We start from the raw sequence: 108,808 nt of genomic DNA, 5'->3' as shown, positions 1-108,808 counted from the left end.
CCCTCCCTCCACGTGCTCTTGCGCGTGGCGGGGAGAAGAAAAGCGCCGGCTCAGGGGAGCTGGAAAGCGTTCTAATACCCCCGCGCGGGATCGACGACGTTGTCGAGCGCGGCGCCGGCCTCGAAACGTTCGATCTGGCGCGCGACATATTTCGAGATTTCGTCGGGATCGGTATCGGCGGCGTTGTGCGGCGTCAGCACCACCTTCGGATGGGTCCAGAACGGGCTGTCCGCCGGCAGCGGCTCATGGGCGAAGACATCCAGCGACGCGGCGCCGAGCGTGCCGTCGTCGAGACATGAAAGGATGTCGGCCTCGTTCTGCAATCCGCCGCGGCCGGCGTTGATCAGGACCGGTGCGCCGATCGGGCCGTTGCGGTTGAGCTTTCCGAACAATCCGCGATTCAGGATGTGCCGGGTATCCGGCGTCAGCGGCAGCAGGCAGACCAGAATATCGGTTCGTGCGAGAAACGGCGCGAGCTGCGCTTGCCCGTGGAAGCATTCGATGCCCTCGATTCGCCGGGCGCTCCGGCTCCAGCCCGCCACGCGGAAGCCGATCCGCTTCAACACTTCGGCGGCGTCGGCTCCGAGCGTGCCGAGGCCCATGACTCCGACCGAAACCGCGCTCGCCGGCCATTGCGACTTCGGTTCCCAGCGCTTCTCGCGCTGGCAGGCACGCAGGTAAAGCTCCTGCCGGTGATGCATCAGCACGTGAAGGGTGACATATTCGGTCATGCGCTGGGTGAGGTCGCCGACCGCGACCCGAACCAGCGGCACTTGCGGCAGGCTCGAATCGGCCATCAGCGCATCGACGCCCGCGCCCAGGTTGAAAATGACGCGCAGGTTCTGAAATGCCGCGAGTTCGCCCGGAGCCGGCTTCCAGACCGCGGCATATTGAATATCGGCCGGATCGAACCCCGCATCGGGCAGCAGCAACACCCGCCGGTCGCCGCAGACATCGTCGAAGCGGCCCTTCCATCGTTGCGGCGACCAGTTTTCGGTGCCGCCGTTGATCAGCAGGGCGAGCGCGCCTTTGTTCATCGGATTTTTTTGTCCCAGGCTGGCGGAATCTGCGGCGACCTTACCGGCTCGTGGTGGCTCTGCAAAATAAATCCGCTATCCTGTCGGAAGCCTCTGCACTCACTCGTCTTCCAACCGAACCGGAACCTCTCGCATGCTCTACGCCATCCTCTGCTATCACGACGAAGACACCGTCGGATCCTGGACCAAGGAACAGGACGCCGCCGTCATGAACAAACTTGCCGTCGTGCAGGACAAACTGAAAAAACAGGGGCGGCTCGGGCCGGTGGCGCGGCTGCTGCCGACGACCTCGGCGACCACGTTGCGCAAGGACGATCCGCCTCTCGTGCTCGACGGCCCCTATGCCGAAACCAAGGAACAGCTGCTCGGCTTCTATATCGTCGACTGCAACAATCTCGATGAGGCGCTCGACGTCGCGCGCGATCTCGGTGCCGCCAATCCCGGCGGCGCCTACGAAATCCGCCCGGTTGGGCTGTTGAACCCGGGGAGCATCAAGCCGTGACCGACGCCGCCTGGATCGATGCCGCGCTGACCTCGGCGCGCCCCCAGGCGGTCGGTGCGCTCTTGCGCTATTTCCGCGATCTCGACATCGCCGAGGAGGCCTTCCAGAACGCGTCCTTGCGCGCGCTGAAGAGCTGGCCGCAGAACGGTCCGCCGCGCGATCCCGCGGCATGGCTGATCATGGTCGGCCGCAATGTCGCGATCGACGACATCAGGCGCAACCGCAGGCAGCAGCCGCTGCCCGAGGACGAGGCGATCTCCGACCTCGACGACGCCGAGGATGCGCTGGCCGAGCGGCTCGACGGCTCGCATTACCGCGACGACATCCTGCGGCTGCTGTTCATCTGCTGCCATCCCGACCTGCCGGCGACGCAGCAGATCGCGCTCGCCTTGCGCATCGTCTCGGGGTTGACCGTCAAGCAGATCGCGCGCGCCTTTCTGGTTTCCGAGGCGGCGATGGAGCAGCGCATCACCCGGGCAAAGGCGCGCGTTGCCGACGCCGACGTGCCGTTCGAGACCCCGGGCGCCGTGGAGCGCTCGGAGCGGCTCGCCGCGGTGGCGGCGATGATCTATCTGGTCTTCAACGAGGGCTATTCGGCCAGCGGCGACACCGCCGAGATCCGCTCCACCCTGTGCGAGGAGGCGATCCGGCTGGCGCGGCTGTTGTTGCGGCTGTTCCAGGGCGAACCCGAGATCATGGGGCTGACGGCGCTGCTGTTGCTGCAGCACGCCCGCGCGGCGGCGCGCTTCGACGCCGAGGGGGCTGTGATCCTGCTTGACGATCAGGACCGCAGCCTGTGGAACCAGAAGATGATCGCGGAGGGGCTGGCGCTGATCGACAAGGCGATGCGCCACCGCCGCAGCGGACCCTATCAGATCCAGGCGGCGGTCGCAGCGCTGCATGCCCGTGCCGCCAGGCCCGAAGACACCGACTGGACCCAGATCGATCTGCTCTATGGCGCGCTGGAGGTGATGCAGCCGTCGCCGGTGGTGACGCTCAACCGCGCGGTCGCGGTGTCCAAGGTGCGCGGGGCCGAGGCCGCGCTCGAAATGATCGAGCCGCTGTCGTCGCGGCTGTCGAATTACTTCCATTTCTTCGGGGTGCGCGGCGCGTTCCTGATGCAGCTCGGCCGCAACGAAGAAGCCCGAATCGCCTTCGACCGCGCCATCGCGCTCGCCAACACCTCGGCGGAGGCCGCCCACATCCGGATGCATCTCGACCGCCTGATGCGCGACAGCGCGCCCCGCGGCGCCAAGGCGGGGAAGTAGGGGACCTCTTCCCTTCTCCCACAAGGGGAGAGGGGAAAAGGGAGCCGGTCGCAATAATTTCGCTCGTCCCCCTGTCGATTTCCGCCGCTCCCGTTCGTCCTTGGAGTGTGCATCAGCAATCCCTGACGGAGCCGACCATGACGACGATCGCCGAGACCGCGGCAAGCCCGGAAATTTCAAAGCCCGCACAGTGGACCGGCCGTGTCCTCAGCGGCCTCGTCATTGTGTTCCTGCTGTTCGACGGCGCCATCAAGCTGGTGCCATGGCCGGTGGTCACGGAAACCATGGACAGGATGGGCTACGGGTCGAGCGAAAGCCTGGCGCGGACACTCGGTGTCATCACCATCGCCTGCACCGTGCTCTATACGATTCCGCCGACCTCGATTCTCGGGGCCATCCTGTTGACCGGCTATCTCGGCGGCGCGATGGCATCGCATGTCAGGATCGGCAGTCCGCTGTTCAGCCATACGCTGTTCGGATTCTATCTGGGCCTGATGGTGTGGGGCGGGCTGTGGCTCCGCGACAGGAACTTGCGCGGCTTGATGCCCTGGCAACGTTGATTTACCCCGCCGACGATCCACCGATACGGAGTTTGCCATGTTCGAAGTCATTGCCATCATCGCCGTCGTGCCTGCGATTGCGATTGCGATCGTGCTGATCCTCGCTGCGACCAAGCCGGATACGTTCGCCGTGAGGCGCGCCATCACGGTCAAGGCGCCACCGGAAAAGATCTTTCCGCTGATCAACGATTTTCACCAGTGGGGATCGTGGTCGCCTTACGAACACAAGGATCCCGCGATGAAGCGCACTTTCAGCGACGTGGGGAGCGGCAAGGGCGCGGTCTATGCGTGGGAGGGCAACAAGAACGTCGGTTCCGGCCGCATGGAAATCCTGGACGCGCCGGCGCCGTCGAAGATCGCCATCAAACTCGATTTTTTCACGCCGTTCGAGGGCCACAACACCGCCGAATTCACAATGCTGCCGCAGGGCGACGCCACCCTTCTGACATGGCTGATGCATGGTCCCGCGCCGCTGATGTCGAAGGTGATGCAGGTCTTCATCAACATGGACAACATGGTCGGCAAGGATTTTGAAATCGGTCTCGCCAACCTGAAACGGCTCGCCGAAAAATAAGCCCCGGTGCGGCGTCGAATCACCCAAGGAGCAAGCGATGCAGATCAATCCCTACCTGTTCTATGACGGCAATTGCGAAGCGGCGTTGAAATTCTATGCCAAGGCGCTCGGCGCCACGATCGATGCAATGCTGACCTATGAGAGCGGGCCCGCGGAGATGCCGATCCCTCAGGAATGGAAGAAGAAGGTCATGCACGCCAGGATATCGATCGACGGCGAAGTGCTGATGGCCTCCGACGCGCCTCCGGGCAATTTCCACCAGCCGCAGGGATTCGCGGTCTCCCTGCAGGTCGAGGATCCCGCCGATGCGGAGCGCAGGTTCAAGGCGCTGGCCGAGGGCGGCACCATCAACATGGCGTTCGGCAAGACTTTCTTCTCCAGGGGCTTCGGCATGTGCGTCGATCGGTTCGGCATGCCCTGGATGGTTAACTGCCCGATGGAGGAATAGGTTTTCCCCACTCAGCGCTTCGTCCGCGTCCAGTTCTCCCCGCCGCACAGCGGGCCGACGCAGCCTTCGACTTTCAGGGTTTCCGGACCGGTCGCCGAGATGTGGCTCGCATAATGGCTGCCGTCGTCGGCGTTGTAGATCTGGCCGGACCATTGGCCCGGACCGCTCGGCTGCAAGCCGCTGAACAGCGGCAGCCCGATCATCGGCCGCTTCCTCAGGGCCGGATTGGGATTCTTGTCGTCGACCTGCGGCTTGCCGGTGGCGGGATCGATCGGCTCTCTCAGCCAGACGATCACCCCGCAGATTCCGCCGCCGCATTTGCTGACGCGCACCTTGGCGTCGCCGGCCTGGGTCAGCCAGATGCCGGTCGCTTCGGCGCCGGTCTGCGCCCGCGCTGCCGGCGCGCCCAGCAGCGCCGCCAAGACCGCAACGATGAAGCCGAATCTGCAAGCCATGAGCCACCCCCGAAAAGCAGGCCTGCATAGCAACAAATCGAATTTGTGCAATGCCGTATCGGCCGGCTCGCGGATCATTTACCCCAGCGCGTCAGCCGGACCGAAGCGGCCACGCCGAGGCCGAACAGCACCATGGCGGCGCCGGCCAGCGCGAACAGTGTCCAGGCCGGAGCGTCGATCGACACCAGCCACCAGCCGCCGAGCCCGACCAGCAGCAAGCGGCCGGTCCCCGCCAGCACAGGGCCGCCGACCTTCGCCGCGCCCTGCGAGGCGAAATAGAGACAGGTGCCGAGCCCGAAGAACCCGAACGCCGGGCCGGCCCAGGCGAAATAGGAATAGGCGGCGGCGGTGACGCCGGGATCGCCGGTGAACAGCGACACCCAGAGCACCGGCTGCGCCGCCACGATCAGGCCGATCAGCCCGATGGTGAGGGCCGACGCTGCGCCCGCGGTCCACGCCACCTTGCGGGCGCGCGCCACGAGGCCGGCGCCGATCGCCATGCCGACCATCGGCACCGAGGCGACGCCGAAGGCGAACGAAATCGGGGTCAGCAGGAATTCGAGCCGCGAGCCCATGCCGTAGCCGGCCAGCGTCGCGGTGCCGAAGCCGGCGAGGATTTTGGTGAAGATCAGGATGGTCAGCACGCTCTGCAGCGGCGCCACGCAGGAGATCGCGCCGACCTTCAGGATGTCGAGGAACATGGCGCGCTGAAATCTGAAGGCGCGGAAATCCAGCGTCAGCCGGCTGCGGCCGCTGACGAGGATCCAGGCTAGAAATATCGCGCCGAGCGAGAATGCGATCAGTTGCCCGGCGGCGACGCCGCGCATGCCGAGTTGCGGCATCCCGGCGAGACCGAGACCCAAGGTGCCGCCGGCCACGACCTGAACGAGGGCGGTGCCGATCAATGTTGCCGACGGCAGCCGCATGTCGCCGGTGCCGCGCAGCACCGAGGACAGTGTATTGACCAGCCAGATCGAAACCGCGCCGGAAAACAGCACCTGCGAATATTGCAGGGCCTGTTCGAGGACACCGGCCCGCCCGCCCAGCAGCATGAAGAACCAGCGGCCGAACAGCAGCATGACAGCGGTGAAGAACAGTCCGCCGAGCAGGCCGATCATGGCCGCGTGCAGCGCCAGCGTCGCCGCGCGCTCACGGTCGCCGGCGCCGAGCGCGCGGCTGATCGCCGACGAAACGCCGCCGCCCATGGCGCCCGCCGACATCATCTGCGTCAGCATCACGAAGGGGAAGACCAGCGCGATGGCGGCCAGGGGTTCGATGCCGAGACGGCCGATATAGGAGGTTTCGGCGACCGCCACCAAGGTGGTGCCGAACATCGCGACGATATTCGGAAATGCCAGCTTGAGCAGGGTCGGCAGGATCGGCGACGTCAGCAGGCCGTTGGCGGCGATGCCGGCCGGGGGCGCCTCGGGCGAGGCCTTGATGGTCATGCAGCACCGGCCATTCAGGCGTGAGCGGACAAAATGATGATCGACATATTATGGGCCGTCGGCTGCGGCCGCCACCCCGCGGCGCGCATGGTCACCAAGGCAGGCCGCATAGGTCGATGACGCCTTGGCGCGGCGCGCGGGTGAAGTCGAGCACGAAGGGCGCCATCGCCTCGAAGCGAATGCGTCCCCCGGGCTGCTCGGCGTAGACCTCACCGGTGAAGCGGTGCCAGCCGCGCGCCTGGTAGAACGCGAAATTGTGCGATTCGCAGAACAACAGCGCAAACTGCACCGCTTCGCGGTCGCGCATGGTCCGTACCGCGGCGTTCAGCGCGAGGCTGGCATAGCCCTGGCCGCGGCAGTCCTCGCGGGTCATGACCCCGCCGATGCCGCCGGCCTGCATCTTGCGGCCGTCCAGGGTAACATCGCGGAAATAAATTCCGACATGGCAGGCCAGCCCGCCCTCGGGCCGTTCGATCAGCACGCGGAGGTCGGCATGGGCCCACTGGACTTGGCCCCATGACAGCTTTTCCATGACATCGGGCGGCCAGACCGCATCGAACAGCGGCTTCGCCACGGGCCACGATGCGTCTCCGTTCAATACGTCGATCTCGATGCTCATTTTGCTCAATCCCTGCGCAGCCCGAACCCAAATTGCTGTGTTTAAGATCGACGGAACCTTCTATAAGGGGGCCCGTTAAGTCACGTCTCCCATCATTGCGGACATCATCCCATGACCTTCACGCTTCCCAACCTTCCTTATGCCTATGACGCGCTTGCTCCTCATATGTCGAAGGAAACGCTGGAATACCATCACGACAAGCATCATCAGGCCTATGTGACCAACGGCAACAATCTGCTGAAGGGCACCGAATTCGAGGGCAAGTCTCTCGAGGAGATCGTCAAGGGCTCGTTCGGCAAAAATGCGCCGCTGTTCAACAATGCCGGCCAGCACTACAACCATCTTCATTTCTGGAACTGGATGAAGCCCAATGGCGGCGGCAGCAAACTGCCGGGCCGTCTGGAAAAGAAGATCAACGAGGACCTCGGCGGCCTGGAGAAGTTCAAGACCGATTTCGCCGCTGCCGGCGTCGGCCAGTTCGGCTCGGGCTGGGCATGGCTGTCGGTCAAGAACGGCAAGCTCGAAATCTCCAAGACCCCGAACGGCGAAAACCCGCTGGTGCATGGCGCCACCCCGATCCTCGGCGTCGACGTCTGGGAGCACTCCTACTACATCGATTATCGCAACCGTCGCCCGGATTATCTCAAGGCGTTCGTCGATCATCTGGTGAACTGGGAGTATGTCGACCAGCTGTTCTCGAAGGCCTGAGGCTTTCGGCGGTTCATCGGCCAACGATCCGGGGGCGGCAGCATCGCGCTGCCGCCCTTTCGTTTGCGCCGGCATCCCGTGATCCTTGCGGGAAACGCAGCCTTGCGGCAAAACCTGTGATGCCGGTGCTCCGATCCCTGGAAAGCTTGAGATGAACTATGTTCTGGTCTTTGTCGGCGGCGGGCTTGGCGCGTCGCTGCGCCATTTCGTCAATGTGGTCTGCGCGCGCGGGCTCGGCACCGCGTTTCCCTGGGGCACCTTCATCATCAATATCTCGGGCTCGCTCGTGATGGGCCTGATCGCCGGCTACCTGGCCTTCAAGGGCGAAGCCTCGCAGCCGTGGCGGCTGTTCCTGATGACCGGCATTCTCGGCGGCTACACCACCTTCTCGGCGTTCTCGCTCGATACCGCGCTGCTCTACGAGCGCGGCGAGATCGGATCGGCGCTGTTCTACGTGCTGGGCTCGGTGCTGCTGTCGATCGCCGGCCTGTTCGCCGGCCTCGCGCTGGTCCGCCATCTGGCGTGAACAATCCCGCATGGGCCTTCCTCAGGCGCGCATGGGTTTCGTCACTGTTCCGTTTGCTTCACTGTGCCGGCGCGACTAAGCAGGATCAGCCGTTTCACCTCCCAGACCGATTGCCTTGTCAGAATCACCCCTGAAAGACCCGGCGCCCGCCGATGACGCCGCGGACTTGGAGCCGCGCCCTGGACGCGTCCGCAAGCCGATCGGCTGGTCGATGATCGTGATCGCGGTCTTGGTCGCGGTCAGCGTGGTCTTGGTGTGGCGCCGCGACGGCGTCGACGGCGTTCTGGAAATCCTGACCAGCGATCTCGAACTGTTCGGCGGCATCCTGCCGCGCGTGCTGGCGGGCTGCCTGCTCGGCGCGCTCCTCGCCGAGATCCTGCCGCACGAAAAAGTGTCGCGATCGCTCGGGCCCAACTCCGGCCTGAAGGGATTGCTGATCGGGACGGCGTTCGGCGCGATCCTGCCGGGCGGACCGTTCACCGCCTATCCGGTGGCGGCGGCGCTGCTCACCGTCGGCGCCGATTTCGGCGCCACCATCGCGATGGTGGTGAGTTGGACGCTGCTCGGCTATGGCCGGGCGATTTCCTGGGAATTGCCGATTCTGGGCACCGACTTCACGCTGTGGCGGATCGCGATCTCGCTGCCGATCCCGGTGCTCGCCGGCGCGCTCGGCCGCTTCGTCTATATCAGGATGTATCCGAAGGGCGCCCCGCCGTCATGATCGCCGCCCTGATCATCGACATCACTTTGTGGGGCTCGGTTGCGGTGCTCGGCTTCATGGTCTGGCAGCGCGGCCGCACGGTGCTGACGGCGGCAGCGCGTGAAGGCGCCATGGATTTCATCAACATCGTGCCGCGCATCGCGCTCGGCGTGATCGGCTCCGGCTATATCGCGGCGGTGCTGCCCCAGGAGGTCATCACCGGCTGGTTCGGGCCCGACTCGGGCTGGCTCGGCGTGCTCGCCGCGACTGTTGCGGGCGCCGCGACGCCGGGCGGACCGGTGATCGGCTTCTCGCTCGGCGCGGTGGCCCTGAAAGCCGGCGGCGGCGCGCCGCAGGTCATCGCCTACGTCGTCGCCTGGGCGCTGTTCGCCTTCCAGCGGCTGATTCTCTGGGAAATCCCGTTCATGCCGGCCCGCTTCGTCTGGTTCCGTGCCGCGGTGTCGCTGCCGTTCCCGTTCCTGGCAGCCGCGATCGCGATGGCGATCGGCAAGCCTTGATGGACCGAGACGGCCTCATGGACACCAGTTATGTTATAATATAACATTTCCTCATGGTTCCTTCCCATTCCCACAGCCACGATCATGGCCATCACCACACCCACAGCCATGGGCCGTCATCCCCGCATCCGGCGCAGGCCGCGCCGTGGTCGATCCTGCGCATGACCGTGATGGCGCGGCTTGGTGCTGCGCTCGCGGTCAGCGCCGTCCTGTGGGCCGTGGTGCTGCTGGCGATGAGGTGAGCATGGCCGCGCAGCTCAAATTCCGCGACGTCACCTTGGGCTACGACCGGCACCCGGCTGTGCACCACCTCGACGGCGAGGTCGCCTCCGGCGCGCTGCTCGCGGTCATCGGTCCCAACGGCGCCGGAAAATCGACGCTGTTTCGAGGGCTGGTCGGCATCCTCAAGCCGCTGGCGGGTTCGATCTCGCTTGGCGACCTCAACGTCCGCGATATCGCCTATCTGCCGCAGACCGCCGATATCGACCGCAGCTTTCCGATCTCGGTGTACGATTTCGTCGGCACCGGGCTGTGGCGCAGCACCGGGTTCTTCGGCGGCATGGGCAAATCGGCGCGCGACAAGATTGCGCAAGCGCTCGCCGCCGTCGGCCTCAACGGTTTCGAGAACCGCCCGATCGGCACGCTGTCGGGCGGGCAGATGCAGCGCATGCTGTTCGCGCGGGTGCTGCTGCAGGATGCCCGCCTGATCGTGCTCGACGAGCCCTTCAACGCCATCGACGCCAAGACCTCGGCCGACCTGCTCGATCTGGTGCGGCGCTGGCACGCCGAAGGGCGTACCGTGCTGGCGGCGCTGCACGACATGGATCTGGTGCGCGCCCATTTTCCGGAAACCCTGCTGCTGGCGCGCGGCCCGGTGGCGTGGGGCCCGACCGCCGAGGTGCTGACCGCGGCGAATCTCGGCGAGGCCCGCCGGATGTGCGAAGCGTTCGACGACAGCGCGCCGGCTTGCGCCGTCGACGACATGCCGTCGCGGGCGGCCTGACCGTGGCGATTTATGACGCGCTGATCGCGCCTTTCACCGAATTCGAATTCATGCGCCGGGCGCTGGCGGCCGTGATCGCGCTTGCGCTGGGCGCCGCGCCGATCGGCGTGTTCCTGATGCTGCGGCGGATGAGCCTGGTCGGCGACGCCATGGCGCACGCCATCCTGCCCGGCGCGGCGATCGGCTTTTTGCTGTCGGGCCTCAATCTGTTTGCGATGACGTTCGGCGGCATGATCGCGGGCTTCACCGTGGCGATCCTGGCAGGCCTGGTCGCGCGCACCACCGAATTGAAGGAAGATGCCTCGCTCGCCACCTTCTACCTGGTGTCGCTGGCTACAGGCGTGACTATTGTCTCGATCAAGGGCACCAATATCGACCTGCTGCACGTGCTGTTCGGCAATATCCTGGCCATGGACGACCAGACTTTGCTGGTGATCGCCTTCAACGCCACCATCACGCTCGTGGTGCTGGCGGTGATCTATCGGCCGCTGGTGATCGAGTGCGTCGATCCGGTGTTCCTGCGCACCGTCAGCCGCGCCGGCGCGCCGGCGCATCTGGCGTTTCTCGCGCTGGTCGTGGTCAATCTGGTCAACGGCTTTCACGCGCTCGGCACCCTGCTCGCGGTCGGGCTGATGATCCTGCCTGCCGGCATCGCGCGGTTCTGGTCGCGCGACATCACCGGCATGATCTGCATCGCGGTCGCGAGCGCCATCGTCTCCGGCTATGCGGGGCTGGTGCTGTCGTTCCAGACCCGCATTCCCTCAGGTCCCGCGATCATTCTGGTGGCCGCGGGGCTCTACGTCGTCTCGGTGCTGTTCGGCAGCGTCAGCGGCATGGTGCGGCAGTTGTTTCCCGGCCGGCATCTCGAAGCGTAGCGGCGAACCGATGCGACGTTTTCAATTCTTGTTCGCCTGTTTGATGCTGATAGCGGCGGTCGTCGCCGCGCGCGCGCAGGAGCGCCTCAACGTCGTCGCCTCCTTCTCGATCCTCGGCGATTTCGTGCGCAATGTCGGGGGCGATCGCGTCAATGTCACGACGCTGGTCGGCCCCAACAGCGATGTCCATGTCTATTCTCCGGCGCCGGCGGATGCGAAGAAGATCGCCGACGCCAGGCTCGTCATCGTCAACGGCCTCGGGCTGGAGGGTTGGCTGCCGCGGCTGGTGCAATCCGCGGGCGGCAAGGCAAGGATCGTCGCCGCGACCGACGGCATCGCGCCGCGCAAGCTCGGCTCCGATGCCGATCCGCACGCCTGGCAATCGGTCGCCAACGCGAAAACCTATGTCGCCAATATCAGCGCCGCGCTTGCCGCCGCCGACCCCGCGGGCGCCGAGGCCTATCGCGCCAACGCGACCGTCTATCTGGCGAAACTCGATGCGCTCGACCGCGAGGTGCGGGAAGCGGTGGCGCAGATCCCGGCGGCGCGCCGCAAGGTGATCTCGACCCACGATGCCTTCGGCTATCTGGCCTCGAGCTATGGCATCGCCTTCATCGCGCCGCTCGGCGTTTCCACCGAATCCGAGGCCAGCGCCCGCGATATCGCCCGCATCATCACCCAGATCAGGACCCAGAAAATCCCGGCGGTGTTTCTGGAAAATATCAGCGATGCCAGGCTGATCGGACGGATATCGGCCGAGACCGGCGCCAAAGTCGGTGGAACGCTCTATTCCGACAGTTTGACGGGCGAAAAGGGCGATGCCCCCACTTACATTGAGATGGTCAGGCACAATATAAAGGCCCTGACCAGCGCGCTCGCCAATTAGGGCAGGGGCCTCCCTGCTGCCGGCGCAGCCAGCGCGAAAATACCGCCTTTCCGGAGTGACTATGGCTGAACCTTCTTCCTCAAAAATTCCCGTGACCGTGCTGACCGGCTATCTCGGCGCCGGCAAGACCACCCTTCTCAACCGCATTCTGTCGGAAAACCACGGCAAGAAATACGCCGTCATCGTCAACGAATTCGGCGAGATCGGCATCGACAACGACCTGATCATCGGCGCCGACGAAGAAGTGTTCGAGATGAACAACGGCTGCGTCTGCTGCACCGTGCGCGGCGACCTCGTGCGCATCCTCGACGGGCTGATGAAGCGCAAGGGCAAGTTCGACGCCATCATCGTCGAGACCACCGGCCTCGCCGATCCGGCGCCGGTGGCGCAGACCTTCTTCGTCGACGAGGACGTGCAGAACAACGCCCGGCTCGACGCGGTGGTGACGGTCGCCGACGCCAAATGGCTGGCCGAGCGGCTCAAGGACGCGCCGGAAGCCAAGAACCAGATCGCGTTCGCCGACGTCATCGTGCTCAACAAGACCGACCTTGTCAGCAAGGCAGAGCTTGCCGAGGTCGAGGCCCGGATCCGTGCCATCAACCCCTACGCCAAGCTGCACCGCACCGAGCGCTGCCAGGTCGCGCTGTCGGACGTGCTGGAGCGCGGCGCGTTCGATCTCGACCGTATCCTCGAGCTGGAGCCGGAATTCCTGGCGGCCGGCGACGATCACGACCATGATCACGATCATCACCACGGCCACGACCATCACCACGATCACGGCCATGGCGGCATCAAGCATTATCACGACGAGGACATGCAATCGCTGTCGCTGCGCTCGGACAAGCCGCTCGACGCCACCAAATTCATGCCGTGGCTGCAGAACCTGGTCGCCAGCGAGGGTCAGAAGATCTTGCGCTCCAAGGGCATCCTCGCCTTCAGCGACGACGACGACCGTTACGTGTTCCAGGGCGTGCACATGATGCTGGAGGGCGACCACCAGCGCGCCTGGAAGGAGGGCGAGCCGCGCGAGAGCCGCCTCGTCTTCATCGGACGCGAATTGCCCGAGCAGAGCATCCGTGACGGCTTCGAGCGTTGTATCACCACGTGATGAAAGAGTTCGATCCCGGCAGCAATGCCGCTTCCATCGTGTCGGTCACCGACCGGGTGCGCCCGGTCAGGATCGGCGCGCCCGTCACCTCGGTGCATTTCCTCGGCGAGCGCGCCACCTTTGTCGGCGCCGAGGAAAACGTTTTCCTGGCGAACAGCGACGGCGAAGTTTCGCCGGTCGCGGTCCATGGTGGCGGCATCCTGTGCGCGGCGTCTGACGGCGCGCGCATCGTGATGGGCGGCGATGACGGCAAGCTCGTCGCGCTCGACGGCAAGGGCGAGGTGACGCTGCTTGCGACCGACGCCAGGCGGCGCTGGATCGACAATGTCGCGGTTCATCCCGACGGCGCGTTCGCATGGTCGGCCGGCAAGACCGCCTTCGTCCGCAGCGGCAGAGGCGAAGACAAGTCGCTCGACGCGCCCTCCACCGTCGGCGGACTGGCGTTCGCGCCGAAGGGATTGCGGCTCGCGGTCGCGCATTACAACGGCGTGACCCTGTGGTTTCCCAACATGGCGGCGAAACCGGATGTGCTGGAATGGGCGGGCTCGCATCTCGGCGTGGTGTTCAGCCCCGACAACAAGTTCCTGGTCACGGCGATGCACGAGCCGGCGCTGCATGGCTGGCGGCTGGCGGACGTCAGGCATATGCGCATGACCGGCTATCCCGGCCGCGTGCGGTCGATGTCGTGGAGCGCCGGCGGCAAGGCGCTGGCGACCTCGGGCGCCGATACCGTGATCCTGTGGCCGTTCGGCAGCAAGGACGGTCCGATGGGCAAGGAGCCGGCGATGCTGGCGCCGCTCAAGGCGCGGGTTTCCATGGTCGCCTGCCATCCGAAGCAGGACATCCTCGCCGCCGGCTACAGCGACGGCACCATCCTGATGGTGCGGCTGGAAGACGGCGCGGAAATCCTGGTGCGCAAGAACGGCGGCGCGCAGGTCGCAGCATTGGCCTGGAACGCCAAGGGCACCCAGCTTGCATTCGCCGCGGAAGACGGCGAGGCGGGGTTGCTGGCGCTGTAGCCGCCGGATCGGGCCACCGCGGCTGATCCGAGACGCCAACCATTGCCTGGCGTTTAGCGCGCGCCCTTGAGCATGCAGGAGGTCGAGCAGGTGCTGGTCACGCCGTGGTCGCAGGCGATGCAGGCGCCGACGCACTGCTTCATGTCCTTGGGATTGTACGGGCTGTAGAGCTTGCTGGCACAGCCGACCGAGCCGGTCACGTCATTCTCGGGCTTGCAGGCAGCCAGTGCCGCAGCCGACAGCATGATGACGATGATGGCGCGCATGGTCGGCGCTCCCCTGCAGGAGCCCTTGCTCTAAAAAGAGCTGCGGCGACGGCTCCAGGCCCTCGCAAAATGAAGGTCGCCTTCAGAATGACGCAAGATGGTTAATGCGCGGTTATCGCACCAGCACGTTCCTGAACTGCCAGGGATCGCTGGTGTCGATGTCTTCCGGGAACAGGCCGGGCCGGTCCGAGAGCGGGGTCCAGTCGGTGTAGAAACCCTTGACCGGTCCGAGATAGGGCCGCTGGATTTCGAGGCAGCGGTGGAAATCCATCTCGTCGGCCTCGACGATCCCGGCGCCGGGATTTTCCAGCGCCCACACCATGCCGGCCAAGACTGCCGAGGACACCTGCAATCCGGTAGCGTTCTGGTACGGCGCGATCTTCCGGGTCTCCTCGATCGAGAGCTGCGAGCCGTACCAATAGGCGTTCTTGGCGTGGCCGTAGAGCAGCACGCCGAGTTCGTCGATGCCGTCCTCGATCTCGTTCTCGTCGAGGATGTGCCATTTTTCCTGCATCTTGCCGGTGGCGCCGAAGATCTCGTGCAGCGACAGCACCGCGTCGTTGGCGGGGTGATAGGCGTAATGGCAGGTCGGGCGGTAGATCACGGTGCTGCCCTCGCGAACGGTGAAGTAATCCGCGATCGAGATCGATTCGTTATGGGTGACGAGAAAGCCGTATTGCGCGCCCGGCGTCGGGCACCAGGAGCGCACGCGGGTGTTGGCGCCGGGCTGCAGCAGATAGATCGCCGCACCGCAGCCGTAATTGTGGATGCCGGCATTGTGCGGCATCCACGCTTCGTGGGTGCCCCAGCCGAGTTCGGCCGGCTGCATGCCCTCGGACACGAAGCCCTCCACCGACCAGGTGTTGACGAACACGTCCATCGGCTTCGGTTTCTTGGAGCGCTGGGTGTCGCGCTCGGCGATATGGATGCCCTTGACGCCGAGCTTGTGGGCGAGCTGGGCCCAGCCCTCCCGGCTCTTCGGCTCGTTGTGGGGCGTATTGGTGTCGCGCGCGATGTCGAGCAGCGCCTGCTTGACGAACCATGACACCATGCCGGGATTGGCGCCGCAGGTGGACACCGCGGTCGGCCCGCCCGGGCTCTTGTGCTTGGCCGCCAGCAGGGTCTCGCGCAGCGCGTAGTTCGAGCGCTTTTCCGGGCCGATATTCTTGTCGAAGTAGAAGCCGAGCCACGGCTCCACCACGGTGTCGATGTAGAGCGCGCCGATCTCGCGGCACATGGTCATGATGTCGACCGACGAGGTGTCCACCGACAGGTTGACGCAAAAGCCCTGGCCGCCGCCGGCGGTCAAGAGCGGCACCAGCACCTCGCGGTAGTTGTCGCGGGTGACGGCCTGCTTGATGAAGCGCACGCCGTGCTGTTTCGCGAGCTCGCCGTCCTCATGCGGGTCGATGATGACGAAGCGCGAGTTGTCATAGTCGAAATGCCGTTCGATCAGCGGCAGCGTGCCTTTGCCGATCGAGCCGAAGCCGATCATGACGATGGGGCCGGAAATTTTCGCGTGGATTGGCGCGGACGGGCTCATGGGTTGGTCTCCGGGGATGGGATGCGCAGAAAGCGCGAAGGAGGGGTCAGGTGCGCCGCTTGGCGGTGACTTCGATCTCGACCTTCATCTCGGGCTTGTAGAGCCCGACGACCACCAGAAGCGTCGCGGCCGGGCGGATGTCGCCGAGAACTTCGCCGCAGACCGCGAAATGGGCGTCCGCGTCCTTGAGGTCGGTGATGTAGTAGGTCGCCCGCACGATGTCGGCCATCGCGAACCCGCCCTCTTTCAAGGCGGCTTCGATGGTCCTGAAGCAGTTGCGTGACTGGCTCGTGACATCCGGCGGCATCGTCATGGTGGCGTAGTCGTAGCCGGTAGTGCCGGCGACGAAGGCGAAATCGCCGTCGATCACGGCGCGGCTGTAGCCGGCGGTCTTCTCGAACGGCGAGCCGGTGGAAATCAGGCGGCGGGGCATCGTATCGACCTCGGGGCGGACCATGGGGGGCTGGAATTGAAGCCACGCAATGCCGCGTCTTGACCCTCAAATCAAGCGGCGTGAGAGGCCAATTTACGGGCTCTTCCCGCCACCTTGCCTTTCGGCGCCGCCGGGCCTGACGGCACGATCATGCCGCAGGCGCCGTCGAGCGCGCCGTCGCGCAGTTCGAGGCCGAGCAGCCGGTCGCGCTCGAACGGGCCGGGCAGCGCCAGCTCGCCGGTCTTGATGGCCGAGAAGCCGAAGCGGGCATAATAGGGCGCGTCGCCGAGCAGGATCACCGCGCCATGGCCGCGCGCTTTCGCCGCCGCCAGCGCGTGGTTCATTAATGCCGCGCCGATGCCGAGTTCGCGGCACGCGTTATCGACCGCCAGCGGGCCGAGCACCAGCGCTGGCTTGCCTCCGGCGGTGACGTGCCACAACCGCACGGTTCCGACCAGTTGGCCGTTCGCCACGGCCGAGAAGGCAAGGCCTTCGGCGGGCGCGTGGCCGTCACGCAGGCGCTGGCAGGTGCGGGCATGGCGGTTGGCGCCAAAGCAGGCATCGAGCAGCGCTTCGCGCGCAGCGACGTCCGGGGCGCGCTCGCCGCGGATCGCGAACGGCGCGGCGTCGGAGATCAGGGCAACGGGGGTCTTCCGCAAAGCAGTCATGGCGCGTCAGTCCTCGCATCCGGCGGCAGCAAGCCGCGGGAGGCGTTGTCGGCAAATCGGCAGGGGACGGGGAGGGAGCCGGCGCACCGGCTCCCAGTTCTCTTGCTCCCTCTCCCGCTTGCGGGGGAGGGCCGGGGTGGGAGTGTCTCCGCGAGCACCGAAGCCAGCGGAGAGAGTTCCCCCACCCGGCGCTACAGCCTCAGATGTGGTAGGTCCGCAGCGGCGGGAAGCCGTTGAACGCCACCGACGAGTAGGTCGACGTATAGGCGCCGGTGCCTTCGATCAAAAGCTTGTCGCCGATCTCGAGCGTCACCGGGAGCGGGTACGGCATCTTCTCGTACAGCACGTCGGCGCTGTCGCAGGTGGGCCCAGCGAGCACGCACGGCGTCATCTCCGCGCCGTCATGCGGCGTGCGGATGGCGTAGCGGATCGACTCGTCCATCGTCTCGGCGAGACCGCCGAACTTGCCGATGTCGAGATACACCCAGCGCACCTCGTCCTCGTCGCTCTTCTTGGAGATCAGAACGACTTCGGTCTCGATGATGCCGGCGTTGCCGACCATACCGCGGCCCGGCTCGATGATGGTCTCCGGGATCTGGTTGCCGAAGTGCTTGCGCAGCGCGCGGAAGATCGACCGGCCGTACTGCACCACCGGCGGCACGTCCTTGAGGTACTTGGTCGGAAATCCGCCGCCCATGTTGACCATGGACAGGTTGATGCCGCGCTCCGCGCAGTCGCGGAACACCGTCGAGGCCATCGCCAGCGCGCGGTCCCACGCCTTCACCTTGCGCTGCTGCGAACCGACATGGAACGAGATGCCGTAAGCTTCCAGGCCAAGGCGCTTGGCGAGGTCGAGCACGTCGACCGCCATTTCCGGATCGCAGCCGAACTTGCGCGACAGCGGCCACTCGGCGCCGGCGCAGTCATAGAGAATGCGGCAGAACACCTTGGAGCCGGGGGCGGCGCGGGCGATCTTCTCGACTTCCGCGGAGCAGTCGACCGAGAACAGGCGAATGCCGAGCGCGAAGGCGCGGGCGATGTCGCGTTCCTTCTTGATCGTGTTGCCATAGGAGACGCGCTCCGGGCTCGCGCCGGCGGCGAGCGCCATCTGGATCTCGGCGACCGACGCGCAGTCGAAGCACGAGCCCATCGAGGCCAAGAGCGACAGCACTTCCGGCGCCGGGTTGGCCTTGACCGCATAGAACACGCGGCTGTCCGGCAGCGCCCTGGCGAAGCTCTGGTAGTTGTCGCGCACCACTTCGAGGTCGACGACGAGGCACGGCTCGACGTCCTGGCCCTCGTTGCGGCGGTTGCGCAGGAATTCCTGAATACGTTCGGTCATAGCACCCTCCCAAACGGCCCAGCGACGGGACACGTTCAAAAATGATCTCGGATAAGAGCGCTCCGGCCACATCGCGCGATGGAGGCGCAACGAAGCCAAAAGACTCAAACCGAACTGTGCTGCCGTGGATTGGTTGGGAAGGATCCCGCCCGCACACCTGGCAATGAAGGACAAGCCTCTTCGGTATTCGCGCCGGCTGGTGGAAAGCCGGCAGAGACCAAAAAAGCCCGATCCGTCGTTGCTTTAAGTCGCGTCCCCCGTTGAGAACGAGGTGCGCCGGTTCGCCTCCGGCTGCCAGTCACGGTTGCAAGGAGCGAAGAGACCTTCAACGGCATCTCTTGAGAGAGATGCTGGCCGCTCGAACAAGAGCGACCCTCGGTTCTTCATCCCCTTGGCGGCTGTCCGGCCTCTTGTCCGGATACCTACCGACTGACACACGACCACAGGCACGTGCGAAATTGGGCAACACGGGAAATAGGGGTTTTGAGTCTGCTTCGCAACATTTTTTTTAGGCTGGGGACAAATTTGCCTAACATGTGCTTGCAGCGCCGCTGCTTGCCGCGCGCGCGGCGTCGAACATGAACAGACGTTAAGTTACTTTAAGGAAGCGTAAGCGTTTTGAGGCATGCGCCACGCGGCTTTCTTGCTTCACGCGACTCAGGCGCGGCGCGTGAACGGCTCGACGCGCTGCGCGGCGCGGATGAACGCCACCATGATGAAGACGCCGAGCGCGAACAGCACCGCCTGCAGGATGTGGGCGCCGGTGTCGTCGAGCCCGAACAGGATCGCGAGCGCCCAGCCGCCGGCGAACGCCGCGCCGAACACCTCGGCGCCGATCAGGATCGCCGCTGAGATGACGGTGATGACGCTGGGCCAGACGATCCGGCGGGAAGCGGTCGGGGAGGGCTGCGAGCTCATGGTCCAAAGGTCCTGTTGCGGGCGCAATCTCTATGAAAAGGCCGTCGCTATCAAGCGCAAAAGGCCCAAAAAAGCCCCATCAGGTGCTATAGGTTCCTGCAACTATTCGGGACCAGAAACGGGAAATCTTGATGTCGGAAACCACGGAAATGGCGGCCAGCTCGCAGCCCCAGGCAAACCCGCTTTTGCAGGCGTGGCGGACCCCGTTCGAGACCCCGCCGTTCGCGGAGATCGTGCCGGAGCACTTCCTTCCCGCCTTCGAGCGGGCCTTCGCCGACCACGCCGCCGAGATAGCCGCGATCGAGCACGATCCCTCCACGCCCGATTTCGCCAACACCATCACCGCGCTGGAGCGCTCGGGAAAACTGCTCTCCAGGGTGTCGGCGGTGTTCTACGACCTGGTCTCGGCGCATTCCAGCCCGGCGCTGCTCGAGATCGACACCGAAGTGTCGCAGCGGATGGCGCGGCACTGGAATCCGATCATGATGAACGCGGTGCTGTTCGGCCGCATCGCCATGCTGCACGAAAACCGCGCCACGCTCGGGCTCACCGGCGAGCAGATGCGGCTTTTGGAGCGCACCTATACCCGCTTCCGCCGCGCCGGCGCCGGGCTCGACGAGGCAGCCAAGAACCGGATGGCCGAGATCAACGAGCGGCTGGCGCATCTCGGCACCTCGTTCAGTCACCATTTGCTCGGCGACGAGCAGGACTGGTTCATGGAGCTCGGCGAGGCCGACCGCGACGGCCTGCCGGACAGCTTCATCGCGGCGGCCAAGGCCGCCGCCGGCGAGCGCGGGATGGAAGGCAAGGCGATCGTGACGCTGTCGCGCTCCTCGGTGGAGCCGTTCCTGAAGAGCTCCACCCGGCGCGACCTGCGCGAGAAGGTGTTCAAGGCCTTCACCGCGCGCGGCGACAACAACAACGCCAACGACAACAACGCCATCATCGTCGAGATCCTGAAGCTGCGCGAGGAAAGCGCTGGGCTCCTGGGCTTCCCGACCTTCGCCGCCTATCGGCTGGAGGATTCCATGGCCAAGACGCCGGAAGCGGTGCGCGGCCTGCTGGAGCGGGTCTGGAAGCCGGCCCGCGCCCGGGCGCTGGCCGATCGCGACGCCCTGCAGGCGCTGGTCGCCGGGGAGGGCGGCAATTTCGCGCTGGCGCCGTGGGACTGGCGCTACTATGCGGAGAAGCTGCGGCAGATCAGGGCCAATTTCGAAGACGCCGCGATCAAGCCCTATCTCTCGCTTGACCAGATGATCGCCGCCGCCTTCGACTGCGCCACCCGCCTGTTCGGCGTCAGCTTCACCGAGCGCAAGGACATTCCAGTCTGGCACCCCGACGTGCGTGTCTGGGAGGTGAGGGACGCCGAGGGCAAGCACAAGGCGCTGTTCTATGGCGACTACTTCGCCCGCTCCTCGAAGCGTTCCGGGGCCTGGATGACCTCGCTGCGCGACCAGCAGAAGCTCGACGGCGAGGTGGCGCCGCTGGTCATCAACGTCTGCAACTTTTCCAAGGGCGCCGACGGGGAGCCGTCGCTGCTGTCGCCGGACGACGCCCGCACTTTGTTCCATGAGTTCGGCCACGGCCTGCACGGCATGCTGTCGGACGTGACCTATCCGTCGCTGTCGGGCACCAGCGTGTTCACCGATTTCGTCGAGCTGCCGTCGCAGCTTTACGAGCACTGGCAGGAGCAGCCGCAGGTGCTGCGGCAGTTCGCCCGCCATTACCAGACCGGCGAGCCGCTGCCGGACGATCTGCTCGAGCGCTTCATCGCCGCGCGCAAGTTCAACCAGGGCTTCGCCACGGTCGAATTCGTCTCCTCGGCGCTGATCGACCTCCAATTCCATACCCAGCCGGCCGAGGCCAGCCGCGACGTGCGGGCATTCGAACGCGCCGAACTGGACAAGATCGGGATGCCCGCGGAAATCGTGCTGCGTCACCGGCCGACCCAGTTCGGCCACATCTTCTCCGGCGATCACTATGCGTCCGGCTATTACAGCTACATGTGGTCCGAGGTGATGGACGCCGACGCGTTCGGCGCCTTCGAGGAAACAGGCGATATTTTCGACCCCGCGGTTGCCAAACGGCTGCACGACGACATCTATTCGTCGGGCGGCTCGCGCGACCCGGAGGATGCCTATGTCGCGTTCCGCGGCCGTGAGCCGGAGCCCGACGCGCTGCTGCGCCGGCGCGGCCTGTTGGAAACCCCTGAGGCGGCCTGAGGTGAAGACGATGAAACAGGGATGGCTGGGCCTGCTGCTGCTGGCCGGAATTCTCGGCTTCGGTGCGAAACAGGCACAGGCCCATCCGCATGTCTGGATCACCGCCTCCAGCGAGCTGATCTATGCCCCCGACGGCACGGTCACCGGGGTGCGCCATGCCTGGACCTTCGACGACATGTTCTCGACCTACGCGCTGCAGGGCCTCGAGACCAAGACCAAGGGCGTCTACAGCCGCGAGGACCTGGCGCCGCTGGCGCAGACCAATGTCGAATCGCTGAAGGAATTCGACTATTTCACCTTCGCCAGGGCCGAGGGCAAGAAGCAGAAATTCCTCGAGCCGGTCGACTACTTCCTCGACTACAAGGAAGGCGCGCTGACGTTGCATCTCACGCTGCCGCTGAAGACGCCGCTGAAAGCCAGGCAGCTTGCGTTGGAAGTATTCGATCCGGCCTACTTCATCGACTTCAAATTCGCCGACAAGGACCCGATCAAGCTGGTCGGGGCGCCGGCCGCCTGTCAGTTGAAACTGCAGCGGCCGAGCGACGGCACCGCCGAGGCGCAAAAGCTCAATGAGCAGAATTTCATGAGCGGCGACAATTCGAACTACGGCGCGATGTTCGCCAACAAGATCTCGGTGGAGTGTCCGTGACGCCGCCATCCCGCTCTGGAGCGTTTTCAAGCGAAGTGGAGGCCGGTTCGCGTCAAGAAAACGCGTCAAATCGAGAATCCGGAGCCCCGTTTCGATTCTTTCGAAACGGAAAAGGCTCGCGTTTTGCACGCGGCGTCATGGTCTGCGTCGCGGCGGCGGCCGCCATCCTGGCGCTCGACGGCCTCATCCATGTCCTGATGGCGCAGACGCCGTTCGGCGCGCCGCGGCGAGCCCCTGCCGAGCCGCAGGTCGGCGGCATCGTCGGCTGGCTGCTGGCCAGGCAATCGGAATTCTACCGCGAGATGTCCGCGACGATCCGCGCCGCCAAGTCCGACGGCTCGGCGGTCTGGACCCTGCTCGCGATTTCCTTCGCCTACGGCATCTTCCACGCCGCCGGCCCCGGCCACGGCAAGGCGGTGATCTCGTCCTACCTGGTCGCCAACCAGGAGACCGCGCGGCGCGGCATCGCGCTGTCGTTCGCCTCGGCGCTGATGCAGGCGCTGGTGGCGGTCCTGATCGTCGGGATCTGCGCCTGGCTGCTCAACGCCACCGCGAAAACCATGTGCGGGGCCGAAAAGGCGATCGAGATCGCGAGCTACGCGCTGATCGCGGCCTTCGGCGCCCGGCTGGTCTGGACCAAGGGCGGCGGATTCATCCGCGCGCTGCAGGCGCGCGAGCCGGCGCCTGCGCTGGTCGCCGCCGCGCATCATCACGGCCATGATCACGACCACGGCCATGGTCACCATCATCACGACCACGGCCATCATCACCACGATCACGACCCCGGCCACGTCCATGACGAGCATTGCGGCCACTCCCACGGTCCCGACCCCAGCGAACTCGCCGGTCCCGGCGGCTGGAAGCGCGGGCTGGGGGCGATTTTGGCGGTCGGCGTCCGGCCGTGTTCGGGCGCGATCCTGGTGCTGGTGTTTGCGCTGGCGCAGGGCCTGTTCTGGGCCGGCATCGCCGCGACCTTCGTGATGGGGCTCGGCACCGCGATCACGGTCGCGACCATCGCCGTCATCGCGGTGTCCGCCAAGGATTTGGCGCGGCGCCTCAGCGCCGGACGCGAAGGCGGCGGCGCACTGGTGATGCGCGGCATCGAATTCGGCGCGGCGGGGCTGGTGCTGCTGTTCGGGGTCGGTTTGCTGTTCGGCTATCTCGCGGCCGAACGGGTGACGTGTTTGTAACCCCATCCTGAGGAGCTGCGAAGCGGCGTCTCGAAGGATGGGCCGCGGGTTTCATGGTTCGCCCGGCGATGCGAAGCATCGTCCGGAGACGCGCGAAGACGCGCTCCTCACCATGAGGGATTCACCCCGGCAGCCAGCCTCGGATCGCTGGCATAAAGAAGATCGCGCAATTGAGCGCGAAGCCGATGCTCCACAGGATCGAGCGCAGGGTCGGGCGGTTGCCGAGATAGGTGAAGACATAGGCGATCCGCACGATCAGGAACAGGATCGCCAGTTCGTCGATCAGGCGCTGCGGCCCGGCCCGGAATTCCGCCAGCAGCACGGCGATGGCGAAGAACGGAAACGCCTCGATGCCGTTCTGATGCGCGCCCAGCGCGCGCGCCGCGATCGGATCGTTGTAGAAGGCGGGATCGCGCGGCCTGGCATTGTCGAAGCGCCGGAACCCGATCCATTTGATCGGCGCGATCGTCAGCAGATACAGCATCAGCGTTGCGAAAACGCACCATTCGGCGACCGTCATGGTTCCCCCCGACGCGGCAATAAGCGACAGTATCGAAACCGCCATTATCTTGACAAGGATGACCCGACGCGCGAAGCCACAAGCATTATGACAGCGGTTGCATCAATCGAGAGCGCCAGGGCTGCCGCCGGGACCGTGCCGGAACGCGTCGGCGTGCTCTTGGTCAATCTCGGCACCCCCGACACCGCGGATGCGCGGGGCGTGCGGGTCTATCTCAAGGAGTTTCTGTCCGATCCCCGGGTGATCGAGGACCAGGGGCTGCTCTGGAAACTGATCCTGAACGGCATCATCCTGCGCGTGCGCCCGGCGCGCAAGGCGCGCGACTACCTGAAGATCTGGAACACCGAGAACAACGAATCCCCGCTCAAGACCATCACCCGCGCCCAGTCCGACAAGCTGGCCGCGGCGATCGCGGACCACGACCACGTCGTGGTCGACTGGGCGATGCGCTACGGCAACCCGTCGATTGCATCGCGGATCGAGGCGCTGACGGCGCAGGGCTGCGACCGGCTCCTGGTGGTGCCGCTCTATCCGCAATACTCGGCCGCGACGACGGCCACCGTATGCGACGAGGTGTTTCGCGTGCTCGCCTCGATGCGCGCGCAGCCGACCTTGCGGATCACGCCGCCCTATTACGACGATCCCGATTATATCGAGGCGCTGGCGGTCTCGATATCGGCGCATCTGGCGGGCTTGCCGTTCCAGCCCGAACGGATCGTGGCCTCGTTCCACGGCATGCCGCAGCAATACGTCGACAAGGGCGATCCCTATCAGGTCCAATGCATCGCAACGACCGATGCGCTGCGCAAGCGCATGGGCCTCGACGCCGGAAAGCTGCTGCTGACCTTCCAGTCGCGCTTCGGCACCGATGAATGGCTGCAGCCCTACACTGACAAGACCATGGAGAAGCTGGCGAAGGAGGGCGTGCGCCGGATTGCCGTGGTGACCCCCGGCTTCTCCGCCGACTGCCTGGAGACGCTGGAGGAAATCGCCCAGGAAAACGCCGAGATCTTCAAGCACAATGGCGGCGAGCAGTTCACCTTCATCCCCTGCCTGAACGACAGCGATCCCGGCATGGACGTGATCCGCCAGCTGGTGCTGCGGGAGCTGCAAGGCTGGATCTAGATAGGCTGAATTTGGCAGCTGGATTTGACGGTTAAGTGATTTTGACCGCTTCGTTAACAAAACGAAGCACTTTAAGGAAACGAAGCGCACTTGGCCGGCGTTCGGGCCGGGACCATCTGGCGGCTGCCGAAACTCGCCCTTAGCTATATTTGATAAGGCTATACTGAACCGGCGCGGCCGGCATTCAGACCAACAAGAATACGTCCGCGGACGTTGGTTTTTGCGGCTTTGGAGGATTTATGACCGGCTTCGACATTTTTGCCATTGCGTTCGTGCTGCTCGTCATCGTCACACTGTTTGCCGGCGTCAAGACCGTGCCGCAGGGCTTCGACTGGACCATCGAGCGGTTCGGCAAATTCACCCGCACGCTGTCGCCCGGCTTGAACATCATCGTTCCCTATTTCGACCGCGTCGGCCGCAAGATGAACATGATGGAGCAGGTGATCAGCATTCCCGAGCAGGAGGTGATCACCAAGGACAACGCCACCGTGACGGTGGACGGTGTCGCCTTCTTCCAGGTGTTCGACGCCGCCAAGGCGAGCTACGAGGTGTCCAATCTCGAGCAGGCCATCATCGTGCTGACCATGACCAATATCCGCTCGGTGATGGGCGCGATGGATCTCGACCAGGTGCTGTCGCACCGCGACGAGATCAACGAGCGCCTGCTGCGGGTGGTCGACGCTGCGGTGTCGCCGTGGGGCCTCAAGGTCAACCGCATCGAGATCAAGGACATTGTGCCGCCGGCCGACCTGGTCGAGGCGATGGGACGCCAGATGAAGGCCGAGCGCGTCAAGCGCGCCGACATTCTGCAGGCGGAAGGCCAGCGCCAGTCGGAAATCCTGCGCGCGGAAGGCGCCAAGCAAGGCCAGATCCTGCAGGCCGAAGGCCGCAAGGAGGCCGCGTTCCGCGACGCCGAGGCGCGCGAGCGCTCCGCCGAAGCCGAGGCCAAGGCGACGCAGATGGTCTCCGAAGCCATTGCCAAAGGCGACGTCGCCGCACTGAACTACTTCATCGCCGACAAATACATCAAGGCGTTCGGACAGCTCGCGGATTCGCCGAACCAGAAGATCGTCATGCTGCCGATCGAGGCGATGAGCATTCTGGGCTCGCTCGCCGGCATCGGCGAGATCGCGAAGGCGACCTTTGGCGAAAGCTCGGCTTCCGCACAGGCCGCCGCGCGTCGCGGATCGGTGCCGACCACCGGGCCGACCCCGCCGCCCTTCACGCCGCGGCCCTAGAGGTTTCGTGGCGCGCGCGGTGACGCGAGCGAATTCCCTCTCCCGCTTGCGGGGGAGGGTGCCGGGCAAAGCGGGGCGGGTGGGGACTCGCTGCCGTCGTGTCGTATGGATCGCTTAAGCAGATAATTGAGAGGGTCGGATGATGACCGAGATGTTTACCTCCCTAGGCACCTGGAACTGGCTGATCTTCGGCTTCGTGCTGATGGCGCTGGAATTGCTCGCGCCCGGTGTCTTCATGTTCTGGCTCGGGCTGGCGGCGCTGCTGGTCGGCCTGTTGTCGTTCGCGATCAACCCGTCCTGGCAGACGCAGCTCCTGATGTTCGCGGTGTTCGCGGTGGCGGCGGTGCCGCTGTGGCGTCGGGTGGCGTTGAGCCACAAATCGGCGAGCCAGAGCAACCCGTTTCTCAACAAGCGCACCGATGCGCTGGTCGGCCGGGTGTTCACGCTGGAAAAGCCGATCATCGACGGCGCCGGCACGGTGAGGATCGACGACACCATCTGGCGCGTCGCCGGTCCCGACGCGCCCGCCGGCAGCCGGGTCAGGGTCGTGCAGGCCGACGGCGCCAGCCTGACGGTGGCGGCGGCGTGAAATCAGCCAGCCGCGCGCTTGCTCCATCGTTCGGCGAAGCGGTACAGCGGCAGGAAATTCCCCGCCAGATCCTTGCCCAGGGCGGTGAGGCGGTAGCCGTCGCCGGCGATCAGCTCGACCAGGCCCGCCTCGCGCAGTTCGGACAGCCGGGTCTGCAGGATGGTCGGCGAGGCGTCGTCGCAGGCCGTGCGCAGCGCGCGCGAGGTCAGCGCACGGTCGTCGCGAAGCTCCCAGATGATCCGCAAGGCCCAGCGTCGGCCCAACAGGTCGAGCAGGGCCATGATCGGGCGGCCGGACGCCGAGCCCCGGGCGGCGCGTTTCTTCATGGCTGAACCCAGTTTCGGCATCGCAGGCTCCTCTTGCGGATCGCTACAAATAATGTAGCGTATCGCTACGTTTATTGTAGCACAGGAGTTGCCGATGTCACGCATAGCGCCGCTGCAGCCGCCTTACCCGCCCGAGATCCAGGGCCATTTCGACCGCGTCATGCGCGGCGCGCCGCCGCTGCTGCTGTTCCGCACCATCGCCACCAGCGCGCGCGCCTGGGAGAAATTCCGCGCCGGCAGCCTGCTCGACCGCGGCCCGCTCACCTTGAGGGAGCGCGAAATCGCGATCATGCGGACCTGCGCCCGCACGGCCTGCGAATACGAATGGGGCGTGCATGTCGCGGCCTTCGCTGCCGCCGCCCATCTGACCGACGAGCAGGTCCGTGCCACCGTGCTGGAGCAGGCCGGTGCGCCGTGCTGGTCGGCCGCCGAGCAGGCGCTGATCGCAGCCGTCGACGCGCTGCATGACCGCGTCACGCTCGGCGACGCCGAATTTGCGGCGTTATCGGCGCATTACGACGACGCGAAGATTCTGGAAGTGCTGCTGCTGTGCGGCTTCTATCGCACCGTGTCGTACCTGGCGAACGGGCTGGCCTTGCCGCTCGAGCAAACGGCGGCGCGGTTTCCGAATGCTTGATCGTCATTCCGGGGCGATGCGAAGCGTCGAACCCGGAATATCGAGATTCCCCGATGTGCAATTGCACATCTGAGGTCTGGTCCTTCGGACCATCCCGGAATGACAGCGTTCCCTACGCCACGCCAGCGCGCAGCACGTCGTGGACGTGGACGATGCCGACCGGCTTTTTGCCCTCGGCGACGATCAGGACGGTCACCGCCGGCTTCGACGAATTGATCGTCTCCAGCATTTCGGTGGCGAGCATGCCGGGCGGAATGGTGCGCGGATTCCTTGTCATCACCTCGTCGACCGATGCGGTCATCAGATCGGGCCGCATGTGACGGCGCAGATCGCCGTCGGTGATGATGCCGGCGATCTCGCCGCCGGAGTCCACGATGCAGACGCAGCCAAAACCCTTGGTCGACATCTCCACCAGCGCATCGGACATTTTGGCGCCGAGCGGTTTGACGGGGATCGCGTCGCCGGTATGCATGATGTCGCGGACGAATTTCAGCATCGCGCCCAATTTGCCGCCGGGATGGAAATTGGCGAATTCGAGCGCCGTGAAGCCGCGGCCTTCGAGCAGCGCGATGGCGAGCGCATCGCCGATCGCGGCCTGCATCAGCGACGAGGTGGTCGGCGCCAGGTTGTGCGGACAGGCTTCGCGCGCCTTCGGCAGTTCCAGCACGATGCGCGCCGCCTCGCCGAGCGAGGAGGTGGCATTCGAGGTCACCGCGATCATCGGAATCGCAAAGCGGCTGGAATAATTGACGAGATTCTTCATTTCCGGCTGCTCGCCGGACCACGACAGCGCGATGATGACGTCGTCCGGCGTGATCATGCCGAGATCGCCATGGCTCGCTTCCGCGGCATGGACGAAGAAGGCGGGGGTGCCGGTGGAGGCCAGCGTCGCCGCGATCTTGCGCGCCACGTGGCCCGACTTGCCGAGGCCGGTGACGATGACGCGGCCCTTGGCCTGCCGGATCAGCTCGACAGTGGCGGCGAAGGCCGGCCCGAGCGGGCCCTGCAACGCGGCCGACATCGCGGCGATGCCACTGGCCTCGGTCTCGAGCGTGCGCAGGCCCGAGGCAACGGCGGCGCTCGCCTGGTCGGTCCCGGATGATTTTGCCATCAGCGGTTTCGAATTGGCCATGCGTGGTTCCGAAGGAGGCGGGTCTGGGCCGCGGGCCCCTCCTTAGCACGGCCGATTTCGCGATGCGACGCGCCGGGCGGTTCTCAACGGCTCATTAACCATAATTGTTTTAACTCCATTAACGACGTTTTCCGCCTGCGTGCTCGCGCATCTGGAACCCGGTCGGCAAGTAGATGATTTTGTTGGGGTATTTTCATCGTGATGTCGGGTCCAGCAAGGGGCCGCCGCAGGCGCGTTTTGATTTGGCGCGCGTTGTTGCCATGCCTTGCGCTGATCGCGTTCAGTGAGACCTCGAGCCGCGCCCAGACGCTCACGCCGGACCTGTTCCGCGCCACCCGCGACGGCTTCGTGTCGCCGCAGGATTCGCCGCTGCGCCGGACCGCCGAGTCCGGCGACCGCACCGGCGATGCGGCCAACGACGCGCGGCTGCGCGACAAGGACCGGCCGGCGCCGTCGCGGATCGGCGCGATCCCCACTTACGGCCTTCCCGCCGCCAGCGGCGCGTCCTCATCCGGCTACGACTCGCTCAACCGCACCCGCAAGAAGGCGAAATTCTATCCGGGCCAGGCCAAACCAAAGCCGCCGCCGGGTCCCGGCAGCAAGCCGCCGGGGATGCGGGATCCGAATGCACGGGTGCGGCTGTCGGTCCCGCCGTCGGAAACCGCCAACAAGACGCCGATCCCGCCGGCGATGGCCGGCACCGTGCCGGGGCAGCCGCCGCGCAAGCGGCTCAAGATCGACGACGATCCGTTCGGCGCGGTCGGCGATTACGCCGGCAGCTTCCTGATCAAGTCCGCGCTCGAGCTGCGCGGCGGCTACGACACCAATCCGCGCCGCACCGTCGTGCCAGCCGGCTCGCCGTTTTATGTGATTGCGCCGGAACTGGTCGTGTTCTCCGACTGGGAGCGCCATGCGCTGGTCGCCGACCTGCGCGGCTCGTTCACCGGCTACGGCAACACCTTTCCGCCGCCGACCGACGGCACCATCTCGTCGGCGCCAGTCATCATCGACCGGCCGGACTTCACCGGCCACATCGACGGCCGTCTCGACGTCAGCCGCGACACCCGCCTCACCGCGCAGACGCGGCTGCGCGTCGCCACCGACAATCCCGGCAGCCCGAACATCCAGGCCGGCCTCGAGCGATACCCGGTCTACTCGACGCTCGGCGGCACCCTCGGCGTCGACCAGAATTTCAACCGCCTGCAGCTTTCCGCCGGCGCAACGGTCGACCGCACCGTCTATCAGAACTCTGAATTGACCGACGGCACCTCGACCAGCAACGCCGACCGCAACTACAATCAGTTCGGCGGTCTCGGGCGGGTCAGCTACGATCTGATACCGGGCCTGAAACCGTTCGGCGAGATCGACGGCAACGTCCGCTCGCATGACCTTTTGTTCGATCGCAACGGCTATCAGCGCAATTCCAGCGGCGGCTCCGTGCGCGCCGGTACCACTTTCGAATTCTCGCGGATCCTGACCGGCGAACTCGCGATCGGCTGGGCGGCGCGCTCCTATGAGGACCCGCGGCTGCTGCCGCTGCAGGGGCTGCTGACATCGGCCTCGCTGGTGTGGGTAGCGACGCCGCTGACATCGGCGAAATTCTTCGCCACCACGTCGATCGACGAGACCACGGTGCCCGGCGTTTCCGGCGTGCTGACCAACACCTACACCGTGGAAGTCGATCACGATTTCCGCCGCTGGCTGCAGGGAATCGGGAAATTCACCTGGGGCACGCAGGACTACCAGGGCGATGGTCGCTTCGACCGCTTCTACTCCATCTCCGGCGATCTGATCTACAAGCTGAACCGCAACATCTGGCTCAAGGGTACCCTGCGCCGCGACTGGCTCGACTCCAACATCCCCGGCAACAGCACCAATTCGACCGTGGTGATGCTGGGGGTGCGGCTGCAGCATTAGGGCTCCGATCTTATCCCTCTCCCTTGTGGCCCCCTCGTGGGAGAGAGCGAACGAGCACCGGCGTCCCCCAATCCGCGACGCGGCGACGCACCGGGTGGTCTTGAACCGGCCCGGGCGCAATCCCTACCTGATCGGTATGTGCCGCGGCGCTGCCGGCGGCATCAGGGAGACAACGATGAACTACCTCAAAACGGCGATCCTGCTGGCCGGGCTCACGGCCCTGTTCATGGGCGTCGGCTATCTGATCGGCGGTGGCAGCGGCGCGATCGTCGCGCTTCTGATCGCGGCCGCGACCAACCTGTTCGCCTACTGGAACTCGGACCGCATGGTGCTGTCGATGTACGGCGCCCATGAGGTCGATGCGCGCAGCGCGCCCGACCTCGTCGGCCTGGTGGCCACGCTCGCTGCCCGGGCCGGGCTGCCGATGCCGCGCGTGTTCCTGATGGACAATCCGCAGCCCAATGCGTTCGCCACCGGCCGCAACCCGGAGAACGCCGCGGTGGCGGTGACCACCGGACTGGTGCAGTCGCTCAGCCGCGAGGAGCTTTCGGGCGTGATCGCCCATGAGCTCGCGCATGTGAAGAACCACGACACGCTGCTGATGACCATCACCGCCACCATTGCCGGCGCGATCTCGATGCTGGCGCAGTTCGGGATGTTCTTCGGCGGCCACCGCGACAACAACAACGGCCCCGGCGTCATCGGTTCGATCGCGATGATGATCCTGGCGCCGCTCGGCGCCATGCTGGTGCAGATGGCGATCAGCCGCACCCGCGAATACGCCGCCGACGATCTCGGCGGGCGCATCGCCGGCCAGCCGTTGTGGCTGGCGTCCGCGCTGGTCAAGATCGCCGGCGCCGCGCACGAGATCCCGAACGAGGACGCCGAGCGCAATCCGGCGACGGCGCATCTGTTCATCATCAACCCGCTGTCGGGGCGCGGCATGGACAGCCTGTTCTCGACTCATCCCTCGACCGAAAACCGGATCGCCGAGCTGCAGCGGCTCGCCGCCGAAATGGGTGCAGGGACGGCGCCGCCGCTGCGTCCGGGACAGCCTCCGCGCCGCGGTCCCTGGAGCGTCCCGCGCGGTAGTGGCGCTGCCCCGCGCAGGCCGTGGGGGTGAAAATTCACCGCCGTCAAAGAACAAAAACCCCGGCGCAAGGCCGGGGTTCTGAAATCGCGAGCAGGCAATCTTCCGTTACGGACACGGATGGCGGAAGCCATCGCGCCCGACATAGGTCATGCTCTCGGGATCATACGACCGGAAGCGCTGCATGCAGTAGCTGATCGCATCTCGCCGCTGGGCTTCGCCCGCTATGATCGCCCCGCCGATGACGGCAGCGCCGATCCCGAGGGCAACTCCGGCGCCGACATCGCCACCACCCCAGCCGCGTCCACGGCCGCGGCCGCGTTGCGCGAAGGCCGAGGAAACGCCCATGGCGCCGGTGGTGGCAACCACGCCGACCGCGTACAATGACAATAGGACTCCTGTCGCCAGCACGCGGGTGACAAGCTTGCGCGCGCCCGATTTCTGAATTCTCATGTCGTCCGCCTTTCCCATTGAGCGCTGCATGATGATCGCGGGGGAAATAGCGGCGTTGATTTGGATCAAGCGCGCGGGCGGCTCCGGGGTACTTCGTCGCCGCTGCAGCCTGTCATCGGGCGGCGCGAAGCGCCGATCCGGTGGCGGGCGGTGACGGCCGAAAGAGGGGCGCGAAGCCTGCCGAAGCAATCACCTCGGCAGGTTCGTCGTCCCCATCAGGAACTGGTCGATCGCCCGGGCGCAGAGCCGGCCCTCGCGGATCGCCCACACCACCAGCGATTGGCCGCGGCGCATGTCGCCGGCGGAGAACACCTTCGGCAGCGAGGTCTGGTAGTCGGCGGTGTTGGCGCGGACATTGCCGCGCGGGTCGAGGTCGACGCCGAGCGTCTTGAGCAGGCCCTCATGCACCGGATGCACGAAGCCCATCGCCAGCAGCACCAGCTGGGCGTTGAGTTCGAACTCGGTTCCGGCGATCGGCTTGAACTTGTCGTCGACATGCACGCAATGCAGCCTTGTCACCTTGCCGTCTTCGCCGGAGAACTTCTGCGTCAGCACGGCGAAGTCGCGCTTGGCGCCTTCGGCCTGGCTCGACGAGGTCCGCATCTTCATCGGCCAGTTCGGCCAAGTCAGGCCCTTGTTCTCGTGCGCGGGCGGCGCCGGCATGATCTCGATCTGGGTCACCGACTTCGCGCCTTGCCGGAACGAGGTGCCGATGCAGTCGGAGCCGGTGTCGCCGCCGCCGATCACGACGACGTCCTTGCCGCCGGCAAGGATATCGGCGGCGTTGCCGAGCGGCTCCGAGGAGACGCGGCGGTTCTGCTGCGGCAGGAAATCCATCGCGTAGTGGATGCCGGCGAGATCGCGGCCGGGGATCGGCAGATCGCGCGCGGCTTCGGCGCCGCCGGTCAGCGCCATCGCGTCATATTGCGCGAGCAATTCCTGCGGATCGATCGCGGCGTTTCCGGTTCCCTGGGCGCTGCCGCCGACCGGCGAGTTGTAGTGGAAGGTGACGCCCTCGGCCTCCATCTGCGCCACGCGGCGGTCGATGACGTGCTTCTCCATCTTGAAGTCGGGAATGCCGTAGCGCAGAAGGCCACCGGCCTTGGCGAACTTCTCGTAGACATGCACGTCGTGGCCGGCGCGCGCGAGTTGCTGCGCGCAGGCGAGTCCGGCCGGGCCGGAGCCGATGATGGCGATCTTCTTGCCGGTCTTGTTCGCGGCGATTTCAGGCGGCAGCCAGCCATTTTCCCAAGCGCGGTCGACGATCGCGCATTCGATGGTCTTGATGGTGACCGGGTTGTCGTCGATGTTGAGCGTGCAGGAGGCCTCGCAGGGCGCCGGGCAGATGCGGCCGGTGAACTCCGGAAAATTATTGGTCGAGTGCAGGTTGCGCGAGGCCTCTTCCCAGTTGCCCTGATAGACCAGATCGTTGAAGTCGGGGATCTGGTTGTTGACCGGGCAACCGGGCGTGCCCGGCGCCACCGAGCCGGTGCCGTGGCAATAGGGAATGCCGCAATTCATGCAGCGCGCGGCCTGGTCGCGGGTTTCCTTCTCGCTCAGGGGAATGACGAATTCGTTATAATGCTTCACGCGCTCGGCGACCGGCGTGTACTTGCGGTCGTGCCGGTCGATCTCGAGAAAACCTGTGATCTTGCCCATTAACGTCCCTGAACTTCGCTTCGTCATTTTCCGTCGTCATCCTTCGAGGCTCGCCTTCGGCTCGCGCCTCCAGCGATAACGGCGAAGCCGATACGCAGGGATGACGTCCTCTTTTCCTGTCGTCGTCCCGCCGTCTTTCGAGGCCCTCGCTGCGCGCGAGCGCCTCAGGACGACGGCATCTTTGTCTTACGCCCCGATCGCTATCTTCGGCTCGGCGTCGGCGTCGGCCTTCAATTCCCTGAGCGCGCGGCGGTATTCCACCGGCATCACCTTGCGGAACTTCGGCAGCCACGTCTTCCAGTCGGCGAGAATGTCGGCGGCGCGCTTCGAGCCGGTCAGCTTGGCGTGGCGGGTGATCAGGACGTGCAGCCGCTCGACGTCGGATTCCAGCAGGTTCTGGAACACGTCGACGCGGCCATGCGCCTCGAGGTCGCCGGACTGGTGATAGGCGTTCTCGTTGACCATCTCTTCCGACAGCACCGGTTCGAGCTCGACCATCGCCATGTTGCAGAGTTTGGCGAAGTCGCCGGCCTCGTCCAGCACGTAGGCGACGCCGCCCGACATGCCGGCCGCGAAGTTGCGGCCGGTCTTGCCGAGCACCACGACGATGCCGCCGGTCATGTATTCGCAGCAATGATCGCCGGCGCCTTCCACCACCGCGACCGCGCCGGAGTTGCGCACCGCGAAGCGTTCGCCGGCGATGCCGCGGAAATAGCATTCGCCCTCGATCGCGCCGTACAACACGGTGTTGCCGACGATGATGGACTCTTCCGGCACGATGCCGGAATTGCGCGGCGGCTTGACGATGATGCGGCCGCCGGACAGGCCCTTGCCGACATAGTCGTTGCCTTCGCCTTCGAGTTCGAAGGTGACGCCGCGCGTCAGCCAGGCGCCGAACGCCTGGCCCGCGGTGCCCTTGAAGTTCACTTGAATCGTGTCGTGCGGCAGGCCGGCATGGCCGTAGATCCTGGCCACCGCGCCGGACAGCATCGCGCCGGCGCTGCGGTCGGTGTTGTTGATCTCAGTCTCGAACTTGACCGGCGCGCCGCGGTCGAGCGCGGGTCTCGCCTTCTCGATCAGGGTGCGATCGAGCACGGCTTCCAGGTGATGGTTCTGCGCCTGGGCGTGATAGATCTTCTGGCCCTTTTCTTCCTTCTGCCGCACGAACAGCTTCGAGAAGTCGAGCCCCTTGGCCTTCCAGTGCGCCACCAGGGTGGACTGGTCGAGCATCTGGGTCTGGCCCACCATCTCGTTGAAGGTGCGGTAGCCGAGCTGCGCCATGATCTCGCGGACTTCCTCGGCGACGAAGAAGAAGTAGTTGATGACGTGCTCGGGCTGGCCGGTGAAGCGCTTGCGCAGCACCGGATCCTGGGTGGCGACGCCGACCGGGCAGGTGTTGAGATGGCATTTGCGCATCATGATGCAGCCGGCCGCGATCAGCGGCGCGGTGGCGAAGCCGAATTCGTCGGCCCCGAGCAGTGCGCCGATCACGACGTCACGCCCGGTGCGGAAGCCGCCGTCGACCTGCACCACGATGCGGCTGCGCAGCCGCTCGCGCACCAGCGTCTGGTGGGTTTCGGCCAACCCGATTTCCCAGGGGCTGCCGGCATGCTTGATCGAGGTCAGGGGGGAGGCGCCGGTGCCGCCCTCGAAGCCCGCGATGGTGACATGGTCGGCGCGCGCCTTGGCAACGCCGGCCGCGACCGTGCCGACGCCGATTTCGGAGACCAGCTTGACCGACACCTGGCCGTCCGGATTGACGTTCTTCAGGTCGTAGATCAGCTGCGCCAGATCCTCGATCGAATAGATGTCGTGATGCGGCGGCGGCGAAATCAGGCCGACGCCGGGGGTCGAATGCCGCACCTTGGCGATGGTGGCGTCGACCTTGTGGCCGGGCAACTGTCCGCCTTCGCCGGGCTTGGCGCCCTGCGCCATCTTGATCTGCATCATGTCGGAATTGACGAGATATTCCGTGGTGACGCCGAAGCGGCCCGAGGCGACCTGCTTGATCGCCGAGCGCATGGAATCGCCGTTCGGCAGCGGCTTGAAGCGGTCGCTCTCCTCGCCGCCTTCGCCGGTGTTGGACTTGCCGCCGATCCGGTTCATCGCGATCGCCAGCGTGGTGTGCGCCTCGCGCGAGATCGAGCCGAAGCTCATCGCGCCGGTGGCAAAGCGCTTGACGATGTCCTTGGCCGGCTCGACCTGGTCGAGAGCGACAGGCTTGCGCTTCTCGTCCTCGGCGGTCTTGATCTTGAACAGGCCGCGCAAGGTCAGCAGCCGCTCGGACTGCTCGTTGAGGATTTTTGCGAACGCCCGGTAGCGCTCCAGCGAATTGCCGCGCACGGCGTGCTGCAGCGTGGAGACGGATTCCGCGGTCCAGGCGTGATCCTCGCCGCGGGTGCGGTAGGCATATTCGCCGCCGACGTCGAGCGCAGTCTTGTATTGCAGCGCGTCGCCGAACGCGTCCTGATGGCGGCGCGCGGTTTCCTCGGCGATTTCAGCCAGCCCCACGCCTTCGATGCGGGTATGGGTGCCGACGAAATACTTCGCGACGAAATCCGCCTTCAGTCCGACCGCGTCGAAGATCTGCGCGCCGCAATAGGACTGGTAGGTCGAGATGCCCATCTTCGACATCACCTTGAGCAGGCCCTTGCCGATCGACTTGATGTAGCGCTTGACGATCTCGTAGTCGTCGAGCGACCCCGGCAGCCGGTCCTTCATCGCGATGATGGTCTCGAAGGCGAGATAGGGGTTGATTGCTTCGGCGCCGTAGCCGGCGAGGCAGGCGAAGTGATGCACCTCGCGCGGCTCGCCGGATTCGACCACGATGCCGACCGAGGTGCGCAATCCGGTGCGGATCAGGTGATGATGCACGGCGGCGCAGGCGAGCAGCGACGGGATCGGAATCCGGTCGGTGCCGGCCATGCGGTCGGACAGGATGATGATGTTGACGCCCTCGCGGACGGCGGCCTCCGCGCGCGCGCAGAGTTCGTCGAGCACCTGCTCGAGGCCGGCGGCGCCGAACCCGGCGTGGAAGGTGGTGTCGAGCGTGCGCGACACGAAATGGGTGTCGGCGACCTCGGAGATCGAACGGATCTTTTCCAGATCCGCGTCGGTCAGGATCGGCTGGCGCACTTCGAGCCGCTTGGTGCCGGCCATGCCCTGCAGGTCGAACAGGTTCGGCCGCGGCCCGATAATCGAGACCAGGCTCATCACCAGCTCCTCGCGGATCGGATCGATCGGCGGGTTGGTGACCTGCGCGAAGTTCTGCTTGAAGTAGGTGAAGAGCTGCTTCGGCTTGTCCGACAGCGCCGAGATCGGCGTGTCGTTGCCCATCGAGCCGTTGGCTTCCTCGCCGGTCGAGGCCATCGGCGTCATCAGGATGGCGATGTCTTCCTGCGAATAGCCGAACGCCTGCTGCCGGTCCAGCAGCGGCAGGTTCGAACGCATGCCCTTGGTCGGGGCGTCCGGCAGTTCCTCGAGCACGATCTGGGTGCGGTCGAGCCACGCGCGGTAGGGATGGCTCTTGGCCAGTTGCGCCTTGATCTCGTCGTCGGGAATCAGGCGGCCCTGTTCGAGGTCGACCAGCAGCATCTTGCCGGGCTGCAGCCGCCACTTGGTGATGATGTGCTCTTCCGGAATCTTCAGCACGCCCATTTCGGACGCCATGATGATACGGTCGTCGCTGGTGACGAGATAGCGCGCGGGACGAAGCCCGTTGCGGTCCAGCGTGGCGCCGATCTGGCGGCCGTCGGTGAACGCGATCGCGGCGGGACCGTCCCACGGCTCCATCAGGGCGGCGTGATATTCGTAGAACGCGCGGCGCTCCTCATCCATCAGGGGATTGCCGGCCCAGGCTTCCGGAATCATCATCATCACGGCGTGCGGCAGCGAGTAGCCGCCCTGCACCAGGAATTCGAGGCCGTTGTCGAAGCAGGCGGTGTCGCTCTGTCCTTCGTAGGAGATCGGCCACAGCCGGCTGATGTCCTTGCCGAACAGCTCCGAATGCACCGAGGCCTGGCGGGCCGCCATCCAGTTGACGTTGCCGCGCAGCGTGTTGATCTCGCCGTTATGGGCGATCATGCGGTAGGGATGCGCCAGCGACCAGGTCGGGAAGGTGTTGGTCGAGAACCGCTGATGCACCAGCGCCAGCGCGCTCTCGAAGTCCGGCTCGGAGAGGTCGGGATAATACTTGCCGAGCTGGTCGGCGAGGAACATGCCTTTGTAGACCACGGTGCGGCACGACAGCGACACCGGGTAATAGCCGGCCAGCCCGCGGTCGCGGCGCTGGTAGATCGCCTGCGAAATCGACTTGCGCAGGATGTAGAGCTTGCGCTCGAATTCGTCGTCGGTCTTCGCCTTGCCGTTGCGGCCGATGAACACCTGCATGTGCGCGGGCTCGGTCGGCTTGACGGTTTGGCCGAGCGAGGAATTGTCGGTCGGTACGTCGCGCCAGCCGAGCAGCACCAGCCCCTCGTCCTTGATCTGGTCGGCGATGATGCTCTTGATGACTTTGCGCCACGCCGTTTCCTTCGGCATGAACAGCGCGCCGACGGCGTAGTCGCCCGGCTTCGGCAGCGCAAAGCCGATCTCGGCGGCCTTGCGCGCAAAGAAGGCGTGCGGGATCTGCACCAGGATGCCGGCGCCATCGCCGGCGCGCGGATCGGCGCCGACCGCGCCGCGGTGTTCGAGGTTGCACAAGATGTTCAGCGCGTCGGAGACGATCTGATGCGACTTCTTGCCCTTGATGTTGGCGATGAAGCCGACGCCGCAGGAATCCTTTTCCAGCGCGGGATCATAGAGACCCACGGCGGGCGGGCGCCAGTCATGCTCGCGCGCAGGCTCGGCCGGTTTCGAGGCCGGGTCCGCCGACAGCGCATGCGTCACGATGTTTTCGCGCTCGAACTCCGACCCGCTCATCTCAGTCCTCTCAAAAAGGCTTTCGCAATAAGGCTTGAGGCCTCAACAAGGCTTGGGGCCTCAACCGTCGTCGGCGCACCTTGGGCGTTGCGGCACCCACCGGGCCACCGCTCGTCCTCCGCGAGCCGCAATTTCGTAAATTCAGGCTTGGGCGTCCGGCGTCCCCGACGAACGGCCTTGCCTTTTACTTCCTGGCGCCTGAGCACCAACTTTTGCTGCAATCCCCGTGCCGGGATCCGCACCGCAATTGAGACAGCTATGCTGTCCTAACTCAGACCATGCCAAATTTTTTTCTATCACACAAGCGCGTGAAAGTCCCCCGCTGCATGGCAGATCCGTGCCTTCGCTGGGGATAGCCGTACCGCCCCGGATTTGAAGCAAACGCGCCGCGATCCGGCCCAAGGACCGCCGGAATCCGCAATGAAATTGCGGCCGGGACAGGGAGCGAAAACGCTCCGGGGTGTCACAGGAGCGATGATCCGATGAAGTTGTTCACGGGATGGGTGGTGTCGGCCGGGCTGGTGGTGGCGGCCACCGCCGCGCAGGCGCAGGTGCTGCCGCCTTACGGCGTCGGGAACTCGCCGTACCGGGCGGTGTCCGACGTCGGCGGTCCCTATGCGGCGATGCCGCCGGAAGCCCGGGTGCCGCCGGGCTACGGCCCGCGGTTGCTGCCGCCGGAGGAGGTCTACACGGTGCTGCGCGAGAGCGGATTTTCGCCGCTCGGCATCCCGCGGCAGCGCGGCTTCGTCTACACGATTTCGGTGATCGACCGCGGCGGCGACGACGGCCGGCTGGTGATCGACGCCCGCACCGGGCGGATCCTGCGTTTCCTGCCGGCGAACCGGATGGGCGACAATTTCGATGAGGCCCTGACCGACAGCTACGGCCCGCTTGGCCCGCCGCCGCTCGTCACCGGGGCGCCGCGGCCGCCGCGCGCGATCCCGAGGGTCGCAAGCCGCACGCCCGCGGTACCGATTCCGAAAGCTTCGCCTCACGCCGGCCAGGCCAAGCCCGGCGCCGAGGCCAAGCCGCTGGCGGCAAAGCCCGCGACCCCGCCGGCACAGCAGTCGGCCGCCGCACAGACCAGGCCGGCCGAGCCGCCGACCACCGGCCAGGCCGCAGCCCCCGCGGCTGCGCCTCCGGTCGAGGCCAAGCCCGCGCCGCAGATCCTGCCGACCCAGGACATGCCGCAGGCGCAGGGGCTGGAGTGAGCTGAGCCCCCATCCGGAGGAGCTTGCGAGGGCGAACTCCCCATCATGAGGTGATTGCCCGCTGATAACAAAAAACGCCCCGGTTTCCCGGGGCGTTTGGGTCTCGGCCAATATCTGCCGAAAACCAATTCTCTTAAGCGGCAGCTTTCTCGGCCGAGCCGTCGATCACCTGCGGCGCTGCCGCGCTGGTGGCGATCGGAATGGTGCGCGGCTTCTTGGCCTCGGGGATTTCGCGCACGAGATCGACATGAAGCAGGCCGTTCTCGAGCGAAGCGTTCTTCACCTGTACGAAATCGGCGAGCTGGAAGGCGCGTTCGAAGGCGCGCGCGGCGATGCCGCGGTACAGCACGTCGGCCTTGTTGCCGTTCTCAGTGACGGATTTTTCGCCCTTGATCGTCAGGGTGTTTTCCTTGGCGACGATCGAAAGCTCGTTCTGCGAGAAGCCGGAGACGGCAACCGTGATGCGATAGGCGTTCTCGCCGGTGCGCTCGATGTTGTAGGGCGGATAACCGGGGCTGCCGTCGGTCGCTGCGCGGTCGAGCAGGTTGAAGAAGCGGTCGAAGCCGACGGTGGAACGATAAAATGGGGTGAGATCGTAGGTACGCATGGGGTAGTCCTCCATTGAGCGACTGTTTCAGTTAACCCGCCCGCCATGGGGCCGGGCTTTCGTCCAATGTGCAGCCTCAGGCCCGGTTTCCCGAAACGCTGGTAGCGGCCTGCACGAAGGTGATATGGGAGGGGCCCCGCAGCGTTCAAGAGGGTGGGAACGGCGCCGGTTTTGCTGCCCGCACCCTTGATTTCCAGCGCTTTTCACCTATCCGGTCCGCTCCCATGACGCTCGTCTCGATCCCTGCCAATCCCGTTCCGGAAGACGTCGTCTCCGGCACCATCAAGACGCCTGATGGTGCGGAATTGCGCTTCGCGCGCTGGGCGCCGCCGGCCGGCCGCAAGGGCACGGTCTGCGTCTTCACCGGCCGCAGCGAGATGATCGAGAAATATTTCGAGACCGTGCGCGATCTGCGCGAGCGCGGCTTTGCGGTGGCGATGATCGACTGGCGCGGGCAGGGCCATTCGTCGCGGCGCCTGCGCGATCCGCGCAAGGGCTATGTGCGCGATTTCGCCGATTTCGAGGTCGACGTCGAAACCTTCGTGCAGCAGGTGGTGCTGCCGGATTGCCCGCCGCCCTATTTCGCGCTGGCGCATTCGATGGGCGGCGCTGTCATGCTGCGGGTGGCGCATGCCGGCAAGCGCTGGTTCGACCGCATGGTGCTGTCGGCGCCGATGATCGACCTGCCCGGCCACGCCACCTCGTTTCCGGCGCGCGCGCTCTTGAAATGCCTCCGGCTCACCGGCCAGGGCGGCCGCTACATTCCCGGCGGCAGCGACGCGCTGAGCAGCACCGAATCCTTCGTCAACAATCTCCTCACCAGCGATCCCGTGCGCTATGCTCGCAACGCCGCGATCCTGGAGGAGGACCCGACGCTCGGGCTGGCCTCGCCGACGGTGGCCTGGGCCGATACCGCGATAAGGACCATGCGCGGCTTCCGCGCCGCCGACTATCCGCTGCAGATCCGCCAGCCGATCCTGATGCTCGCCGCCTCCAACGACAGCGTCGTCTCGACCGCGGCGATCGAGGAGTTCGCCTATCACCTGCGCGCCGGCTCGCATCTCGTGATCGCCGGCTCCAGGCACGAGATCCTGCAGGAGCAGGACCGCTACCGCGCGCAGTTCTGGGCCGCATTCGACGCCTTCGTCCCGGGCACGCCGCTGTTCAAGTGATGAAGGTATCGTTGCCGTGAAGCCCGATCTAATCGACCGGATTTACGAATGCTCGGTTCTGCCGGACCTGTGGCCCGGCGTGCTGGATGAGCTGGCCGCGCTTTCGGATTCGCGCGGCGGCCTGTTGTTTTCGGCCCGCGACCGGGTTTTGAACTGGACCGCGTCGGCCAATCTCAGCGAGATCTTTCGCACCTATGTCGAGGACGGCTGGTTTCCGCGCTGTACCCGCCGTGTTTGCCTGTTCGGCCAGTCGCAGCCCGGCTTCTTCGTCGAGCATGATTTTTGGACCGCCGATCAGCTCGACAGCAATCCGATCTATCGCGACTTCTTCCGTCCGCGCGGGCTGGGCTGGTCGGCCGGCACTGGCCTGCAGATGCCGACCGGGGATCGCGTCGTCTTCAGCATCGAGCGCGAATACAGCCGTGGTCCGATCGAAAAGGAGCGGGTCGATGCCTTGAACGAGCTTCGCCCGCATCTGGCGCGCAGCGCGCTGGTGACGGCCCGGCTGGGGCTGCAGCGCGCCACCGGCGCCAAGGAGGCGCTGACGGCGATGGGGCTGCCGGCGCTGCTGCTCAACGAGAGCGGCACGGTGATCGAGGCCAATCACCTGATCGAGGGGCTCGGCGACCATGTGCAATGGCGCGCCCGCAACCGCATCGCGCTGGCCGACGGCCGCGCCAGCGAACTGCTATGGGCCGGCCTTGCCGCGCTCGACGGCGATCCGGAGCAGGCCGTGCGCTCGTTTCCGTTGCGCGATGCCGACGATCGCGCGGCGCTGGTCGTGCACATGATTCCGATCCGGCGCTCCGCCCACGACATCTTCGCCGGCAGTTACGTCCTGCTGGTAGCGACCCCGGTGACGATGCCGCTGGCGCCGCGCATCGAACTGATGCGGTCGCTGTTCGACCTGACGCCGTCCGAGGCGCGGGTGGCCCGCGGCCTCGCCTTCGGCGAGACGCTGGAGGAGATTGCGTCCGCCGGCGGCGTCGCCATCTCGACCGTCCGCTCGCAATTGCGCGTGGTGCTGCAGAAGACCGGCTGCACCCGCCAGGCCGAACTGGTGGCGTTGTTGGCGAACGTCACGCTGGATCGCAGCGCGCCGGAGAGTCCGGCGACGCCGTAAATTTCCCGGCCTTCGTTCCGGCTTTGCTGCGGCTTCATCTATTTGGAGGATGACGCCGGATTCCGCCGCGCTCATGCTCGCCATGACATTTCGTGTCACCAGCTTCCGGATCGGCCGGACGCTGTCCAACGCCAGCATCCCGCGCGCGCTCCGCGGCCGGGGATGCAATCAAGGGAAAGACAAATGAAGCGCTTCATCCTGTTGACGGTCTTGCTTGCCTCGGTCGCCGGTGCGTTCGCCGCGATGGCCCCTGCCTCCGCCGACCCGCACGGCGACCGCATGAAGCGGGATTGCAACAGCGGCGCACGCAAGTGCTGATTGCGTTCTGAGATCGAACCGCCGACATCGCCCGCCGGCTACCCGCGCCGGCGGGCTTTGTCCTTCATTGTCCAAGGCGGCCAAATTCCTTGCCGTCCGGTAGCGACGCAGATTTTGATGCGGGCCGAGGCCGGTCCTCATCAAAGTAGCGCCGGAAGTTGATCTGCATCAACAAGAGTTGGCCTCGCGCGCGTCGTAATGGTCTTTACAGGGCCGGGAAATGTCCTAGCCTGATGTCTCGGCGCTCTGGGGGATTCGGCGATGCGATTCCGCGTACGAAAATATGCCCATGTGCTGGAACGCACCGGGCTTGCGATGGCGGGTGCTGCCGCCGGCCTGTTTGTCGCCGCCCATGTCGGCTCCAGCGTCGCCGCGCTCACGACCCAAGGCTTTCTGGTCGTCATGATGGTTGCCGGCGCGATCGGGTTCTATCTCGGGATCGACACGCCGCCATTGCCGTTTCATGAACCGCATCAGGAGCCTGCAGACGGCTCCGGCGGCAAGATCGATACCGCGGAATTCCTCAGCGCTGTCGGCACCTTCCTTGCGGCGCTGACGGCCTTCGTCTCGGTCGGTGTGATCGTGCTTCGCGAGAATCCGCGGATGTTCTGGACCATCATGATCATGGCCGGATGGGTCATCGGGGTAGCGATGCAGATCGTTGCCGGCGCCATCGCACGCCTGCGGCGCTGATGCGCCGTCGCCTTTGGCCGTGACCGCTTTGCCGGGCTTGCGAACGAGAATTTGAAACCAATGCTCGGCATCCAGGAACTCTGGCTCTTCATCCTCTCCGGCCTCTTGCTCAACATCACGCCGGGACCGGACACCGCCTATATCGTCGGCCGCAGCGTGCAGATGGGATGGCGCGGCGGGGCGGCGGCGGCGCTTGGTATCGGCACCGGCTGCCTCGTGCATGTGTTTGCCGCGGCGCTCGGCCTGTCGGCGCTGCTGGCGGCGTCATCGGCCGCGTTCACCTTGGTGAAATGGGCCGGCGCCGCCTATCTCTGCTTCATCGGCGTCAGGATGCTGCTGTCGCGCTCCGGCGCGCCAGCCGCGGAGGCGGCGCCCGCAGGCGCCATCATCCCGCTGCGCCAGGTGTTCTGGCAGGGCGCGCTGACCAATGCGCTCAATCCGAAAGTGGCGCTGTTCTTTCTCGCCTTCCTGCCGCAATTCGTGGCGGCGGAGGCGCCGCACAAGGCCTTCGCTTTCCTGGCTCTCGGCCTGATCTTCATCTTCAACGGCACGCTGTGGTGCCTCGGCGTGGCTGCGTTCGCCGCGAAAGCCGCCGGCCGCGTCAGGCAGTCCGGCCGGGCGATGCTCTGGATCGACCGCGCGCTGGGCGGACTGTTCGTCTATCTCGGCGTCCGCATCGCGATGCTTCAGGCGCGGTAGATATTGTAGAGCGTGCTGCCCACCAGATAGAGCCCGAGCAGGATCATCGCGATCAGGAACCAGCGGCGGAAGGCTTCCGGCTGCATCCGCGAGCGCACCGCCTGGCCGATGAACATGCCGGCAAAGGCGGACGCCATCGCCACTGCGCCCGGCAGCGCGGTCGCCGCTGTCAGCAGCCCGGCGGTGGTCAGGTTGAAGGCGAGCGCCACGGTCGCAACCGTGAAGAACACCCCGAGCGCCTGCACCAGTTCGTCCTTCTCCATGCCGATCGCCTGCATGAACGGCATCGACGGGATCACCTGCACGCCGGTGGCGGCGGAAATGATCCCGGTGACGACGCCGACGATGCCGCCGATCCATCCTTCGTTCCGGCGCGCGACCTGGAACGAGAACTTATTGAGCCCGATGATGGCGTAGACCACCAGCAGCACGCCGAGCACGATGGTGCCGTAGCGCGCATAGGGGCCGGTCAGCATGTCCGAGTTCAGCCAGATGCCGATCACGGTGCCGACCATCAGCGGCCACAGCCGCCGGATGATGTCGCGCAGATAGGGGCCGAGGAAGGTCTGCCAGATGTTGGTGATGATGGCCGGCACGATGACGATGGCGAGCGCATGCGAGGGCTGCATCGTCACCGCCAGCAGCCCCATCGACACCGTCGGCAGGCCGAGCCCGATCACACCCTTGACGAATCCGGCGAGCAGGAAGGCGGCGGCGATCAGAAGCAGCAGAGGTTCGAACATCTGACAACATTGACCGATCGAAGCTGAAGGCACAATCTGCAGCTTGCGGAGCCAGCCTTCGGCTGGAGCGAAGGCTGGGATAGCCATGAGCACTGACCTCATCCTGAGGAGCGGCCACTTGGCCGCGTCTCGAAGGATGGGAAACATTGGCCTCATGGTTCTCCCGGCGATGCAAAGCATCGTCCGGAGACGGCGCAAGCGCGCCTCCTCACCATGAGGGTCACGGGAAACCGCCATGCGTTTCGATCTGGTCGACCTAAAGCTGTTCGTCGCCGTGGCCGAGGAGCGCAGCATTACCGGCGGCGCGACGCGCGCCCATCTGGCGCTGGCCTCCGCCAGCGCGCGGATCAAGGGGCTGGAGCAGGCGCTCGGCGTCACGCTGTTGCGGCGCGGCCGCCGCGGCGTCGAGCTGACCCCGGCGGGCGAGAGCCTGCTCGATCATGGCAGGCTGATCCTGCACGATGTCGAGGCCATGCGCGGCGATCTCGCAGCCTACGCCAGCGGTGTGCGGGCGAGCGTGCATCTGCTCGCCAACACCTCGGTGCTGTCGGAGCACCTGCCGAAGGCGCTGGCCGCGTTCCTGCGCGATCATCCCGATATCAATGTCGACATCGAGGAGCGCGAAAGTGCCGACATCGCCGCGGCGGTCGCCGGCGGTGCCGCCGATCTCGGCTTCGCCGCCGAGCATGCGCTGCCGGACCACATCGAACGCTTCGCCTTCTGCGAGGACAGGTTGATGCTGGTCGTGGCGCGACGCAGCGAGTTGGCCGGCCGCCGCGGCATCGATTTCAGCGAAGTTGCCGGGCGTGACTTCGTCGGGCTGACCAATTCGACTGCGCTGCAGGTCCATATTTCAAGACACGCCGCGCGGCTCGGCCTGCGCCTGCGCTTTCGGGCGCGGCTGCGCGATTTCGACGCGATCTGCCAGATGGTGGCGGCGGAGGTTGGCATCGCCGTGGTGCCGGAATCCGCGGCACGGCGATGCGCGCAGACCATGCCGATCGGCCTGATCCGGATCCGCGACCCCTGGGCCAACCGCAAGCTCGCGATCTGCGCCCGCAGTTTCAAGACGCTGCCGCGCCCGGCCAAGCAGCTGGTGGAGTATCTGCGCAAGGCGGCGCAGTAGCGAAGATTGCCAAGTCCTCGCAATGAAGAGGAATCCTAGCTGTTCAGCAGCTTCATCGCCGCTTCATGCACTCGCGGGTCGCCGGCGGCGATGATGCGGCCGCCGTTCTGGGCGGGCTTGCCGTCCCAGGTAGTGACGACGCCGCCGGCACCGGTGATGATCGGGATCAGGGCCGCGATGTCGTAGGGCTTCAGCTCGGTCTCGACGACGAGGTCGAGATGGCCGGCGGCGAGCATGCAGTAGGAATAGCAGTCGCCGCCATAGCGCGACAGCCGCACCGCCTGCTCGACCCGGCCGAAGGTGGCGCGGTCGGCGGCGTTCATCAGCAGCGGGCTGGTGGTGAACGAGGTTGCCTCGGCGAGCGAGGCGCAGCGCCGCACCGCCAGTTTCCGCGTCCCCGACGGCCCCTGGTACTGGGCCGAGCCACTGTCGCCGGAAAAGCGTTCGCCGATGAAGGGCTGGTGCATCATCCCGAACACCGGCGTGCCCTTGTGCAAGAGCGCGATCAGCGTGCCCCAGATCGGAAATCCCGCAATGAAGGATTTGGTGCCGTCGATCGGATCCAGCATCCAGACATAATCGGCGTCTTCGCGCTCGTTGCCGAATTCCTCGCCGACGATGCCGTGCTGGGGAAAATTGGCCTTGATCAGCCGCCGCATCACCGCTTCCGCGGCGCGGTCGGCCTCGGTCACCGGATCGAAATCGTGGGTATTGCTCTTGTCGTCGACCGACAGCGAGGTGCGGAAGAACGGCAGGATGGTTTCGCCCGACGTGGTCGCGAGGCGGCCAATGAAGGCGGTGAAATCGATGACCGTCACGGCGGTTCCTTGAAAGCGGGGGCGGGCGGCGGAGAATCTCCCGATCTTGCCTAGCCCAATCCGGCAGGCCGCGCACCGTTGACGCATACATTATACAGACGGCCGGTGCCGGTAGCCCGGGCCGGGCCGGTCAGGCGCCGAATCAGGGCCGCGAAGCGGTGTGTTTTCTGATGACGGCGCCGATCACGAATTTGAGAGGTTAATGGCCGCGGCCCGGAGATCGGGGTTTGCGGCGGCTCGTCAGGGGATGAAGCCTCTGAAATGACATGGGAAACGGCCAAATCCGGCCGTCCCGATCTGCAGCCCAGCTATGTGAATTTTGCACCGCAAATGAGTCAAAAACCCTTGCGCTTTGTGCAGCGCGGTCGCATATTGTTGCGGTGCGGTAGCGCCTCGCGCTATCGCTGCCCTCCTTGGGCGTTTCCTCCCTAGACTTGGGCCGCTTGTTCATTCAAGCGGCCCTTTTTTCTTTTGGGCGGTCATTCCGGGCGCGCCGGAGACGCATCCCCGAATGAATCCAGAAGTTATCGGAATGAGATTCCGGGTTCAGCCCTGCGGGCCGCCCCGGAATGACAGACGAGAGATCCTACTCCGCCGCGGCCTGGAACGGCCCGAGATCGCCGAGCGGCACCGCGGCCAGCGCGTCGGCCAGGGCGGCGAAATCCGCGGTCACCTGGGCGAATCTGGCGCTGCGTTCGCGCCGCCGTTCGTCCATGTAGATCGCCCGGTTGAGCTCGAGCTGAATGGTGTGCAGCCCGCTTGCCGGATTGCCGTAATGCTCGGTGATGAAACCGCCGGCATAGGGCTTGTTGCGCCCGACCGAATAGCCGAGTTCGGTCATGGTTACCTCGACCGTGTCAGGCAGCGCGGCCGCGCAACTGGTGCCGTAGCGGTCGCCGATCACCACGTCCGGCCGCCGCGGCTCGTCGCGCGAGATGCCGATCGAGGGCATCGAATGGCAATCCACCACGATCACAGTGCCGAACGCCTGATGCGCCTTGTTGATCAGCCGGCGCAGCGCGCGGTGATAGGGCTTGTACAGCGCCTCGATCCGCGCCAGCGCGTCGTCGACCGAAAGCCGCTCGCGATAGATTTCCTGGCCGTCGCCGACCACGCGCGGGATGGTGCCGAGACCGCCGGCCACCCGCATCGAGCGTGTATTGGCGAAGCTCGGCAGCCGCCCTGCAAACATCCGGGGATCGAGCTCGTAGGGCTCGCGGTTGACGTCGACATAGGAGCGGGGAAAGTTGACCCGAACGGTCGGAAAACCGCGATCGCTGAGATCGGCGATCAGCTCGTCCATGAAGGAATCTTCGGAGCGGCGCAGCGCGGTGAGATCGATCCGCGAGGCGTTGAGGAAGTCGTGCGGATAGACCGAGCCGGAATGCGGGGAGTTGAAGATGATCGGCGCCCGCCACTCGGCCGGCTCCACGATCTCGAACGGTGGCGACAGTTCGCCATCAAGCTGGGGCATCGTCGGGCGCCGTCCCTGCGTTCCGCGGCTCTGGAGGCGTCGATTCCGCCAGAAAAACGGAGGTTTTATGGACATGCATTGTCGGTAATCACGACCATTCTGCCAAGCGAAAAAAGTTTGAAACCGTCTGGAACGTATCTTAACGGCCGAAAAATGCCCGGCTTCATTGCGTTGCGACGCATTCCGGTACAGAAATGGCGCAGCCAGCCAGCCGCCGCGCGCCGCCCCCTTCACCCGAAATTTACCGTCTGTCGGGCTTAGTGGACGGACTGTCCTCCAATTCGGATTCGACGACCCCGCCATGCACAAGATCCTCCTCGCCGAAGACGACAACGACATGCGCCGCTTTCTGGTCAAGGCGCTGGAAAACGCCGGTTTTCAGGTTTCGCCGCACGACAACGGCATGTCCGCCTATCAACGGCTGCGCGAGGAGCCGTTCGAGATGCTGCTCACCGACATCGTGATGCCCGAGATGGACGGTATCGAGCTGGCGCGCCGGGCCTCGGAACTCGATCCCGACATCAAGATCATGTTCATCACCGGCTTTGCCGCCGTGGCGCTCAATTCGGATTCGGAAGCGCCGAAGAATGCAAAGGTGCTGTCGAAGCCGGTCCACCTGCGCGAATTGGTCAGCGAAGTGAACAAGATGCTGGCGGCCTGATTCGACCGCTTTATCCGGCGGAAGCCTGCTTGCCTGCCCGCTTTGGAGCCGATATACGGACCCCACCCGTAAAGACCACCTCTTGAAGAGGGGCGCGTAGCTCAGCGGGAGAGCACCTCGTTGACATCGAGGGGGTCACAGGTTCGATCCCTGTCGCGCCCACCATCTACCTTCCCAGACCGGCCCGGATTTTCAGCCGAGGCCAAATAGGCCTCTCAGGGACGCCAGAAGGCATGGCGGTGCCCGGGCAGGACCCGCCACCACATTTGACCATCTGGACGACGCGACCATCGGGCTGGCCAATTGAGCTTCGTTGCGCACCTAGCGCCGCATGGTTCTGAGAGGCGTCGGTAAGTGGTCCATGAGCTTGGCAAACTCGCCCGCATCGAGCCTTTCCCACAGAATCTCGAACACGCCGCGGGTCACGGTCAACGGATCCATCGGAAATCGCGGCGGCAAGCCCTGCAAGACATGGTCGGCAAACTCCTGGACGCTGCGATCTTTCGTCGGCTTTCCGGCCATATGCCAGCCTTCATAATAAACGCCGCGCACCAGTATCGGAAGCTGAGCGCCGAGATTCACGGCGACTTCGGGCGGCAACCGGTCGCGCAGTGCATGCAACACGGCCCGTAGCGCCAGGTAAGCGTGCTGGCGATCCTCAAAGTGCAACTGCTCGGCGACCGCCCTGAGCCAGGCATTGGTTTCCTGAACGGTGTGATCCAGTGCGGCAACGCCCGATGTGCTCATGACGCCCTCATCCCGCGCCCGGCGGTTCTTCTTCTTCGTTCTCGGTGAGGATTGCGATGATCTCCGACGCCACGCCTTGCATGGCTTCGCCGGCGCCAAACACGTCGGGATCGCCGCCAAGCCACACCGATGCCTGTTCGATGTCCGCAATGGTCGGCCGCAGCGACATGATCGCCAGAATCTGGGCCTGATCGAGGTTGCCCAAGACGCCCTTGACGTCGTCGAGGGTGGCAAATGCGGTGGTGCTATCGGCTGTTGCCATCGATGCCTCCTTGGCCCGCAAACTTTGTAATCTGATCAGATCGCCCGCCTGCCATCTTGATCAAGATCAATCGTGCGCTGGTTCCGGCGGCGTCTGATGACTTTAGCGCACTGGTTTCATCAGCGCCGGGACCGACAATTGATCCTCACTGCACGGGAGGTTCCGATGGCAGACCAATCCGACAGCTCAACTGCGAGTTCGGGTGGTCCACCGCGGGTACGGATTTTCATCGCACTCAAGATGGCGCCCGAGATCGCCGGCCAACTGGCGCAGATGGCGCTCGAACTGGAACGATTTCCAGTGCGCCTGATCGCTCCTGCCGATATTCACCTCACGCTGGTGCCGCCATGGAACGAGGTTTCGATGCCGGATGCGGTCGTGAAACTTCACGGTGTGGCCGACAGGTTTGGCGAGTTCGTCCTGAAATTTCGCCATGTCGGCTACGGTCCGGAGCCGGGACGCCCGCGGTTTCTGTGGGCGGAATGCGATGCGGGACCGGAACTGGCGCGGCTGCGCGCCGCGCTTCTCCTCACATTCGGGCAATCCGACGAGCGACCATTTCGGCCGCATGTCACGCTGGCCCGGCTTCGCGGCAATGGAGTTTCCATCGCGCGGAAATGCCCTGTCGATCGGGCTCTTGCGCTTACGCAACGAGTCGGTTCGGTCGAACTGATGCAATCGCCCGCTCCGGGCGAAAGCGGCTATAAGATGCTTGCGTCGCTGCAGCTCGGCGCGGATCCGGACTTTTCAAAGCGGGCGGGACGACTTTAGCGGCGCCGTCGCTTCCTGGAAAACTCAAAGAGCCAGGTTGCCAACGGCCCGCCGGGATGGTGCTGAAGCCAGAACCAAAGACTGGCCGCATTCCTCAACCGACACCGCTGCGTCTTCATCCATGACGACGATGGTGACACTCCATCCCTCGCTGGCCCACACACGCGCCTTCGCAATCGCTATCAGTGAGCTGTTGCGCTTCATTCTTACCGTTTCGCTGTCCCGTTCCGCGACGATTTCAAAGGCCATATGATTTCCCCGTAGGCTTTTTGCGAGGCCTACGGTCGTCCGGACGTTTGACCGCAGTTCGCCGGGATGGTGTCCATATGGCGGCGGGTCCGGGCCGAAATCGGGCAGGCTAGTTCCATCCGCCCTTGGGTTCGACGATCAGCACGGGAACTCGCCGCGCCGCAGCAATCGCCGAGGCCGCTTCATCCGCGAGAGCGCCGCGGGTCATGACAATCAGCCGCTCCGTGATCTGGCGGAAGGCTTGGGCGCAGGCCGTTGGGTCGGCCAGTCTGACGTTGCCCGCCGCCAGACGCTTGATAACAAGGCCGGTTTCGGCGGCAAGCTGAGGGATGCGCGAGTCATCCGCATCGAGGCCGTCGTTTTCGATGATAACCAATTCTTCCTTCGCCGCGAATGCGATCGCGGCAGCCGCGAGAATGCTCGGATCGTCGGATGAACTCGCAATCGCGACAACGGGGCCCCTGGTTCGTGCGATATGTGGCGGGACCAGCATGACCGCGGCGGCCGATCGGAAGGCGCCCTCCAGCAGCCACGCGAATTGCTGGGTAGCCCGTTCGGCCGGACTTCGGGGTTCGACGATCATGACGATGTCGTCGCTTCTCGACACGGCGGCAAAGGTCTTGGCCATCGGTCCCCGCGCGATCTCGAACTGGCATCCGGTGGAGAGGCGTTTTGCCGCGCCCATCAACTTGCGCTCGATGCTGCGTGCGGCAAGCTCGAAGTCGTGAGCCAACCGCGAAAGATCGATCGCGTGCCAGCCGCCTCCGAGCGTCCTGAACTCCCGCGAAAAAGGAATGCCGGCGAGATCACGCAGGTTGCTGTCTTCGAGGAACAGTCCAAGCAGATCGAGATGGAGCAGGTCGGCCAATTCGACCGCCAGCTGCATCGCGCGGTCGTGCGCGCCGGGCTGAAGTCCGAGCACGAGCCGCTTGAAGCTGTGGGGTTGCTTTGGCATGGCTAATTGGCGGGTGCTCCGCCGCCGTTGCTCTGGCTGATGAAGTTTCTCCGGATGCTGGCGAAGGCCCGGAGCCGGTCTTCAACGCGCCGATTGACGCTGCCGGGCGGATAGGCCCCGTCGGGGCCGCGCACCCCGGCGGAAATCCCGGTCAGGAGCGCAATCCCTTCATTGATGGTGGCGACCGGGTAGACGGCGAAGCGGCCGCCTGCACAGGCGTCGGTCACATCCTTTCGCAGCATCAGATGCTGGACATTGGCCTGCGGAATCAGGACACCTTGCGTTCCGGTCAGGCCACGCTTTTCGCAGATGTCGAAGAAGCCTTCGATCTTCTCGTTGACGCCGCCGATGGCCTGGATTTCGCCATGCTGGTTCACCGATCCGGTCACCGCGAGGTCCTGCCGCAGCGGAACGTCGGCAAGCGCCGACAGAATGGCATAGAGTTCGGCCGATGACGCACTGTCTCCCTCGACGCCGCCATAGGATTGCTCGAACACCAGACTGGCGAAAAGCGACATCGGGGTGTCAGTCGCGTATCGCCCTGCGACAAAGCCGGAAAGAATCAGAACGCCTTTCGAGTGGAGCGGGCCTCCGAGTTCGACTTCGCGCTCGATATCGACGACCTTTCCGCTGCCGGGTCTCGCCTGGCAGGTGATGCGGGTGGGGCGCCCAAAGGTAAATCCGCCGAGCTCGGTGACGCTCAGGCCATTGATCTGGCCGACATGCGCTCCAACCGTGTCGATCAGCGCCACCTTTTCGAGGATCGCTTCTTGCGTCCGGTCGCGCAGCCGGGCGGCGCGCCGGATGCGGGCCACCAAGGCGCTGTTCACATCGGCACGAGAGATCACGCTGCGCTTTGCTTCACGCGCGCAAAAATCCGCCTCGATCAGGATTTCCCGGAGTTGTTCCGCGACCAGCGAAAGCTTGCCGGAATGTTCGGCCGAGCGCGCTGCATGTTCGAGCACGAAAGCCACTGCGTCGCGATCCAGGGCGTTCAAACCCTCGCGCTGCGCGATGGTTGCCACCAGCCGCGCCAGGATGATCTCGTTCTCGGCGGTTCGGGGGAGATCGTTCTCGAAATCGGCGAGAACCTTGAAGTGCTCCGCCAGTTCGGGATCGAGGGCGGCGAGCAGGAAATACAGCAGGCGGTCGCCGAACAGGATGACCTTCAGCTTGAGTGGAATCGGGTCGGGCTCGAGAGATACCGTGCTGGTCAGTCCGAGAAACCGGCCAATATCCTCGATCGCAACCTCGCCGCGCCGCAACGTCCGTTTCAGTGCGGCCCAACTGAACGGCTCCAGCAGCACGCTGCGGGCATCGAGCAGCAGGTAGCCGCCATTGGCGCGATGGACTGCGCCGGCCTTGATGAGGCGAAAGTTCGTCAACAGGGCGCCCTGCAGGGGGATATACTCGATGCGGCCGATCAGGTTGCCCAGCGCAGGATGCAGTTCCTCGATGATTGGTACCGGCCTGTCGCCATACTGGGTGACGAGGACGTTGACTTCGTAGCGGTCGAACGGACTTCCGGTCCTGAATACGCCCGCTCCGCTCTCCTCGTCCTCGCTCTTGACCACGAACATGCCGACGTTCTCGACCAGGTCGGTCCGAACCGTTTCGATGAACTGCACCACCCGCGGAATGTCGTTGAAGGCAGCTTTCGCATCCTCGATCAACTGGTCGACCGCATATTTCGCCGTATCGCGGTTGAGTTGACGGGTTTCGTCGCGCCGCTGCGTCTCCCATTGGGGGACCTGGCGAATGATATGCTCGAGGTCCTTCTCCAGTGTTTCGATGACGGCCTGCACCTCGCGGCGCCTGGCTTCAGGCCAGGCGGAAAATTCATCGGGTGGAACGACCTTGCCATCCTTGACGGGGGCCAGCGCAAAGCCGAGTGGTGTCCTCAACACGGCAATATCCTTGGCGGCGGCCTTGTCGCGCAGTGCAGAAAAGGCCTCGCCTTGCCGCTTCTGGAACGACTCGTCGATGGCGGCTTGACGTGTCTGATAATCTTCGCTCTGGAATACCGCAGGCAGCGCGGATTTGAGGTCGTCGATCAGCTTGTGCATCGCGTTGTGAAATTCGCGGGCACGGCCTGCCGGAAGTTCGATTGCGATCGGCTTACCGGGATCGGCGAAATTGTGCACATAGACCCAGTCGGAAGGAGCAGGCTTTGCTGCCGCCTCTGCGGTGAGCATGGCCTTGACGGCATCCTGCATGCGGGCGCCGTTGGGACCGATCACAAAGAGGTTGAAGCCGGCCTTGCCGACTTGCGTTCCGAACCGGATCGCTTCGACCGCACGGGCCTGACCGACAAGCCCGTCGATCGGCTGCAGCTCCGCCGTGGTCGAGAACACGAGGCCGGACAGATCGGTCGGACGATAGAGTTGTTCGGCCGCCAGCGGCCGAACGGCTGTTTCTCCAGTTACAACGGCGGCTTCCACGTGGTCATGCTCCTGATCAAGAGGCGCATTTCAGGTGAAATGGCCGCGCAGGCCTTGACGTGCATCAAGCCGGTAACGCATCGGCGCGCTGTCCTTCACCCCAGGACTTCGCTCGCGGCGATATAGGGCAGCCGCAGGGCATCGGCCACGGCGCGGCAAGTGATCTTGCCGTCGTGTACATTGAGCCCGTTTTGCAGATGCGGATCGTCGATCAGCGCCTGCGGGAATCCCTTGTCGGCGAGCGCCAGGACGAACCGGCGCGTGGCGTTGTCGAGGGCAAAGGCCGAGGTTCTCGGCACTGCGCCAGGCATATTCGCGACGCAATAGTGCACGACACCATCGATCACGAAGGTTGGCCGTGAGTGTGTCGTCGGGCGAGAAGTTTCCGCGCAGCCGCCTTGATCGATCGAAACATCGACGATGACGGAGCCCTGTTTCATGGATGCGACAGTACGCGCCGAAACGAGTTTGGGCGCCGCGCCCCCCGCGACCAGAGCGGCCCCGACCACCACGTCCGCAGAGGCACAGAGGGCTTCGATCGCTCCGGTATCGGCCGCAGCGGTAGTGGCGCGTTCGCCGAACCGCTGTGAGAGGTGACGCAAAGTATCGGAGCTGCGTGTTGCAATGGTAACATCGGCGCCCATGCCGATCGCCATCTCTGCGGCGCCGGAGCCGACGACTCCGCCGCCGAGCACGAGGACCTTCGCGGATGGCACGCCCTCGATCCCGCCGAGCAGGATGCCGCGGCCCCCTTCGGGACGCTGCAGGAAATGGGCGGCAACCTGCGGCGCCATCCGGCCGGCAACGCTCGACATCGGCGCGAGCAAGGGAAGCTTGCCGGCTGCGTCGGTGACGGTTTCGTAGGCGATCGCCGTTACACCCGATGCCATCAGCTCACGGGTCTGCTCGGGGTCGGGCGCCAGATGCAGATAGGTGAAGATGATCTGGCCGCGGCGTAGTTGGCTGCGTTCGGAGGCCAGCGGCTCCTTGACCTTCACGATCAGTTCGGCGCGCCGAAATATCCGATCCGCGCTTGCGACGATCTCGGCGCCGGCGGCAATGTATTCCTGGTCGGCAATGCCGGCGCCGGCCCCGGCCATGGTCTCGACCGCGACCTGATGTCCGCGCGCGGTCAGTTCACCCACTGTCCTGGGAGTGAGGCCGACACGGTATTCGTCGGCCTTGATTTCCTTGGGAACGCCGATGAACATGGTCGCCTTCCAATCCTGATCAACCCTTGATGCAGATCAGCGGCCGGAGCCGCGCCACCCGCCGCGCCAGGCCCGCATGCTCGGCGGCCATCACGACCGCGTCCACGTCCTTGTAGGCGCCGGGCGCCTCCTCGGCTACGCCGCGGGACGACGGACTCCTGATCAGGATGCCTCGCGCTGCAAGATCGTCGATGACCTTGCGGCCGCTCCATTGTTTGAGGGCGGCGTGGCGGGAAAGAGCGCGGCCGGCGCCGTGGCAGGCCGACGAGAACGCCTTCTCTTCACCGGTCGTTGCGCCGACCAGGATATGCGAGCCGGTCCCCATGCTGCCGCCGATCAGCACAGGTTGTCCGACTGCGCGTAACGCTTGGGGCAGACTTTCATGGCCGGGCCCGAAGGCGCGGGTCGCGCCCTTGCGATGGACGAACAGGTTTCGGCGTTTTCCGTCGACGACGTGCGGCTCGACCTTGCAGGTGTTGTGCGACACATCGAACAGCAGGCGGAGGTCGTGATCCGGGAAGAAGTGGCCGAAAATCCGGCGTGCGTAATGACCGAGGATTTCACGGTTCGCGAGCGCGCAGTTGATCGCCGCCCGCATCGCGCCGAGGTAGCGCTGGCCGATCTCCGAATGGATGGGTGCGCAGGCCAGCTCGCGATCGGGCAGCGCGATGCCCGATGCCTCCGCCGCCACCACCATTTCCTTGAGGAATTCGGTTCCGATCTGGTGGCCAAGTCCGCGTGAGCCGCAATGGATGGTGACGACGACATTGTCCTGCCGCAGGCCGAAGGCCTCGGCGACCCCGGTATCGAAGATTTCGGCGACCGCCTGGACCTCGAGATAGTGATTTCCGGAGCCGAGCGTTCCCATCTCTAGCCGCTGCCGTTCCTTGGCGCGGTCGGACACGCATTCGGGCCTGGCGCCGGCCATCCAGCCCTGTTCCTCGATGCGTTCGAGGTCCCGCGCATCGCCCCAGCCGTGCTCGGTCGCCCAGCAGGCGCCGCCCGTGAGCATGGCATCCATCTCGACGGGATCGAGAACGATCGCGCCTGTGCTTCCGACGCCGGCGGGGATCTGGCGATACAGCGAGTCGGCGAGCGATTTCTGCACCGGCAGGATGTCGGCGACGTCAAGCCCCGTCAGCATGGTGCGGACGCCACAGGAGACATCGAAGCCGACGCCGCCGGCCGAGACGATGCCCGACCTGTCCGGATCGAAGGCCGCAACGCCGCCGATCGGAAATCCGTAACCCCAGTGGGCGTCGGGCATGGCATAGGAGGCCCGGACGATTCCGGGCAGCATCGCGACGTTGGTCACCTGTTCAAAGACCTTGTCGTCCATGGCGCGAATGAGGTCTTCATCGGCGTAGATGATGGCGGGAACGCGCATGGCGCCAAAAGGCTCGATACGCCAGGTGGTGGCATCGACGCGGGTGAAGCGGGCAGGATCCATGACCGGTCTCCCTTACACGTCCACGATACAGGCCGCCGTCCAGATTCCGTTGTCGTCGGCGGCGACCCTGAGCGCGGTGTAGGTAGCGCCTTTGGGCTCGCAAGCGGGTGCATGCCGCTCGATATCGACCGGCTCGCCCCACAAGACGCCATGGAGCCGCACGCCCTCGATCCGTACGGCGAAACGGCCAAACAACATGCCGCGCACAGCCATCTCGTAAATGATGGCATTGAGCCACTCGACGAAGAGAATCGCGAGGTCCGGGCCTTCACAACTCACCTCGACCCGAACCGCCGGCCTCACTTCGGCATGCGTGACGACCGCCGTCAGCGCCTGCGCCGCCTGTTCGAACGCCTCTGCCGGCGTTGCGCCAAATCCCCTTACGCCGACGTCAGCATCATGTGGAAAGTGTTCCCACCTCGCATTGCTGGTGACCACGGGCGCAGGCATTGTCGGACGTTCCTCGTATTATCAACGATCATCCTCTTTCGAGGGAAGGATATTGATGCATCTCAAGGAGGGCCGCGGCGGTCACCGCCTCAGGGACGGGCGGCGATCCGGCGCGGCGTCTCGTGAACGACCATCTGGCCACCCGGGCAGATCTGCCGCTGGATCTGCTCCACCACCGCTTGCGGATCCATCTCCGGATTGCACAGGAGGATATCGACCAGCAGCAGGCGATACTCCGGCCACGTCGTCAGCACGATGTGCGACTCGCCGAGAAAGATCGCGATGGTGAGGCCGTGCGGGACGTAGCGCACTTCATACTCGCCGACGATGGTCGCGCCGACCGACTGCGCCGCCGTTTTGGCGGCCTCGGCGAGCGCTTCCGCGTCATGGATGACGTCGGGGCAGTCGTACAATTCTGCGAGAATATGGGTCATCAGCATCGAGAGACTCCTTCGGTCCGGACCGGATCCGAATGCCTGGCCCAACTCGCATTTGATACGGGTGTGTGCTAGTTAGCCGAATTGACAGCGAGATCAAGAGCAATGGCCGCGACATCGATTCTGGACCTGATAGCGCAGGCGACGCGCCTGCGTGAGGGACCGTCCGGCGTCTCGGCAATGCTGCGCGCGGTCTACCGCGGCGGCCCGCTGCGCCTGCAGGATGCGGCGCGCGAGGCGCGGCTGCCGCTGCCGGTCGCCACCGCCGTGCGCCGCGAGCTGGAAAAGGCCGGGCTGCTCGAACGCAAGCACGGGCTGACGCTGACCGGCGACGGACGCGAACTGGTGGAGCGCGATCTCGGCATGAGTACGCGGATCGACGTCACCTGCGCCACCTGCGCCGGGCATGGCATCGTCATTCCGGATTCGCTGCAGGACGAGGTCGCGCGGCTGGCGGAAATCATCACGCATGCGCCGTCGGTCGACGTGACGCTGGACCAGGCGCCCTGCAGCCCCGACACTTCCATGCGCCGCGCGTTGCTGATGCTGCAGAACGGCGCGCTCGAAGGCAAACGCGTGCTGCTGCTCGGCGACGACGATTCGGTTTCGATCGCGATCGGCCTCGTTGGCCGCGCGCTGCGCCAAAACGACCTGACCAAAGCCGATCTGACCCGCGGCGTCACCGTGATCGACGCCGACGAGCGGCGGCTGGCGTTTCTGCGCGATGCCGCCGCGCGCGAAGGGCTGGCGATCGAGACCGTGCATCACGATCTGCGCCGGCCGTTGCCGCCCGCCTTGCGGCATTCATTCGACACGATCGAGACCGACCCGCCCTATACGCTGGAAGGCGCGCGGCTGTTTCTGGCCCGCGGCTGCGAGGCGCTGACCGCGGCGGCCGACGGCCATTGCTTCTTCTCGTTCGCGCACTGGCCGCCGTCGCAGACGCTGGACCTGCAGAAAGTGTTCGTCGAGCTCGGGCTGGCGGTGCGGGCGGTATGGCCGAACTTCAACCGCTATGCCGGCGCTTCCGTACTCGGCAATCTCGGCCAGCTGATCGAACTCGTGCACGCCGGCAAGGCGGCGGCCGAGTTGCCGGACTTCAGCGGCGCGCTATATACCGCCGAGGTCAATCCGCGCCAGCGCGTCTATGCCTGCGCCGGCTGCGGCAAGGAGATCGTGCTCGGCCAGGACGGCATACCCGCCACCATCGATGAAGCGAAGGCGAGGGGATGCAGCGCTTGCGGCGGGCACGTGTTCCGCCGGCAGTCGGGCCGGCCGTCATGAACGGCGCGTCCGTTGGCGGCTGAATTCGGCGCCGGCGCGCTGATGGATATGAATTGCATGGATAGGACCAATGTCTGAGAAACCAAACTTCCGCCTGCGTCCGCTCGAGGAAAAGGATCTCGAAACGGTGGCCGTGTTCGAGGGCGAGATCGCCAAGATCTCGTTTCCCGACGATCCGATCACCGACACCCGCTTCTACGTCAAGAAGCTCAGGCAGCTGCTGGCCAACAAGGACGCCGCCGCCTTCGTCGCCGAGAGCGGGGGCGAACTGGTCGGCTGGGCCAATGTCAGCCAGCGGCAGAACTTCATCACCAAGGAAAAATACGCCGACTTCCACAGCATCTATGTCGCGCCCTCGCAGCGCGGCGGCGGCGTGGTGTCGGCGCTGGTCAACGCGGTGTTCGACCATTGCCGCAAACAGGGACTGGACAAGGTGGTGTTCCGCACCCGCGCCGACAACGAGCGCATGAAATCGGTGCTGGCGCGCGTCGGTTTCCTGCCGACCCAGATCTATTACGAGAAGGCGCTCGACGGCAAAGACAAGGGTTGAGGATAGGCGCCGCTCGGAGCGGTGGCCTCATCCTTCGAGACGCGCGCAAGTCAGCGGCGCAATTGCGCCGCCGAGCGCTCCTCAGGATGAGGTTTTAGACCCTCATGGTGAGGAGCGCGGCAACGCCGCGCATCTCGAACCATGAGGCCCCGGCCACGGTTCGCATCTGAAAAGGCCTCAGCGCCCCGTCATCATGAACACGTCGTAGCGCACCGTCTTGCCGGCGATCGAATGCGACGGCTTGCGCAGGCCCTGCAGCGGCGCTGCGCGCTGCGGCCATTTCAGCACCACGCGCCGGCAGTCGGCGGCCAGCGCCGCCTGCATCAGTTCCAGCGCGTCGGGGTCGGCGCCGACCATTTCGCGCAGCAGCCGCATCTCCTGTTTCACGACAGCCGAATTGGTGCGCGGCGGATGCATGGGGTCGACGATCACGGTATCCGCCCGCAGGCCCGGCAACAGCTCGCGGGCATCGCCCTGCATCAGCGTCATCCGCGCCACCACCGCGGCGAGTTCGGGGCTCTCGGCGGCCGCCCGCGCCAGCGCCTCGCGCAGGAGGTCGTGGACTTCCGGCGAGCGCTCCAGCAGGGTGACTTGCGCGCCCAGGGTGGCGAGCAGAAAGGCGTCGCGGCCGAGCCCCGCGGTGGCGTCGATGATGGTCGGCACGGCGCCTTTGCCGAAGCCTGCGGCCCGCGCCAGCGCGTCCTTGCGCGAGGCGCCCGTGCGAAATCGATAGCCGACCGCGCCGTTGACGAAGTCGAAGGCGGAATCCAGCGGATGCCCTGCCTTCGGCGGACGCCGCTTCGGGCGGGCTATATCCTGCGGCCCTCCGCTTGTCATGACCCGGCCTGTCCGTTCAAACGTGGCTTCCTCCGCGCGGGCATATTTACGCTTCGCAGGCGCAAACCGCTACATTGACGACAATTTTCGGAAAGTTGCGGCGTTCGATAACCTTCATGAGTTAGGTTAAATCGGAACTCCGATTGCGGCCGGTGCGTGGCATTGTATGGATGGTTCCATGTCCGCTTCCATGCACAACGCCGATAAGCACACCCACCGCCGCATCATGCTGGTCGGCCTGATGTTCTGCGCGGCCTTCGTCGCCATCGCCTTCCTGGCCCGGGAGCAGCCCGAGAACAGCTACGTTCTCAAGAAGGCGGACCGGCTGGTCCGTACTGCCGGCGAAGCGCCGCGGGCCCATTAAGCCATTTCGTCAAGCCGCCTGACCGAACGTGCAAGGCCCGCATGATCGACGCAAGCGGCACTTTGATGGTATGTGGTGCCCGAGGGATGCCGGCCTGCCGGAAGTCCGAAAGTCGGATCGACCGCATGGCCCCGATCAGCCAAGGATTTGCCGGTCCGAAGGGCCATTCAAACAGGAGAACAGGATGCGAGGAGTTGTTTTCGTTGCACTTTTGGCGATCGCCGGCGCCGGCGAAGCCAGCGCTCAGGATGCCGCTGCCGGCGAGAAGGTCTTTGTCGTGTGCAAGGCCTGCCACCAGGTCGGCGAGACCGCCAAGAACGTCGTTGGACCGGTCCTCAACGGCATCATCGGCCGCAAGGCGGGCAGCGTCGCCGGCTATTCCTATTCGGCCGCCAACAAGGACTCCGGGATCACCTGGGATGAGGCCACCTTCCGCGAATACATCAAGGATCCCAAGGCGAAAGTCCCGGGCACCAAGATGGTCTATGCCGGCCTGAAGGACGAGCAGAAGACCAGCGACCTGATTGCCTTCCTCAAGCAGTTCGACGCCGACGGCAAGAAGAAATAGGCGTCCATAGCGCCAATTCGCGTGTGAGGAATACGCGTCAAAAAAATCACCAGAGCCCGGATCTGATTCAACCGGAACCGGAAAGGGGGTCGGCTCTGCCGGCCCCCCTCTTATTTCGCGAACGGGTTTTGCCAGCCGCCGCGGCCTGCAGCCGGTGCGCGCGGCGGATAGGCCGCTTCCAGATAGCCCAGCAGCACGGCGCGATCCTTTTCATCGAGCGCGGGCATGTTGTGACGGCGGATCATCAGGCTGATCGAATCGTCCCACTGCGCCCGCGTCATGCCCTGCTGCGCCACCAGCTTGAAGCCATGGCAGGCGGTGCAGGTGTAGAAGGTCTGGTCGCGGCCTTCGCCTTCGGCAAACTCCTCCGGGCTTTCGTCGCGCGGCGTGAAGGTCGATTGCGCTGTCGCGGGCGCCATCCACAGCAGTCCCGCCATCGCCGCCATCACGAATCGCAGCATCAGCCCACCAGCACCGCGATGCGATGCATGGCGTTGCCGCCGTAGCCCTGCGGATTCCAGAAGCCGGCCTGATGCGGCTGCATCGCGCCCCTGGAATCGGTGGCGCGCGTCCAGATTTCGAAATAGCCGTCGGAGGGCAGCTTCACGGTCGCGGTCCAGCGCTGCCAGTCGTATTTGTTCTTCGGCTTTTCCAGGTTGGCGCGCTGCCAGCTGGCGCCGAAATCGGTCGAGACGTCGATCTGTTTGACGGTGAGATCGCCGGCCCATGACGCGCCGCGCAGTTTCAGCTCCTTGGTTCCGGCCGCGAACTTGGCGCCGTTGGTCGGATTGGTGATGATCGAACGCACCGGCATCGATTCCAGGATGCGGAAGTTCTTCGGATCGGCCTTGTCGCCGGGCACCATCGGCTTGATGGCGACGCGATAGGAGAATTCGGTCATGCCGGGGCCGTCATGCTCCTTGTCGCGGATGGTGATGCGCGTCAGCCATTTCTGCGACGCTGAGCCGGCCCAGCCCGGCACGATCAGCCGCACCGGTCCGCCGTGGATGTTGGGCAGCGGCTGGCCGTTCATGGCCCACACGATCATGGTGTGAGGGTCCATCGCCTTCTCGATGCGCACGCCGCGCGACAGGCTCGGCTTTTTGGCGTCGCCCGACAGATGCAGGTCGGCGGCATAATGCGCGGTGTAGGTCGCTGACTTCTTCAAGCCGGCGGCCTTCAGCACCTCGGCCAGCGGCACGCCGGTCCATTCCGCGCAGCCCGCGCCGCCATTGGTCCACTGGTTGCCGCGCGCCGGCGGCGAGAATCCGGAGCGGCCGTTGCCGCCGCATTCCAGCACCATGCGCCGCGTCACCGCCTTGTATTTCGATTTCAGCTCGCCGAGCGTGATCTCAAGCTTGTTGTTGACCTCGCCATCGATGGTGATCTTCCAGGCGTCGGGATTCTTCGTCTCTTCGGGGATCTGCCCGTTGTTGCGGATGTAGAACTTGTCGATCGGCGTGGTGTCGTCGTCGAGCAGGCTTTCCGGCGTCTCGGCGACCAGCGGCTTTTCGCCGAGCACGACGAGCTTGTCGCTCTTGCCGGGGAATTTCAGATATTGCGGCCCTTTCGGCGCGGCGGGCGCGGCCGCGCCTTGCGCATGGGCGGCCGGAATGCCGCCGCCGTCGCCGGATATCGGCAGGCTGCCGCCAAGGACCGCTCCCATGGCCGCCAGGCCCGTACTGCCGAGAAATCCGCGCCGGCTGGTGGTAAGATTGCTCCCGCTCCGCTGCGTCATGTTCATCCTCCCCTTCGCATTGTTGGTTCGTGGTCCGGTTGCCCCGGAACGCCAACTTTGCTGCCGAGTATTTGCGCTTTGGGGCCGGGCCGCAAGGCCGGCGCAGGCCTGCTACCCGGCCGGTTGGCCCGCTCCACCCTTGCGCTTGCCGACCATCGGCGGCAGATTTGCGCTGCGGTATCGAAGGCCGCCAAGAACGAAACCCAGGGAATGTCCATGGCGGCCATGCGGATCGACTGCGCCATCCGTGCCGCCGCCGCTGACGGAAACCGAACGCCGCAACACCATCAAGACAATCATCCGTGCGCCTTGCAGGCTGTCCGCAACGGTCCGTCCTGTCGTCGCCAGCGTTTCATCTCACCCCAAGGAGTAACTCCATGACGCACGCCATCCGCTTCCACAAAACCGGCGGTCCCGAAGTTCTGTCCTGGGAGGAAGTCCAGGTCGGCAAGCCCGGTCCCGGCGAGGCGCGCATCCGTCACACCGCGGTCGGCCTCAACTTCGTCGACATCTATATCCGCTCCGGCCTCTATCCGGCGCAGCTGCCGAGCGGCCTCGGCGGCGAGGCGGCCGGCGTGGTCGAGGAGGTCGGCGCCGGCGTCACCGATCTGAAACCCGGCGATCGCGTCGCCTATGGCGCCGCGCCGATCGGCGCCTATGCCGAGGCGCGGCTGATCCCGGCCGATCGCCTATTGAAGCTGCCCGACGGCATCGACGACAGGACCGCCGCCGCGATGATGCTGAAGGGCCTGACCACGCAATATCTGATCCGCCAGACCTATCGCGTGAAGGCCGGCGACACCATCCTGCTGCATGCCGCGGCCGGCGGCGTCGGCACTATCCTCAGCCAGTGGGCCAGGCACCTCGGCGCCACCGTGATCGGCACCGTCGGCAGCGATGAGAAGGCCAAGCTCGCCAAGGCCCATGGCTGCGCCCACACCATCGTCTATACCCGCGAGGATTTCGTCAAACGCGTCGACGAGATCACCGGCGGCAAGAAGGTGCCTGTGGTGTACGATTCTGTCGGCAAGGACACGTTTATGAAATCGCTCGACTGCCTTGCGCCGCTCGGCGTCGCGGCCCTGTTCGGGCAGTCCTCCGGCAGCGTCGAGCCGCTCAACCTCGGCATCCTCGCCGCGAAGGGTTCGCTTTTCGTCACCCGCCCGACGCTCGCCACCTACGCCGCCAAGCGCGAAAACCTGGTCGCGATGGCGAACGAGCTGTTCGACGTGGTGAAGTCGGGCGCTGTCAAGATCGAGGTGCACCAGACCTATCCGCTGAAGGACGCGGCCAGGGCGCACGCCGATCTCGCCGCGCGCAAGACCACGGGCTCGACGGTTCTGACAGTGTGAAGAAGCCGGCAGCCGATCGACTTCACTTCTCCCCGCACGCGGGGAGAGGGAGAAGGTCCCGCCTTGCCGCTGATGTGGAGGTGAGTTGATGGCGCGCGTTCTCGTGCTGTTGCCGGCGCGGGATTTCGATCCGAGCGAAACTGCGGTGAGCTGGCGGGTGCTCGCGAGCGCCGGACACACGGTCCATTTTGCGACGCCGGACGGACGGCCCGCTGTCGCCGACGACATGATGCTGACGGGGAGGGGCCTCGATCCCTGGGGCGCCATTCCGCTGTTGCGGAATCTTCCCCTGATCGGGCTTCTGATGCGCGCCAACCGCGACGCGCGCGAGGCCTACGCCGAAATGATCGCCGACCCGAACTGCCTGGCGCCGCAGCGCTGGGATGCCGTCGATCCCGCGGCATACGATGCGCTGCTGTTACCGGGCGGGCATCGCGCGCGGGGCATGCGCGAATATCTCGAAAGCGAAATTCTGCATGACATCGTCGCTCATTTCTTCGATGCGGAAAAACCGGTGGCGGCGATCTGCCACGGCGTGCTGCTGGCGGCGCGAAGTCGCTCGAAGCGGACCGGGCACTCGGTTCTCCGGGGATATCAGACCACCGCTCTGACCTGGGCGTTCGAGAACAGCGCCTGGTCGGTCGCGCGTATCACGCGGTTCTGGGATCCCGATTACTACCGGACCTATCTGGAGCAAAGCGGGCAGCCGAAGGGCTTCATGTCGGTGCAGCAGGAAGTCACGCGCGCGCTGGCGCGTCCGGAGGATTTCCGCGATGTGCCCCGCACCGATCCGCACTTTCGCCGCAAGACATCGGGCCTGCAGCGCGATTCGAACGACAATGCGACGCCGGCCTTTGTGGTCCGCGATCGCAATTACGTCTCGGCAAGATGGCCGGGCGATGCTTATACCTTCGCCAAGACCTTCGCCGGCATGCTGAAGCAGCAACGCAGGGCCGCTTGAATCGGCGGCGAAGGCGGCGTTTTTGGCTTACGCTGGCAAGGTGCGCTGCTATAAAGCCGCTCCGGTAGTCATGACAGGCGGAAGCGGATGGACAAGCAAGCGATGCGCGAGGAGGCCGAGCGCCTGATCCGCGAAACCATGGCGCGCAAGACGCTGGTCGTGAAGCAGGGCAATACCCGCATCGAGACCACCTGCGGCAAGTGCGGCGCGCCGAACCGCATCTCGGCGGAAAAGGGCGCCACCCGCGTCAAATTCGCCTGCAAGCAATGCGGGCACAAGCAAGAAACGCTGTGAGAAACCTCGCGGCAACGCCGGGCGTCTCGAACCACGAGGCCCGGAGCGCCATGCACGAAACCGCATGGGAGGTCTTCATTCGCGGCCGTCCCGCGCGCCCGGCCTTTTGCGATCACGGCTAACCGGCTACATAGCTCCATCGAGAGTCATCATCCGGGGCCAACATGAAATTTCCGTCGCTGTTTTCACCGCTCGAGATCGGACCGTACCAGCTCCAGCATCGCGTCGTGATGGCGCCGTTGACGCGGATGCGGGCGGAAAAGCCCTCGCTGGCGCCGCGGCCGCTGAATGTGGAATATTACGCGCAGCGCGCGACGGCAGGCGGACTGATCATCGCCGAGGCCTCGCCGGTCGCGGCGACGGCGTTCGGCAGCCCCGGTGTGCCCGGCATCTATTCGGACGCGCAGATCAAGGGATGGCGCGAAGTCGTCGATGCCGTCCACGCCAAAGGCGGCGTGATCTTCCTGCAGCTCTGGCATGTCGGTCGCGTCTCGCATTCCTCGTTCCAGCCCGGCGGCGTGCTGCCGGTGGCGCCCTCGGCGGTGGCGATCTCGCCTGACCTGAAGACCATGACGGCGGACGGCAAGGTCACGGCCTATGAGACGCCGCGGGCGCTCGAGACTGGCGAAGTCGCCGGCGTGGTCGAGGCCTTCCGGCAGGCCGCCGCCAACGCCAAGGCGGCCGGTTTCGACGGCGTCGAGATCCACGGCGCCAACGGCTATCTGCTCGAGCAGTTCCTGCAGTCGCGCAGCAATCTGCGCACCGACCAGTATGGCGGATCGATCGAGAACCGCGCGCGGCTGCTGCTGGAGATCACGCAGGCCGCGGTCGAGGTCTGGGGGGCCGACCGCGTCGGCGTGCGGCTGTCGCCCTATGGCATCGCCAATGATTCCGGCGAGCCGGACCCGATGCCGCTCTATACCCATGTCGTGCAGTCGCTCAATCCGCTCGGCCTCGCCTATCTGCACTTCATCGAGCCGCGATCGAGCGGCGCGGGCCGCGCCGAGGTCAACCACCAGAACGTGCCGTCGGCGATGGTGCTGTTCCGTCCGATCTGGAAGGGCGTCCTGATCGCGGCCGGCGGCTTCACCGGCGAGGCCGCCGATGCGGCGATCGCCGCTGGGCACGCCGACGCCGTCGCGTTCGGCCGCATCTTCATCTCCAACCCCGATTTGCCGCGCCGCCTGCGCGAAGGGTTGCCGCTGACACCCTACAACCGCGCCACCTTCTACGGCGGCGAGGCCGCGGGCTACACGGATTATCCGGTGTATGGGGAGCTCGAGAAGGCGTGACTTTCTTGTAGGGTGGGCAAAGGCGCGCTTGCGCCGTGCCCACCGCTTTTCTTGCTGATGTTGGTGGGCACGCTTCGCTTTGCCCACCCTACGATTCCTCGCAATGACGAATTGAGACGGAACACCGTATGGCAAATGCAGCGAGTGCAGCCGGCATCGCCACCGGCCAATGCTTGTGCGGCAAGGTCGCCTTCGAGATCGATACGCCGGCGCGCTGGGCCTGGCATGATCATTCGGCGGCCTCCCGGCGCGCGCATGGCGCGGCCTATGCGACCTATGTCGGCAGCTGGCGCAAGCGTTTCCGGGTGACCAGGGGCAAGGCGACGATCGCGCGCTTCGAGGACCAGGCGACCAGGACCGTGCGCGGCTTCTGTTCGCAATGCGGCACGCCGCTGTTTTACGAGCGCGCGCGCTCGCCGCATATGGTCAACATCCCGCGCGCGCTGTTTGCGGACCGCACCGGCCGGCAGCCGCTCTACCATATCGCGATCGAAGAGTTGCAGGAGTGGGCCTACACCGGCGAGCCGCTGGTGCCGCTGAAGGGTTTTCCCGGCGTGGTCTGGCAGCGCTCGAAAAAGAAGAAGCGCATCGAGCCCGAGGGGATGTTCTGAGCTGGAGCAATCGGCGCGTGGTGCCGCGTCTGGCGACGCAGAGCAGCCATGACCGCGCTCCATTGCCTCCGTCATTCCGGATCGGCCATGATGCAAACACCCCGACGGTAACGGCCGCGGGAAGGGGGAGGGTTTTCATGAATCGCATCACCGGGCGCTCGGCGTTCCTGGCACTGCTCAAGGACGAGGGCATCACGCATCTGTTCGGCAATCCCGGCACCACCGAACTGCCGATCATGCACGCCCTGAAGGATCATCCCGACCTCACTTATGTGATGGCGATGCAGGAAAGCCTGGTGGTCGCCATCGCCGACGGCTTCAGCCGCGCCTCGGGCAAGCTCGTCGCCTGCAACGTCCACGTCGCGCCCGGGCTCGGCAATGCGATGGGCTCGCTGTTCAATGCGAGTTTCACCGGCACGCCGATGATCCTGACCGCCGGCCAGCAGGAGCAGGGCCACGGGCTGATGGAGCCGGTGCTGTATGGACCGCTGGTGCGGATGGCGGAGCCGGTGGTGAAGTGGGCGGTCGAGGTGACCCGGCTGGAGGACCTGCCGCGGATCGTGCGCCGTGCCGCCAAGATCGCGACCACGCCGCCGACCGGGCCGGTGTTCATCTCGCTGCCCGGCGATATCCTCAACGCCGAAGCCGGCATCGAACTCGGCCGCTCGACCCGCGTCGATACGCGCGTAAAGCCATCGGACGAATCGCTGGCTGCGCTGGCGCAACGCATCCTGAAAGCGCAAAATCCCGTCATCATCGCCGGCGACGAGATCGTCAAAAGCGACGCGCTGCAGGAGGCGGCTTCGCTGGCCGAGACGCTCGGCTGTGCGGCCTATCAGTGCTCGACGCCCTACGGCGCGCATTTCCTGTCGGAGAGCCCGTGCTTCATGGGCGCGCTGTCGCGGCTGCAGAAGCAGGTCCGCGAGGTGCTGTCGCCCTATGATCTCATGATCGTGCTCGGCGCCGATCCCTTGCGGATGTCGGTTTACAGCGAGGTCGATCCCAAGCCCGAGGGCATGCCGATCGTGCAGGTCGGCCTGGTCGATGGCGACCTCGCCAAGAATTACGGCGCCGAGATCGCGCTGAAGGCCGACGTCAGGGAAACCCTGCGCGTGCTGGTGCCGGCGCTGAAGGCCGCCGGCGGCGCGGCGCTGCAAGCCCGCGCCAGGCAGGGCATCGCGGCGCTGGCGTCGAAGAACTGGACGGCGAAGCGCAAGGCGCTGGTCGAGCAGATATCCAAAGCCAGGGATCGTTCGCCGATTGATCCGGACTGGCTGGCGCTGCAGGTGGTCGAGGCGATGCCCGCGAACGCCATCCTGGTCGACGAGGGACTGACGTCGTCGCGGCAGATCCTGGCGCTGCGCCCGCATCGCGACCGCTACGGCTATCATGCGCTGGCTTCCGGCGGCATCGGCTGGGGACTGCCGGCCTCCGTGGGAGTCAGCATCGCCAATCCGGACCGGCCTGTGGTGTGCTTCTCCGGCGACGGCAGCGCGATGTATTCGATCCAGGCGCTGTGGACCGCGGCGCATCACAAGCTGCCGCTGACGGTGGTGATTGTGAATAATGGCGGCTACCGCATCATCAAGCAGCGGCTCTTGGCGTTCCATGGCGACGATCACTATGTCGGCATGGATTTCGTCGAACCCAAGGTGGATTTCACCGGCCTGGCGAAATCGCTCGGCATGGAAGCGGTGCGGGTCACTGAGCCGGGCGCGATCGCACCCGCGCTCAAGTCAGCGTTCTCGCGGCCCGGCGCGAAACTGATCGAGGTGGTGGTGGACGGGACGGTATGACACGGCCAGATCATGATCGCATATGCACGGCCTCATGGTTCGAGACGCGCGGCGTTGCCGCGCTCCTCACCACGAGGGTCTGGAAGACCTCATCCTGAGGAGCGCGCTGTTGCGCGCGTCTCGAAGGATGAGAGCCCGCTACTCCGCCGCCTTCGCTCTGATGTGCGGGCGGTGCTGCACCGCCGGATGCGGCGCGCTGAGCCGCGCGCGGCCGGCGCCGAACAGTTTTTCGCGCAAGCTGCCCGCGGCGTAGGCGTGTTTGTAGCGTCCGCGCCGGGTCAGTTCCGGCACCAGCATGTCGGCGATATCCTCGAAATCGCCGGGCGAGACCGCGAACGGCACGTTGAGGCCGTCGACATCGGTCTGGTCGAACCAGGCTTCGATCGCGTCGGCGACTTGTTCCGGCGTGCCGATCGCGACCGGCCCGATGCCGCCGATGCCGACATGCTGGGCGACCTCGCGCACGGTCCAGACCCGGTCCGGATCGGCGCGGGTGATGTTGTCCATCGCGGTGCGGCCGGCGTCGTTCTCTACGTGGCGCACCTGCTGGTCGAGATCGTAGGTCGAGAAATCGACCCCGGTCCAGCCGGACATCAGCGTCAGCGCGCCCTCGGGATTGATGTGGCTGCGATAGTCGGCGTATTTGGCTTTGGCCTCGGCCTCGGTGCGGCCGAGAATGATGGTGAACATGCTGAACATCAGGATCTCGGCCGGGTTGCGGCCGGCCTTGGCGGCGAGTTCGCGGATGGCGGCGACGCGGGGCGCGATGATCTTGGCCGAGGGGCCCGACATGAACACGCATTCGGCATGCTCCGCCGCGAACTGCCGTCCGCGCGGCGAGGTGCCGGCTTGATAGAGCACGGGGGTGCGTTGCGGCGAGGGTTCGCAGAGGTGAATGGCGTCGACGCGGTAGTTGTTGCCCGCGTGCCGGATACGGTGCACCTTGGCGGGATCGGTGAAGATGCCGCTGAAACGGTCGCGCAACACCGCGTCGTCCTCCCAGCTGCCTTCCCAGAGCTTGTAGACCACCTCCATATATTCATCGGCGACATCGTAGCGGTCGTCATGCGCGGTCTGCTTGTCCTTGCCGGCGCCCTTGGCGGCGCTGTCGAGATAGCCGGTGACGACGTTCCAGCCGATCCGCCCTTCGGTCAGATGGTCGAGCGTCGACATCCGCCGCGCAAAAGTATAGGGCGGCTCGTAGGACAGGTTCGAGGTGACGCCGAAGCCGAGATTTTCGGTGACGGCCGCCATCGCCGAAATCAGCAGCATGGGATCGTTGGCCGGCGTCTGTGTGGCGTTGCGCAATGCCGCGTCCGGGCTGCCGCCGTACACGTCGTAGACGCCGAGCACGTCGGCGAGAAACAGCCCGTCGAACCGTCCGCGCTCCAGCGTCCTGGCGAGATCGGTCCAGTACGGCAGCCGGTTATATTCGCTGGTGCGGTCGCGCGGATGGGTCCACAGCCCCGGCGACTGATGCGCGACGCAGTTCATGGCGAAGGCGTTGAGCCGGATTTGTTTTTTCATGAACGAAGGGCCTTGGGCACGTTGTCTTCCCTGAACGCACGGTCGAACGCGGGACCGTTGCCTGAAATTGTTGCATTCCGGGTCGCTTTAGCAAAGCAAATTGTCGGCGTCGCGCCACTTCCGATCGGCGCCGTATCTCGCTACGTTGCCGCGAACGCGAAGATCACTGCGACCGGGAAATACAAGACATGACCAGAACCGACGCCATCGACCGGGCGCGCCAAACTCTTCATTCCGGCGAATTCATCGCCGAACTCGATCGCAGGGTCGGCTATCCCACCGAAAGCCAGAACCCCGATAGGCGCGACGCTTTGCGCGCCTATCTCGAGCAGGAATTGCAGCCGTCATTCGCGCAACTGGAGTTTTCGACAAGATTGATCGAGTCGCCGACCGGAAAGGGACCTTACCTCGTCGCCGAGTATCGCGAGGATGCGTCGGCGCCGACGGTTCTGATGTACGGGCACGGCGATGTCGTCGACGGCATGGCTGGCGAATGGCGCGACAATCTGGATCCGTGGCGGACGACGATATCGGGCAATCGGGTATACGGCCGCGGCACCGCCGACAACAAGGGGCAGCACAGCATCAATCTGACGGCGCTGCGCGCCGTGCGCGAGGCGCGCGGCGGCCGGCTCGGCTTCAATGCCAAGTTCATCGTCGAGACCGGCGAGGAGATCGGATCGCCGGATTTGCGCCAGGTCTGCGAGGCGCTGCGCGACGAGCTCAAGGCGGATCTGTTTCTGGCCTCCGACGGGCCGCGGCTATCGGCGGATCGCCCGACCATCTTCCTCGGCTGCCGCGGCGGAATCCGGATTCACCTCGACGTCAAGCTGCGCGACGGCGGGCATCATTCCGGCAACTGGGGCGGCGTGCTGGCCAACCCCGCGACCATTCTTGCCGGCGCGATTGCCGCCCTGGTCGATAGCCACGGACGGCTGTTGCTGAACGAGCTGAAGCCGCCGCGCATTTCCAACCAGATCCGCGTAGCGCTGGCCGATGTGAACGTCGAGCCGACCGCCGATGAGCCGGCGCTATCGGAGAATTGGGGCGAGGAGGGGCTGTCGGCCGCCGAACGGCTCTATGCGTGGAACACGCTCGAAGTGCTGGCGATGTCGGCCGGCAATATCGAGAAGCCGGCCAATGCCATTCCCGGCAAGGCCCACGCCGTGCTGCAGCTTCGCTTCGTCGTCGGCACCAGGGTCGACAACATTGTCGAGGTGGTGAGGGCGCATCTGCACGGCCGCGGTTTTCCGATGGTCGAGGTCAGCGCGGCGCAGAGCTTTGCCGCTTCGCGCACCGATTTCGACAGTCCCTGGGTCAACTGGGCGGCGGAGTCGATCCGGCGGACCACCGGCAAGGCACCGGCGATCCTGCCGAATTTCGGCGGCGCGCTGCCCAACGACGTGTTCTCCGAGGGGCTTGGCCTGCCGACGATCTGGGTGCCGCACTCCTATCCGGGCTGCTCGCAGCACGCGCCGAACGAGCACATTCTCCTCTCGGTCACCGAAGAAGCGCTCGGCATCATGGCCGGCCTGTTCTGGGATCTCGGCGAGATGCCGCGCGAGCGCAAATGAGTTTCGCGATGAGCAACGTATCGACTTGCGAAACACGGCTGAAGGCGACGTTCCGGGTCAGGCTGAACGGCAAGGCCGTGGCGATCGAGACCGTCGGCCAGGCTTACGGGTTCATCACCAGTCTCAGCACGGTCGAGTGGATGGAATTCAAATCGCTGCACGGCGACGCCAGGGCCGCGCTGGAGGCGGCGGCCGAGAACGCCATGCTGAGCGTGCAGGCGACCAATGCACTTCGGGCGCTGTTCGTGCGCGCCAGGCTGCTGTGAAACCTACACGCCCTCGTCCAGCGCCACCAGTTCGCGCTTCTTGCGGAACGACGGCAGCAAAGGGCCGACCAGCAGCACCACCGCCAGCGCCAGGCAGGCCGCCGAGATCGGGCGTTCCACGAAGGTCCAGAGATCGCCCTGCGACAGGATCAGCGATTTGCGCAGGTTGTTTTCCAGCATCGGCCCCAGCACGAAGGCCAGCACCAGCGGTGCCGGCTCGTAGCCGAGCTTGCGCATGAAATAGCCGATCACGCCGAAAGCGATCATGACATGGACGTCGAACACGTTGTTGCTGGAGCAATAGACGCCGATGATGGTGAACAGGATGATCAGCGGGAACAGGATGTTGTAGGGCAGCTTCAGGAGTTGAACCCACATTCCGATCAGCGGCAGGTTGAGCACCAGCAACATGACGTTGCCGATATACATGCTGGCGACGATGCCCCAGAACAGGCCGGGGTTCTGCGTGATCATCAGCGGGCCGGGCTGCAGCCCGTGAACGACGAAGGCGCCGAGCAATAGCGCCATCACCACGTTCGGCGGGATGCCGAGCGTCATCAGCGGAATGAAGGCGCCGCCGGCGGCGGCGTTGTTGGCGGATTCGGGGCCGGCGACGCCCTCGATCGCGCCGTTGCCGAACCGTTCCGGGGACTTCGACAGCCGCTTCTCCAGCGCGTAGGACGCGAACGAAGAGATCACGGCGCCGCCGCCGGGCAGGATCCCCAGGAAGAATCCGAGGATGGTGCCGCGCCCGATCGGTCCGGCGCTGGCTTTCCAGTCCGCCTTGCTCGGCAATAGCTGCGTGATCTTGGCGTTGATGATGTCGCGCTTGATGACCTGCTCGGTATTGGTCAGCACCTCGGCGATGCCGAACAGACCCATCACGACAGGAACCAGCCCGATGCCGTCGATCAACTCCATGCGGCCGAAGGTCAGGCGCGGCTGCGCCGTGATGCTGTCCAATCCGATCAGGCCGAGCACGATGCCGATGCAGGCCATCAGCAGCGCCTTCGCCATCGAGCCCTGGGTGAGGAAGGTCAACACCACCAATCCCAGAACCATCAGGCTGAAATATTCTGCCGGCCCGAACGCGATCGCAACGCTGGCGAGCTTTGGCGCCACCAGCATCAGGGCGACCAGCGAGAACGTGCCGGCGATGAACGAGCCCAGCGCCGAGATGCCGAGCGCCGGTCCGGCGCGGCCCTGTTTCGCCATCTGATGGCCGTCGATGCAGGTCACGACGGAAGCGGCCTCGCCGGGGATGTTGACCAGGATCGAGGTGGTCGAGCCGCCATACATCGAGCCGTAATAGATGCCGGCCATCATGATGATGCCGGACTCCGGCGTTCCCGACAGCGTGATCGGCAGCAGCAGCGACATCGCCGAAATCGGGCCGATGCCGGGCAGCACCCCGACCAGCGTGCCGATGAAGACGCCGATGAAGCAGTAGAGCAGGTTGATCGGCTGCAGGGCGACGCCAAAACCCTGCGCGACATTGAAAAGTACGTCCATGATTGGGTCCGGTCAGCCGATTTCGAAGATGCCCGAGGGCAACTGGATCAGGAGCATGCGCTTGAGAACCCACCACACCCCGAGTGGCGCGAGGAGGGCGATCGGAATGGCCAGCGACCAGCGCACCGGATCGATCAGGCGCAGCAGCAGCAACATTAGCGGGATCGTGGAGAGCAGGAATCCGAGCGTATTGAGCGAAAATGAAAACGCAATGAGACAGGCGATGACCAGTAGCGGTTTGGTCCAGCGCGTGTCTTTCCAGCGTGAGGCGAAGGTCGGGCCGCCCTCGGTCACGGCCGCGACGATGATGGTGAAGGCGAACACGCAGACCAGGATGCCGGTGTAGAACAGCACATAGCCGGAGCCGGGATCGTTGATGGTGCCGAGCTTGAGTTTCAGCCCCGACCAGATGACGAAACCGCCCAGCGCCAGCCCGATCAGCCCGCCCCACAGTTCGGAATTGTCGAGGCGGAGTTTTACGTTGCTGTCATTGCTCATGCATCATGCCTTCAGATCGCCGTCACCCCGAGGTGCGAAGCGTAGCCAGGCCCGAGAAGGGCGACGGTGCCCGTGTCCATCTTTCGAGGCCCGGCGCGAAGCGAGGCTTCGCGCCGGCCGCGACGAGCGCGAGGGATGCCGCCATTCTCCGGATCGGACTCTAGTTCGTCTTCTTCTTCGCCATGCCGAGGGTCTCGATCACCTTGAGTTCGGAATTGGTGACCTCGACGACGAACTTCTTGTAGTCCTCGGTATTCTTGTAGTTCGGAACCATGTCGAATTTGGCGAGCGTCGCGATCACGGCGGGATCGTCGAGCGCCTTCTTGAAGGCGTCGTGCAGCTTGGCGACGATCTTCGGGTCCATGCCCTTGGGTCCGGCGATACCGAACGGCGAATCGTAGACCATGGAATAGCCGAGTTCCTTGAGCGTCGGCACGTTGGGGAAATTCGGCGACCGCGCCGAGGTCCACACCATCAGGAGCCGGAGCTTGCCGGCATCGACCAGCGGGCGCCAGCCGGTCGAATCGGCCTGCAGCATGGTGTGCTGGCCGAGCACCGCGGCATTGGTCTCCGCGCCGCCCTTGAAGGGCACCTGCGTCAACTTGATCCCCGCCAATCCCGCGATCTGTTCCATGCCGATGTGCAGCGACGTTCCGGCCCCCGGGGTAGCGTAGGTCACCTTGCCGGGATTTTGCTTGGCGTAGTCGACCACGTCTTTCCAGGTCTTGAACTGCGACTCGGCGCTGGTGGTGACGCCGAACGTGTAGCCGGTGAGGTGAATGATGTAGGTGAAGTCCTTGGCGGGATCCCACGATACGTCCTGCATCAGCGGCAGGCGGAACACGGTGATGGGGATTTGCGCGATGGTGTAGCCATCGGGCTTGGCGGCTGCCGCCATGGTAGCCGGACCGACGGTGCCGCTGCCGCCGGCCTTGTTGTCGATCGTGATCGGCTGGCCGAGAATCTTGGACGCGCTGTCGGCGATCGCGCGCATCGAGATGTCGGTCGATCCTCCCGCGGGCCACGGCACGATCAAGGTGATCGGCTTGGTCGGATAGTCCTGCGCGCCGGCACCGGCCGACATCAGCATGCCGACCGCCGCCACGGCGATCATCAAACGATTGCGTCGAAACATTCTGGTTTCTCCCTTTGCGGTCCCGCTCATGTCGGGACCGGCATTGTTGTGGTTGCTGCGGTCGATCTTCCCCGAAAACGATTGTGAAGAAAAGCGCGTAAATCGCTGCACCGACGGCAATCCTCCCGGAATCGGCGCGTGCGACAATAAGCCTGCCGCACCATGGAAAATGCGCGCCGGCCGGTTTCGGACCGGCGCCTCGGGGAGGGTCCTCCAAACGGACCATTGCGACGGCCTGACGTTCCGGTCATAGATATGGGGGATCGGAAGGGTCCGTTCCGTTCAGTCGCCAATGTCGGCATTGCGGGAAAACGCCTGCTTGAAGCGCATGACGCCATCCCCGAACCCCTCCGACGCCGCGGCGATCAAGGCGTTTGCCGGAATTCCCGGGCCGCTCGAGCGGACGCCTGCGCATCGCGGTCCTGATGCGGTCCCGGCGGTTTTCCGATTCCGCGCCGGCGGCGGTCTGGGCGGGCCGGGCATCTTCAGGGGCGATCTCTTTCGCCGCGACGTCGCGCCGGTCCTCGGCCAGATTCTCAAGCAGTCGACACCCACCAAGCAAGGAGAACACGTATGAAATCTAAAGCGATAATCGGCTACGCGCTCGCCGCCGCCCTATGCGCCGGACCGGCGATGGCGCAGCAGCTTACGGGCACGCTGAAGAACATCAAGGAGACCGGCGCGATCACGCTCGGCTTCCGCGACTCGTCGATTCCATTTTCCTATCTGGACGACAACCAGAAGCCGATCGGCTACGCGATGGACATCTGCTACAAGATCGTCGACGCCGTGAAGAAGGAGCTCAAGCTCGACAAGCTCGAGGTCAAGCTCAACCCGGTGACGTCGTCGACCCGCATTCCGTTGCTGGCCAACGGCACCATCGACCTGGAATGCGGTTCGACCACCAACAATGTCGAGCGGCAGAAGCAGGTCGCTTACACCAACACCCACTTCCTGACCGCGAGCCGCTACGTCACCAAGAAATCGAGCAAGATCAATTCGATCGACGATCTCAAGGGCAAGCCGGTGGTTTCGACCTCAGGCACCACCAACATCAAGCAGCTCACCGAGGCCAACGCCGCACGCAGTCTCAACATCAACATCATCCCGGCCAAGGACCACGCCGAAGCCTTCCTGATGGTCGAGACCGACCGCGCCGTCGCCTTCGTGATGGACGACATTCTGCTGGCGAGCCTGGTTGCCGGATCGAAAGCGCCGGGCGACTATGTCATCTCCAAGGATGCCTTCTCCAAGCCCGAGCCCTACGGCATCATGCTGCGCAAGGACGATCCGGCCTTCAAGAAGGTGGTCGATGCTGCCACGGCTGCGGTCTATCAGGGCGGCGAGGGCCAGAAGATCTACGACAAATGGTTCACCCAGAAGATCCCGCCGAAGGGGCTGAACCTGAACGTCCCGATCGGGCCGGAGCTGAAGAACGAGTTCGCCAAGCCCTCCGATTCCCCCGATCCGGATTCCTACAAATAGGGCTCTATCGTCAAAGCATGATCATGCTACTGCTCATGCAACGGCACGGTCGTTGCATGAGCAAGTATCAGCGGCGTAGCGGACGGAAAGCCCTGTGAATTATAATTGGAACTGGAGCATCTTCTTCGACCCGGCCCCGGGCGGGACCGGCACCTATTTCGATATGCTGCTGTCGGGACTGTGGCTGACCATCAAAACCGGGATCTTCGCCTGGATCATCGCGCTGGCGTTCGGCTCTGTCATCGGCGTGCTGCGCACGCTGCCGTCGAAGACCGCCTCCTGGGTCGGCTTCGCCTATGTCGAATTCTTCCGCAACATGCCGCTGCTGGTGCAGCTGTTCCTCTGGTTCTTCGTGCTGCCGGAACTGCTGCCGCGAAGCTGGGGACTGTGGCTGAAACAGCTTCCGAACGCGCCGTTCTACACCGCCGCGATCGGGATCGGGCTGTTCATGTCGGCGCGTGTCGCGGTGCAATTGGCGGCTGGCATCGCCTCGCTGCCGCGTGGGCAAAAACAGGCCGCGACCGCGCTCGGGCTGACCACGTCGCAGGCCTATCGCTACGTGCTGTTGCCGATCGCGTTCCGCATCATCATGCCGCCGCTGACCTCGGAGTTCCTCAATACCATCAAGAACACGGCGGTCGCGATCACCATCGGCCTGATCGAACTGACCGGCCAGGCACGGTCGATGCAGGAATTCTCGTTCCAGGTATTCGAGGCCTTCACCGCCGCGACCGTGATGTATCTGTTGATCAACATCGTGGTCGTAACCGGCATGCGTTTCCTCGAACGTAGCCTGGCGATCCCCGGCTACATCGCGGGGAAATAGCGGCCATGTTCGCCAGTTTCGATTTCGACGTCATCCGCCGTTCGTTCGGCTACCTCTTCCTCGACGGCATGACGTTCACGCTGACCCTGACCGGGCTTTCCGCCCTCGGCGGGATCATCTTCGGCACGCTGATCGCGCTGATGCGGCTGTCCGGTTTCAAGCTGCTCGGCCGCATCGCCGGGGTCTATGTCGACTTCATGCGGTCGTTGCCGCTGGTGCTGGTGATCTTCTGGTTCTATTTCCTGGTGCCCTATCTGGGGCAATGGGTCACCGGCGCCTCGCGCCCGATCAGCGTCGGCGCATTCACCTCCGCGCTCGTCACCTTCATCATGTTCGAGGCAGCGTATTTTTCAGAGATCATGCGCGCCGGCATCCAGTCGATCTCCAAGGGCCAGCCTGCCGCCGCCAATGCGCTCGGCCTGACCTACGCCCAGACCATGCGCTACGTCGTGCTGCCGCAGGCATTCCGCAACATGTTGCCGGTGCTGCTGACGCAGACCATCGTGCTGTTCCAGGACACCTCGCTGGTCTATGTGCTGTCGATGCCGGATTTCCTCGGCGCGGCGAGCAAGGTCGCGCAGCGCGACGGCCGGCTGGTCGAAATGTACCTGTTCGCGGCGGTAGTCTACTTCGCCATTTCCTGTATTGCGTCGTTCGGCGTCCGGCGCCTGCAGGCGCGTATCAGCATTGTCCGTTAGGGAAGCGCGCATGATCGAGATCAGACACGTCGACAAATGGTACGGGGCCGGCTTCCAGGCGCTCAAGGATTGCACCACCAGCGTCGCCAAGGGCGAGGTGGTGGTCGTATGCGGCCCCTCGGGGTCGGGAAAGTCGACGCTGATCAAATGCGTCAACGCACTGGAGCCGTTCCAGGGTGGCGAAATCATCCTGGATGGCATCAGGGTCAACGATCCCAAAACCGACCTGCCGAAACTGCGCGCCCGCGTCGGCATGGTGTTCCAGCATTTTGAATTGTTCCCGCATCTGAAGATCATCGAGAATCTTTGCCTGGCGCAGGAAAAGGTGCTGGGGCGGTCGCATGACGCGGCCGTGGCCAAGGCGGAAAAGCTGCTGGAGCGTGTCGGGCTGAAGGAGCATGCGCGCAAATATCCGGCCGAGCTGTCCGGCGGCCAGCAGCAGCGCGTCGCCATTGCCCGGGCGCTGGCGATGGACCCGATCGCCATGCTGTTCGACGAACCGACCTCGGCGCTCGACCCCGAAATGATCAGCGAGGTGCTGGACGTCATGGTCGACCTCGCCCGCGAGGGCATGACCATGATGGTGGTCACCCACGAGATGGGTTTCGCCAGCAAGGTGGCGCATCGGGTCATCTTCATGGACAGGGGCGAGATCGTCGAGGACGCGCTGAAGACCGATTTCTTCGGCAGTCCCCGCAGCGACCGCGCGCAGAAATTCCTGTCCAAGATTCTCTCGCATTAACGATTCGCATATAGTATGCGGAGCTGCCGCTTCGCAGCCTACAGGAGAGCCCGCTTGGAACAGATCGCTTACGTCAACGGTTCGTTTGTGCCGATGCCAGAGGCCAAGGTCTCGATACTGGATCGCGGCTTCCTGTTCGCCGACGGCATCTACGAAGTCGCAGCCGTGCTCGACGGCAAGCTGATCGACAGCGCCTCGCATCTGGCGCGGCTGCAGCGTTCGGTCGGCGAGATCGCGCTGGCCTTGCCGGAGACCACCGATCGCATCCAGGAAATCCAGAAGGAGCTGATCGCGCGCAACAATCTGGTCAACGGCATGGTCTACCTGGAGGTGACGCGCGGCGCCGACACCGGGCGCGACTTCGCCTTTCCGAAAGGCGTCAAGCCGACGCTGATCATGTTCACGTCGGTCAAGGACATCGTCAACGCGGAATCGGCCAAGACCGGCATCGGCGTCATCACCGTGCCTGATATCCGCTGGGCCCGGCGCGACATCAAGAGCGTCGCCCTGCTGGCGCAGGTTCTTGCAAAACAGGCGGCGGCGGAAGCCGGCGCCGGCGAGGCCTGGATGGTCGAGGACGGCCAGGTGACCGAGGGCGGGTCGTCGTCCTGCTTCATCCTGACCCAGGACGACGTGATCGTGACGCGGCACAATTCTTCGGCGATCCTGCCGGGCTGTACCCGCAAGGCAGTGGTTGCGCTCGCCGAAGAGCGCCAGCTGCGCGTCGAGGAGCGGCCGTTCACGGTCGCGGAGGCGCTGGCGGCCAAGGAAGCCTTCATCACCAGCGCCACCGTATTCGTGCAGGCGGTGGTGACCATCGACGGCAAGCCAGTCGCCAATGGCAAGCCGGGCCCGATGACCAACCGCCTGCGCCAAATCTATGTCGATTTCGCCAAGGCCACCGCGGTGTGAGCCTTCATATTGCCTGCGGCGTGACCCTAGTACTCACTATCAATGGTCAGTGAGTCGCTTGTTGCCCATGCTTCGAGACGCTCGCGCCGCTCGCTCCTCAGCATGAGGTTGTTGTGTATCAACAAGTCAGACCTCATTCTGAGGAGGCCGCGAAGCGGCCGTCTCGAAGGATGGCTGCATTACCGATTTACGATTCCAGGTACTAGGTCCGCGGCGGGGAGAAGCGCCGGGCAAGGCGATCCAGGATGCCGGGATCAGGACCGAACCGGCGCCTCTTTGACGAACCTGTTGCGCAGCGTGCCGATCCCGGTGATTTCGATCTCGACCACGTCGCCGGCTTTCAGATCGGGCGAGGCGCCGTCGGTCCCCATCCAGATCACATCGCCCGGCCACAGCGTGAAATATTTCGTCAGCTCGACGATGAACGGCACGATGCCGAAGATCATGTCGTTGGTGCGGAAGCGGCCGGTTTCCTTGCCGTTGACCTTGACGATGGTTTCCATTTTGTCGAGGTCGACATCGGTTTCGATCCAGGGCCCCATCGGCTTGAAGGTGTCGGCATTCTTGGACCGCCACAGCCCGCGATCGGCCTTCTGCCAGGTCCGCTCGCTGACGTCGTTGCCGATGGTGTAGCCGAACACGCAGGACATCGCGTCGCTCTCGCTGAGGTGCTTGGCCTTCCTGCCGATCACGACGACCAGCTCGCCTTCATAGTGAATCTTTTCGGTGGCGGTCGCCGGGATCACGACGTCCTCGTCATGCGCGATCAGTGCGTTCTGGGCGCGATAGCCGATCTCGGGCCTGTCAGGCACGTTCGGAACCGTGCCGGCTTTGTCGGCGGCTTCCTTGAGATGCTTGAGGTAGTTGAGGCCGACGCAATAGAAGGTGCGCGGCACCAGCGGCAGCTCGATCTTGACGTCCCTCAGCGCATGGGTTTGCGGCGTGCGCTGCCATTCGCCGAATGGGTCGCCGGCGACCGCAATGACGCGGTCGCCTTCCACGATCCCCCAGGAGGTCTCTCCCGCGGCGGTGAATTTGAGCCAGCGCATCCAGCAATCCTTCCTATTCGGCCGCGACCTGCGGCCTGGTTTTCCATGCGCCGGCCGGCGGACGCGGCAGGCCGAGATTTTCGCGCAGGGTCTTGCCGGCATAATCCTTCCGGAACAGGCCGCGCCGCTGCAGTTCCGGCACCACGTGGCGGACGAAGTCGGCATAGGATCCCGGCACGCAGGTGGCCGCGATGACAAAGCCGTCGCAGCCGCCGCCGGTGAACATCTCTTCGAACTTGTCCGCGATCTCCTTGGGTCCGCCGACGATCGCGTCCGCGGTCTGGCCGCGGCCGCTGAACGTGACGAAATCGCGCGCGCTCGGATTGGTCTTGCCGGAGGTCTTGAGCACGCCGTCGCGGATGCCGAGGATGCCCTGCATGCCCTGCAGTTCCTCCGTGGTCAGCGGCTCGTCGATGCCCTTGGAGGCGAAGTCGTAATTCAGTCCCTCCGACAACAGCGACAGCGCATCGATTTCCAGCGGCAGCTTTTCGATCAGCGCCATCCTGTCTTCGGCCTCCGACCTGGTCGCGCCGCATACCGGCGTCGTCAGGTTGCAGAGGAAGATGTGGTCGGGATCGCGGCCCGCCTTGGCGGCCTCGTTCTTGACCGCGCTGTAGCCTTCCTTGGCGCCCGCCAGATTGCGCGCTGCCGTGAAGATCACTTCGCCCCAGCGCCCCGCAAAACGCTGGCCGCGGCCGCTGGCGCCGGCCTGGATGATGACCGGATGGCCCTGCGGGGATCGCGGCACCGTGAACGGCCCGCGCGACTTGAAGAATTTTCCTTTGTGATCGAGCCGCCTGACTTTGGCGGGATCGGCGAACCGGCCGCTGTTCTTGTCGATCAGCAGCGAACCGTCTTCCCAGGTATCCCAGTGGCCGAGCACCACCTCCATGAATTCGTCGGCGCGGTCGTAGCGGAAATCATGTTCGAGATGGGCGTCCTTTCCCATATTGTGGGCTTCGCCGTCGTTGATCGACGTCACCACGTTCCAGGCGGCGCGGCCGCCGGTCATCAGATCGAGGGTGGCGAAGCGGCGGGCGACATCGAACGGTTCGTAATAGGTGGTCGAGCAGGTCGAGGCGAGGCCGAGCTTTTCGGTCGCCATGCCCATCGCCGTCAGCACGATGACGGGATCCATCTTCACGCAGCGGATGCCGTATTCGACGGTATGGGCGTGATCGTTGCCGTAGCGGTCCGGCATCGCCAGCCGGTCGTCGAAAAACGCCATGTGGAATTTGCCGGATTCGAGAATCCGGCCGATCTCCTGATAGTAGTCCGCCGACATCGAGTCGTCGCGCGATTCCGGATGGCGCCATGAGCTCGGCAGATTGGTGCAGTTCTGGGCCTGCAGGAACCCCACCATCACCATCTGCCGTGTCATGCTGTTCTCCCAGTGCCGGCCAGATTGATTGTCATGCCAGATCGAGTTCGGTGGCGAGTTTGTATTCGCCGGCAAGCGCGCGCAATTTGTCCCAGGTCGCGTCCTCGATCTCGATGCCTGCGATCTTGCGCTGCTGCTCGCGGATATATTCGACCTCGCCGGGATAGAATACGCCGGTCGAACCTTCCGACGGCGGCGTTTGCTTCAGATAGCGCGCGAATTCGGCGACCTCTTTCTTGAAGTCCTTCAGCGGACGGAATGCTGCGACGTTGAACACCGCCATGAAGCATCCGTCGTTATGCCGTCCCGTCGGCTCGACGCCGAACCCCAGGCCGGTCAGAAGCCCGCACAGCACCTCGACCATCGCGGCGAGGCCGCTTCCCTTGTAGCCTTCGGTGCCGCCGAGCGGCAGCAGCGCGCCGCCCTTGCGGTATTGGCTGGGATCGGTGGTATGGCGTCCTTCGCTGTCGACGATCCACCCCTTCGGAATTTCTTCACCGCGGGAAACGGCGAGCGCGATCTTTCCAGCCGCGACCGCCGAGGTCGCCATATCCAGATAAAAGGGCGCCGCGAGATCCGAGGGCACCGCGATGGAGATCGGGTTGGTGCCGAGCCGCGCCTCGCGGCCGCCAAACGGCGCGACGATCTTCGGCGAGCGGCCGGAATCGGCGGTGGCGATGCCGATCATGCCGGCTTCGACGGCCATCAGCGGATAGGCTGCGAGCCGTCCGACATGGCTTTGCCGGAACACGGTGCAGGCCGCGACATTCGCCGTTTTCGCCTTTTCGATGGTCAGCGCCATCGCCTTGGCGTTGACATGAAAGCCGAACCCCCAGTGGCCATCGATCACGGTCGTGGTCGGCGATTCCTGTTCGATCGTCCATTTCGCGCCGGGAACGATGTGCCCGGCCTTGATGCGGTCGATATAGGTCGGGATCGCGATCACCCCATGAGAGTCATGGCCCGCGAGGTTGGCATTGACGCAGCCGGTTGCCACCGCGCCGGCTTCCTCGTCCGACGCGCCGGCTGCCCTGAGCAGCGCAGCACCTATCCGTGTGAGACGGTCGGCCTGGACAACGGGCATGGGGGTCCCCTTCAACGCCCGCGCGGGAGGCGGGTCTTGCTTCTTGTCGCAGGCCACATGGTCTCAAAGCGATGGCCCGATAGCAATGACCTCCCTGCAAATTCCAGGGTGCACTGCAGCGTGTCGGCTGCCGGGCGGGGCCCGGGCGATCAAGGTGCTGGACGCCATCCAGAGCCGCGGCATCCGGCTTGCGATCGACGATTTCGGAACCGGCTATTCCTCGATGTCCCTGATGAAGCAGTTCCCGATCGAGACCATCAAGATCGATCGCTCCTTTGTCCGCGATCTGCCGAAGGATTCGGAGGATCAGGCGATCGCGCAGGCGATCATCAGCATGGGCAAGGCGCTGGGAATGACGGTCGTTGCCGAAGGCGTGGAGACGCCCGAACAGCAGGTGTTCCTGTGCGATCACGCCTGCGAAAGCTCAGGCGGCGGGAGACAGGGCGGGTGCGTCCGCCTTCAGCGGGTGAGCCTTGCGGTGCCACGCCCAGGCGGTGCGGATGATGGTTGCGAGATCGGAATGGGCGGTGCGGAATTCCAGGGTTTCGCGCGCCGCGGTGGGATCGGCGACCAGGTAGGTCGGATCGCCCGATCGCCGCGGCTTGACGACATGCGGCACCTCGCGGCCGGTCTCGGCTGCGATCGCCCCGAGAATCTTGCGCACCGAAAAACCGGTGCCGGTGCCGAGATTGAAAGCGCCGCCGCCATGGCCCTGCAGCAGCAGTTTCAGCGCCAGCACATGCGCCGCCGCCAGATCGGTGACGTGGATGTAGTCGCGGATGGCGGTGCCGTCTGGCGTGCCGTAATCGTCGCCGAACACCGCAAAATCGGGTACGTGGCCCTGCAGCGCCATCATGGCGCGTGGAATGAGGTGGGTTTCGTTGTCGCGCAGTTCGCCGATGCCGCCATCCGCATCGGCGCCGCTGGCGTTGAAATAGCGCAGCGCAAACGATCCCAGTCCGTAGGCGCTGCGATAGTCGGCGAGCACCCGCTCGATCATCCATTTCGAGGCGCCGTAGGGATTGATCGGCGCGCAAGGATAGCTTTCGGGCAGGGCCTTGCTGTCGGCATTGCCGTAGACCGCGCCGGTCGAGGAAAACACCAGGCGATTGCAGCCGGCCTCGCGCATCGCGTCCAGCAGCGACAGCGTGCCGGCCAGGTTGTTGAGGTAGTATTTCTGCGGATCGGCGACGGACTCGCCGACCAGGCTCGATGCCGCAAAATGCATCACCGCGACGATGTCGTGCTGCGCGAAGGCGTGCGCCAGCGCAGCCTTGTCGGCGAGGTCGCCCGTCACCAGCGAGCCGGTGACGAAGCTGCGGTGGCCGGTGGAAAAATTGTCGAACACGACCGGATGATAGCCGGCCCTCGCCAGCGCCCTGCAGCAATGCGAGCCGATATAGCCCGCGCCGCCGGTAACCAGAATCGCCGGACGATCGCTCATGCTAGCCCCCCGGCGTCCGGCTCTTGTAGAGCAGCAGATAGAGCGCGCGCGGATTGGTGGTGAGGTAGCGCCAGAGCAGCCGGCGCGGCTCCAGCCAGATGCGCCAGGCCCATTCGAGGCCGATGTTCTGCATCCACTGCGGCGCGCGGGGGCGGCTGCCGGACAGGAAGTTGAACAATCCGCCCGAGGTCTTGATGACGCCGACATTGAACAGCCGCGGCGTGAATTCCTCGACGAAGGCCTGTTCGTAGGGAACGCCGAGCGCCACCCATAGATAGTCCGGCGCCAGCGCGTTGATCTCGTCGACCTTGGCCCGCAGCGCATCGCCTCGCAAATAGCCGTGGCAGCGCCCGACGATCCTGAGATCGGGAAACGCTTTCTGGACATTGGCGACGGCAGCGGCGTTCTCCGCCTCGTCCGCGCCGAACATGTAGAACGTCAGCCGCGCTTCCTGCGCCTTGCGGGCGACGACGTGAAACAGGTCGGTGGTCGCGACGCGCTCGGGCAGCGGCATCGGCGATCGCAGCCGCGACACCGTGACCAGCGGCTGGCCGTCGGCGTTGATCAGGTCGGCGGCGCGAAACAGCCGGTCGGTCATCGGTTCGGTCGAACAGCGCGCCAGTACCTCGCCATTGGCTGACGTCAGGTACAGGGGGCGGCCGACCCGGCGTTCCGGGAACACCATCTCGATCATGAAATTCGCGGTCTGCTCGATGTCGAGCACGGCGAGCCGCAGCCCGCCCAGCGAGATTCGGGGCACACCGGCCGTGGCGGCCCTGCCTATGGGGTTTGCACGACGCTCAGGCATATTGCTTGTCTCGCTGGCGGCTGACGGCCGCAGGGTGGATTTCGCTGAGGACGACGCCGGTCAGCTTGCGCTCCGCGCCGCCGAGGGCGGTGATGATGTCTTCCATGGCGTCGTTGATGTCGTGACTGACGGGCAGGACGGCGACGAGACCATCGGCGATATCGAACAGCTTGCGGCCGGCCGCGCTGAAAGGCATCGCCGGTCCGTCGAGGATCACGAGATCGTAGCCGCCGGCGGAACGCGCCTGCGCGATCGCCTTGCGGATGGCGTCGCCGGTCTTGGCATCGGATCCCTTGACGATGGGCAGGATCGAGATTCCGTTCGCGGTCTTGATCGCGCGGGAGGCCTTGGTGCCGATCGAGAGCCAGCCGAGACGGCTGGGCTCGCTCTTGCCGAGGCCGTTCACCCTGTTCGACATGGCATGCATTGCGTGGTCCGCGTCAATCAGCAGTACGCTGACGCCGTCGCGGGCGGCCGCCAGCGCGATGTTCAGCGCGGCGATGCTGCGGTCCTCGCCGGCGCCCGTGCCGATCACGGCCAACACGGGTATCGCGTCGGCGGGCGAGCGCCGTGCCGCAATCCCGCGGATCGTGCGTATGGCGTCGAGGAACGCCGTCTGCGGCGAGCCGGCGCGCAGCGTCGGCCAGCCCATCCGCGCGGCGTCGGGAACGCCGCCGAGACTGAGGATGCCGCCGAGCGTCCGCACCACGTCGGATTCCTGCAGGCGCGCAATCAACGGCTTCTCGACCGACGCGACCGGCGCCGGAGCTGTTTGCCTTGGCTGGTTGCTTGTCGCCGGCTTCGACGGCGGGGTCGGCGTCTTGATCTCGGCCCGTGCCGGTTGCGGCTCGGTGGTGTCGGGCGCCAGCCGGTCGGCCGCCACGGTCCAGGCCGAAGCGGCGAGCGCGCCCATCATGAAGCCGATCATCGCGATCATGCTCATGGCCGGCGGGAAGGTACGCCGCTGCGGCACGGTAGCTTCGCCGATGATCCGGGCGCTCGAGGTGTTGAGGCTCTCCTGCTCCTCGGTTTCGCGCGAGCGCTTGAGGAAGGACTGATAGACGTCGCGGCTGGCTTCGACGTCGCGTTCGAGCTCGCGCAGCCGCACCGAGGCCTGGCTCATCTGCACGCTCTGGCGCTTCTGGGCCTCCAGCGCCTTGTTCAGCGACGCTTCGTATTCCCGGGCGCGCGTCAGGTCGTTCTTGGCCGACTGCACGAAGCGATCGACTTCCTCGTTGATGTTGCGGCGCAGGTCCTCGACCTGCTTTTCCATCTGACGCAGCGAGGGATGCCGCGGCCCCAATTCGCTGGTCAGCTCGGCATAGCGCTTGCGAACCTCGGCGTACTGCGAGCGCAAATTGGCGATGGTCGGTGACTGCAGCGCTTCCGGGATGGCACCGGCGTCGGCCGAGGCGCGGCGGCTGGCTTCGATCTGGTCGTATTTGGCCTGCGCATCGAGCGTCAGCGCGCGCGCCGCGGCCAGCCGCTGGTTGCTGGCCGAAAGCTGCTGGTCGGAGATCAGCGTGTCCTGGGTGCCGACGAAATTGTTCTGTGCCTTGTAGGTCGCGAGCGCGTTCTCGGCGGTGCGAAGCCGCTCCTGCAGTTCCTTGAGCCGGCCCGACAGATCGCTGGTCGCCCGCCGCGCGGCGGTGGCCTGCGACTTCTTGGATTCGGCGAGATAGGCGTTGGAGATCGCGTTGGCGAGCATCGCCGCCTTGACGGGGTCATACGACCAGACGTCGATGTCGACGATGAAGGTGCGGTCGGTCTTCTTGACGTTGATGTGGCGGTTCAGGGCTTCCAGCGCCGCCATCTGGCCGAGCTTGGCGTCGGCGGCGGGCCCAATCCCGATTCCGAACAGGCCGAGCAGGGTGGCAAGAGCGCCCTTGGCGTCGCCGCCGCCGAACTCCGGATCCTTGTCGAGCTTGGTGTCCTTGATCACCTGCAGCAGCACGCTGTTCGAGGTGATCAGCCGCGCCTGGCTCTCGACCAGCATGGCGAGGCCATTGACGTCCTGGGCGCGTGGCGTCAGTTCGCGTTCGACCAGCTGCAATTCCCTGGGGTCGACGTAAAGCTGGGCGATCGCCGAGTATTTCGGTGTCAGGCTCTTGCCGATCATGACGGCGGCTACGGCGCAGATCAGGCCCGCGCTCGCAATCGCGACCTTGTTCCGCCACAGCAGCCGGACGAGCTCCAGCACGCTGATGCCGGCCAGCATTCGCTGCGGCGCCGGCGGGGCGGCAGGTCCGGCCTGATCTATCGGTTTGTCATAGACAAGCATGGTCCCCAGCTTTCATTCGAACTGCCGCACGCGCCGGCTGAGGGGTCACTCTTCGGGTCACGCAACGCGCGCAGGGGCAAGGCGCGGAACAAACGCAACAGGAAAAATTAACCATACTCATTGGGGGACTATTCGCCGAAATGGCAAAAAAAGCGTTTAAGCGCCCGCGCATAGCAACGCCTCCGCCATGTTCAGAACCGGGATTCTCCGGCGCGATGCCGCCTCCAGGGCATGGTTCATGAGATCGGGTGAGCAGCCGTACGCGCTGGGCTTGTCGGCGACGTCGTGGCTGTAGAAAATTAACCATCCGTTATAGGTTTGCGCTTGGTCGAAGGCGCGCTCGATCTCGTGGCGGCCGATGCGGCGGTCGATCAGGGGCATCGCGCGCAGGAACTGCAGGTCCACCGTGCCGCTGTTGATGCCCGGCACGATGCTGCGGCAGGACTGGAACGCCTGCTTGAGCTGGCCCTTGCGCCCGAACGATCCGTAACCGAAGGGATAGGCGAAGTTTTCGACCTTGATGGAAGGGTCGAGCGCGCGCAGATAGCGGCCATTGCGCGCGATCTCGGCGGCCAGCGATTCCGCGTCGAGGTCGCAGGTCCGCTTGTGGGAAAAGGTGTGACAGCCGATCTCGTGGCCGTTGCGATGCAGGTCGATGATGTCCTGGGCATCGACGGCCGTCCAGTCGGCTGCCGCGGTGCCGACCAGCCCGCCCGAAACGTAGAAGGTGCCGCGCGCGTCATGATCCTCGAGCAGCTTCGCGCCGGTCGTGGCGGCGCTCTTCGGAATGTCGTCGAAGGTGAAGCTGACCATCGGGGTCTCGTTGAGCAGCCGGAAGGGTTCGACGCTCAAATGCGTCGCCAGCCGGTGGCTGACTCTCGCCTTGGTTTCGGACCACATCGCGTACATGGTTCAGCGTTTTCGCAGGATCACGTGATAATCGCCGTGCCGGACATCGGTCTTCGCCGGCAGAAGGAGATTGATGACCGCGGCGGCGGCGTCGATCAGGACGGCGAAGGCCGGCTTGCGCGCCCGCATCTCCGGATAGCGCGGGCTCTCGTATTCCTTGCGGTAGATCATCTGAAGGCCGTGCGCCTCGGCAAAGGCTTCCAGCCTCGAAAGCGTGACCAGCGGGTGGAAGAAGGTCGGGAACGGCGCCTGGCCGGGCAGGCCGGCCTTCTTGTCGCCGCGCACATGGCGGTAGAACCAGACGTGGAACCAGTGCGGCGAATATTTGGTGACGACGCCGGACAGCGATTTCGGATTCGGCGCGCCGATCAGGATCAGGCCGCCCTGCTTCAGCGATTCGCAAAACCGCAGCAACGCCGCCTCGACGTCGGGCAGATGTTCGATCACGTTGTAGCAGATCACGAGGTCGAAGCTGCCGGGGGCGAAGCGGTAGCTCTGGACGTCGCCGAGGATGGTTTCCTGCGCGTAGTCGTTGTTGCGGATCTGGTCTTCGTCGATATCCACCACGGTGACATGGGCGCGGCCGAGCACGTCGAGCGGCAGGAAGCTGGTCGAGCCGCCGCCGGCCTCGTAGATCGCGAGTTTCGTGACGGGGAGTTGTTCGCCGAGGACGCCGTGGACGGCGAGCAGGCTTTCGCGTGCCTCGCCCGGCGGCAGGTCGAGCAACGCCTTTGGATGCGCGAACGCGTCTGCGGTGCGTGCATCGGCGGCGACGGGGACGGCGCGGGCGAGATCGATCGTGACTGTCTTGTTCACTGGCCTATCCAATATTGATGTTTGCGAGTTTGGTTCTGAAAAGCGCGAAGCCGACTTTCAGGCGCCCGCGGGTCCGGGAGATGTCGAGCAGCCAGCACAGCGCGAGGTAGCTCGCCAGTCCGGCGCCGGCCAGCATGACGCAGGCGGTCAGGTCGGAGACGTGCAGGCTTCTGTCGAGCGCCGCCACGACCAGCGCCATCACCAGTGCGGCGATCACGGTCAGCGCCAGCCGTCCGGGCGGAAGCGGGATCGGGAAGGCCCGGCGGCTGAGGATCAGCGCGCAGACGAACCCGAACAGGTCGGCGCCGAGCCGCGCCCATGCTGCGCCGACCGTGCCGTATCCGCTCACCAGGGCGTAGGACAGGATGATATTGACCACGATGATCGAGGCCGTGTTGATCAGATAGAAGGAGTTGCGTCCCGACAGCAGGAAGCTGACGTGCAGATATTGCTGCGTCAGGATCTGGAAGATCACGGCGACGGCCACGATCGGCATGGTCTCCGCGGCCATGGCGCGGAAATCGACGCCGAGCACGACGTTGGCGACGTGGGCGGAAATGACGGCGAAGCCGAGGCAGGCCGGCAGCGTAATGCTAAGCAGCAATTCGACGCATTCGCCGAGATGCGACCGTACCGCGGCCTCTCCCTGGCTGGCATGGATCTGCACCGCGAGCGGGAAGAACGCGGCGGCGGCGCTGATCGCCGGCATCATCAGCGTCTGCCGCACCAGGTCGAGACCGGCGATGTACTTTCCGGCATCGGCGGTGCCGACGAGGTTGGCGATGATGAAGCGGTCGGCGACGGTCGAGATCGCGAGCAAGGTCAGCGATAGCGTCAGCGGCAGTCCCTGCTTCGCAGCGGCCAGCAGGCGGGCACGATCGAACTTGAAGACGGTTCCGCGCCACGCCGATCGCTGTGCCGCGATGGCGAGCAGATAGGCCAGCGCCGATGACGCCAGCAGGAGAATACCGGTCCGGCCGAGCATGGCGGCAGCAATGCCCAGGCAAAGCGCTGCGCCGGCGCGAACCAGCGTCGCCTTCATGGCCGTGATCGCCATCAGCCGTGCGCGAACCAGGTCCTGGGTCAGTTCAAACAGGCCGATCGCAACCGCCAGCACGACCGCGGCGATCGCCGCCATCGTATCGAGCCCGACCAGGCGGCCGAGTGCGTAGGCAACCGGCGCGGCCAGACAGCAGATGACATAGCCGGTTGCGACGAGGCCGCGGACGTCGGTGCCGTCGTCTTTGGCGTGGCCGCTCAGGATCAGGTTGCGGAACCAGCCCGCGAGGAAGACGCTGACCACGGCGGCAAACGCCAGCCCGAGCAGGTAGATGCCATAATCATGCGGCGAAAACAGCCGCGTGAAAATGAACACGCTCAATAGTCCCAGCAATGCCGAGAGGATATTGGCGGTCAGATTGATGCTGGCCTGCCCGATCAGCATAGCGCGGCAAGCCCCTTCGGCTCGATCGTTGCGGTACGGTGCGTCTGCACGGCCGCGTTCTCCTCGACGGCCGCGCGGATGGTCTCTACCGGCGTGCCGGAGAAGGACGCGACCGAGAAGGCGACGTCATCCTTGCCTGCGCGGCGAAGCAGCTGGTTCAGTTCATCCCGGCTGAGTTTCGGATCATCCCAATAGCTGACGCATTGGGTGCGCGGGGTACGCGTGTGCCGCGCCGAGAAGCCGGCGTCGTTCTCGACGAAATAGCCGTACAGCATGTATTCGGAAAATTCGCGGGTCTGGCTGAGGGCTTCGACCCAATGCAGGTTGGTCACGGCCTCGATCCTCGCGGCCATCGCCTGCGTCGTCTCCTTATCCCAGAACATGATGTGACCGATGAAGTCCGACGCCGGAAGCGGCGGCGTGGGCAGGCCAAGAAGTTCATGGCTGGTCTCGACCCAGCGCGAATGCCGGAACTGGTCGGATGTGACCTCGTCGCGCATATTGAGCAGCGGAATCGCGTTTGGATATTCGAAACGCGACAGCTCGAAGTCCCGGAAGAACACGATATCCGAATCGAGGATGCAATATCGGTGGTGCGGCAGCGAGGTGGTCGCGGCGATCTTGAGATACTGCTGCACATGCCAGCCGCTGACCGGCATGGTCCGGAACGACCACCAGTATTGGCGGCGCTTGCGCTGGATGATGCGGGGCAACGGCCGCAGCCATTTCGGCAGGAATTTCGAGGACGGAAGCACGATCCTGCGCTCGCTCTCGAAGTGAGAGAACAGCGACAGGTCGCAATCGGGAACCAGCAGATAATGCTTGGAGAATGATTTGACGTGACGATCGACACTCTCGCAGAGCAAGGTGCACAGTTCCAGATCGCGCCCGTATGTTGGGGTTAACAGCGCTACATGGTTCATCGCGTGTTTCTCTCTGGCAGTGACATTCAGGACTCTTGCAGGGCGCTTGGCATTGAGGCCGGGTATCCTTGGGCAGCGTAAGAGCAAGATCGGTGCCGACAGCGCCACGGGACCTTGCGGCGTGTCGAAACTGGTTAATTTGCGCGCGGTAACCATCGCCCGATCAGTTGCGGCCGCGTCGCGCGGCGTGGACCGGATATTGCAATGACGGTCGCGCAACATGGACGGATCGAGAAGAGCGCGTGAACGCATGAAAGAACCAATCGTTTCCCGGTGCGATCGTCCTGCGCCCGGCAATTCCGGCACAGCGGGGCGGTGCGAAGTGTCCGCATTTGAAACATTCTTCGAATTCGCCGCCGTGGCCGCCAGGCGCAATAGCGGCGTTGCCGCGTGATGCGAGCGGCCGGTCAAATTGAGACGGTTGTGTCGCGACCTTCGCGGCGTGATCCCGTCGCGGGACATGCTGAACGAACCTTTGAAAGAAAGCCAAGCACGCGCCATGACCAGGATTGCCAGACTGCAGGCCGCCGGCCGATGGAGGCCCCGGACATGACGCCGGACGCCTCCCGCGCATTGGCTGCGGTATCGCCTTCGCTCGACCGCTCGATTCCGATCGTGGTCTGCATCCCCTGTTTCCGCCGTCCGCAGCATCTGCGGCTGACGCTGGAGTCGCTTGCCGGCCAGCGCACCGATCGCCGCTTCGCGGTCGTCATCGTCGAAAACGATGCCGCCGGGTGCGAGAGCGTGCCGGTCGCTGCCGAATTCCTGCGGGCCGGCAGGTTTGCCGGCCTGTGCATGATCGAACCGCGGCAGGGCAATTGCCATGCGATCAATGCTGCGTTCGAGACTGCGCGCGCGACGTTTCCCGGCGCGGTCCATTTCCTGATGATCGACGACGACGAGATCGCCTCGAGGGACTGGCTCGAACTGATGGTGCGCAGCGCCGAAGCCACCGGAGCCGATCTGGTTGGCGGGCCGGTGCAGCCCAATTTCGACGATGTCAGCAAGCGCGGGCTCGGCCGCCATCCGGCCTTCCGTCCGGCCTACGATTACAGCGGTGCGGTGCCGATCATCTACGGCTGCGGCAATTGCCTGATCACGCGCGCGGTATTCGAGCGGCTCGGCGATCCCGCCTTCGATGTCAGGTTCAATTTCCTCGGCGGCGGCGATACCGATTTCTTCGTGCGTTGCCGCCAGGCCGGCATGAAATTCCACTGGGCGGCGGAAGCCGTCATCACCGAAACCGTGCCGCCGAGCCGGACCAATCCCGGATGGCTTGCGCAGCGCGGCCTGCGGATCGGCGCGATCAACTATCACATCGAGGTCAAGGCGGCGCGGACGCCGTGGGCGCGCCTGGGAGTGCTGGCCAAGATGCTGGCGATGCTGCCGTTGTCGCTGTTCCGCGCCGGCCGCATGGTGCTGTCGGGGCAAAAGGCGCTGATTGCGCTGCATCCGGTGGCGGTAGCCGCCGGCAGCGCGCTGGCGGCGGTCGGCATCGAACCGCACCAGTACAAGGCCTCGAAGATCGTTTCCTGAGCCGGTGGCCGCTACGGCATTTGCGCGCGGACCGCCTGCGCCGCGTCCTGCCACCAGCCGTCGAAATCGAACGGCGCCTGCACCGACGGCCATTTCAGCGCGGCAGCGATCCGGTCGGCGTAGACGTCGTCCCCGGATCCCCGCGCCACCAGCACGATGGCGCCGCGGTCGATCAATTCCTTGAAGCGCGGGTGATGATCGAATTCGTCGGCCAGGGCGGGGCCGGTGACGATCAGCGGCCGGCCGGACTGCACGCAGGTGAGAATGCTGGAACGCCGCGCGGTGAGGCCCTCGTCGAGCGGATAGCAGAAGGCGTCGATCTCGCTGAACAGGCCGAACACTTCATGGTCGGATGCGACGTAGCCGCTGACCATGACATCGTCGATGATGCCGAGTTCGGCGGCGCGGGCATAGAAGTCGTCCTCCACGGTGTCGACGCCGCGAATGAACGATCCGACATAGACGATCAGCGGATTTAGCCCGCGCTCCTTCAGGATCGCGCCGATCTGAAGCAGGGCATTCGGCTGCTTGCCCGGATAGATCGATCCGAAATGGCCGATCACCAGCCGGCCCTGTTCCCGCGCGGCGGCCAGCCGCTGCCGCAGCCTGGAATCGGCGATCCCCGCAGGGGCCTCGATGTTCGGCGGCAGCGGTGCCAGCACGCATTTTCGCGAAGTCCAGCCGACCAGGGGATCGTCGGCAAGTTCGCGGCGCACCAGCGGCGAGAACATCAGGATGGTATTGGCGAGCAGCAGCGCCGGAATGTAGGTGATGCGGCGCAGCCAGTGCAGCCCGCCCCATTCGTGCTGAATCAGGACGACGCGCCGCCGCCGCAGCCGCGCAATAGCCAGCGCCAGCAGCGGCCGGAATATCACGCGCTTCCAGGCCACGATCGGGAAATTACACACCACGCTCCGCGCCGATCCGATCGCCCGCCAGATCTCGGCGGCCGTTCCCTCCGACCGCGTCAGGGTTAACGATCCGCAACTGCCGGGATCGAGCCTTTCGATCGTCTCCTGCAAGAGGCGCGTGAAATGGCCGACGCCACATTGCATTTGCGGCCCCGCGCCGAGAAAGAGCGCCCGGTAGGCTGGTTCTGAAGTCATCTTGCCGCGGCGGCGCCTTTCAACAGCGTTTTCGAGCGAAGTGGACGGGGCTCCGAGAACATCCGCGTTAGCCATACATCGCAGACATTATCTTACCGTAAGCGGGCGGCTGCGCCTCGGCACCCTTCTTGCCAGATAAAGCGCGAAGGATACCCGGCCGTCTCATAACGGGACATTGGGCGGCGACGGCATTGCGGATTTCGAGACAGAGCCGGCAGGAGCGATACGATGGCCAAAGACAAGGTTTTCACGAGCTGGGACGACACCCATTCACTGCTCTGGGAGCGGCAGCCGATCCGGCTCGCCCACGGACTGCACAAGTCGCCGCTGTTTTCCACCGACAGGCTTGCCGAATTGATCGAGCGCTATCCGCGCGAACATTACAGCCTGGTGCAAACCGGCGCGAAGGAATCCCGCCGGCTTTGGCGCGAGGGCGAGATCGGCAATCTCAGCGGCCGTCAGGTGATGGACGCGGTCGCCGGCGGCGGCCTCTGGCTCAATCTGCGCAATGTCTCCGGCGTCGACAGCGCCTACCGCGCCATGCTCGACGACATGTTCGCGGAGATCGCGGCCAACGTTCCCGGTTTCGAGGCGCCGAAATACCAGGCCGGCATTCTGATCTCCTCGCCGGACGCGCAGGTCTATTATCACGCCGATCTGCCGGGACAGGGTCTGATCCAGATCGCGGGACGCAAACGCGTCTATGTCTATCCCAATTCCGCTCCGTTCCTGAAACCGGAGCATCTCGAAGACATCGCCCTGTTCGATGTCGAGGTCGATATCCCATACGCCCCCTGGTACGACGCGCATGCGCAGGTGCTCGACCTCGAGCCCGGCCAGATGCTGAGCTGGCCGCTGAACGCGCCGCATCGGGTCGAAAATCTCGGGACCGTCAATATTTCGATGACGGTGTCGTATGTGAATGACGAAATCCGGCGCGCCGACATCGTCAACCTCGCCAACGGCCTGCTGCGCCATCGCTTCGGCTATCAGCCGAAGAGCCGTAACCTGCGCGGCCCGTCTTTCTTCGCCAAGGCGGTGCTGCAAAAGCTGCTGCGCGACAGCAGCTGGGTCAAGCGCGAGCGCAGCGCGCGCCGCCCGATCGACTTCCGGCTCGATGCCGCACAGCCCGGCAGGATCGTCGATCTGCCGAAGGCGGCATGAAGACGGACCGGCGATGACCGTATTGACGGCGGCAGGCGGAAAACAGGGGGCGCGCCCGATGGCGCGCGCCGCCGGATTCCGCGTCGAAATCGCATCCGACTGGAAACAGGCCGCGCCGCGCTGGAGCGATGTCAGTCCGTCGACGCCGTTCCAGGACAGCCAGTGGCTGGATGCATGGTACCGGGCTTTTGCCGGGCTCGACGATGTCGAGCCGCTGATCGCGATCGTCTCGGATGCCGTCACCGGCGAACGGGCTGCATTGCTGCCGCTGGTCCGCCGCCTGCAGAAGGGCATCCGGATCGTCGAGTTCGCCGATCTCGATCTCACCGACTACAACGCACCGTTGCTCGGTCCCGCCGCGCCGCGCGACGCCAGGGCGGCGCGCGCGATGTGGCGCGACCTGAAGGCCGCGCTGCGGCGGATGCCCGGTGGCGCCGATCTCATCCGTTTGCGCAAGATGCCGCTCGATCTCGCGGGCCAGCCCAATCCGCTGGCGTTGCTCGATGGCGCCGGTGCCTGTTCGCTGAACGGCAATATCGTCACGACCGGCGAAGATTACGACGCCTGGCGCTTTCAGCTCGGGCGTACCGTGCGCAAGGAACTGGAGCGAAGCTGGCGGGTGTTTACGCGCGATCCCGCCGCGGATTTCAAGCTCGTCACCGATAGGGACGAAGCCTTGCGGATTCTCGCCGTCACGGAGGCCCAGCAGGGCGCGCGGATGCAGCAGCTCGGGCTGAATTTCATCCTCAACAACGAGACCTGCGCCGCGTTCTATCGCAACCTGGTCAATGACGGCATCGGCAGCGGCTTTACCGTGGTCTCGGCATTGACGTCAGGCGACGAGGTGGTGGCGACGCTGCTCGGCGTCCGCTGCGGATCTCGCTACGTGATGGTGCGCATCAGCAATGCCGGCGAAAAATGGTCGAACTGTTCGCCGGGCCGGCTGATCATCGAGCGCACCATGGCGGCGTTGCACAGGGACGGCGTCCGCGAGGTCGATTTCAGCATCGGCAACTACGCCTACAAGCGCCGCTTCGGCGTGGCGCCGATTGCACTGGCCGATCTGTCGGCCGCCCTGAGCTGGCGCGGATTGCCCTACGCCCTGCGCGACCGCGCCGCACGCGAGCTGCGCGCCTATCCGCGGCTCACGGCCGCTATCAAGCGCGCGCTCGGCAAGCCGGTCTCGCGCCAAGAGAGCTAGATCGCCCGCACCCTGCGGGGCTGCCCCGGCGCGCATTCCAGAGCGTCGCGGTCCCATTTCGCGGCATCGGCCGCGGCCTCATAGGTGCTTTGCAGGAATTCGAGCAAGGCCTTGTCCGGCTCTGCGGCGGTGCGCACCGCGTCATAGGGCAGGATGAATTCGCCGAGAGCCTCGCTGAAGAACGCGGCGGCGGGGCGCACGCCTGCCGTGCGAAAACCTGCCGGTTCGGGATAGGCGTAGCAATAGAACGCGGGATAGTCGACAGCACCGGAGCCCGGCCAGAAGCCGGCGCTGCTGACTTCGTGCGAATAGGCTTCGCAGGCCACGTCATCGGAGAGGTGAGGCACCCCGCCGGGATGTCGAGGCGCGCGGCGTCCGGAAAAGCGCGTCACCGCGAGATCGAAACTGCCCCAGAAGAAATGCACCGGGCTCGCCTTGCCGAGGAAGCCGGTACGGAACTGCTTGAACACCTGGTCTGCATTGACGAGGATCTGGAACAGGCGCCGTACCGCATCGGGATCGTAGGTGGCATGCTGGTGATCCAGCGAAAACCGCACCGGGTCCGGCAATTCGTTGGGCATCTCGTCGATGGCGACGTCAATGCCGAGTTCGGCAAGCGCAGCCATGACGCCGGCGTAAAAACCCGCGACCGACTGCCCGGCCAGGGCGAACTGGCGCTGCGCGCCGTCGCTGGTGGAGATGCGCAAGGCGTGATCGATGAAGTCGAGGTCGATCTGGAAGGTGCGCGAGCGATCCGGGATGGGGGAGGTCGTCAGCCCGCGCGCGCTGACGTAAAGGACGACGTGCCAGGAATGGTTCAGCCAGGGCGAGCGTGCCAGCCGGATCTTCCCGATGATCTGGGTCCACAGATGCAGCGTCGCATAGGTCTCGCGCCAGGCGGCAGTGGGTAATTCCGGCCAGGGCACTTGCGGTGCGTTGCTCATGATTCTGTGCCCTTAAGTGTAGTGATACGGCCGGTCACGCCGCCTTCACGAATTGGTGCAATCAGGGCATTGCCGCCGTCCGCGCGAGGCGCGGTACAGGCTGCGGCAATACCAGCGGCGCGCCATCGCCTGCAGCGGATTGCGCGCCAGTTGATCGACAAGGAGAATTTCGATCATCGCAAGGTCCGTGGTTCCGCCGGGCAGATAGGGCGGCATTCCGAAAAAGGAAATGCCGCCCCGGGTCGCATCAGCCATGCAGTTTCTTCGCGGTCTCCGCGATCGCGCGTCCCTGGTAGCGCGCGCCGGCCAGTTCGTTGGCGCTGGGTTGGCGGCTGCCGTCGCCGCCGGTGATCGTGGTCGCGCCATAGGGCGAACCGCCGGTGACCTCGTCGAGCTTCATCTGGCCGGCAAAGCCGTAGTTCAGACCGACGATGGTCATGCCGAAATGCAAGAGGTTGGTGATCACCGAGAACAGCGTGGTCTCCTGGCCGCCATGCTGGGTCGCGGTCGAGGAGAAGGCGCCGCCGACCTTGCCGTGCAGCGCGCCCCTGGCCCAGAGGCCGCCGGCCTGGTCGAGGAAATTCGCCATCTGCGACGCCATCCGGCCGAAGCGGGTGCCGGTGCCGACGATGATGGCGTCGTAATTGACGAGCTCTTCGACTTTCGCAACGGGCGCGGCTTGATCGAGCTTGTAATGCGACGCCTTTGCGACGGCTTCGGGCACGAGCTCCGGCACGCGCTTGATGTCGACCGAGGCGCCGGCTTCGCGCGCGCCCTCGGCGACGGCGTTCGCCATCGCCTCGATGTGACCATAGGCGGAATAATAGAGAACGAGAACTTTTGTCATGGTGGCTCCGTGAGCGTTATGATTGTTGCGAAGGCAAAGGAACATCGTCATGGCCGGGCCTGACCCGGCCATCCATCTTCTTCGCAAGACTTTCTCGAAGAGGGATGGATGCGCGGGTCACCTGGCGCGAAGACGCGCTTCGCGCTCTTGCCCGCGCATGACGAGTGGCGTGTTGGGTTGTCTCCGCGCCCTACGCCGCGTCGACCAGCACCAGCTCGGAATCCTCCAGCGCAGTGATCTTCAGTTTCGCCTCGTTGGATATCGCGACGCCGTCGCGGGCGTTGACCCGCACGCCGTTGATCTCGATCGCGCCCGCGGCCGGCACCAGATAGAGGTTGCGTGTCTTATCGGGCGAATATTCCGCGCTCTCGCCGGCCTTCAGCGTGGTGGCGAGCACCCGCGCGTCGGCGCGGATCGGCAGCGCATCGTTGTCGGCCGCAAAACCGCTGGCGATGGTGACGAATTTTCCCGAGCGATCCGCCTTCGGAAACGGTTTCGCGCCCCAGGTCGGCTGACCGCCTTGCGCCTTCGGTTCGATCCAGATCTGGAAGATCTTGGTCTTGGTCGGCTCCAGATTGTATTCGGAATGACGCACGCCGCTTCCGGCGCTCATCACCTGCACGTCGCCGGCTTCGGTGCGGCCCTTGTTGCCGAGGCTGTCCTGATGGGTGATCGCGCCTTCGCGGACGTAGGTGATGATCTCCATGTTGGCGTGGGGATGGGCGGGAAAGCCGGTGTTCGGCGCGATCTCGTCGTCGTTCCATACCCGCAACGAGCCATGGCCCATATTGCCGGGGTCGTAGTAGCTGGCGAACGAGAAGTGGTGCTTGGCCTTCAGCCAGCCGTGGTCGGCGCCGCCGAGGTTTGCAAAGGGCCTGAGTTCGATCATGGCATTTCCTTAGGATTTGAATTCCGTTGAGGTCTGGATATGCCCTTCCGGTTGGATTAGAAATAGAAACTGTTGAAACATTTTGTTTCCAAAATTGCTCTAATCGGAGGCGCGATGGCAAAACTCCCGGACTTTGAAGGCCTCGCGATTTTCGCGAAAGTCGTGGAATTACGGTCGTTTGCGGCGGCCGCTTCGGAACTGGCGCTGTCCAAGGCCACCGTGTCCAAGGCGGTTACCCGGCTGGAGGCGCGGCTTGGCGCCCGGCTGTTCAACCGGACCTCGCGGCGGCTCGCTTTGACCGATGCCGGGCAGAAACTGTCCGAGCGCGCCACGCGGCTGCTGCTCGACGGCGAGGCGGCCGAGAACGAGGCGCTGGCGCAGTCGGTGGCGCCGCGCGGACTGGTGCGGTTCGCGGTACCGATGACGTTCGGGCTGAAGGCGGTGGCGCCGATCCTGCCGGAGTTTCTCGAGGAGTATCCCGATGTCGCGATCGATCTTCACCTCAGCGACGCCATGGTCGACCTGATCGGCGAGGGCTTCGACGCAGGCTTGCGGATCGCGAGCCTGCCGGATTCCTCGCTGATCGCGCGGCGGCTGTGCGCGATGCCGCGTTACACGGTGGCTTCGCCGGAATATCTCAGGCGCCACGGCCGGCCGACCCATCCGATGCATCTCGCCCAGCACAAATGTCTCGGCTATGCCTATCTCTCCACACCCGGCGTCTGGCACTACACCAATGCCGCAGGCGAGCAGGCCAGCGTGCGTCCAGCGGGACCGCTGCGCGTCAACAATGGCGAGGCGCTGATGCCGGCGCTCTTGGCAGGGCTCGGCATCGCCGATTTGCCGGACTTCATCGTCGGCGACGCCATTGCCTCGGGCGAGGTCGAGGTGATCCTGAAAGACTGGAAGCAGGCCGAAGGCGCCGTGCATCTGGTGATGCCATCCGGCGGCCCGCGTCCCGCGCGCGTCGAGGCGCTGGCGGATTTTCTCGCCAGGCGTTTTGCCAAGGGCAAGAAAAAGTAGGTTTGGCGGGAGGCGAAGAGCGCCTTTGCCCACCCTGCTGTTTCGGTTACGCTAACCCCAACAACCAAAACAAAATCCCCGGGGAGAAGCCACCAATGAACCGCCGCGAACTCTTGAAAGCCGCCGCTATGCTGCCGCTGGCGCAAGCCGCGTTCTCGAACACCGCCCTCGCGCAAAGTCCGTATCCGTCGCGCAACATCACCATGATCGTGCCGTTTCCGGCCGGCGGCCAGGCCGATCTCGCCGCGAGGCCGGTGGCGCTGGCGCTGGAGAAAATCCTCGGCAAGCCTGTCATCGTCGACAACCGCGCCGGCGGCGGCGGCGGCTCGGTCGGCAACGCGGCGGCGGCGCGCGCCGAGCCCGACGGCTATACACTGTTGATGACGCTGTCGTCGCTGGCGGTATTGCCGGAAGCCGACCGGCTGTTCGACCGCCCGGTGGCTTACGAAGTCTCGCAGTTCGCGCCGGTGGCGCGCGTGCTCGCCGATCCGACGCTGCTCGCGGTGCCGGCGTCGGCGCCATGGAAGACGCTGCAGGACTTCGTCGACGACGCCAGGAAACGTCCCGGCCAGATTCCCTATGGCTCGTCGGGTCCCTACGGCACGCTGCATGTGGCGATGGAGATGTTCGCGGCCTCTGCCGGCATCAAGCTGTTGCACGTGCCGTTTCGCGGCGCCGGCCCCGCATTGACCGCGCTGCTGGGCGGCACGGTGCAGGCGATGGCGTCGGCGCCGGGCACGCTGAAACAGCAGGTCGACGACGGCAAGATGCGCGTGCTGGCGAACTGGGGCGCGGCGCGGATCCCGAGTTTTCCAAACCTGCCGACCTTCAGGGAACTCGGCTACAAGGATGTCGAATTCTACATCTGGGCCGGACTGTTCGCGCAGAGTGCGCTGCCGGCGCCGATCATGACGCGGCTGCGCGAGGCGATGGCGCAAGCGGTGAAGGCGCCGGAGGTTGTAAAGACGTTCGAGACCGCAGGCAGTCCGGTCGCCTACATGGATGCGCCGGAATTCGCAAAATTCGTCGCCGCGGATTCCGCGCGCCTGATCGCGGCGGTGAAGAAGATCGGCAAGGTCGGGTAGGGGACGCCTCCACATTCTCGTGGGAAGAAACCAGGCCTGGAAAGGCGGCCGCCACAAATCAAAACTGTCGTCGCCTGGCTTGACCGGGCGATCCAGTACGCCGCGACTTCTCGTTCATCTCAAGCTTCTCTGGAATACTGGGTCGCCCGGTCAAGCCGGGCGATGACAGCGGTATTTGTGCGAGCGGTGCACTTCACTCATGGAGCCAGCAAGGCTCGAGTTCCGGTACCAAACTCGCCAATGACGATCCGGGTTACGCCGGCGCCTGGCACACGTCGACCCATTCGGCTTTCACCAACTCGGCCATCCGCATCGGCGCGATCCGCACCGCGCTGTGGGTGGAGCCCGCCGCCGGCACCACCTCGTCGAACGCCCGCAGCGAAAGGTCGCAATAGACCGGCAGCGGTGTCTTCAGGCCGAACGGACAGACGCCGCCGACCTCATGGCCGGTGATGTCGGCGACCTCCTCCAGCCCGAGCATCTTGGGCTTGCCGCCGAACAACGCCTTGACCTTCCTGTTGTCCATGCGCGAGGTGCCGGCGGCCACGATCAGCACCACCCGCTCGCCGATCCGCAAGGACAGCGTTTTCGCGATCCGGCTCGGCTCGACGCCATAGGCTTCGGCGGCGAGCGCCACCGTCGCCGAACTCACAGGCGATTCGATCACGGCGATCTCGGGGGCTCTTTCGGCGAAGAACGCGCGGACGGATTCAATGCTCATGCGCGGCTTCAGATCCCCAGCAGCTTCCGCGCGTTGGCCTTTAGCACTTTCGGCCTGATTTCGTCGCGGATGTCGAGCTTTGAAAAGTCCGCCATCCAGCGGTCCGGCGTGATCACCGGCCAGTCCGAGCCGAACAGCATTTTGTCCTGCAGGATGGAGTTGATGTAACGCACCAGGATCGGCGGGAAGTATTTCGGCGACCAGCCGGAGAGGTCGATATAGACGTTCGGCTTGTGGGTCGCGACCGACAGCGCTTCTTCCTGCCAGGGGAACGACGGATGGGCGAGGATGATCTTGAGGTCGGGGAAATCCGCCGCCACGTCGTCCATGTACATCGGATTGGAATATTTCAGCCGCATCCCCATGCCGCCGGGCATACCGGAGCCGACGCCGGTCTGGCCGGTATGAAACAGCGCGATCGCGCCGCCGTCGTTGATGGCTTCATACAGCGGATAGGCCATGCGGTCGTTGGCGTAGAAGCCCTGCATGGTCGGATGGAACTTGAAGCCCCTGACGCCGTATTCCTCCATCAGCTTCTTGGCCTCGCGCACGCCGAGCTTGCCCTTGTGCGGATCGATGCTGACGAATGGAATCAGCACGTCTGAATTCTCGGCGGCGATTTCCAGCATTTCGTAATTGTTGTAGCGGCGGAATCCGGTCTCGCGTTCGGCGTCGACCGGGAAGATCACCGCGGCGATCTTCTTGGAACGGTAATAGGCCGCAGTCTCCGCAACCGTCGGCGGGTGCTTGTTCGGCGACTTGAAGTAGTCGGCCATCTTCTCCTGGAAGTCGTCATAGCCGTCGTCGCCATGCATGCCGCAGGGCTCTTCGGCATGGGTGTGGATGTCGATCGCCACGACCTCATCGATATTGGGCAGCTTCAGTTTGGACATCTTGTTTTCCCCGGCTGGGCCGCTTGATTTTACACTCTGGCGAATTGATTATACTATATAACGAATTCCGCAAGGCGGCATGACGATTGAGGCGGCTACTGCCTGGAATCGCAAATAGGTGTTGCAGCCCATCCTTCGAGACGGCCACTGTGTGGCCTCCTCAGGATGAGGTTTAACCTGTTGAAGCACAACAACCTCATGCTGAGGAGCGAGCGGCGCGAGCGTCTCGAAGCATGGGCAGCAAGCGATTCACTGATCTCGGATAGTGGGTGTAAGGGAGGGACGGCATGGCGCAAGCGGAGGCCTTCGAGACCGATTTCTGGAAACACGCCAATCTGCGCAAGGTCTGGGACGACATCGTCCCCGGCGAGCCGCGCAAGACCATCCCCTACACGCTGACCAGGGAAGCGATCGAACTGTACTGCAGGTCGGTCGGCGAGGACCACCCGATCTATTTCGACGAGGAATATGCCAGGACCACCCGCTATGGCGGACTGATCGCACCGCCGTCGATCCACATCCTCCTGATGTTTTCCTGCACGCCCGCCGACGACTGGATGCGGTCACCAGGCACGGTCAATGCCGGGCAGTCCTGGAGCTACAACATTCCGGCGCGCCCGGGCGACGTCATCCGGCTCGAGGCGCGCGCGCTCGACAAGTTCATCAAGCGCGAGCGGCTGTTCGTGGTCCACGACAACGTCTTCTTCAACCAGCACGGCGAAGTGATCTGCTCCGGCCGCGGCTGGACCATCCGGCCGCAATGACGGGCGAGCGAGTGAAAATCATGACAGCAACGTTTGAAAACCTGAACGCCGGCGACACCATCGACGGGCCGAAATTCGCGGTCAGCCGCGAATCCATCCGCCTGTTCTGCGACGGCTCGCTCGACTACAACCCGCTGCATCTCGACGACGACTACATGAAGGGCAATTTCGGCAAGACCAATTTCGGCGGCATCATCATGCACGGCATGAACAATTTCGGGCTGATCACCCGGATGCTGACCGACTGGGCCTATCCGGCGGGCGCGATCCATCGCCGCCTCGAGACCCGCTGGGTCAAGCCGGTCCGGCCGGGCGATACCATCCAGCCCACCGGGATCGTGAAATCGAAGCAGGTCACCGCCAATTCGCGCTGGGTCCTGATCGACGTCATGGTGAAGAACCAGACCGGCGAGAAGGTCGCGACGGGGGAGGCGATGGTGGAGTTCCCGAACTAGTACCAACTATGTCAGATCGGTGAGTCGTTTGCTGCCCATGCTTCGAGACGCTCGCGTCGCTCGCTCCTCCCGAGTGAGCGCGAAGCGCTCATCCGGGCATGAGGTTGTTATGTTTCAACAGGTTTTAAACCTCATCCTGAGGAGGCCACGAAGTGGCCGTCTCGAAGGATGGGCAGCAATACTGATTTATGATTTCAGGTACTGGTCGGGCGGCATGGGGCGTGTTCGAATCCCGGGCACGCGCGTCGGAAGCGCGGCCGAGCCACTGATGTTCTGAATGCACTTCTGCCTGCGCAGCATAGCGGACATGGCCGGACTTCCTACCGCTGCGCCTCGGTCGCGAATGACCCGAAACGGACATTGGCGGCGCCTCGTGCGATCGGTAAGCTCACCAAATTACATCTATCTTTTTCAGGAGGCGGACCATGCCAACTCAGCAGGATGTATCCGATCACTACACGCATGGAGGCTTGGCTGCTGCAATCCGAAGTGGGATCGAGTCCCTTGGCAAAACCATCAATTCCGTGACCGTCGATGATCTCGCTCCTGTTGATGAGTTCCATATCGGGGGCCGTCAGGCATCCGAAGATTTTCTCGGTCAACTCGACCTCTCTCCGGAAAAGCATGTACTCGATGTAGGATGCGGCCTTGGGGGAGCTGCGCGCTTTGTTGCCAACCGGTATGGGTGTCGGGTGACTGGAATTGATCTGACACCCGAATATGTGGAGACCGCAAAGGTCCTGTGCAGGTGGGTCGGGCTGGACAACAGTATTTCACTGCACCAAGGCAGCGCGCTTGCAATGCCGTTTGCCGATCGCGCTTTCGACCGAGCATACATGCTGCACGTAGGCATGAATATCGACGACAAAGCAAAACTTTGTTCGGAGGTTAGCCGTGTGCTGCGATCAAACGCACTTTTCGGGATTTATGACGTCATGAAGGTTGGCGATGGTGAGCTTACGTATCCTGTTCCGTGGGCAACAACGGCAACGTCAAGTGCGGTGGCGAAGCCTGCTCAATACCGTGAGGCGCTGGAAGCGGCCGGTTTTTCGGTCATTGCCGAACGTAACCGGCGTGATTTCGCGCTTGCGTTCTTTGATCAGCTACGCGCCAGAACCGCGGCAGCGGATGGCCCGCCACCTCTTGGGCTTCATATCTTGATGGGCCGGAACACACCGGACAAGGTGCAAAATATGATCCAGAACATATCCAATGGCCGCATCGCACCAGTCGAGTTGATCGCTCGGAAAGCGTGACACCGGGGCCGACCTCTCGTCGCGCCGTCTCTTGCCTATTCCCCGGCCCCGCCATGGCTTGCTGGCCTCTCGCTGGAACCGGCTTCCGGACCGGCCAGCCGGTTCCTGAGCGCGCCCGGCGGTATTCCAAAGTGGCTCTTGAACGCGCGGTAGAACGTGGAAAGTTCGTTGAAGCCGCAACGAAAACAGATTTCTTCGATGCACGCGTTCTCGTTGGATCCGATCAGCATCAGATGCGCCCGCGCAAGCCTTGCCTCCAGCAGCATGGCGGAAAAATTGTAGCCGCAGAGTTGCAGGTGTTTCTGAAGAGAGCGTCGGGGCATCCGCAGCCGGCCGGCAACTTCGTCAAGCGAGAATTCGGGGTCGCCGAACCTGGCGGAGATGATCCTCTGGACGTCGTGGAGGGTTGCGTGCGCTCGTGACGGATTTGCATCCGGCGCTTCCCCGGATGCAATGACGGAAACCAGGCTTTCAATGGCCGCTATCACGCTTGTCAGGTGATCCGAATCCCAGTTCTGGTCGATGTGGCACAGATAGGCCAGGGTGTGGCGAAGCGCCGGCGCCAGCGGGTGGCTCTTCAGGCGGCGAGACAATTCCATTGCGCCGCCGGAGAACTTTCGGCGATCCATCCGGAAGGCCAGGTGGCGGTGACCGCCATCCGCTTTGATCCGGGCCTCGAATACATGCGCATTGTCGATGACAACGAAATCTCCGCGTCTCAACAGCTGCCGGACGTCGAACTGATCGAGATGCATTTCGCCGCGCTGGATGAAATTCAGGTAGAAATCATCGTCCCCAACCTTGGCGATGTCGCGCCTGCTTCGCGATACGCGATGGGAGGAGGTCCCCAGAAACGTGAATTCGGTGCCGCCGCCACCCCAGTGCTCGACTGTTGCGGAAAACCTGTCGCCTTCAGTCGGCTTGTGCGGTGTCAGATGGGCGAAGGATTCACACAGGCCGGAACGATAGTAGTCGAATTGCCAGGCCGGCTCGACCTTCGCGGTATTCCATACGGTGCGTCTCATATGAAAACCTCCTCATCTGGCCGCCGTGGCGGCCAGTGACCAAGCGGGTCCATACATGACGCCCCGACAAGCTTCGGGTTGCGCCAATTGCGAAGCGGCGGCGCCATGCGCCAAAGACCCGAATGTCCTCCCGATCTAGACTGTTGCGCCAGCGCGGTAATTGGTCAAGCCAGCCGCGACAAGGCGGCGGATCGCCATACCAAGGGAGGGACCATGTCGAAATTGCAGG

General features: G+C 64.9%; 114 protein-coding genes, 1 tRNA gene and 1 pseudogene (1 of these 116 only partly in view). 62 read left to right on the top strand and 54 right to left on the bottom strand.

Annotated features, from left to right (window positions below):
- Positions 1–71: 71 nt before the first annotated feature.
- The gene (locus KMZ68_RS22810) at positions 72–1,037 is read right to left on the bottom strand and encodes a 2-hydroxyacid dehydrogenase (RefSeq protein ID WP_215613386.1); all 966 of its coding nucleotides are present in this window, start codon (positions 1,035–1,037) and stop codon (positions 72–74) included.
- 133 nt (positions 1,038–1,170) lie between these two features.
- Between KMZ68_RS22810 and KMZ68_RS22805 the strand changes: the two genes are divergently transcribed.
- The 5 genes from KMZ68_RS22805 to KMZ68_RS22785 all read left to right on the top strand — a co-directional run bounded on the left by KMZ68_RS22805 (position 1,171) and on the right by KMZ68_RS22785 (position 4,389).
- Positions 1,171–1,539 (top strand): YciI family protein, encoded by a 369-nt coding sequence (locus KMZ68_RS22805; RefSeq protein ID WP_215613385.1) that lies wholly within the window; start codon positions 1,171–1,173, stop codon positions 1,537–1,539.
- The gene (locus KMZ68_RS22800; RefSeq protein ID WP_215613384.1) at positions 1,536–2,807 is read left to right on the top strand and encodes an RNA polymerase sigma factor; all 1,272 of its coding nucleotides are present in this window, start codon (positions 1,536–1,538) and stop codon (positions 2,805–2,807) included. Before KMZ68_RS22805 ends, KMZ68_RS22800 begins: the two co-directional genes overlap by 4 nt.
- Positions 2,808–2,944: 137 nt before the next feature.
- On the top strand, positions 2,945–3,367 hold the full coding sequence (locus KMZ68_RS22795; protein ID WP_215613383.1) for a DoxX family protein: 423 nt from the start codon (positions 2,945–2,947) through the stop codon (positions 3,365–3,367).
- Positions 3,368–3,404: 37 nt separating this feature from the next.
- Positions 3,405–3,941, top strand: a complete 537-nt coding sequence (locus KMZ68_RS22790) for an SRPBCC family protein (RefSeq protein ID WP_215613382.1) — start codon at positions 3,405–3,407, stop codon at positions 3,939–3,941.
- A gap of 37 nt (positions 3,942–3,978) precedes the next feature.
- Positions 3,979–4,389, top strand: coding sequence for a VOC family protein (locus tag KMZ68_RS22785; RefSeq protein ID WP_215613381.1), 411 nt, complete (start codon positions 3,979–3,981; stop codon positions 4,387–4,389).
- An 11-nt stretch (positions 4,390–4,400) separates the two neighbouring features.
- Here KMZ68_RS22785 and KMZ68_RS22780 read toward each other — a convergent pair whose 3' ends face one another.
- The 3 genes from KMZ68_RS22780 to KMZ68_RS22770 all read right to left on the bottom strand — a co-directional run bounded on the left by KMZ68_RS22780 (position 4,401) and on the right by KMZ68_RS22770 (position 6,911).
- Positions 4,401–4,844 (bottom strand): DUF2147 domain-containing protein, encoded by a 444-nt coding sequence (locus tag KMZ68_RS22780; protein ID WP_215613380.1) that lies wholly within the window; start codon positions 4,842–4,844, stop codon positions 4,401–4,403.
- 74 nt (positions 4,845–4,918) lie between these two features.
- Positions 4,919–6,292, bottom strand: a complete 1,374-nt coding sequence (locus tag KMZ68_RS22775; protein WP_215613379.1) for an MATE family efflux transporter — start codon at positions 6,290–6,292, stop codon at positions 4,919–4,921.
- A 91-nt stretch (positions 6,293–6,383) separates the two neighbouring features.
- Positions 6,384–6,911, bottom strand: coding sequence for a GNAT family N-acetyltransferase (locus KMZ68_RS22770; protein WP_215613378.1), 528 nt, complete (start codon positions 6,909–6,911; stop codon positions 6,384–6,386).
- A gap of 111 nt (positions 6,912–7,022) precedes the next feature.
- Here KMZ68_RS22770 and KMZ68_RS22765 point away from each other — a divergent pair, with 111 nt between their 5' ends.
- The 10 genes from KMZ68_RS22765 to KMZ68_RS22720 all read left to right on the top strand — a co-directional run bounded on the left by KMZ68_RS22765 (position 7,023) and on the right by KMZ68_RS22720 (position 14,254).
- Positions 7,023–7,619 (top strand): superoxide dismutase, encoded by a 597-nt coding sequence (locus KMZ68_RS22765; RefSeq protein ID WP_215603587.1) that lies wholly within the window; start codon positions 7,023–7,025, stop codon positions 7,617–7,619.
- Positions 7,620–7,770: 151 nt separating this feature from the next.
- The gene (gene crcB, locus KMZ68_RS22760) at positions 7,771–8,145 is read left to right on the top strand and encodes a fluoride efflux transporter CrcB (protein ID WP_215613377.1); all 375 of its coding nucleotides are present in this window, start codon (positions 7,771–7,773) and stop codon (positions 8,143–8,145) included.
- Between the two features lie 115 nt (positions 8,146–8,260).
- Entirely contained in the window at positions 8,261–8,866 is a 606-nt protein-coding gene (locus KMZ68_RS22755) for a permease (RefSeq protein WP_215613376.1), read from the top strand.
- Entirely contained in the window at positions 8,863–9,363 is a 501-nt protein-coding gene (locus KMZ68_RS22750; protein WP_215613375.1) for a hypothetical protein, read from the top strand. Before KMZ68_RS22755 ends, KMZ68_RS22750 begins: the two co-directional genes overlap by 4 nt.
- A 53-nt stretch (positions 9,364–9,416) precedes the next feature.
- The gene (locus KMZ68_RS22745; protein ID WP_215613374.1) at positions 9,417–9,605 is read left to right on the top strand and encodes a hypothetical protein; all 189 of its coding nucleotides are present in this window, start codon (positions 9,417–9,419) and stop codon (positions 9,603–9,605) included.
- Between the two features lie 2 nt (positions 9,606–9,607).
- Positions 9,608–10,366, top strand: a complete 759-nt coding sequence (locus tag KMZ68_RS22740; protein ID WP_215613373.1) for a metal ABC transporter ATP-binding protein — start codon at positions 9,608–9,610, stop codon at positions 10,364–10,366.
- A gap of 50 nt (positions 10,367–10,416) precedes the next feature.
- Positions 10,417–11,241 (top strand): metal ABC transporter permease, encoded by an 825-nt coding sequence (locus KMZ68_RS22735; RefSeq protein ID WP_215616437.1) that lies wholly within the window; start codon positions 10,417–10,419, stop codon positions 11,239–11,241.
- 10 nt (positions 11,242–11,251) lie between these two features.
- Complete coding sequence (locus KMZ68_RS22730; protein ID WP_215613372.1) at positions 11,252–12,127, top strand: metal ABC transporter solute-binding protein, Zn/Mn family; 876 nt, start codon at positions 11,252–11,254, stop codon at positions 12,125–12,127.
- Between the two features lie 61 nt (positions 12,128–12,188).
- Positions 12,189–13,235, top strand: coding sequence for a CobW family GTP-binding protein (locus KMZ68_RS22725; RefSeq protein WP_215613371.1), 1,047 nt, complete (start codon positions 12,189–12,191; stop codon positions 13,233–13,235).
- A complete protein-coding gene (locus tag KMZ68_RS22720) occupies positions 13,235–14,254 on the top strand; it encodes a WD40 repeat domain-containing protein (protein ID WP_215613370.1) in 1,020 nt (339 codons plus the stop codon). The genes KMZ68_RS22725 and KMZ68_RS22720 overlap by 1 nt, the downstream gene beginning before the upstream one ends.
- Positions 14,255–14,307: 53 nt before the next feature.
- On the opposite strand, the gene KMZ68_RS22715 is transcribed toward KMZ68_RS22720, so the two are convergent.
- The 6 genes from KMZ68_RS22715 to KMZ68_RS22690 form a co-directional block, all read right to left on the bottom strand.
- Complete coding sequence (locus KMZ68_RS22715) at positions 14,308–14,520, bottom strand: hypothetical protein (RefSeq protein ID WP_215613369.1); 213 nt, start codon at positions 14,518–14,520, stop codon at positions 14,308–14,310.
- A gap of 112 nt (positions 14,521–14,632) precedes the next feature.
- On the bottom strand, positions 14,633–16,063 hold the full coding sequence (locus KMZ68_RS22710) for a homospermidine synthase (RefSeq protein ID WP_215613368.1): 1,431 nt from the start codon (positions 16,061–16,063) through the stop codon (positions 14,633–14,635).
- Positions 16,064–16,109: 46 nt separating this feature from the next.
- The gene (locus KMZ68_RS22705; protein WP_215603575.1) at positions 16,110–16,496 is read right to left on the bottom strand and encodes a RidA family protein; all 387 of its coding nucleotides are present in this window, start codon (positions 16,494–16,496) and stop codon (positions 16,110–16,112) included.
- Positions 16,497–16,567: 71 nt separating this feature from the next.
- Positions 16,568–17,164, bottom strand: a complete 597-nt coding sequence (locus KMZ68_RS22700) for a GNAT family N-acetyltransferase (RefSeq protein WP_215613367.1) — start codon at positions 17,162–17,164, stop codon at positions 16,568–16,570.
- Between the two features lie 199 nt (positions 17,165–17,363).
- On the bottom strand, positions 17,364–18,506 hold the full coding sequence (locus tag KMZ68_RS22695; RefSeq protein ID WP_215613366.1) for a type III PLP-dependent enzyme: 1,143 nt from the start codon (positions 18,504–18,506) through the stop codon (positions 17,364–17,366).
- Positions 18,507–19,163: 657 nt separating this feature from the next.
- A complete protein-coding gene (locus KMZ68_RS22690) occupies positions 19,164–19,424 on the bottom strand; it encodes a hypothetical protein (protein WP_215603572.1) in 261 nt (86 codons plus the stop codon).
- 131 nt (positions 19,425–19,555) lie between these two features.
- On the opposite strand from KMZ68_RS22690, the gene KMZ68_RS22685 reads away from it, so the two are divergent.
- The 3 genes from KMZ68_RS22685 (at position 19,556) to KMZ68_RS22675 (ending at position 23,485) form a co-directional block, all read left to right on the top strand.
- Positions 19,556–21,646, top strand: a complete 2,091-nt coding sequence (locus KMZ68_RS22685; RefSeq protein ID WP_215613365.1) for a M3 family metallopeptidase — start codon at positions 19,556–19,558, stop codon at positions 21,644–21,646.
- 10 nt (positions 21,647–21,656) lie between these two features.
- Entirely contained in the window at positions 21,657–22,295 is a 639-nt protein-coding gene (locus KMZ68_RS22680; protein WP_215613364.1) for a DUF1007 family protein, read from the top strand.
- 137 nt (positions 22,296–22,432) lie between these two features.
- The gene (locus tag KMZ68_RS22675) at positions 22,433–23,485 is read left to right on the top strand and encodes a nickel/cobalt transporter (protein ID WP_215613363.1); all 1,053 of its coding nucleotides are present in this window, start codon (positions 22,433–22,435) and stop codon (positions 23,483–23,485) included.
- A gap of 121 nt (positions 23,486–23,606) precedes the next feature.
- Here KMZ68_RS22675 and KMZ68_RS22670 read toward each other — a convergent pair whose 3' ends face one another.
- A complete protein-coding gene (locus KMZ68_RS22670; RefSeq protein ID WP_215613362.1) occupies positions 23,607–24,005 on the bottom strand; it encodes an MAPEG family protein in 399 nt (132 codons plus the stop codon).
- A gap of 87 nt (positions 24,006–24,092) precedes the next feature.
- Between KMZ68_RS22670 and hemH the strand changes: the two genes are divergently transcribed.
- The 3 genes from hemH (at position 24,093) to KMZ68_RS22655 (ending at position 26,957) form a co-directional block, all read left to right on the top strand.
- Positions 24,093–25,130: a ferrochelatase gene (hemH, locus tag KMZ68_RS22665; protein WP_215613361.1), complete on the top strand. Its 1,038-nt coding sequence runs from the start codon at positions 24,093–24,095 to the stop codon at positions 25,128–25,130.
- 239 nt (positions 25,131–25,369) lie between these two features.
- Positions 25,370–26,368 carry an SPFH domain-containing protein gene (locus KMZ68_RS22660; protein WP_215613360.1) on the top strand — a complete coding sequence of 333 codons (999 nt, stop codon included), beginning with the start codon at positions 25,370–25,372 and terminating at the stop codon, positions 26,366–26,368.
- Between the two features lie 142 nt (positions 26,369–26,510).
- Positions 26,511–26,957 carry an NfeD family protein gene (locus KMZ68_RS22655; protein ID WP_215613359.1) on the top strand — a complete coding sequence of 149 codons (447 nt, stop codon included), beginning with the start codon at positions 26,511–26,513 and terminating at the stop codon, positions 26,955–26,957.
- 2 nt (positions 26,958–26,959) lie between these two features.
- On the opposite strand, the gene KMZ68_RS22650 is transcribed toward KMZ68_RS22655, so the two are convergent.
- Positions 26,960–27,304 carry a winged helix-turn-helix transcriptional regulator gene (locus tag KMZ68_RS22650; RefSeq protein WP_215613358.1) on the bottom strand — a complete coding sequence of 115 codons (345 nt, stop codon included), beginning with the start codon at positions 27,302–27,304 and terminating at the stop codon, positions 26,960–26,962.
- Positions 27,305–27,377: 73 nt separating this feature from the next.
- Here KMZ68_RS22650 and KMZ68_RS22645 point away from each other — a divergent pair, with 73 nt between their 5' ends.
- On the top strand, positions 27,378–27,920 hold the full coding sequence (locus KMZ68_RS22645) for a carboxymuconolactone decarboxylase family protein (protein ID WP_215613357.1): 543 nt from the start codon (positions 27,378–27,380) through the stop codon (positions 27,918–27,920).
- A 112-nt stretch (positions 27,921–28,032) separates the two neighbouring features.
- Here KMZ68_RS22645 and KMZ68_RS22640 read toward each other — a convergent pair whose 3' ends face one another.
- Positions 28,033–29,052, bottom strand: a complete 1,020-nt coding sequence (locus tag KMZ68_RS22640; RefSeq protein ID WP_215613356.1) for a KpsF/GutQ family sugar-phosphate isomerase — start codon at positions 29,050–29,052, stop codon at positions 28,033–28,035.
- A gap of 201 nt (positions 29,053–29,253) precedes the next feature.
- Here KMZ68_RS22640 and KMZ68_RS22635 point away from each other — a divergent pair, with 201 nt between their 5' ends.
- Both KMZ68_RS22635 and htpX read left to right on the top strand, forming a co-directional pair.
- Positions 29,254–30,969, top strand: coding sequence for an outer membrane beta-barrel protein (locus KMZ68_RS22635; protein WP_215613355.1), 1,716 nt, complete (start codon positions 29,254–29,256; stop codon positions 30,967–30,969).
- A gap of 175 nt (positions 30,970–31,144) precedes the next feature.
- A complete protein-coding gene (htpX, locus tag KMZ68_RS22630; RefSeq protein WP_215613354.1) occupies positions 31,145–32,092 on the top strand; it encodes a zinc metalloprotease HtpX in 948 nt (315 codons plus the stop codon).
- 75 nt (positions 32,093–32,167) lie between these two features.
- Here the strand turns inward: htpX and KMZ68_RS22625 are convergent, their stop codons facing one another.
- The 3 genes from KMZ68_RS22625 to gltB all read right to left on the bottom strand — a co-directional run bounded on the left by KMZ68_RS22625 (position 32,168) and on the right by gltB (position 39,091).
- Positions 32,168–32,581: a BA14K family protein gene (locus KMZ68_RS22625; RefSeq protein ID WP_249779453.1), complete on the bottom strand. Its 414-nt coding sequence runs from the start codon at positions 32,579–32,581 to the stop codon at positions 32,168–32,170.
- Between the two features lie 120 nt (positions 32,582–32,701).
- Complete coding sequence (locus KMZ68_RS22620; RefSeq protein WP_215613353.1) at positions 32,702–34,171, bottom strand: glutamate synthase subunit beta; 1,470 nt, start codon at positions 34,169–34,171, stop codon at positions 32,702–32,704.
- 186 nt (positions 34,172–34,357) lie between these two features.
- Complete coding sequence (gene gltB / locus KMZ68_RS22615; protein WP_215613352.1) at positions 34,358–39,091, bottom strand: glutamate synthase large subunit; 4,734 nt, start codon at positions 39,089–39,091, stop codon at positions 34,358–34,360.
- A gap of 482 nt (positions 39,092–39,573) precedes the next feature.
- Here gltB and KMZ68_RS22610 point away from each other — a divergent pair, with 482 nt between their 5' ends.
- Entirely contained in the window at positions 39,574–40,302 is a 729-nt protein-coding gene (locus KMZ68_RS22610; RefSeq protein ID WP_215613351.1) for a hypothetical protein, read from the top strand.
- 133 nt (positions 40,303–40,435) lie between these two features.
- Here KMZ68_RS22610 and KMZ68_RS22605 read toward each other — a convergent pair whose 3' ends face one another.
- Positions 40,436–40,909, bottom strand: coding sequence for an Hsp20 family protein (locus KMZ68_RS22605; RefSeq protein WP_215613350.1), 474 nt, complete (start codon positions 40,907–40,909; stop codon positions 40,436–40,438).
- A gap of 224 nt (positions 40,910–41,133) precedes the next feature.
- Between KMZ68_RS22605 and KMZ68_RS22600 the strand changes: the two genes are divergently transcribed.
- The 5 genes from KMZ68_RS22600 to KMZ68_RS22585 all read left to right on the top strand — a co-directional run bounded on the left by KMZ68_RS22600 (position 41,134) and on the right by KMZ68_RS22585 (position 44,914).
- Entirely contained in the window at positions 41,134–42,081 is a 948-nt protein-coding gene (locus KMZ68_RS22600; protein WP_215613349.1) for an alpha/beta hydrolase, read from the top strand.
- Between the two features lie 16 nt (positions 42,082–42,097).
- Positions 42,098–43,204, top strand: a complete 1,107-nt coding sequence (locus KMZ68_RS22595; protein WP_215613348.1) for a helix-turn-helix transcriptional regulator — start codon at positions 42,098–42,100, stop codon at positions 43,202–43,204.
- A 183-nt stretch (positions 43,205–43,387) separates the two neighbouring features.
- Positions 43,388–43,522 (top strand): hypothetical protein, encoded by a 135-nt coding sequence (locus tag KMZ68_RS26175; protein ID WP_256442492.1) that lies wholly within the window; start codon positions 43,388–43,390, stop codon positions 43,520–43,522.
- A gap of 261 nt (positions 43,523–43,783) precedes the next feature.
- Entirely contained in the window at positions 43,784–44,215 is a 432-nt protein-coding gene (locus tag KMZ68_RS22590; protein WP_215613347.1) for a hypothetical protein, read from the top strand.
- A 60-nt stretch (positions 44,216–44,275) separates the two neighbouring features.
- Positions 44,276–44,914 carry a LysE family translocator gene (locus KMZ68_RS22585; RefSeq protein WP_215613346.1) on the top strand — a complete coding sequence of 213 codons (639 nt, stop codon included), beginning with the start codon at positions 44,276–44,278 and terminating at the stop codon, positions 44,912–44,914.
- Here KMZ68_RS22585 and KMZ68_RS22580 read toward each other — a convergent pair.
- Positions 44,902–45,657: a sulfite exporter TauE/SafE family protein gene (locus KMZ68_RS22580; protein WP_215613345.1), complete on the bottom strand. Its 756-nt coding sequence runs from the start codon at positions 45,655–45,657 to the stop codon at positions 44,902–44,904. The genes KMZ68_RS22585 and KMZ68_RS22580 overlap by 13 nt on opposite strands.
- 235 nt (positions 45,658–45,892) lie before the next feature.
- On the opposite strand from KMZ68_RS22580, the gene KMZ68_RS22575 reads away from it, so the two are divergent.
- On the top strand, positions 45,893–46,783 hold the full coding sequence (locus tag KMZ68_RS22575) for a LysR substrate-binding domain-containing protein (RefSeq protein ID WP_215613344.1): 891 nt from the start codon (positions 45,893–45,895) through the stop codon (positions 46,781–46,783).
- Positions 46,784–46,818: 35 nt separating this feature from the next.
- Here the strand turns inward: KMZ68_RS22575 and hisN are convergent, their stop codons facing one another.
- Together hisN and KMZ68_RS22565 are read right to left on the bottom strand one after the other, a co-directional pair.
- Positions 46,819–47,601 carry a histidinol-phosphatase gene (hisN, locus tag KMZ68_RS22570; protein ID WP_215613343.1) on the bottom strand — a complete coding sequence of 261 codons (783 nt, stop codon included), beginning with the start codon at positions 47,599–47,601 and terminating at the stop codon, positions 46,819–46,821.
- A gap of 586 nt (positions 47,602–48,187) precedes the next feature.
- Positions 48,188–49,075 carry an N-formylglutamate amidohydrolase gene (locus KMZ68_RS22565; protein ID WP_215613342.1) on the bottom strand — a complete coding sequence of 296 codons (888 nt, stop codon included), beginning with the start codon at positions 49,073–49,075 and terminating at the stop codon, positions 48,188–48,190.
- Positions 49,076–49,376: 301 nt separating this feature from the next.
- Between KMZ68_RS22565 and cpdR the strand changes: the two genes are divergently transcribed.
- The gene (cpdR, locus tag KMZ68_RS22560) at positions 49,377–49,736 is read left to right on the top strand and encodes a cell cycle two-component system response regulator CpdR (RefSeq protein WP_006610087.1); all 360 of its coding nucleotides are present in this window, start codon (positions 49,377–49,379) and stop codon (positions 49,734–49,736) included.
- A 90-nt stretch (positions 49,737–49,826) separates the two neighbouring features.
- A tRNA-Val gene (locus KMZ68_RS22555) sits at positions 49,827–49,901 on the top strand.
- A gap of 156 nt (positions 49,902–50,057) precedes the next feature.
- Here the strand turns inward: KMZ68_RS22555 and KMZ68_RS22550 are convergent.
- Positions 50,058–50,483 carry a DUF2267 domain-containing protein gene (locus tag KMZ68_RS22550; protein ID WP_215613341.1) on the bottom strand — a complete coding sequence of 142 codons (426 nt, stop codon included), beginning with the start codon at positions 50,481–50,483 and terminating at the stop codon, positions 50,058–50,060.
- Positions 50,484–50,490: 7 nt separating this feature from the next.
- Complete coding sequence (locus KMZ68_RS22545; RefSeq protein WP_215613340.1) at positions 50,491–50,745, bottom strand: hypothetical protein; 255 nt, start codon at positions 50,743–50,745, stop codon at positions 50,491–50,493.
- 72 nt (positions 50,746–50,817) lie between these two features.
- Here KMZ68_RS22545 and KMZ68_RS22540 point away from each other — a divergent pair, with 72 nt between their 5' ends.
- Positions 50,818–51,516, top strand: coding sequence for a 2'-5' RNA ligase family protein (locus tag KMZ68_RS22540; protein ID WP_215613339.1), 699 nt, complete (start codon positions 50,818–50,820; stop codon positions 51,514–51,516).
- A gap of 24 nt (positions 51,517–51,540) precedes the next feature.
- On the opposite strand, the gene KMZ68_RS22535 is transcribed toward KMZ68_RS22540, so the two are convergent.
- From KMZ68_RS22535 to speD, 7 genes are all read right to left on the bottom strand, one after another.
- On the bottom strand, positions 51,541–51,765 hold the full coding sequence (locus KMZ68_RS22535) for a hypothetical protein (RefSeq protein ID WP_215616490.1): 225 nt from the start codon (positions 51,763–51,765) through the stop codon (positions 51,541–51,543).
- Positions 51,766–51,874: 109 nt separating this feature from the next.
- Positions 51,875–52,720: a hypothetical protein gene (locus KMZ68_RS22530; RefSeq protein WP_215613338.1), complete on the bottom strand. Its 846-nt coding sequence runs from the start codon at positions 52,718–52,720 to the stop codon at positions 51,875–51,877.
- Positions 52,721–52,722: 2 nt separating this feature from the next.
- Positions 52,723–55,161, bottom strand: a complete 2,439-nt coding sequence (locus KMZ68_RS22525) for a Lon protease family protein (RefSeq protein ID WP_215613337.1) — start codon at positions 55,159–55,161, stop codon at positions 52,723–52,725.
- Between the two features lie 95 nt (positions 55,162–55,256).
- Positions 55,257–56,372, bottom strand: a complete 1,116-nt coding sequence (gene ald, locus KMZ68_RS22520; RefSeq protein WP_215613336.1) for an alanine dehydrogenase — start codon at positions 56,370–56,372, stop codon at positions 55,257–55,259.
- 19 nt (positions 56,373–56,391) lie between these two features.
- Complete coding sequence (locus KMZ68_RS22515) at positions 56,392–57,822, bottom strand: RtcB family protein (protein WP_215613335.1); 1,431 nt, start codon at positions 57,820–57,822, stop codon at positions 56,392–56,394.
- Positions 57,823–57,834: 12 nt separating this feature from the next.
- Complete coding sequence (locus KMZ68_RS22510; protein WP_215613334.1) at positions 57,835–58,272, bottom strand: archease; 438 nt, start codon at positions 58,270–58,272, stop codon at positions 57,835–57,837.
- Positions 58,273–58,361: 89 nt separating this feature from the next.
- Positions 58,362–58,712 carry an S-adenosylmethionine decarboxylase gene (speD, locus tag KMZ68_RS22505; RefSeq protein ID WP_215613333.1) on the bottom strand — a complete coding sequence of 117 codons (351 nt, stop codon included), beginning with the start codon at positions 58,710–58,712 and terminating at the stop codon, positions 58,362–58,364.
- Positions 58,713–58,814: 102 nt separating this feature from the next.
- On the opposite strand from speD, the gene KMZ68_RS22500 reads away from it, so the two are divergent.
- Positions 58,815–59,993 carry a bis-aminopropyl spermidine synthase family protein gene (locus tag KMZ68_RS22500; protein WP_215613332.1) on the top strand — a complete coding sequence of 393 codons (1,179 nt, stop codon included), beginning with the start codon at positions 58,815–58,817 and terminating at the stop codon, positions 59,991–59,993.
- A 70-nt stretch (positions 59,994–60,063) separates the two neighbouring features.
- Positions 60,064–60,543, top strand: coding sequence for a GNAT family N-acetyltransferase (locus tag KMZ68_RS22495; RefSeq protein WP_215613331.1), 480 nt, complete (start codon positions 60,064–60,066; stop codon positions 60,541–60,543).
- A gap of 177 nt (positions 60,544–60,720) precedes the next feature.
- On the opposite strand, the gene KMZ68_RS22490 is transcribed toward KMZ68_RS22495, so the two are convergent.
- Positions 60,721–61,380: a class I SAM-dependent methyltransferase gene (locus KMZ68_RS22490; RefSeq protein WP_215613330.1), complete on the bottom strand. Its 660-nt coding sequence runs from the start codon at positions 61,378–61,380 to the stop codon at positions 60,721–60,723.
- 178 nt (positions 61,381–61,558) lie between these two features.
- On the opposite strand from KMZ68_RS22490, the gene KMZ68_RS22485 reads away from it, so the two are divergent.
- Together KMZ68_RS22485 and KMZ68_RS22480 are read left to right on the top strand one after the other, a co-directional pair.
- Entirely contained in the window at positions 61,559–61,744 is a 186-nt protein-coding gene (locus KMZ68_RS22485; protein WP_215616489.1) for a hypothetical protein, read from the top strand.
- Positions 61,745–61,928: 184 nt separating this feature from the next.
- Positions 61,929–62,312, top strand: a complete 384-nt coding sequence (locus KMZ68_RS22480) for a c-type cytochrome (RefSeq protein WP_215613329.1) — start codon at positions 61,929–61,931, stop codon at positions 62,310–62,312.
- 110 nt (positions 62,313–62,422) lie between these two features.
- Here the strand turns inward: KMZ68_RS22480 and KMZ68_RS22475 are convergent, their stop codons facing one another.
- Both KMZ68_RS22475 and KMZ68_RS22470 read right to left on the bottom strand, forming a co-directional pair.
- Positions 62,423–62,773 (bottom strand): hypothetical protein, encoded by a 351-nt coding sequence (locus KMZ68_RS22475; RefSeq protein WP_215613328.1) that lies wholly within the window; start codon positions 62,771–62,773, stop codon positions 62,423–62,425.
- Positions 62,773–64,050 carry a sulfite oxidase gene (locus KMZ68_RS22470; RefSeq protein WP_249779452.1) on the bottom strand — a complete coding sequence of 426 codons (1,278 nt, stop codon included), beginning with the start codon at positions 64,048–64,050 and terminating at the stop codon, positions 62,773–62,775. Before KMZ68_RS22470 ends, KMZ68_RS22475 begins: the two co-directional genes overlap by 1 nt.
- A 377-nt stretch (positions 64,051–64,427) precedes the next feature.
- Here KMZ68_RS22470 and KMZ68_RS22465 point away from each other — a divergent pair, with 377 nt between their 5' ends.
- The 6 genes from KMZ68_RS22465 to KMZ68_RS22440 all read left to right on the top strand — a co-directional run bounded on the left by KMZ68_RS22465 (position 64,428) and on the right by KMZ68_RS22440 (position 70,356).
- Positions 64,428–65,402: a quinone oxidoreductase family protein gene (locus KMZ68_RS22465; RefSeq protein WP_215613326.1), complete on the top strand. Its 975-nt coding sequence runs from the start codon at positions 64,428–64,430 to the stop codon at positions 65,400–65,402.
- A gap of 88 nt (positions 65,403–65,490) precedes the next feature.
- Entirely contained in the window at positions 65,491–66,363 is an 873-nt protein-coding gene (locus KMZ68_RS22460; RefSeq protein ID WP_215613325.1) for a type 1 glutamine amidotransferase domain-containing protein, read from the top strand.
- Positions 66,364–66,450: 87 nt separating this feature from the next.
- Positions 66,451–66,657 (top strand): hypothetical protein, encoded by a 207-nt coding sequence (locus KMZ68_RS22455; RefSeq protein ID WP_215603527.1) that lies wholly within the window; start codon positions 66,451–66,453, stop codon positions 66,655–66,657.
- Positions 66,658–66,821: 164 nt separating this feature from the next.
- Positions 66,822–67,949, top strand: a complete 1,128-nt coding sequence (locus KMZ68_RS22450; protein ID WP_215613324.1) for an alkene reductase — start codon at positions 66,822–66,824, stop codon at positions 67,947–67,949.
- A gap of 128 nt (positions 67,950–68,077) precedes the next feature.
- A complete protein-coding gene (locus KMZ68_RS22445; protein ID WP_215613323.1) occupies positions 68,078–68,560 on the top strand; it encodes a GFA family protein in 483 nt (160 codons plus the stop codon).
- A gap of 137 nt (positions 68,561–68,697) precedes the next feature.
- The gene (locus KMZ68_RS22440) at positions 68,698–70,356 is read left to right on the top strand and encodes a thiamine pyrophosphate-binding protein (protein ID WP_215613322.1); all 1,659 of its coding nucleotides are present in this window, start codon (positions 68,698–68,700) and stop codon (positions 70,354–70,356) included.
- Between the two features lie 138 nt (positions 70,357–70,494).
- Here KMZ68_RS22440 and KMZ68_RS22435 read toward each other — a convergent pair whose 3' ends face one another.
- A complete protein-coding gene (locus KMZ68_RS22435; protein WP_215613321.1) occupies positions 70,495–71,883 on the bottom strand; it encodes an LLM class flavin-dependent oxidoreductase in 1,389 nt (462 codons plus the stop codon).
- 188 nt (positions 71,884–72,071) lie between these two features.
- On the opposite strand from KMZ68_RS22435, the gene KMZ68_RS22430 reads away from it, so the two are divergent.
- Positions 72,072–73,457, top strand: a complete 1,386-nt coding sequence (locus KMZ68_RS22430) for a M20 family metallopeptidase (protein ID WP_215613320.1) — start codon at positions 72,072–72,074, stop codon at positions 73,455–73,457.
- A gap of 8 nt (positions 73,458–73,465) precedes the next feature.
- The gene (locus KMZ68_RS22425; protein WP_215613319.1) at positions 73,466–73,723 is read left to right on the top strand and encodes a hypothetical protein; all 258 of its coding nucleotides are present in this window, start codon (positions 73,466–73,468) and stop codon (positions 73,721–73,723) included.
- A 3-nt stretch (positions 73,724–73,726) separates the two neighbouring features.
- Here the strand turns inward: KMZ68_RS22425 and KMZ68_RS22420 are convergent, their stop codons facing one another.
- The 3 genes from KMZ68_RS22420 to KMZ68_RS22410 form a co-directional block, all read right to left on the bottom strand.
- On the bottom strand, positions 73,727–75,235 hold the full coding sequence (locus tag KMZ68_RS22420) for a tripartite tricarboxylate transporter permease (RefSeq protein ID WP_215613318.1): 1,509 nt from the start codon (positions 75,233–75,235) through the stop codon (positions 73,727–73,729).
- 12 nt (positions 75,236–75,247) lie between these two features.
- Positions 75,248–75,733: a tripartite tricarboxylate transporter TctB family protein gene (locus KMZ68_RS22415; protein WP_215613317.1), complete on the bottom strand. Its 486-nt coding sequence runs from the start codon at positions 75,731–75,733 to the stop codon at positions 75,248–75,250.
- 160 nt (positions 75,734–75,893) lie between these two features.
- Complete coding sequence (locus KMZ68_RS22410; RefSeq protein ID WP_371741484.1) at positions 75,894–76,847, bottom strand: tripartite tricarboxylate transporter substrate binding protein; 954 nt, start codon at positions 76,845–76,847, stop codon at positions 75,894–75,896.
- 340 nt (positions 76,848–77,187) lie between these two features.
- On the opposite strand from KMZ68_RS22410, the gene KMZ68_RS22405 reads away from it, so the two are divergent.
- The 6 genes from KMZ68_RS22405 to KMZ68_RS22380 all read left to right on the top strand — a co-directional run bounded on the left by KMZ68_RS22405 (position 77,188) and on the right by KMZ68_RS22380 (position 81,531).
- Positions 77,188–77,445 (top strand): hypothetical protein, encoded by a 258-nt coding sequence (locus KMZ68_RS22405; RefSeq protein ID WP_215613315.1) that lies wholly within the window; start codon positions 77,188–77,190, stop codon positions 77,443–77,445.
- Positions 77,442–78,353: an amino acid ABC transporter substrate-binding protein gene (locus KMZ68_RS22400; RefSeq protein WP_215613314.1), complete on the top strand. Its 912-nt coding sequence runs from the start codon at positions 77,442–77,444 to the stop codon at positions 78,351–78,353. The genes KMZ68_RS22405 and KMZ68_RS22400 overlap by 4 nt, the downstream gene beginning before the upstream one ends.
- A 94-nt stretch (positions 78,354–78,447) precedes the next feature.
- Positions 78,448–79,179: an amino acid ABC transporter permease gene (locus tag KMZ68_RS22395; protein ID WP_215613313.1), complete on the top strand. Its 732-nt coding sequence runs from the start codon at positions 78,448–78,450 to the stop codon at positions 79,177–79,179.
- A gap of 5 nt (positions 79,180–79,184) precedes the next feature.
- Positions 79,185–79,877 carry an amino acid ABC transporter permease gene (locus tag KMZ68_RS22390; RefSeq protein ID WP_215613312.1) on the top strand — a complete coding sequence of 231 codons (693 nt, stop codon included), beginning with the start codon at positions 79,185–79,187 and terminating at the stop codon, positions 79,875–79,877.
- A 10-nt stretch (positions 79,878–79,887) separates the two neighbouring features.
- Positions 79,888–80,619 (top strand): amino acid ABC transporter ATP-binding protein, encoded by a 732-nt coding sequence (locus KMZ68_RS22385; protein ID WP_215613311.1) that lies wholly within the window; start codon positions 79,888–79,890, stop codon positions 80,617–80,619.
- Positions 80,620–80,673: 54 nt separating this feature from the next.
- Complete coding sequence (locus KMZ68_RS22380) at positions 80,674–81,531, top strand: D-amino-acid transaminase (protein WP_215613310.1); 858 nt, start codon at positions 80,674–80,676, stop codon at positions 81,529–81,531.
- A gap of 254 nt (positions 81,532–81,785) precedes the next feature.
- On the opposite strand, the gene KMZ68_RS22375 is transcribed toward KMZ68_RS22380, so the two are convergent.
- The 3 genes from KMZ68_RS22375 to KMZ68_RS22365 are packed head-to-tail and all read right to left on the bottom strand — an operon-like array spanning position 81,786 to position 85,045.
- Complete coding sequence (locus KMZ68_RS22375) at positions 81,786–82,580, bottom strand: fumarylacetoacetate hydrolase family protein (protein WP_215613309.1); 795 nt, start codon at positions 82,578–82,580, stop codon at positions 81,786–81,788.
- A 13-nt stretch (positions 82,581–82,593) separates the two neighbouring features.
- Positions 82,594–83,961, bottom strand: coding sequence for an LLM class flavin-dependent oxidoreductase (locus KMZ68_RS22370; protein WP_215613308.1), 1,368 nt, complete (start codon positions 83,959–83,961; stop codon positions 82,594–82,596).
- Between the two features lie 31 nt (positions 83,962–83,992).
- Positions 83,993–85,045, bottom strand: a complete 1,053-nt coding sequence (locus KMZ68_RS22365) for an Ldh family oxidoreductase (RefSeq protein ID WP_215613307.1) — start codon at positions 85,043–85,045, stop codon at positions 83,993–83,995.
- Positions 85,046–85,187: 142 nt separating this feature from the next.
- Here KMZ68_RS22365 and KMZ68_RS22360 point away from each other — a divergent pair.
- Positions 85,188–85,478, top strand: a pseudogene (locus KMZ68_RS22360) (EAL domain-containing protein); the annotation flags it as partial.
- Here KMZ68_RS22360 and galE read toward each other — a convergent pair.
- From galE to KMZ68_RS22325, 7 genes are all read right to left on the bottom strand, one after another.
- On the bottom strand, positions 85,470–86,489 hold the full coding sequence (galE, locus tag KMZ68_RS22355; RefSeq protein WP_215613306.1) for a UDP-glucose 4-epimerase GalE: 1,020 nt from the start codon (positions 86,487–86,489) through the stop codon (positions 85,470–85,472). The pseudogene KMZ68_RS22360 and the gene galE overlap by 9 nt on opposite strands.
- A 1-nt stretch (position 86,490) precedes the next feature.
- Positions 86,491–87,297, bottom strand: a complete 807-nt coding sequence (locus KMZ68_RS22350) for a WecB/TagA/CpsF family glycosyltransferase (protein WP_215613305.1) — start codon at positions 87,295–87,297, stop codon at positions 86,491–86,493.
- Positions 87,290–89,578, bottom strand: coding sequence for a GumC family protein (locus tag KMZ68_RS22345; RefSeq protein ID WP_215613304.1), 2,289 nt, complete (start codon positions 89,576–89,578; stop codon positions 87,290–87,292). Before KMZ68_RS22345 ends, KMZ68_RS22350 begins: the two co-directional genes overlap by 8 nt.
- 156 nt (positions 89,579–89,734) lie before the next feature.
- On the bottom strand, positions 89,735–90,391 hold the full coding sequence (locus KMZ68_RS22340; protein WP_249779451.1) for a polysaccharide deacetylase family protein: 657 nt from the start codon (positions 90,389–90,391) through the stop codon (positions 89,735–89,737).
- Positions 90,392–90,490: 99 nt separating this feature from the next.
- On the bottom strand, positions 90,491–91,303 hold the full coding sequence (locus KMZ68_RS22335) for a class I SAM-dependent methyltransferase (RefSeq protein ID WP_249779450.1): 813 nt from the start codon (positions 91,301–91,303) through the stop codon (positions 90,491–90,493).
- A gap of 4 nt (positions 91,304–91,307) precedes the next feature.
- A complete protein-coding gene (locus KMZ68_RS22330; protein WP_215613303.1) occupies positions 91,308–92,747 on the bottom strand; it encodes a lipopolysaccharide biosynthesis protein in 1,440 nt (479 codons plus the stop codon).
- Positions 92,741–94,171: a DUF6492 family protein gene (locus tag KMZ68_RS22325; RefSeq protein WP_215613302.1), complete on the bottom strand. Its 1,431-nt coding sequence runs from the start codon at positions 94,169–94,171 to the stop codon at positions 92,741–92,743. Before KMZ68_RS22325 ends, KMZ68_RS22330 begins: the two co-directional genes overlap by 7 nt.
- A 48-nt stretch (positions 94,172–94,219) precedes the next feature.
- On the opposite strand from KMZ68_RS22325, the gene KMZ68_RS22320 reads away from it, so the two are divergent.
- Complete coding sequence (locus KMZ68_RS22320; RefSeq protein ID WP_249779449.1) at positions 94,220–95,206, top strand: glycosyltransferase family 2 protein; 987 nt, start codon at positions 94,220–94,222, stop codon at positions 95,204–95,206.
- Between the two features lie 11 nt (positions 95,207–95,217).
- On the opposite strand, the gene KMZ68_RS22315 is transcribed toward KMZ68_RS22320, so the two are convergent.
- Entirely contained in the window at positions 95,218–96,312 is a 1,095-nt protein-coding gene (locus KMZ68_RS22315; RefSeq protein ID WP_215613300.1) for a hypothetical protein, read from the bottom strand.
- Between the two features lie 228 nt (positions 96,313–96,540).
- Between KMZ68_RS22315 and KMZ68_RS22310 the strand changes: the two genes are divergently transcribed.
- Positions 96,541–97,476 carry a cupin-like domain-containing protein gene (locus KMZ68_RS22310; protein WP_215613299.1) on the top strand — a complete coding sequence of 312 codons (936 nt, stop codon included), beginning with the start codon at positions 96,541–96,543 and terminating at the stop codon, positions 97,474–97,476.
- Between the two features lie 13 nt (positions 97,477–97,489).
- Positions 97,490–98,677, top strand: a complete 1,188-nt coding sequence (locus KMZ68_RS22305; protein ID WP_215613298.1) for a GNAT family N-acetyltransferase — start codon at positions 97,490–97,492, stop codon at positions 98,675–98,677.
- On the opposite strand, the gene KMZ68_RS22300 is transcribed toward KMZ68_RS22305, so the two are convergent.
- The 4 genes from KMZ68_RS22300 to KMZ68_RS22285 form a co-directional block, all read right to left on the bottom strand.
- Positions 98,674–99,621 (bottom strand): DUF5996 family protein, encoded by a 948-nt coding sequence (locus tag KMZ68_RS22300; protein ID WP_215613297.1) that lies wholly within the window; start codon positions 99,619–99,621, stop codon positions 98,674–98,676. The genes KMZ68_RS22305 and KMZ68_RS22300 overlap by 4 nt on opposite strands.
- 45 nt (positions 99,622–99,666) lie before the next feature.
- A complete protein-coding gene (locus tag KMZ68_RS22295) occupies positions 99,667–99,876 on the bottom strand; it encodes a hypothetical protein (protein WP_215616488.1) in 210 nt (69 codons plus the stop codon).
- Positions 99,869–100,468, bottom strand: coding sequence for an NAD(P)H:quinone oxidoreductase (gene wrbA, locus KMZ68_RS22290; protein WP_215613296.1), 600 nt, complete (start codon positions 100,466–100,468; stop codon positions 99,869–99,871). The genes KMZ68_RS22295 and wrbA overlap by 8 nt, the downstream gene beginning before the upstream one ends.
- Before the next feature lie 190 nt (positions 100,469–100,658).
- Complete coding sequence (locus tag KMZ68_RS22285) at positions 100,659–101,357, bottom strand: pirin family protein (RefSeq protein WP_215613295.1); 699 nt, start codon at positions 101,355–101,357, stop codon at positions 100,659–100,661.
- Positions 101,358–101,471: 114 nt separating this feature from the next.
- Here KMZ68_RS22285 and KMZ68_RS22280 point away from each other — a divergent pair, with 114 nt between their 5' ends.
- Positions 101,472–102,380, top strand: a complete 909-nt coding sequence (locus KMZ68_RS22280; protein ID WP_215613294.1) for a LysR family transcriptional regulator — start codon at positions 101,472–101,474, stop codon at positions 102,378–102,380.
- 95 nt (positions 102,381–102,475) lie between these two features.
- Entirely contained in the window at positions 102,476–103,465 is a 990-nt protein-coding gene (locus KMZ68_RS22275; protein ID WP_215613293.1) for a tripartite tricarboxylate transporter substrate binding protein, read from the top strand.
- 253 nt (positions 103,466–103,718) lie between these two features.
- Here the strand turns inward: KMZ68_RS22275 and KMZ68_RS22270 are convergent, their stop codons facing one another.
- Together KMZ68_RS22270 and KMZ68_RS22265 are read right to left on the bottom strand one after the other, a co-directional pair.
- A complete protein-coding gene (locus KMZ68_RS22270) occupies positions 103,719–104,186 on the bottom strand; it encodes a YbaK/EbsC family protein (RefSeq protein WP_215613292.1) in 468 nt (155 codons plus the stop codon).
- Between the two features lie 8 nt (positions 104,187–104,194).
- A complete protein-coding gene (locus tag KMZ68_RS22265) occupies positions 104,195–105,079 on the bottom strand; it encodes an amidohydrolase family protein (protein ID WP_215613291.1) in 885 nt (294 codons plus the stop codon).
- Positions 105,080–105,366: 287 nt separating this feature from the next.
- On the opposite strand from KMZ68_RS22265, the gene KMZ68_RS22260 reads away from it, so the two are divergent.
- From KMZ68_RS22260 to KMZ68_RS22250, 3 genes are all read left to right on the top strand, one after another.
- Positions 105,367–105,843 (top strand): MaoC family dehydratase, encoded by a 477-nt coding sequence (locus KMZ68_RS22260; RefSeq protein ID WP_215613290.1) that lies wholly within the window; start codon positions 105,367–105,369, stop codon positions 105,841–105,843.
- 20 nt (positions 105,844–105,863) lie between these two features.
- Positions 105,864–106,298 (top strand): MaoC family dehydratase, encoded by a 435-nt coding sequence (locus KMZ68_RS22255; RefSeq protein ID WP_215613289.1) that lies wholly within the window; start codon positions 105,864–105,866, stop codon positions 106,296–106,298.
- A 425-nt stretch (positions 106,299–106,723) separates the two neighbouring features.
- Positions 106,724–107,554 carry a class I SAM-dependent methyltransferase gene (locus KMZ68_RS22250; protein WP_215613288.1) on the top strand — a complete coding sequence of 277 codons (831 nt, stop codon included), beginning with the start codon at positions 106,724–106,726 and terminating at the stop codon, positions 107,552–107,554.
- Between the two features lie 35 nt (positions 107,555–107,589).
- Here the strand turns inward: KMZ68_RS22250 and KMZ68_RS22245 are convergent, their stop codons facing one another.
- Complete coding sequence (locus tag KMZ68_RS22245) at positions 107,590–108,579, bottom strand: helix-turn-helix transcriptional regulator (RefSeq protein WP_215613287.1); 990 nt, start codon at positions 108,577–108,579, stop codon at positions 107,590–107,592.
- 78 nt (positions 108,580–108,657) lie between these two features.
- On the opposite strand from KMZ68_RS22245, the gene KMZ68_RS22240 reads away from it, so the two are divergent.
- Positions 108,658–108,808, top strand: the 5' end (the start) of a protein-coding gene (locus KMZ68_RS22240) for a serine hydrolase domain-containing protein (protein WP_215613286.1). The gene runs 1,130 nt beyond the window's last position; 151 of the gene's 1,281 nt are visible here — the first part of the coding sequence; it begins with the start codon at positions 108,658–108,660; the stop codon falls past the right edge of the window.

The organism is Bradyrhizobium sediminis (assembly GCF_018736105.1).
Classification (GTDB): Bacteria; Pseudomonadota; Alphaproteobacteria; order Rhizobiales; family Xanthobacteraceae; genus Bradyrhizobium.
The sequence above is the reverse complement of the archived record's forward strand: the minus strand, read 5'-3'. Positions and strand labels throughout refer to the sequence as shown.

What these genes read in the sequence shown, in the direction of transcription:
- KMZ68_RS22675 (WP_215613363.1), top strand. Translation starts at nt 22,433, where the DNA reads ATGGTCTGCGTCGCGGCGGCGGCCGCCATCCTGGCGCTCGACGGCCTC.
- KMZ68_RS22310 (WP_215613299.1), top strand. Translation starts at nt 96,541, where the DNA reads ATGGCCAAAGACAAGGTTTTCACGAGCTGGGACGACACCCATTCACTG.
- KMZ68_RS22485 (WP_215616489.1), top strand. Translation starts at nt 61,559, where the DNA reads ATGTCCGCTTCCATGCACAACGCCGATAAGCACACCCACCGCCGCATC.
- KMZ68_RS22695 (WP_215613366.1), bottom strand. Translation starts at nt 18,506, where the DNA reads ATGACCGAACGTATTCAGGAATTCCTGCGCAACCGCCGCAACGAGGGC.
- KMZ68_RS22275 (WP_215613293.1), top strand. Translation starts at nt 102,476, where the DNA reads ATGAACCGCCGCGAACTCTTGAAAGCCGCCGCTATGCTGCCGCTGGCG.
- KMZ68_RS22430 (WP_215613320.1), top strand. Translation starts at nt 72,072, where the DNA reads ATGACCAGAACCGACGCCATCGACCGGGCGCGCCAAACTCTTCATTCC.
- KMZ68_RS22635 (WP_215613355.1), top strand. Translation starts at nt 29,254, where the DNA reads ATGTCGGGTCCAGCAAGGGGCCGCCGCAGGCGCGTTTTGATTTGGCGC.
- KMZ68_RS22750 (WP_215613375.1), top strand. Translation starts at nt 8,863, where the DNA reads ATGATCGCCGCCCTGATCATCGACATCACTTTGTGGGGCTCGGTTGCG.
- KMZ68_RS22740 (WP_215613373.1), top strand. Translation starts at nt 9,608, where the DNA reads ATGGCCGCGCAGCTCAAATTCCGCGACGTCACCTTGGGCTACGACCGG.
- KMZ68_RS22325 (WP_215613302.1), bottom strand. Translation starts at nt 94,171, where the DNA reads ATGGCGCGTGCTTGGCTTTCTTTCAAAGGTTCGTTCAGCATGTCCCGC.
- KMZ68_RS22250 (WP_215613288.1), top strand. Translation starts at nt 106,724, where the DNA reads ATGCCAACTCAGCAGGATGTATCCGATCACTACACGCATGGAGGCTTG.
- KMZ68_RS22260 (WP_215613290.1), top strand. Translation starts at nt 105,367, where the DNA reads ATGGCGCAAGCGGAGGCCTTCGAGACCGATTTCTGGAAACACGCCAAT.
- KMZ68_RS22265 (WP_215613291.1), bottom strand. Translation starts at nt 105,079, where the DNA reads ATGTCCAAACTGAAGCTGCCCAATATCGATGAGGTCGTGGCGATCGAC.
- KMZ68_RS22545 (WP_215613340.1), bottom strand. Translation starts at nt 50,745, where the DNA reads ATGGCAACAGCCGATAGCACCACCGCATTTGCCACCCTCGACGACGTC.
- KMZ68_RS22385 (WP_215613311.1), top strand. Translation starts at nt 79,888, where the DNA reads ATGATCGAGATCAGACACGTCGACAAATGGTACGGGGCCGGCTTCCAG.
- KMZ68_RS22460 (WP_215613325.1), top strand. Translation starts at nt 65,491, where the DNA reads ATGGCGCGCGTTCTCGTGCTGTTGCCGGCGCGGGATTTCGATCCGAGC.
- KMZ68_RS22720 (WP_215613370.1), top strand. Translation starts at nt 13,235, where the DNA reads ATGAAAGAGTTCGATCCCGGCAGCAATGCCGCTTCCATCGTGTCGGTC.
- KMZ68_RS22255 (WP_215613289.1), top strand. Translation starts at nt 105,864, where the DNA reads ATGACAGCAACGTTTGAAAACCTGAACGCCGGCGACACCATCGACGGG.
- KMZ68_RS22735 (WP_215616437.1), top strand. Translation starts at nt 10,417, where the DNA reads ATGCGCCGGGCGCTGGCGGCCGTGATCGCGCTTGCGCTGGGCGCCGCG.
- KMZ68_RS22245 (WP_215613287.1), bottom strand. Translation starts at nt 108,579, where the DNA reads ATGAGACGCACCGTATGGAATACCGCGAAGGTCGAGCCGGCCTGGCAA.
- KMZ68_RS22765 (WP_215603587.1), top strand. Translation starts at nt 7,023, where the DNA reads ATGACCTTCACGCTTCCCAACCTTCCTTATGCCTATGACGCGCTTGCT.
- KMZ68_RS22315 (WP_215613300.1), bottom strand. Translation starts at nt 96,312, where the DNA reads ATGACTTCAGAACCAGCCTACCGGGCGCTCTTTCTCGGCGCGGGGCCG.
- KMZ68_RS22300 (WP_215613297.1), bottom strand. Translation starts at nt 99,621, where the DNA reads ATGAGCAACGCACCGCAAGTGCCCTGGCCGGAATTACCCACTGCCGCC.
- KMZ68_RS22535 (WP_215616490.1), bottom strand. Translation starts at nt 51,765, where the DNA reads ATGGCCTTTGAAATCGTCGCGGAACGGGACAGCGAAACGGTAAGAATG.
- KMZ68_RS22605 (WP_215613350.1), bottom strand. Translation starts at nt 40,909, where the DNA reads ATGCGTACCTACGATCTCACCCCATTTTATCGTTCCACCGTCGGCTTC.
- KMZ68_RS22580 (WP_215613345.1), bottom strand. Translation starts at nt 45,657, where the DNA reads ATGTTCGAACCTCTGCTGCTTCTGATCGCCGCCGCCTTCCTGCTCGCC.
- KMZ68_RS22795 (WP_215613383.1), top strand. Translation starts at nt 2,945, where the DNA reads ATGACGACGATCGCCGAGACCGCGGCAAGCCCGGAAATTTCAAAGCCC.
- KMZ68_RS22340 (WP_249779451.1), bottom strand. Translation starts at nt 90,391, where the DNA reads ATGGTCAGCTTCACCTTCGACGACATTCCGAAGAGCGCCGCCACGACC.
- galE (WP_215613306.1), bottom strand. Translation starts at nt 86,489, where the DNA reads ATGAGCGATCGTCCGGCGATTCTGGTTACCGGCGGCGCGGGCTATATC.
- KMZ68_RS22480 (WP_215613329.1), top strand. Translation starts at nt 61,929, where the DNA reads ATGCGAGGAGTTGTTTTCGTTGCACTTTTGGCGATCGCCGGCGCCGGC.
- KMZ68_RS22400 (WP_215613314.1), top strand. Translation starts at nt 77,442, where the DNA reads ATGAAATCTAAAGCGATAATCGGCTACGCGCTCGCCGCCGCCCTATGC.
- KMZ68_RS22565 (WP_215613342.1), bottom strand. Translation starts at nt 49,075, where the DNA reads ATGCCCCAGCTTGATGGCGAACTGTCGCCACCGTTCGAGATCGTGGAG.
- KMZ68_RS22330 (WP_215613303.1), bottom strand. Translation starts at nt 92,747, where the DNA reads ATGCTGATCGGGCAGGCCAGCATCAATCTGACCGCCAATATCCTCTCG.
- KMZ68_RS22650 (WP_215613358.1), bottom strand. Translation starts at nt 27,304, where the DNA reads ATGCCGAAACTGGGTTCAGCCATGAAGAAACGCGCCGCCCGGGGCTCG.
- KMZ68_RS22805 (WP_215613385.1), top strand. Translation starts at nt 1,171, where the DNA reads ATGCTCTACGCCATCCTCTGCTATCACGACGAAGACACCGTCGGATCC.
- KMZ68_RS22320 (WP_249779449.1), top strand. Translation starts at nt 94,220, where the DNA reads ATGACGCCGGACGCCTCCCGCGCATTGGCTGCGGTATCGCCTTCGCTC.
- KMZ68_RS22585 (WP_215613346.1), top strand. Translation starts at nt 44,276, where the DNA reads ATGCTCGGCATCCAGGAACTCTGGCTCTTCATCCTCTCCGGCCTCTTG.
- hemH (WP_215613361.1), top strand. Translation starts at nt 24,093, where the DNA reads ATGACAGCGGTTGCATCAATCGAGAGCGCCAGGGCTGCCGCCGGGACC.
- speD (WP_215613333.1), bottom strand. Translation starts at nt 58,712, where the DNA reads ATGCTGATGACCCATATTCTCGCAGAATTGTACGACTGCCCCGACGTC.
- KMZ68_RS22515 (WP_215613335.1), bottom strand. Translation starts at nt 57,822, where the DNA reads ATGGATCCTGCCCGCTTCACCCGCGTCGATGCCACCACCTGGCGTATC.
- KMZ68_RS22390 (WP_215613312.1), top strand. Translation starts at nt 79,185, where the DNA reads ATGTTCGCCAGTTTCGATTTCGACGTCATCCGCCGTTCGTTCGGCTAC.
- KMZ68_RS22500 (WP_215613332.1), top strand. Translation starts at nt 58,815, where the DNA reads ATGGCCGCGACATCGATTCTGGACCTGATAGCGCAGGCGACGCGCCTG.
- KMZ68_RS22810 (WP_215613386.1), bottom strand. Translation starts at nt 1,037, where the DNA reads ATGAACAAAGGCGCGCTCGCCCTGCTGATCAACGGCGGCACCGAAAAC.
- KMZ68_RS22420 (WP_215613318.1), bottom strand. Translation starts at nt 75,235, where the DNA reads ATGGACGTACTTTTCAATGTCGCGCAGGGTTTTGGCGTCGCCCTGCAG.
- KMZ68_RS22305 (WP_215613298.1), top strand. Translation starts at nt 97,490, where the DNA reads ATGACCGTATTGACGGCGGCAGGCGGAAAACAGGGGGCGCGCCCGATG.
- KMZ68_RS22350 (WP_215613305.1), bottom strand. Translation starts at nt 87,297, where the DNA reads ATGCCTGAGCGTCGTGCAAACCCCATAGGCAGGGCCGCCACGGCCGGT.
- KMZ68_RS22375 (WP_215613309.1), bottom strand. Translation starts at nt 82,580, where the DNA reads ATGCGCTGGCTCAAATTCACCGCCGCGGGAGAGACCTCCTGGGGGATC.
- KMZ68_RS22440 (WP_215613322.1), top strand. Translation starts at nt 68,698, where the DNA reads ATGAATCGCATCACCGGGCGCTCGGCGTTCCTGGCACTGCTCAAGGAC.
- KMZ68_RS22445 (WP_215613323.1), top strand. Translation starts at nt 68,078, where the DNA reads ATGGCAAATGCAGCGAGTGCAGCCGGCATCGCCACCGGCCAATGCTTG.
- gltB (WP_215613352.1), bottom strand. Translation starts at nt 39,091, where the DNA reads ATGAGCGGGTCGGAGTTCGAGCGCGAAAACATCGTGACGCATGCGCTG.
- KMZ68_RS22725 (WP_215613371.1), top strand. Translation starts at nt 12,189, where the DNA reads ATGGCTGAACCTTCTTCCTCAAAAATTCCCGTGACCGTGCTGACCGGC.
- KMZ68_RS22670 (WP_215613362.1), bottom strand. Translation starts at nt 24,005, where the DNA reads ATGACGGTCGCCGAATGGTGCGTTTTCGCAACGCTGATGCTGTATCTG.
- KMZ68_RS22645 (WP_215613357.1), top strand. Translation starts at nt 27,378, where the DNA reads ATGTCACGCATAGCGCCGCTGCAGCCGCCTTACCCGCCCGAGATCCAG.
- wrbA (WP_215613296.1), bottom strand. Translation starts at nt 100,468, where the DNA reads ATGACAAAAGTTCTCGTTCTCTATTATTCCGCCTATGGTCACATCGAG.
- KMZ68_RS22455 (WP_215603527.1), top strand. Translation starts at nt 66,451, where the DNA reads ATGGACAAGCAAGCGATGCGCGAGGAGGCCGAGCGCCTGATCCGCGAA.
- KMZ68_RS22425 (WP_215613319.1), top strand. Translation starts at nt 73,466, where the DNA reads ATGAGCAACGTATCGACTTGCGAAACACGGCTGAAGGCGACGTTCCGG.
- KMZ68_RS22465 (WP_215613326.1), top strand. Translation starts at nt 64,428, where the DNA reads ATGACGCACGCCATCCGCTTCCACAAAACCGGCGGTCCCGAAGTTCTG.
- KMZ68_RS22490 (WP_215613330.1), bottom strand. Translation starts at nt 61,380, where the DNA reads ATGACAAGCGGAGGGCCGCAGGATATAGCCCGCCCGAAGCGGCGTCCG.
- KMZ68_RS22730 (WP_215613372.1), top strand. Translation starts at nt 11,252, where the DNA reads ATGCGACGTTTTCAATTCTTGTTCGCCTGTTTGATGCTGATAGCGGCG.
- KMZ68_RS22680 (WP_215613364.1), top strand. Translation starts at nt 21,657, where the DNA reads ATGAAACAGGGATGGCTGGGCCTGCTGCTGCTGGCCGGAATTCTCGGC.
- KMZ68_RS22770 (WP_215613378.1), bottom strand. Translation starts at nt 6,911, where the DNA reads ATGAGCATCGAGATCGACGTATTGAACGGAGACGCATCGTGGCCCGTG.
- KMZ68_RS22710 (WP_215613368.1), bottom strand. Translation starts at nt 16,063, where the DNA reads ATGAGCCCGTCCGCGCCAATCCACGCGAAAATTTCCGGCCCCATCGTC.
- KMZ68_RS22640 (WP_215613356.1), bottom strand. Translation starts at nt 29,052, where the DNA reads ATGGCCAATTCGAAACCGCTGATGGCAAAATCATCCGGGACCGACCAG.
- KMZ68_RS22660 (WP_215613360.1), top strand. Translation starts at nt 25,370, where the DNA reads ATGACCGGCTTCGACATTTTTGCCATTGCGTTCGTGCTGCTCGTCATC.
- KMZ68_RS26175 (WP_256442492.1), top strand. Translation starts at nt 43,388, where the DNA reads ATGAAGCGCTTCATCCTGTTGACGGTCTTGCTTGCCTCGGTCGCCGGT.
- KMZ68_RS22270 (WP_215613292.1), bottom strand. Translation starts at nt 104,186, where the DNA reads ATGAGCATTGAATCCGTCCGCGCGTTCTTCGCCGAAAGAGCCCCCGAG.
- KMZ68_RS22285 (WP_215613295.1), bottom strand. Translation starts at nt 101,357, where the DNA reads ATGATCGAACTCAGGCCCTTTGCAAACCTCGGCGGCGCCGACCACGGC.
- KMZ68_RS22655 (WP_215613359.1), top strand. Translation starts at nt 26,511, where the DNA reads ATGACCGAGATGTTTACCTCCCTAGGCACCTGGAACTGGCTGATCTTC.
- KMZ68_RS22550 (WP_215613341.1), bottom strand. Translation starts at nt 50,483, where the DNA reads ATGAGCACATCGGGCGTTGCCGCACTGGATCACACCGTTCAGGAAACC.
- KMZ68_RS22530 (WP_215613338.1), bottom strand. Translation starts at nt 52,720, where the DNA reads ATGCCAAAGCAACCCCACAGCTTCAAGCGGCTCGTGCTCGGACTTCAG.
- KMZ68_RS22370 (WP_215613308.1), bottom strand. Translation starts at nt 83,961, where the DNA reads ATGACACGGCAGATGGTGATGGTGGGGTTCCTGCAGGCCCAGAACTGC.
- KMZ68_RS22685 (WP_215613365.1), top strand. Translation starts at nt 19,556, where the DNA reads ATGTCGGAAACCACGGAAATGGCGGCCAGCTCGCAGCCCCAGGCAAAC.
- KMZ68_RS22745 (WP_215613374.1), top strand. Translation starts at nt 9,417, where the DNA reads ATGGTTCCTTCCCATTCCCACAGCCACGATCATGGCCATCACCACACC.
- KMZ68_RS22510 (WP_215613334.1), bottom strand. Translation starts at nt 58,272, where the DNA reads ATGCCTGCGCCCGTGGTCACCAGCAATGCGAGGTGGGAACACTTTCCA.
- KMZ68_RS22700 (WP_215613367.1), bottom strand. Translation starts at nt 17,164, where the DNA reads ATGACTGCTTTGCGGAAGACCCCCGTTGCCCTGATCTCCGACGCCGCG.
- KMZ68_RS22280 (WP_215613294.1), top strand. Translation starts at nt 101,472, where the DNA reads ATGGCAAAACTCCCGGACTTTGAAGGCCTCGCGATTTTCGCGAAAGTC.
- cpdR (WP_006610087.1), top strand. Translation starts at nt 49,377, where the DNA reads ATGCACAAGATCCTCCTCGCCGAAGACGACAACGACATGCGCCGCTTT.
- KMZ68_RS22610 (WP_215613351.1), top strand. Translation starts at nt 39,574, where the DNA reads ATGAAGTTGTTCACGGGATGGGTGGTGTCGGCCGGGCTGGTGGTGGCG.
- KMZ68_RS22365 (WP_215613307.1), bottom strand. Translation starts at nt 85,045, where the DNA reads ATGCCCGTTGTCCAGGCCGACCGTCTCACACGGATAGGTGCTGCGCTG.
- htpX (WP_215613354.1), top strand. Translation starts at nt 31,145, where the DNA reads ATGAACTACCTCAAAACGGCGATCCTGCTGGCCGGGCTCACGGCCCTG.
- KMZ68_RS22690 (WP_215603572.1), bottom strand. Translation starts at nt 19,424, where the DNA reads ATGAGCTCGCAGCCCTCCCCGACCGCTTCCCGCCGGATCGTCTGGCCC.
- KMZ68_RS22450 (WP_215613324.1), top strand. Translation starts at nt 66,822, where the DNA reads ATGAAATTTCCGTCGCTGTTTTCACCGCTCGAGATCGGACCGTACCAG.
- KMZ68_RS22345 (WP_215613304.1), bottom strand. Translation starts at nt 89,578, where the DNA reads ATGCTTGTCTATGACAAACCGATAGATCAGGCCGGACCTGCCGCCCCG.
- KMZ68_RS22780 (WP_215613380.1), bottom strand. Translation starts at nt 4,844, where the DNA reads ATGGCTTGCAGATTCGGCTTCATCGTTGCGGTCTTGGCGGCGCTGCTG.
- KMZ68_RS22715 (WP_215613369.1), bottom strand. Translation starts at nt 14,520, where the DNA reads ATGCGCGCCATCATCGTCATCATGCTGTCGGCTGCGGCACTGGCTGCC.
- KMZ68_RS22785 (WP_215613381.1), top strand. Translation starts at nt 3,979, where the DNA reads ATGCAGATCAATCCCTACCTGTTCTATGACGGCAATTGCGAAGCGGCG.
- KMZ68_RS22475 (WP_215613328.1), bottom strand. Translation starts at nt 62,773, where the DNA reads ATGCTGCGATTCGTGATGGCGGCGATGGCGGGACTGCTGTGGATGGCG.
- KMZ68_RS22410 (WP_371741484.1), bottom strand. Translation starts at nt 76,847, where the DNA reads ATGATCGCCGTGGCGGCGGTCGGCATGCTGATGTCGGCCGGTGCCGGC.
- KMZ68_RS22470 (WP_249779452.1), bottom strand. Translation starts at nt 64,050, where the DNA reads ATGACGCAGCGGAGCGGGAGCAATCTTACCACCAGCCGGCGCGGATTT.
- KMZ68_RS22435 (WP_215613321.1), bottom strand. Translation starts at nt 71,883, where the DNA reads ATGAAAAAACAAATCCGGCTCAACGCCTTCGCCATGAACTGCGTCGCG.
- ald (WP_215613336.1), bottom strand. Translation starts at nt 56,372, where the DNA reads ATGTTCATCGGCGTTCCCAAGGAAATCAAGGCCGACGAATACCGTGTC.
- crcB (WP_215613377.1), top strand. Translation starts at nt 7,771, where the DNA reads ATGAACTATGTTCTGGTCTTTGTCGGCGGCGGGCTTGGCGCGTCGCTG.
- KMZ68_RS22775 (WP_215613379.1), bottom strand. Translation starts at nt 6,292, where the DNA reads ATGACCATCAAGGCCTCGCCCGAGGCGCCCCCGGCCGGCATCGCCGCC.
- KMZ68_RS22705 (WP_215603575.1), bottom strand. Translation starts at nt 16,496, where the DNA reads ATGCCCCGCCGCCTGATTTCCACCGGCTCGCCGTTCGAGAAGACCGCC.
- KMZ68_RS22295 (WP_215616488.1), bottom strand. Translation starts at nt 99,876, where the DNA reads ATGGCTGATGCGACCCGGGGCGGCATTTCCTTTTTCGGAATGCCGCCC.
- KMZ68_RS22620 (WP_215613353.1), bottom strand. Translation starts at nt 34,171, where the DNA reads ATGGGCAAGATCACAGGTTTTCTCGAGATCGACCGGCACGACCGCAAG.
- KMZ68_RS22600 (WP_215613349.1), top strand. Translation starts at nt 41,134, where the DNA reads ATGACGCTCGTCTCGATCCCTGCCAATCCCGTTCCGGAAGACGTCGTC.
- KMZ68_RS22495 (WP_215613331.1), top strand. Translation starts at nt 60,064, where the DNA reads ATGTCTGAGAAACCAAACTTCCGCCTGCGTCCGCTCGAGGAAAAGGAT.
- KMZ68_RS22790 (WP_215613382.1), top strand. Translation starts at nt 3,405, where the DNA reads ATGTTCGAAGTCATTGCCATCATCGCCGTCGTGCCTGCGATTGCGATT.
- KMZ68_RS22415 (WP_215613317.1), bottom strand. Translation starts at nt 75,733, where the DNA reads ATGAGCAATGACAGCAACGTAAAACTCCGCCTCGACAATTCCGAACTG.
- KMZ68_RS22575 (WP_215613344.1), top strand. Translation starts at nt 45,893, where the DNA reads ATGCGTTTCGATCTGGTCGACCTAAAGCTGTTCGTCGCCGTGGCCGAG.
- KMZ68_RS22590 (WP_215613347.1), top strand. Translation starts at nt 43,784, where the DNA reads ATGCGATTCCGCGTACGAAAATATGCCCATGTGCTGGAACGCACCGGG.